The sequence below is a fragment of the Bacillus sp. FJAT-44742 genome (assembly GCF_002797315.1).
Taxonomy (GTDB): domain Bacteria; phylum Bacillota; class Bacilli; order Bacillales; family Marinococcaceae; genus Thalassorhabdus; species Thalassorhabdus alkalitolerans.
This window is the reverse complement of sequence record NZ_KZ454936.1, coordinates 2,380,950-2,496,292: the sequence shown is the minus strand read 5'-3', so window position 1 is coordinate 2,496,292 and position 115,343 is coordinate 2,380,950. Positions and strand designations below refer to the sequence as shown.

114 protein-coding genes, 1 riboswitch and 3 other annotated features (2 of these 118 cut by a window edge) are annotated in these 115,343 nt (G+C 41.4%); of the genes, 94 read left to right on the top strand and 20 right to left on the bottom strand.

Features of this window, described 5'->3' with window-relative positions; all coding sequences use genetic code 11:
• The 15 genes from ilvE to yihA form a co-directional block, all read left to right on the top strand.
• On the top strand, positions 1-366 hold the end of the coding sequence (ilvE, locus tag CEF17_RS12435; RefSeq protein WP_100399808.1) for a branched-chain-amino-acid transaminase. 540 nt of this gene lie to the left of the window's left edge; the window shows 366 of its 906 coding nt (coding positions 541-906); the start codon falls outside the window, past its left edge; it ends in the stop codon at positions 364-366.
• A gap of 29 nt (positions 367-395) precedes the next feature.
• Positions 396-2,063 carry a dihydroxy-acid dehydratase gene (ilvD, locus tag CEF17_RS12430; RefSeq protein ID WP_100399807.1) on the top strand — a complete coding sequence of 556 codons (1,668 nt, stop codon included), beginning with the start codon at positions 396-398 and terminating at the stop codon, positions 2,061-2,063.
• Between the two features lie 7 nt (positions 2,064-2,070).
• Positions 2,071-2,340: a binding site (T-box leader), on the top strand.
• Positions 2,341-2,478: 138 nt separating this feature from the next.
• On the top strand, positions 2,479-4,206 hold the full coding sequence (gene ilvB, locus CEF17_RS12425) for an acetolactate synthase large subunit (RefSeq protein ID WP_100399806.1): 1,728 nt from the start codon (positions 2,479-2,481) through the stop codon (positions 4,204-4,206).
• Entirely contained in the window at positions 4,203-4,724 is a 522-nt protein-coding gene (ilvN, locus tag CEF17_RS12420) for an acetolactate synthase small subunit (RefSeq protein ID WP_054635081.1), read from the top strand. Before ilvB ends, ilvN begins: the two co-directional genes overlap by 4 nt.
• Before the next feature lie 32 nt (positions 4,725-4,756).
• The gene (gene ilvC / locus CEF17_RS12415; protein WP_100399805.1) at positions 4,757-5,779 is read left to right on the top strand and encodes a ketol-acid reductoisomerase; all 1,023 of its coding nucleotides are present in this window, start codon (positions 4,757-4,759) and stop codon (positions 5,777-5,779) included.
• Positions 5,766-7,313: a 2-isopropylmalate synthase gene (locus CEF17_RS12410; RefSeq protein ID WP_100399804.1), complete on the top strand. Its 1,548-nt coding sequence runs from the start codon at positions 5,766-5,768 to the stop codon at positions 7,311-7,313. The genes ilvC and CEF17_RS12410 overlap by 14 nt, the downstream gene beginning before the upstream one ends.
• Positions 7,314-7,343: 30 nt before the next feature.
• Entirely contained in the window at positions 7,344-8,444 is a 1,101-nt protein-coding gene (gene leuB, locus CEF17_RS12405; protein WP_442857438.1) for a 3-isopropylmalate dehydrogenase, read from the top strand.
• A 35-nt stretch (positions 8,445-8,479) separates the two neighbouring features.
• A complete protein-coding gene (gene leuC / locus CEF17_RS12400; protein WP_100399802.1) occupies positions 8,480-9,889 on the top strand; it encodes a 3-isopropylmalate dehydratase large subunit in 1,410 nt (469 codons plus the stop codon).
• Positions 9,890-9,911: 22 nt separating this feature from the next.
• Positions 9,912-10,499, top strand: a complete 588-nt coding sequence (gene leuD / locus CEF17_RS12395) for a 3-isopropylmalate dehydratase small subunit (protein WP_100399801.1) — start codon at positions 9,912-9,914, stop codon at positions 10,497-10,499.
• A gap of 191 nt (positions 10,500-10,690) precedes the next feature.
• The gene (locus CEF17_RS12390) at positions 10,691-11,725 is read left to right on the top strand and encodes a tetratricopeptide repeat protein (RefSeq protein ID WP_100399800.1); all 1,035 of its coding nucleotides are present in this window, start codon (positions 10,691-10,693) and stop codon (positions 11,723-11,725) included.
• 157 nt (positions 11,726-11,882) lie between these two features.
• A complete protein-coding gene (gene tig, locus CEF17_RS12385) occupies positions 11,883-13,208 on the top strand; it encodes a trigger factor (protein ID WP_100399799.1) in 1,326 nt (441 codons plus the stop codon).
• A gap of 607 nt (positions 13,209-13,815) precedes the next feature.
• Positions 13,816-15,087, top strand: a complete 1,272-nt coding sequence (gene clpX, locus CEF17_RS12375) for an ATP-dependent protease ATP-binding subunit ClpX (protein WP_100399797.1) — start codon at positions 13,816-13,818, stop codon at positions 15,085-15,087.
• A gap of 182 nt (positions 15,088-15,269) precedes the next feature.
• The gene (lonB, locus tag CEF17_RS12370) at positions 15,270-16,946 is read left to right on the top strand and encodes an ATP-dependent protease LonB (RefSeq protein WP_100399796.1); all 1,677 of its coding nucleotides are present in this window, start codon (positions 15,270-15,272) and stop codon (positions 16,944-16,946) included.
• Between the two features lie 357 nt (positions 16,947-17,303).
• Complete coding sequence (lon, locus tag CEF17_RS12365) at positions 17,304-19,649, top strand: endopeptidase La (RefSeq protein ID WP_100399795.1); 2,346 nt, start codon at positions 17,304-17,306, stop codon at positions 19,647-19,649.
• On the top strand, positions 19,624-20,217 hold the full coding sequence (gene yihA / locus CEF17_RS12360) for a ribosome biogenesis GTP-binding protein YihA/YsxC (protein WP_054635075.1): 594 nt from the start codon (positions 19,624-19,626) through the stop codon (positions 20,215-20,217). Before lon ends, yihA begins: the two co-directional genes overlap by 26 nt.
• Before the next feature lie 164 nt (positions 20,218-20,381).
• Here yihA and CEF17_RS12355 read toward each other — a convergent pair whose 3' ends face one another.
• Positions 20,382-20,876, bottom strand: a complete 495-nt coding sequence (locus tag CEF17_RS12355) for a LiaI-LiaF-like domain-containing protein (protein ID WP_100399794.1) — start codon at positions 20,874-20,876, stop codon at positions 20,382-20,384.
• 390 nt (positions 20,877-21,266) lie between these two features.
• Between CEF17_RS12355 and hemA the strand changes: the two genes are divergently transcribed.
• The 8 genes from hemA to CEF17_RS12315 all read left to right on the top strand — a co-directional run bounded on the left by hemA (position 21,267) and on the right by CEF17_RS12315 (position 30,384).
• Positions 21,267-22,655: a glutamyl-tRNA reductase gene (gene hemA, locus CEF17_RS12350; protein WP_100399793.1), complete on the top strand. Its 1,389-nt coding sequence runs from the start codon at positions 21,267-21,269 to the stop codon at positions 22,653-22,655.
• A gap of 18 nt (positions 22,656-22,673) precedes the next feature.
• Positions 22,674-23,504 (top strand): cytochrome C assembly family protein, encoded by an 831-nt coding sequence (locus CEF17_RS12345; RefSeq protein WP_100399792.1) that lies wholly within the window; start codon positions 22,674-22,676, stop codon positions 23,502-23,504.
• 200 nt (positions 23,505-23,704) lie between these two features.
• The gene (gene hemC, locus CEF17_RS12340; protein WP_100399791.1) at positions 23,705-24,640 is read left to right on the top strand and encodes a hydroxymethylbilane synthase; all 936 of its coding nucleotides are present in this window, start codon (positions 23,705-23,707) and stop codon (positions 24,638-24,640) included.
• Positions 24,637-25,419, top strand: coding sequence for a uroporphyrinogen-III synthase (locus CEF17_RS12335; protein ID WP_100399790.1), 783 nt, complete (start codon positions 24,637-24,639; stop codon positions 25,417-25,419). Before hemC ends, CEF17_RS12335 begins: the two co-directional genes overlap by 4 nt.
• Positions 25,419-26,399, top strand: coding sequence for a porphobilinogen synthase (gene hemB / locus CEF17_RS12330; protein WP_100399789.1), 981 nt, complete (start codon positions 25,419-25,421; stop codon positions 26,397-26,399). Before CEF17_RS12335 ends, hemB begins: the two co-directional genes overlap by 1 nt.
• A 148-nt stretch (positions 26,400-26,547) precedes the next feature.
• On the top strand, positions 26,548-27,834 hold the full coding sequence (gene hemL / locus CEF17_RS12325; RefSeq protein ID WP_100399788.1) for a glutamate-1-semialdehyde 2,1-aminomutase: 1,287 nt from the start codon (positions 26,548-26,550) through the stop codon (positions 27,832-27,834).
• Positions 27,835-28,115: 281 nt separating this feature from the next.
• Positions 28,116-29,390, top strand: coding sequence for a LysM peptidoglycan-binding domain-containing protein (locus CEF17_RS12320; RefSeq protein ID WP_100399787.1), 1,275 nt, complete (start codon positions 28,116-28,118; stop codon positions 29,388-29,390).
• Complete coding sequence (locus CEF17_RS12315; protein WP_100399786.1) at positions 29,380-30,384, top strand: protein kinase family protein; 1,005 nt, start codon at positions 29,380-29,382, stop codon at positions 30,382-30,384. The genes CEF17_RS12320 and CEF17_RS12315 overlap by 11 nt, the downstream gene beginning before the upstream one ends.
• On the opposite strand, the gene CEF17_RS20405 is transcribed toward CEF17_RS12315, so the two are convergent.
• On the bottom strand, positions 30,363-30,584 hold the full coding sequence (locus CEF17_RS20405) for a hypothetical protein (RefSeq protein WP_198508967.1): 222 nt from the start codon (positions 30,582-30,584) through the stop codon (positions 30,363-30,365). The two genes, CEF17_RS12315 and CEF17_RS20405, sit on opposite strands and share 22 nt — an antisense overlap.
• Positions 30,585-30,838: 254 nt before the next feature.
• Positions 30,839-31,072, top strand: a binding site (T-box leader).
• A 121-nt stretch (positions 31,073-31,193) separates the two neighbouring features.
• On the opposite strand from CEF17_RS20405, the gene CEF17_RS12305 reads away from it, so the two are divergent.
• The 27 genes from CEF17_RS12305 to CEF17_RS12175 all read left to right on the top strand — a co-directional run bounded on the left by CEF17_RS12305 (position 31,194) and on the right by CEF17_RS12175 (position 56,265).
• Complete coding sequence (locus CEF17_RS12305) at positions 31,194-33,842, top strand: valine--tRNA ligase (RefSeq protein WP_100399784.1); 2,649 nt, start codon at positions 31,194-31,196, stop codon at positions 33,840-33,842.
• A gap of 75 nt (positions 33,843-33,917) precedes the next feature.
• Entirely contained in the window at positions 33,918-35,198 is a 1,281-nt protein-coding gene (locus CEF17_RS12300) for a bifunctional folylpolyglutamate synthase/dihydrofolate synthase (protein WP_100399783.1), read from the top strand.
• Positions 35,199-35,393: 195 nt separating this feature from the next.
• Positions 35,394-36,122 (top strand): prepilin peptidase, encoded by a 729-nt coding sequence (locus CEF17_RS12295; protein WP_100399782.1) that lies wholly within the window; start codon positions 35,394-35,396, stop codon positions 36,120-36,122.
• Positions 36,123-36,298: 176 nt separating this feature from the next.
• Positions 36,299-37,309 carry an SPOR domain-containing protein gene (locus tag CEF17_RS12290; RefSeq protein WP_157843030.1) on the top strand — a complete coding sequence of 337 codons (1,011 nt, stop codon included), beginning with the start codon at positions 36,299-36,301 and terminating at the stop codon, positions 37,307-37,309.
• A gap of 121 nt (positions 37,310-37,430) precedes the next feature.
• Complete coding sequence (locus CEF17_RS12285; RefSeq protein ID WP_100399780.1) at positions 37,431-38,009, top strand: Maf family protein; 579 nt, start codon at positions 37,431-37,433, stop codon at positions 38,007-38,009.
• Positions 38,010-38,079: 70 nt separating this feature from the next.
• Positions 38,080-38,769, top strand: a complete 690-nt coding sequence (radC, locus tag CEF17_RS12280) for a RadC family protein (protein ID WP_269799453.1) — start codon at positions 38,080-38,082, stop codon at positions 38,767-38,769.
• A gap of 421 nt (positions 38,770-39,190) precedes the next feature.
• Complete coding sequence (locus tag CEF17_RS12275) at positions 39,191-40,234, top strand: rod shape-determining protein (RefSeq protein WP_100399778.1); 1,044 nt, start codon at positions 39,191-39,193, stop codon at positions 40,232-40,234.
• Positions 40,235-40,249: 15 nt separating this feature from the next.
• Complete coding sequence (gene mreC / locus CEF17_RS12270) at positions 40,250-41,185, top strand: rod shape-determining protein MreC (RefSeq protein ID WP_100399777.1); 936 nt, start codon at positions 40,250-40,252, stop codon at positions 41,183-41,185.
• Positions 41,185-41,709: a rod shape-determining protein MreD gene (gene mreD, locus CEF17_RS12265; RefSeq protein ID WP_054635059.1), complete on the top strand. Its 525-nt coding sequence runs from the start codon at positions 41,185-41,187 to the stop codon at positions 41,707-41,709. The genes mreC and mreD overlap by 1 nt, the downstream gene beginning before the upstream one ends.
• 313 nt (positions 41,710-42,022) lie before the next feature.
• Positions 42,023-42,730, top strand: coding sequence for a septum site-determining protein MinC (minC, locus tag CEF17_RS12260; RefSeq protein ID WP_100399776.1), 708 nt, complete (start codon positions 42,023-42,025; stop codon positions 42,728-42,730).
• 117 nt (positions 42,731-42,847) lie between these two features.
• Positions 42,848-43,648 (top strand): septum site-determining protein MinD, encoded by an 801-nt coding sequence (gene minD, locus CEF17_RS12255; RefSeq protein WP_100399775.1) that lies wholly within the window; start codon positions 42,848-42,850, stop codon positions 43,646-43,648.
• A gap of 151 nt (positions 43,649-43,799) precedes the next feature.
• The gene (locus CEF17_RS12250; protein ID WP_100399774.1) at positions 43,800-44,108 is read left to right on the top strand and encodes an ArsR/SmtB family transcription factor; all 309 of its coding nucleotides are present in this window, start codon (positions 43,800-43,802) and stop codon (positions 44,106-44,108) included.
• 78 nt (positions 44,109-44,186) lie between these two features.
• Positions 44,187-44,597, top strand: coding sequence for an ArsI/CadI family heavy metal resistance metalloenzyme (locus tag CEF17_RS12245; RefSeq protein ID WP_100399773.1), 411 nt, complete (start codon positions 44,187-44,189; stop codon positions 44,595-44,597).
• A 522-nt stretch (positions 44,598-45,119) separates the two neighbouring features.
• Positions 45,120-45,299: a hypothetical protein gene (locus tag CEF17_RS12240; RefSeq protein WP_100399772.1), complete on the top strand. Its 180-nt coding sequence runs from the start codon at positions 45,120-45,122 to the stop codon at positions 45,297-45,299.
• Positions 45,300-45,522: 223 nt separating this feature from the next.
• Positions 45,523-46,338 (top strand): M23 family metallopeptidase, encoded by an 816-nt coding sequence (locus CEF17_RS12235; RefSeq protein ID WP_100399771.1) that lies wholly within the window; start codon positions 45,523-45,525, stop codon positions 46,336-46,338.
• On the top strand, positions 46,331-47,185 hold the full coding sequence (locus CEF17_RS12230) for a M50 family metallopeptidase (protein WP_100399770.1): 855 nt from the start codon (positions 46,331-46,333) through the stop codon (positions 47,183-47,185). Before CEF17_RS12235 ends, CEF17_RS12230 begins: the two co-directional genes overlap by 8 nt.
• A 206-nt stretch (positions 47,186-47,391) precedes the next feature.
• Positions 47,392-48,900 (top strand): Rne/Rng family ribonuclease, encoded by a 1,509-nt coding sequence (locus tag CEF17_RS12225; protein WP_157843029.1) that lies wholly within the window; start codon positions 47,392-47,394, stop codon positions 48,898-48,900.
• 72 nt (positions 48,901-48,972) lie between these two features.
• Positions 48,973-49,045, top strand: a sequence feature (ribosomal protein L21 leader region).
• A 12-nt stretch (positions 49,046-49,057) separates the two neighbouring features.
• A complete protein-coding gene (rplU, locus tag CEF17_RS12220; protein ID WP_054635051.1) occupies positions 49,058-49,366 on the top strand; it encodes a 50S ribosomal protein L21 in 309 nt (102 codons plus the stop codon).
• Between the two features lie 11 nt (positions 49,367-49,377).
• On the top strand, positions 49,378-49,722 hold the full coding sequence (locus CEF17_RS12215; RefSeq protein WP_100399768.1) for a ribosomal-processing cysteine protease Prp: 345 nt from the start codon (positions 49,378-49,380) through the stop codon (positions 49,720-49,722).
• Between the two features lies 1 nt (position 49,723).
• On the top strand, positions 49,724-50,008 hold the full coding sequence (gene rpmA / locus CEF17_RS12210) for a 50S ribosomal protein L27 (protein WP_100399767.1): 285 nt from the start codon (positions 49,724-49,726) through the stop codon (positions 50,006-50,008).
• Positions 50,009-50,183: 175 nt separating this feature from the next.
• The gene (locus tag CEF17_RS12205; protein WP_100399766.1) at positions 50,184-50,924 is read left to right on the top strand and encodes an MBL fold metallo-hydrolase; all 741 of its coding nucleotides are present in this window, start codon (positions 50,184-50,186) and stop codon (positions 50,922-50,924) included.
• Between the two features lie 288 nt (positions 50,925-51,212).
• Entirely contained in the window at positions 51,213-52,238 is a 1,026-nt protein-coding gene (locus tag CEF17_RS12200; protein ID WP_100399765.1) for a phosphate ABC transporter substrate-binding protein PstS family protein, read from the top strand.
• Between the two features lie 99 nt (positions 52,239-52,337).
• Positions 52,338-53,273, top strand: a complete 936-nt coding sequence (gene pstC, locus CEF17_RS12195; RefSeq protein ID WP_100399764.1) for a phosphate ABC transporter permease subunit PstC — start codon at positions 52,338-52,340, stop codon at positions 53,271-53,273.
• Between the two features lie 25 nt (positions 53,274-53,298).
• Complete coding sequence (pstA, locus tag CEF17_RS12190) at positions 53,299-54,192, top strand: phosphate ABC transporter permease PstA (protein ID WP_232725579.1); 894 nt, start codon at positions 53,299-53,301, stop codon at positions 54,190-54,192.
• Positions 54,193-54,213: 21 nt separating this feature from the next.
• Entirely contained in the window at positions 54,214-55,044 is an 831-nt protein-coding gene (gene pstB, locus CEF17_RS12185; RefSeq protein WP_100399763.1) for a phosphate ABC transporter ATP-binding protein PstB, read from the top strand.
• A 25-nt stretch (positions 55,045-55,069) separates the two neighbouring features.
• Entirely contained in the window at positions 55,070-55,717 is a 648-nt protein-coding gene (gene phoU, locus CEF17_RS12180) for a phosphate signaling complex protein PhoU (protein ID WP_232725498.1), read from the top strand.
• Positions 55,718-55,902: 185 nt separating this feature from the next.
• Positions 55,903-56,265, top strand: coding sequence for a DUF1516 family protein (locus CEF17_RS12175; RefSeq protein WP_054635045.1), 363 nt, complete (start codon positions 55,903-55,905; stop codon positions 56,263-56,265).
• 677 nt (positions 56,266-56,942) lie between these two features.
• On the opposite strand, the gene CEF17_RS12170 is transcribed toward CEF17_RS12175, so the two are convergent.
• Positions 56,943-57,176, bottom strand: coding sequence for a KTSC domain-containing protein (locus CEF17_RS12170; protein ID WP_100399761.1), 234 nt, complete (start codon positions 57,174-57,176; stop codon positions 56,943-56,945).
• A gap of 500 nt (positions 57,177-57,676) precedes the next feature.
• Between CEF17_RS12170 and CEF17_RS12165 the strand changes: the two genes are divergently transcribed.
• The 4 genes from CEF17_RS12165 (at position 57,677) to CEF17_RS12145 (ending at position 64,121) form a co-directional block, all read left to right on the top strand.
• Positions 57,677-59,707, top strand: coding sequence for a chemotaxis protein CheA (locus CEF17_RS12165; RefSeq protein WP_100399760.1), 2,031 nt, complete (start codon positions 57,677-57,679; stop codon positions 59,705-59,707).
• A gap of 140 nt (positions 59,708-59,847) precedes the next feature.
• On the top strand, positions 59,848-60,288 hold the full coding sequence (locus CEF17_RS12160; protein WP_100399759.1) for a chemotaxis protein CheW: 441 nt from the start codon (positions 59,848-59,850) through the stop codon (positions 60,286-60,288).
• Positions 60,289-60,422: 134 nt separating this feature from the next.
• Positions 60,423-61,295: a ComEC/Rec2 family competence protein gene (locus CEF17_RS12155; protein WP_100399758.1), complete on the top strand. Its 873-nt coding sequence runs from the start codon at positions 60,423-60,425 to the stop codon at positions 61,293-61,295.
• A gap of 657 nt (positions 61,296-61,952) precedes the next feature.
• Positions 61,953-64,121, top strand: a complete 2,169-nt coding sequence (locus CEF17_RS12145; RefSeq protein WP_100399756.1) for a DNA topoisomerase 3 — start codon at positions 61,953-61,955, stop codon at positions 64,119-64,121.
• 84 nt (positions 64,122-64,205) lie between these two features.
• Here CEF17_RS12145 and CEF17_RS12140 read toward each other — a convergent pair whose 3' ends face one another.
• A complete protein-coding gene (locus tag CEF17_RS12140; RefSeq protein WP_100399755.1) occupies positions 64,206-64,766 on the bottom strand; it encodes a GbsR/MarR family transcriptional regulator in 561 nt (186 codons plus the stop codon).
• 364 nt (positions 64,767-65,130) lie between these two features.
• On the opposite strand from CEF17_RS12140, the gene CEF17_RS12135 reads away from it, so the two are divergent.
• From CEF17_RS12135 to CEF17_RS12125, 3 genes are all read left to right on the top strand, one after another.
• On the top strand, positions 65,131-66,276 hold the full coding sequence (locus CEF17_RS12135; RefSeq protein ID WP_100400898.1) for a quaternary amine ABC transporter ATP-binding protein: 1,146 nt from the start codon (positions 65,131-65,133) through the stop codon (positions 66,274-66,276).
• On the top strand, positions 66,273-67,115 hold the full coding sequence (locus CEF17_RS12130; RefSeq protein WP_100399754.1) for an ABC transporter permease: 843 nt from the start codon (positions 66,273-66,275) through the stop codon (positions 67,113-67,115). Before CEF17_RS12135 ends, CEF17_RS12130 begins: the two co-directional genes overlap by 4 nt.
• Before the next feature lie 70 nt (positions 67,116-67,185).
• Complete coding sequence (locus CEF17_RS12125) at positions 67,186-68,106, top strand: glycine betaine ABC transporter substrate-binding protein (RefSeq protein ID WP_083465212.1); 921 nt, start codon at positions 67,186-67,188, stop codon at positions 68,104-68,106.
• 60 nt (positions 68,107-68,166) lie between these two features.
• Here CEF17_RS12125 and CEF17_RS12120 read toward each other — a convergent pair whose 3' ends face one another.
• On the bottom strand, positions 68,167-68,805 hold the full coding sequence (locus CEF17_RS12120; protein ID WP_100399753.1) for a MerR family transcriptional regulator: 639 nt from the start codon (positions 68,803-68,805) through the stop codon (positions 68,167-68,169).
• Positions 68,806-69,093: 288 nt separating this feature from the next.
• On the opposite strand from CEF17_RS12120, the gene CEF17_RS12115 reads away from it, so the two are divergent.
• The 12 genes from CEF17_RS12115 (at position 69,094) to CEF17_RS12060 (ending at position 75,626) form a co-directional block, all read left to right on the top strand.
• Positions 69,094-69,846, top strand: a complete 753-nt coding sequence (locus tag CEF17_RS12115; protein WP_100399752.1) for a YtxH domain-containing protein — start codon at positions 69,094-69,096, stop codon at positions 69,844-69,846.
• Positions 69,847-69,863: 17 nt separating this feature from the next.
• Positions 69,864-70,643: a hypothetical protein gene (locus tag CEF17_RS12110; protein ID WP_232725497.1), complete on the top strand. Its 780-nt coding sequence runs from the start codon at positions 69,864-69,866 to the stop codon at positions 70,641-70,643.
• Positions 70,644-70,656: 13 nt separating this feature from the next.
• On the top strand, positions 70,657-70,926 hold the full coding sequence (gene gvpA, locus CEF17_RS12105) for a gas vesicle structural protein GvpA (protein WP_054635016.1): 270 nt from the start codon (positions 70,657-70,659) through the stop codon (positions 70,924-70,926).
• A gap of 108 nt (positions 70,927-71,034) precedes the next feature.
• Complete coding sequence (locus CEF17_RS12100; protein WP_100399750.1) at positions 71,035-71,313, top strand: gas vesicle protein GvpR; 279 nt, start codon at positions 71,035-71,037, stop codon at positions 71,311-71,313.
• Between the two features lie 5 nt (positions 71,314-71,318).
• On the top strand, positions 71,319-72,650 hold the full coding sequence (gene gvpN / locus CEF17_RS12095; protein WP_232725496.1) for a gas vesicle protein GvpN: 1,332 nt from the start codon (positions 71,319-71,321) through the stop codon (positions 72,648-72,650).
• An 11-nt stretch (positions 72,651-72,661) separates the two neighbouring features.
• Positions 72,662-73,423, top strand: a complete 762-nt coding sequence (locus CEF17_RS12090) for a GvpL/GvpF family gas vesicle protein (RefSeq protein WP_100399749.1) — start codon at positions 72,662-72,664, stop codon at positions 73,421-73,423.
• The gene (locus CEF17_RS12085; RefSeq protein WP_100399748.1) at positions 73,423-73,674 is read left to right on the top strand and encodes a gas vesicle protein GvpG; all 252 of its coding nucleotides are present in this window, start codon (positions 73,423-73,425) and stop codon (positions 73,672-73,674) included. The genes CEF17_RS12090 and CEF17_RS12085 overlap by 1 nt, the downstream gene beginning before the upstream one ends.
• Before the next feature lie 10 nt (positions 73,675-73,684).
• Positions 73,685-74,524 (top strand): GvpL/GvpF family gas vesicle protein, encoded by an 840-nt coding sequence (locus CEF17_RS12080; RefSeq protein WP_100399747.1) that lies wholly within the window; start codon positions 73,685-73,687, stop codon positions 74,522-74,524.
• Complete coding sequence (locus CEF17_RS12075) at positions 74,514-74,747, top strand: gas vesicle protein (protein ID WP_054635011.1); 234 nt, start codon at positions 74,514-74,516, stop codon at positions 74,745-74,747. The genes CEF17_RS12080 and CEF17_RS12075 overlap by 11 nt, the downstream gene beginning before the upstream one ends.
• 13 nt (positions 74,748-74,760) lie before the next feature.
• The gene (locus tag CEF17_RS12070) at positions 74,761-75,060 is read left to right on the top strand and encodes a gas vesicle protein K (RefSeq protein ID WP_100399746.1); all 300 of its coding nucleotides are present in this window, start codon (positions 74,761-74,763) and stop codon (positions 75,058-75,060) included.
• 41 nt (positions 75,061-75,101) lie between these two features.
• Positions 75,102-75,425, top strand: coding sequence for a gas vesicle protein (locus tag CEF17_RS12065; RefSeq protein WP_054635009.1), 324 nt, complete (start codon positions 75,102-75,104; stop codon positions 75,423-75,425).
• A 3-nt stretch (positions 75,426-75,428) separates the two neighbouring features.
• The gene (locus tag CEF17_RS12060; RefSeq protein WP_054635008.1) at positions 75,429-75,626 is read left to right on the top strand and encodes a hypothetical protein; all 198 of its coding nucleotides are present in this window, start codon (positions 75,429-75,431) and stop codon (positions 75,624-75,626) included.
• Between the two features lie 49 nt (positions 75,627-75,675).
• Here the strand turns inward: CEF17_RS12060 and CEF17_RS12055 are convergent, their stop codons facing one another.
• The gene (locus tag CEF17_RS12055) at positions 75,676-76,887 is read right to left on the bottom strand and encodes a DUF418 domain-containing protein (protein ID WP_198508965.1); all 1,212 of its coding nucleotides are present in this window, start codon (positions 76,885-76,887) and stop codon (positions 75,676-75,678) included.
• A 294-nt stretch (positions 76,888-77,181) separates the two neighbouring features.
• Between CEF17_RS12055 and CEF17_RS12050 the strand changes: the two genes are divergently transcribed.
• The 5 genes from CEF17_RS12050 (at position 77,182) to CEF17_RS12030 (ending at position 82,326) form a co-directional block, all read left to right on the top strand.
• On the top strand, positions 77,182-77,997 hold the full coding sequence (locus CEF17_RS12050; protein WP_100399744.1) for a polysaccharide deacetylase family protein: 816 nt from the start codon (positions 77,182-77,184) through the stop codon (positions 77,995-77,997).
• A gap of 201 nt (positions 77,998-78,198) precedes the next feature.
• Positions 78,199-78,984, top strand: a complete 786-nt coding sequence (locus CEF17_RS12045; RefSeq protein ID WP_100399743.1) for a FixH family protein — start codon at positions 78,199-78,201, stop codon at positions 78,982-78,984.
• Positions 78,985-79,163: 179 nt separating this feature from the next.
• Entirely contained in the window at positions 79,164-80,732 is a 1,569-nt protein-coding gene (locus CEF17_RS12040; protein ID WP_198508964.1) for a cell wall-binding repeat-containing protein, read from the top strand.
• A gap of 109 nt (positions 80,733-80,841) precedes the next feature.
• Positions 80,842-81,000, top strand: a complete 159-nt coding sequence (locus tag CEF17_RS12035; protein ID WP_100399742.1) for a DUF1540 domain-containing protein — start codon at positions 80,842-80,844, stop codon at positions 80,998-81,000.
• 147 nt (positions 81,001-81,147) lie between these two features.
• The gene (locus CEF17_RS12030) at positions 81,148-82,326 is read left to right on the top strand and encodes an FtsW/RodA/SpoVE family cell cycle protein (RefSeq protein WP_100399741.1); all 1,179 of its coding nucleotides are present in this window, start codon (positions 81,148-81,150) and stop codon (positions 82,324-82,326) included.
• Positions 82,327-82,384: 58 nt separating this feature from the next.
• On the opposite strand, the gene CEF17_RS12025 is transcribed toward CEF17_RS12030, so the two are convergent.
• The 3 genes from CEF17_RS12025 to CEF17_RS12015 all read right to left on the bottom strand — a co-directional run bounded on the left by CEF17_RS12025 (position 82,385) and on the right by CEF17_RS12015 (position 83,113).
• The gene (locus tag CEF17_RS12025) at positions 82,385-82,570 is read right to left on the bottom strand and encodes a YvrJ family protein (RefSeq protein ID WP_100399740.1); all 186 of its coding nucleotides are present in this window, start codon (positions 82,568-82,570) and stop codon (positions 82,385-82,387) included.
• Between the two features lie 80 nt (positions 82,571-82,650).
• Positions 82,651-82,869, bottom strand: coding sequence for a DUF2922 domain-containing protein (locus tag CEF17_RS12020; protein WP_100399739.1), 219 nt, complete (start codon positions 82,867-82,869; stop codon positions 82,651-82,653).
• Positions 82,870-82,897: 28 nt separating this feature from the next.
• Positions 82,898-83,113, bottom strand: coding sequence for a DUF1659 domain-containing protein (locus tag CEF17_RS12015; protein WP_100399738.1), 216 nt, complete (start codon positions 83,111-83,113; stop codon positions 82,898-82,900).
• 136 nt (positions 83,114-83,249) lie between these two features.
• On the opposite strand from CEF17_RS12015, the gene CEF17_RS12010 reads away from it, so the two are divergent.
• The 5 genes from CEF17_RS12010 to CEF17_RS11990 all read left to right on the top strand — a co-directional run bounded on the left by CEF17_RS12010 (position 83,250) and on the right by CEF17_RS11990 (position 88,268).
• Entirely contained in the window at positions 83,250-83,894 is a 645-nt protein-coding gene (locus CEF17_RS12010) for an SDR family oxidoreductase (protein WP_100399737.1), read from the top strand.
• A 171-nt stretch (positions 83,895-84,065) separates the two neighbouring features.
• On the top strand, positions 84,066-86,540 hold the full coding sequence (locus CEF17_RS12005; protein ID WP_100399736.1) for a heavy metal translocating P-type ATPase: 2,475 nt from the start codon (positions 84,066-84,068) through the stop codon (positions 86,538-86,540).
• A 172-nt stretch (positions 86,541-86,712) separates the two neighbouring features.
• On the top strand, positions 86,713-87,246 hold the full coding sequence (resA, locus tag CEF17_RS12000) for a thiol-disulfide oxidoreductase ResA (protein WP_100399735.1): 534 nt from the start codon (positions 86,713-86,715) through the stop codon (positions 87,244-87,246).
• A 94-nt stretch (positions 87,247-87,340) separates the two neighbouring features.
• Positions 87,341-87,937, top strand: coding sequence for a CPBP family intramembrane glutamic endopeptidase (locus tag CEF17_RS11995; RefSeq protein ID WP_100399734.1), 597 nt, complete (start codon positions 87,341-87,343; stop codon positions 87,935-87,937).
• Positions 87,938-87,953: 16 nt separating this feature from the next.
• Positions 87,954-88,268, top strand: coding sequence for a thioredoxin family protein (locus CEF17_RS11990; protein ID WP_198508963.1), 315 nt, complete (start codon positions 87,954-87,956; stop codon positions 88,266-88,268).
• Positions 88,269-88,399: 131 nt separating this feature from the next.
• Here CEF17_RS11990 and CEF17_RS11985 read toward each other — a convergent pair whose 3' ends face one another.
• The 3 genes from CEF17_RS11985 to CEF17_RS11975 all read right to left on the bottom strand — a co-directional run bounded on the left by CEF17_RS11985 (position 88,400) and on the right by CEF17_RS11975 (position 91,064).
• On the bottom strand, positions 88,400-89,158 hold the full coding sequence (locus CEF17_RS11985; RefSeq protein WP_157843027.1) for a (S)-benzoin forming benzil reductase: 759 nt from the start codon (positions 89,156-89,158) through the stop codon (positions 88,400-88,402).
• 103 nt (positions 89,159-89,261) lie between these two features.
• A complete protein-coding gene (locus CEF17_RS11980; protein ID WP_100399732.1) occupies positions 89,262-90,227 on the bottom strand; it encodes an LCP family glycopolymer transferase in 966 nt (321 codons plus the stop codon).
• A gap of 162 nt (positions 90,228-90,389) precedes the next feature.
• Positions 90,390-91,064, bottom strand: a complete 675-nt coding sequence (locus tag CEF17_RS11975) for a DUF4328 domain-containing protein (protein ID WP_100399731.1) — start codon at positions 91,062-91,064, stop codon at positions 90,390-90,392.
• A gap of 163 nt (positions 91,065-91,227) precedes the next feature.
• Here CEF17_RS11975 and CEF17_RS11970 point away from each other — a divergent pair, with 163 nt between their 5' ends.
• From CEF17_RS11970 to CEF17_RS11930, 8 genes are all read left to right on the top strand, one after another.
• Positions 91,228-91,920 (top strand): DUF1538 domain-containing protein, encoded by a 693-nt coding sequence (locus CEF17_RS11970; RefSeq protein ID WP_100399730.1) that lies wholly within the window; start codon positions 91,228-91,230, stop codon positions 91,918-91,920.
• Positions 91,917-92,666 (top strand): DUF1538 domain-containing protein, encoded by a 750-nt coding sequence (locus CEF17_RS11965; RefSeq protein WP_100399729.1) that lies wholly within the window; start codon positions 91,917-91,919, stop codon positions 92,664-92,666. The genes CEF17_RS11970 and CEF17_RS11965 overlap by 4 nt, the downstream gene beginning before the upstream one ends.
• Positions 92,644-93,429, top strand: a complete 786-nt coding sequence (locus tag CEF17_RS11960; RefSeq protein ID WP_332835298.1) for a P-II family nitrogen regulator — start codon at positions 92,644-92,646, stop codon at positions 93,427-93,429. The genes CEF17_RS11965 and CEF17_RS11960 overlap by 23 nt, the downstream gene beginning before the upstream one ends.
• Positions 93,430-93,550: 121 nt before the next feature.
• Complete coding sequence (locus tag CEF17_RS11955; protein WP_100399727.1) at positions 93,551-94,282, top strand: hypothetical protein; 732 nt, start codon at positions 93,551-93,553, stop codon at positions 94,280-94,282.
• A 114-nt stretch (positions 94,283-94,396) separates the two neighbouring features.
• Positions 94,397-95,926, top strand: a complete 1,530-nt coding sequence (locus CEF17_RS11950; RefSeq protein WP_332835297.1) for a BCCT family transporter — start codon at positions 94,397-94,399, stop codon at positions 95,924-95,926.
• A 92-nt stretch (positions 95,927-96,018) separates the two neighbouring features.
• Positions 96,019-97,443: an aldehyde dehydrogenase gene (gene aldA / locus CEF17_RS11945; RefSeq protein ID WP_100400894.1), complete on the top strand. Its 1,425-nt coding sequence runs from the start codon at positions 96,019-96,021 to the stop codon at positions 97,441-97,443.
• Between the two features lie 112 nt (positions 97,444-97,555).
• Positions 97,556-97,719: riboswitch (M-box (ykoK) riboswitch) on the top strand.
• 272 nt (positions 97,720-97,991) lie between these two features.
• Positions 97,992-99,356, top strand: a complete 1,365-nt coding sequence (mgtE, locus tag CEF17_RS11935; protein ID WP_100399725.1) for a magnesium transporter — start codon at positions 97,992-97,994, stop codon at positions 99,354-99,356.
• A gap of 206 nt (positions 99,357-99,562) precedes the next feature.
• Entirely contained in the window at positions 99,563-100,081 is a 519-nt protein-coding gene (locus CEF17_RS11930) for a hypothetical protein (RefSeq protein ID WP_100399724.1), read from the top strand.
• Between the two features lie 35 nt (positions 100,082-100,116).
• Here the strand turns inward: CEF17_RS11930 and CEF17_RS11925 are convergent, their stop codons facing one another.
• The 3 genes from CEF17_RS11925 to CEF17_RS11910 all read right to left on the bottom strand — a co-directional run bounded on the left by CEF17_RS11925 (position 100,117) and on the right by CEF17_RS11910 (position 102,440).
• Positions 100,117-100,935 (bottom strand): MBL fold metallo-hydrolase, encoded by an 819-nt coding sequence (locus CEF17_RS11925; RefSeq protein WP_100399723.1) that lies wholly within the window; start codon positions 100,933-100,935, stop codon positions 100,117-100,119.
• Positions 100,936-101,658: 723 nt separating this feature from the next.
• Entirely contained in the window at positions 101,659-101,847 is a 189-nt protein-coding gene (locus tag CEF17_RS11915) for a CrcB family protein (protein WP_100399721.1), read from the bottom strand.
• 152 nt (positions 101,848-101,999) lie between these two features.
• The gene (locus CEF17_RS11910) at positions 102,000-102,440 is read right to left on the bottom strand and encodes an Rrf2 family transcriptional regulator (protein ID WP_100399720.1); all 441 of its coding nucleotides are present in this window, start codon (positions 102,438-102,440) and stop codon (positions 102,000-102,002) included.
• Between the two features lie 271 nt (positions 102,441-102,711).
• Here CEF17_RS11910 and CEF17_RS11905 point away from each other — a divergent pair, with 271 nt between their 5' ends.
• Positions 102,712-104,124: a phospholipase D family protein gene (locus tag CEF17_RS11905; protein WP_100399719.1), complete on the top strand. Its 1,413-nt coding sequence runs from the start codon at positions 102,712-102,714 to the stop codon at positions 104,122-104,124.
• A 419-nt stretch (positions 104,125-104,543) separates the two neighbouring features.
• Here the strand turns inward: CEF17_RS11905 and CEF17_RS11900 are convergent, their stop codons facing one another.
• The 5 genes from CEF17_RS11900 to ggt all read right to left on the bottom strand — a co-directional run bounded on the left by CEF17_RS11900 (position 104,544) and on the right by ggt (position 111,181).
• The gene (locus CEF17_RS11900) at positions 104,544-106,232 is read right to left on the bottom strand and encodes a BCCT family transporter (protein WP_100399718.1); all 1,689 of its coding nucleotides are present in this window, start codon (positions 106,230-106,232) and stop codon (positions 104,544-104,546) included.
• A gap of 205 nt (positions 106,233-106,437) precedes the next feature.
• A complete protein-coding gene (locus tag CEF17_RS11895) occupies positions 106,438-107,094 on the bottom strand; it encodes a potassium channel family protein (protein ID WP_157843026.1) in 657 nt (218 codons plus the stop codon).
• A 186-nt stretch (positions 107,095-107,280) separates the two neighbouring features.
• The gene (locus CEF17_RS11890) at positions 107,281-107,664 is read right to left on the bottom strand and encodes a YhjD family protein (protein ID WP_157843025.1); all 384 of its coding nucleotides are present in this window, start codon (positions 107,662-107,664) and stop codon (positions 107,281-107,283) included.
• Between the two features lie 217 nt (positions 107,665-107,881).
• Positions 107,882-109,495 (bottom strand): L-lactate permease, encoded by a 1,614-nt coding sequence (locus tag CEF17_RS11880; protein ID WP_232725495.1) that lies wholly within the window; start codon positions 109,493-109,495, stop codon positions 107,882-107,884.
• A 30-nt stretch (positions 109,496-109,525) separates the two neighbouring features.
• Positions 109,526-111,181 carry a gamma-glutamyltransferase gene (gene ggt, locus CEF17_RS11875; RefSeq protein WP_100399715.1) on the bottom strand — a complete coding sequence of 552 codons (1,656 nt, stop codon included), beginning with the start codon at positions 111,179-111,181 and terminating at the stop codon, positions 109,526-109,528.
• 146 nt (positions 111,182-111,327) lie between these two features.
• Between ggt and CEF17_RS11870 the strand changes: the two genes are divergently transcribed.
• The 6 genes from CEF17_RS11870 to queE all read left to right on the top strand — a co-directional run.
• Positions 111,328-111,966 (top strand): pyroglutamyl-peptidase I, encoded by a 639-nt coding sequence (locus tag CEF17_RS11870; RefSeq protein ID WP_232725494.1) that lies wholly within the window; start codon positions 111,328-111,330, stop codon positions 111,964-111,966.
• 438 nt (positions 111,967-112,404) lie between these two features.
• Positions 112,405-112,704, top strand: coding sequence for an IDEAL domain-containing protein (locus CEF17_RS11865; protein ID WP_054634981.1), 300 nt, complete (start codon positions 112,405-112,407; stop codon positions 112,702-112,704).
• A gap of 206 nt (positions 112,705-112,910) precedes the next feature.
• Positions 112,911-113,450: a dCTP deaminase gene (dcd, locus tag CEF17_RS11860; RefSeq protein WP_100399714.1), complete on the top strand. Its 540-nt coding sequence runs from the start codon at positions 112,911-112,913 to the stop codon at positions 113,448-113,450.
• Between the two features lie 441 nt (positions 113,451-113,891).
• The gene (queC, locus tag CEF17_RS11855) at positions 113,892-114,557 is read left to right on the top strand and encodes a 7-cyano-7-deazaguanine synthase QueC (RefSeq protein WP_100399713.1); all 666 of its coding nucleotides are present in this window, start codon (positions 113,892-113,894) and stop codon (positions 114,555-114,557) included.
• Between the two features lie 2 nt (positions 114,558-114,559).
• Positions 114,560-115,003 carry a 6-carboxytetrahydropterin synthase QueD gene (gene queD / locus CEF17_RS11850; protein WP_100399712.1) on the top strand — a complete coding sequence of 148 codons (444 nt, stop codon included), beginning with the start codon at positions 114,560-114,562 and terminating at the stop codon, positions 115,001-115,003.
• Positions 115,000-115,343, top strand: partial view of a 7-carboxy-7-deazaguanine synthase QueE gene (gene queE, locus CEF17_RS11845; protein WP_100399711.1) — the beginning only. It continues 376 nt past the right edge of the window; only the first 344 of its 720 coding nucleotides appear in the window; it begins with the start codon at positions 115,000-115,002; its stop codon lies off the right edge, out of view. Before queD ends, queE begins: the two co-directional genes overlap by 4 nt.

The following is a 115,343-nucleotide window of genomic DNA, read 5'->3' as shown; positions in this document are numbered from 1 at the left end:
GGGTATGTAGCAGAAGGTTCCGCAGACAATGTCTTTATTTTGAGAAAAGGCGTATTGTTAACTCCTCCAGGATACATCGGGGCACTAGAAGGAATTACAAGAAACGCAATTGTGGACCTTGCTCTAGATATGGGCTATGAAGTAAAAGAAGAGCCATTTACCAGACACGATGTCTACACAGCAGATGAAGTATTTTTAACAGGGACAGCTGCTGAAGTGATTGCGGTTGTAAAAGTCGACGGCCGTGAAGTTGGAGAGGGGAAACCTGGTCCAGAGACACAGCGTTTACTGAAAGCTTTCCGTCAAAAAGTCGTAGAAGACGGAGTGAAAGTTTACTCTAAAGAATCAGAAGTAGAAGTAGGATAGCAGAGAGAGATGCAGTGGGAGAGATAAAGATGCGAAGCGACATGATAAAAAAAGGGATTGACCGCGCTCCTCACCGGAGCCTGCTTAGAGCTACAGGGGTAACAGAAGAGGATATGGATAAGCCGTTTATCGGCGTTTGTAATTCATATATAGATATCATTCCAGGACATATGCACTTAAATAAATTTGCTGAAGTGGCGAAGGAAGCAATCCGTGAAGCGGGAGCTATCCCATTTGAATTCAATACCATTGGAGTGGATGATGGAATAGCGATGGGACACATAGGGATGAGATATTCTCTACCCAGCAGAGAAATTATCTGTGATGCAGCAGAAACAGTGATTAATGCCCATTGGTTTGACGGAGTGTTCTTTATTCCTAACTGTGACAAAATCACGCCGGGAATGCTTATGGCTTCAGTAAGAACCAATGTCCCTTCCGTTTTTGTCTCTGGTGGGCCAATGGAGGCCGGAAGAACAAAAGAAGGAAAATCCCTTTCTCTTGTTTCTGTCTTTGAAGGAGTTGGAGCTGTAGGATCAGGCAAAATGACAAGGGAAGAGCTTCTCGAAATTGAGCAGTCTGCCTGTCCTACTTGCGGTTCTTGCTCAGGAATGTTCACAGCTAACTCTATGAACTCGTTAATGGAGATGCTAGGCTTGGCACTTCCTGGAAACGGAACACTGGTAGCCACATCTGAAGAAAGGCATCAGTTGATCAAGGATGCAGCTAAGCATTTAGTAGAGTTGATTAAAAAGGATATTCGTCCAAGAGATATCGTTACAAAAGAGACGATTGATGATGCGTTTGCTCTTGATATGGCAATGGGCGGGTCAACAAATACAGTACTCCATACCCTGGCCATCGCAAATGAAGCAGAAATCGACTATGATCTCCGACGAATTAACGAGGTCGCAGAGAGAGTCCCTTATTTAAGTAAAATTAGTCCTGCTTCTGATTATTCCATGGATGATGTCCATAAAGCAGGGGGAGTATCAGCGATTATTAAAGAGCTGGCACAAATTGATGGAGCTATACATCCTGACAGGATCACAATCACAGGAAAAAGCATTTACGAAAACGTAAAAGATGCAGAAATTCTGAATGATGACGTGATAAGGCGCAAAGGCAATGAATACAGCCCTGTGGGCGGTCTTTCCATCTTATACGGAAACCTTGCTCCTGATGGGGCAGTAATCAAGGTTGGAGCTGTTGATCCTTCTATTAAAAGATTCGAAGGTGAAGCCATTGTTTTCGAATCCCAGGACGAAGCAATTGAAGGCATTAACAACGGGACCGTTAAAGAAGGGCACGTAGTGGTCATTCGCTATGAAGGACCTAAAGGCGGGCCGGGAATGCCAGAAATGCTTACACCGACTTCTTCTATAAGCGGACGGGGGCTAGGAACAAAGGTTGCTTTGTTAACCGATGGACGCTTTTCAGGAGCATCGCGGGGCATATCAATTGGCCATATTTCGCCGGAAGCTGCTGAAGGAGGACCCATTGCATTTATCGAAAGTGGGGACAAAATAACAATCGACCTTCCTAATCGAGGATTACATGTAGATCTATCAGACGAAGAACTTGCTGAGAGAATGGAAGGATGGTCGGAGCCGGAACCAAAAGTGAAAAAAGGGTATCTTGCCCGTTATTCTAAATTAGTTACTTCTGCTAACACTGGCGGAGTAATGAAGTACTAATTTCATAAAAAACACGCAGAAGAGGAAAAGTAGCTATTGAAAAAGGAACCAACAGAGAGCCGTGGATGCTGAGATACGGTGCTTCCTTCAATAGTGAACTCACCTCTGAGTGTCGGTATGAAAGGCAACAAGTAATACCGGCCGAGTAAGTGACATAAGTTCTCTTACTCGTTATCAAAAAGAGACGACGATGATTTCGTCGCCGCTGAGGCAGTGCAATATCTGTGTGCTGTGAAGAAGGGTGGTACCGTGGAAAGGAGACCTTTTCACCCCTTTAGTCGATTGTTTCGGCTTTTATAGGGGAGAGAAGGTTTTTTTCATGCCTTGATAAGCGCCGTAGAACTGAAAATCCCAGATAAATAGTCTACTTCCTGGAGTAAAATGTCAGAAAACCACATATAAGGAGGAGGCAATCATGAGTACGAAAGCAGAGGAGAAAAAAGAAATGCGAATGGAAGAAGAAAACCAAGAAATCACAGGGTCAAGTATGCTTATCCGTGCACTGGCTAAGGAAAATGTTGATGTAATTTTTGGGTATCCGGGAGGAGCAATTCTCCCAACATATGATGAGATTTACCGCACAGGCATTCGCCATATTTTGGCACGGCATGAGCAGGGCGCCATTCATGCAGCTGAAGGTTATGCCAGAGTGTCTGGGAAGCCTGGTGTATGTGTTGTTACCTCTGGGCCCGGGGCAACGAACGTAGTAACTGGCATCGCGGATGCAATGATTGATTCACTGCCTCTTGTTGTCATTACAGGACAGGTAGCAACTTCTGTTATCGGTACGGATGCTTTCCAAGAAGCTGATATGATCGGTGTTACCATGCCGATTACAAAGCACAACTACCAAGTGCGCAGTATTAAGGAACTGCCTCGTGTGATTAAGGAAGCCTTTCACATTGCAACTACGGGTAGACCTGGACCGGTCCTCATTGACTTGCCTAAGGATGTATCTATAGATAGTGGTTTGTTTGACTATGATCAAAAGCTTGAGCTTCCAGGCTACCAGCCGACTGTGGTGCCGAATAAGATTCAAATCAAAAAGCTGACAGATGCTGTGACGGAAGCTGAGCGACCGGTTATTTTAACAGGAGCAGGCATCCTTCATGCCCATGCTTCTTCAGAGCTTTTCTCCTATGTTGAACAGCAGAAGATTCCAGTGGTTAGTACTCTGCTGGGATTGGGAGCCTTTCCTGGAGACCATGAACTCTTTCTAGGAATGGCGGGCATGCACGGAATGTATGCCGCAAACATGGCTCTTCATAAATGTGACCTTTTGATTAATGTGGGAGCTCGATTTGACGATCGTCTAACGGGCAGCCTGGCTCATTTTGCTCCAGAAGCGAAAGTGGCGCACATCGATATTGATCCCGCAGAAATCGGAAAAAATATCGACACCCAGATTCCTGTCGTTGGAGATGCGAAAAAGGCACTGGAAATGATGATTCAAGCTAATGGCAAGCCTTCTCAATGCGATGAGTGGAAGAAAGAGGTGAAATCCTGGTGTCAGGAATATCCTCTCTGGTACGAAAAAGAAGAGGGGATTATTAAGCCTCAGGAATTAATGGAATTGGTGTATGAGGTCACTGAGGGAGAAGCCATTGTTACGACTGATGTGGGCCAGCATCAAATGTGGGCTGCGCAGTATTATAAATTCAATAAGCCAAACCGTTGGGTGACTTCCGGAGGTTTAGGCACTATGGGATTTGGCTTCCCATCCGCCATAGGGGCACAATTTGCTGAACCGGAGACTCCAGTGGTATCCGTGCTGGGGGATGCGGGCTTTCAGATGACAGCCCAGGAACTTTCTATCCTTCAGGAGCTTAACCTCCCTGTGAAGATAATCCTGGTTAATAATGCATCTCTTGGGATGGTGAGACAATGGCAGCAGCTCTTCTATGAAGAACGCTACTCAAATTCTCTGTTTCCAATCCAGCCTGACTTTGTAAAACTAGCAGAAGCTTACAGCATTAAAGCTCAGAAGGTTGATGATCCAAGTGAGGTAAAAGAGGTGCTTCGTGAAGCAATGGCATACGATGGTCCGATGCTGTTGGACTTCCGAGTGAAGAAGGATGAAAATGTTTATCCTATGATCGCCCCAGGAAAAGGGCATCACGAAATGGAGGGGATCAAACCATGAAAAGAACAATCATAGCTACTGTTAACAACACATCAGGTGTGTTAAACCGAATTACCGGGCTTTTTGCCAGAAGGCATTTTAACATAGAGAGTATCACTGTAGGAATCACTGAGAATCCATCTATTTCAAGGATGACATTTGTGGTAAATGTTGATGACCACCGGTCTCTTGACCAAGTGATCAAACAGCTTAATAAGCAGGTGGACGTACTAAAAGTCCGTGACATTTCCGACGAAGCAATTGTCGCCAGAGAGCTGGCATTAATTAAGGTGGTTGCTTCTCCCCAGCACCGGGGGGAACTAGCATCCCTTGCTGCTCCATTTAGAGCTTCAATTATTGATGTTGGCAGAGAAAGTGTCACGATTCAGGTGACAGGAGACCACCAAAAGGTGGAAGCTCTTATTGATTTGTTAAAGCCTTATGGAATTAAAGAGCTAGCAAGAACCGGGATTACCGCCTTCAAACGCGGAACTAAGAAAAGTGTTTTTGAGGGTTCAAGGTATTCTATTATCAATTAACTAAATTATATAAAAAAAGGGAGAGATTTATTATGGCAAAGGTATTTTACAATGGAGATATTAACGAGGCAGTATTACAAGACAAAACAGTTGCAGTAGTAGGATATGGTTCTCAGGGCCATGCTCATTCCCAGAACCTTCGCGAAAGTGGAGTAAACGTAGTCATCGGTCTTCGTCCAGGAAAATCATGGGATAAAGCAGAAGAAGATGGGTTTGAAGTACTTACCGTGCGTGAAGCTGCAGCCAAAGCTGATGTAATTATGGTACTTCTTCCAGACGAATATCAGCCAACCACATACAAAAATGAAATCGAGCCAGAATTGACTGAAGGTAAGTCTCTTGTATTTGCACACGGATTCAATATTCACTTTAACCAGGTTGTTCCTCCAGAAAATGTTGACGTATTTATGGTCGCTCCAAAAGGTCCGGGTCACATTGTAAGACGTACATTTGAAGATGGGGCTGGCGTGCCGGCACTTATTGCTGTATACCAGGATGCAACAGGAAATGCAAAAGACTTGGCTCTTGCTTATGCAAAGCAAATCGGCGGCGGAAGAGCTGGAATCCTTGAAACTACTTTCCAAGAGGAAACTGAAACAGATTTGTTTGGTGAGCAGGCAGTACTTTGCGGTGGTACTTCGGCATTAGTGAAAGCTGGTTTTGAAACTTTAGTAGAAGCAGGATATCAGCCTGAGGTTGCTTACTTTGAGTGCTTACACGAATTAAAACTAATTGTTGACCTTATGTACGAAGGCGGCCTTGAAGGAATGCGTTATTCCATTTCTGATACAGCACAATGGGGCGATTTCCAGGCAGGTCCACGTGTTGTTACCGAGGATACAAAAGATGCTATGCGCGGTATTCTTTCAGACATTCAAACTGGAAAATTTGCTAAAGGCTGGATCCTTGAAAACCAGGCTAACCGCCCAGAGTTTAATGCAACAAATGATAGAGAAAACAAGCACCTTATCGAAGAAGTGGGTCGTGAGCTGCGTGAAATGATGCCATTTGTTAAAGGACGATCTAAAGGAGTGGTAGGAAGTGCAAAAAATTAACGTCTTTGATACGACACTTCGCGATGGAGAACAGTCTCCGGGAGTTAATTTAAACTTTGAAGAAAAAATGGAAATTGCCAAGCAATTAGAGCGGCTCGGTGTTGATATTATTGAGGCAGGATTTCCTGCCTCCTCCCAAGGAGATTTCAGGTCAGTAAAAGCGATAGCTGATCAGGTAAAAGGAAGCTCTGTAACGGGTTTATCTCGTTCTTTGAAAAAAGATATCGATGTGTCGTGGGAAGCGTTAAAAGGAGGGGCTGAACCAAGACTGCATGTATTTATAGCCACTTCGCCCATTCATATGACTCATAAACTGCAAATGACTCCTGACCAAGTCATCGAGCAGGCAGTAGAAGCTGTTACGTACGCTAAAAAGAGGTTTCCTCATGTACAGTGGTCAGCGGAAGATGCTTGCCGATCTGATTTAGACTTCCTTGTCAGAATTATAGAAAAAGTCATTGACGCAGGAGCGGAGGTTATTAATCTTCCTGATACTGTAGGATACATCACTCCAGAAGAAATAAAGAACATGTTCAGCTATATTAAGACCAATGTTCCTAATAGTGACAAAGCTAAGCTGTCAGCGCACTGTCATGATGATCTTGGAATGGCTGTTGCGAATTCACTTGCTGCGATTGAAGGCGGGGCAGAGCAAGTAGAGTGCACCATAAATGGTATAGGTGAGCGAGCGGGCAATGCTTCTTTGGAAGAAATTGCAGTAGCATTGAAAATCAGAAATGATTTCTATCAGGCTACCACGGGGCTAACGCTACATGAAATTAAGAAAACCAGCAGCCTGGTAAGTAAATTAACTGGCATGGTAGTCCCTAATAATAAGGCTGTTGTGGGAGACAATGCGTTTGCTCATGAATCTGGCATTCATCAAGACGGCGTGTTGAAAGAGAAGACAACTTATGAAATTATCACTCCTGAGCTTGTCGGTGTAAACGCAAACCGAATGGTTCTTGGAAAGCTTTCCGGACGTCATGCCTTTAAAGAAAAAGTTAGGGACCTAGGCTACACAGCATCTGATGAAGAGATAAACAAAGTCTTTAAATCCTTTAAAGAGCTGGCAGATAAGAAAAAGGAAGTTACTGATGAGGATATTTTCGCGCTTATGACTGATGAAAAGGTGGGAGCGGCTGTTAAGTATTTTGAAGTGGAAACCCTTCAGGTTAATTACGGGACGAACAATATACCAACAGCTACGGTAACCATGAGAAATCCTAACCACGAAGTGATCCAGGAGGCTGCAACAGGTTCTGGTAGTGTAGAAGCTGTTTATAACACTCTAGAGCGGATTATCGGGCAAGAAGTTACCTTAACAGACTACCGGATTCAATCGATCAGCGGGGGCCGAGATGCGTTAGCTGAAGTGTTTGTAAAAGTTGAATTTCAAGGGATTGAGTCTACGGGAAGAGGCACAGCCCATGATGTGTTAGAAGCGTCAGCAAAAGCGTATATCAATGCAGTAAACAGGATTTTAAACCGTAAGAGCGGAGAAGAACAAAAAGCTGAAAAAGTTCAAATTTAACAGAGCCAAACCAATAAGGGGAGAATGTACATGAATAAACGTATTACTGTCCTTCCCGGGGATGGAATAGGCCCGGAAGTAGTAGAGGGAGCTATTAAAGTGCTTGATGAAGTGGCGGATTTATATGGCCACAAATTCGATTATAATTACGAAAAAATTGGGGGAGTTGCTATTGATCAAGAAAATACTCCTCTCCCTGAACAGACAGTCAATGCATGTAAGGAAAGTGACGGAGTACTTTTGGGCGCTGTAGGGGGGCCGAAGTGGGATACTCTTCCAGGTGATATGCGTCCTGAAACAGGACTGTTAGGCTTGAGAAAGGCCTTGAATCTTTTTGCTAACCTTCGTCCTGTTACTGGTCATGAAAGTCTAACTGATTCTTCTACGCTTCGTAAAGAAGTGGTAGATGGAGTAGATCTAATGATCGTGCGTGAACTTACAGGAGGACTTTACTTTGGAGTTCCAAAAGAACGTCGCCAGGAAGACGACGAGGAAGCAGCAGTAGATACTCTTTCTTATAAGCGTTCAGAGGTTGAAAGAATTGTACGTCGTGCTTTTGAATTAGCTAAAGTAAGAAGAAAGAAAGTAACTTCTGTTGACAAAGCAAATGTTCTGGAAACGAGCAGGCTGTGGAGAGAAGTAGCTGAGGAAGTCAGCAAGGATTATCCGGAGATTGAAATTGAGCATATGCTCGTGGATAACGCAGCCATGCAGCTTATCAGAGATCCGAAGCAATTTGATGTTGTAGTAACAGAAAATATGTTCGGTGACATTTTAAGTGATGAAGCATCCATGCTGACCGGTTCTTTAGGAATGCTTCCATCGGCAAGCATTGGAAGCGGAGGCCCAGGTCTCTATGAACCAGTACATGGATCAGCTCCTGATATCGCGGGAGAGAAAAAAGCTAATCCGTTAGCAACCATTGCTTCAACAGCAATGATGTTAAAGTATTCTTTTAATATGGTAGAAGAAGCAGAAGCTCTTGACGCTGCTCTAGCTGAAGTGCTGACTCAAGGACACCGTACCGGAGACATCGCAAAGCCGGAAGATAAAGTATTAAACACAGAAGAAATGACTGAAAAAGTAATTGATCTTCTGCGCAAGCAGGTCAAAGCAGCTCCAAGTTCATAATCAGGGATAATTGGAAGGAAAGAGAGGGGAACATAATGGCACCAAAAACTATTATAGAAAAGATCTGGGATCGTCATACTGTCAAAGCGGAAGAGGGAAAGCCGGATCTTTTGTATATAGACTTGCACTTGGTTCATGAAGTAACATCTCCCCAGGCTTTTGAAGGTCTTCGTCTGGCTGAGAGAAAGGTTCGCCGTCCGGATTTAACATTTGCAACGATGGATCATAACGTTCCTACCACGGACCGTTTAAATATTACAGATGCGATTGCCAAAAAACAAATGGAAACTCTGTCAGCAAACTGTGAAGAATTCGGCATAGAAATTGCTGATTTAAACAGCCCGAATAATGGAATCGTTCACGTAATCGGGCCCGAATTGGGCCTGACGCATCCTGGTAAAACCATTGTTTGTGGAGATAGTCATACATCTACTCATGGAGCGTTTGGCGCATTGGCATTTGGCATCGGCACAAGTGAAGTGGAGCACGTGCTGGCTACTCAAACGTTATGGCAGTCTAAACCAAAAACGATGGAAGTCCGGGTCAACGGCCGACTTGAAGATGGGGTTACTGCTAAGGATATTATTCTTGCCGTCATTGCTAAATTCGGTGTCGATTTCGGCACAGGACATGTCGTAGAGTATACCGGCGAAGCGATCAAAGGATTAACGATGGAAGAACGAATGACCATCTGTAACATGTCAATTGAAGCGGGTGCAAAAGCAGGATTAATCAGTCCCGACCAGGTAACTTTTGATTACTTGGAAGGCAGAGAGAAAGTGCCAAGTGGAGAAGAGTTTGAGAAGAAAGTAGCGGAGTGGAAAGACCTTGCCACTGATGAAGGAGCTGCGTATGACGCAGTATTAGAAATCAACAGTGATGAAATCGAGCCTATGGTTACATGGGGAACTAATCCTTCCCAGGGCATCGGAGTTAACGGACAAGTGCCGGATCCTGAGCAAGCCGAGGGTGTTGAAAAGAAAGCAATTCAGCAGTCTTTGGAATACATGGATTTAAAACCAGGCACTAAGGTTACGGATATCGAAATTCAGCATGTATTCATTGGTTCCTGTACAAACTCTCGTCTCAGTGATTTAAGAGCAGCTGCAAAAGTGGCGAAGGGACGCAAGGTTGCAGATGGAGTCAGAGCTATCGTTGTGCCGGGCTCCCAAAATGTTAAGAAAGCAGCTGAAGCTGAGGGCTTGGATCAAATTTTTACAGAAGCCGGGTTTGAATGGCGCGAGTCAGGATGCAGTATGTGTTTAAGCATGAACCCTGATTTTGTTCCTGAAGGAGAACGTTGCGCATCTACCTCCAACAGAAATTTTGAGGGGCGCCAAGGAAAAGGAGCACGTACCCACTTAGTCAGCCCTGCAATGGCTGCCGGAGCAGCTGTTACTGGAAAGTTTGTTGATGTAAGAACATTGGAAAATACACCAGTTTAATATATACAAAGAAGGTGGAAGCATGGAACCGATTATTGTTCATACTGGAAAACCGGCAGTACTAAACAGAGTAAATGTGGATACAGATCAGATTATCCCCAAGCAATTTTTAAAAAGAGTAGAGCGTACCGGTTTTGGTCAATACCTGTTTTTTGACTGGCGCTTTAATGCTGACGGCACAGACAATGAAGATTTTGAACTGAATAAGCCAGAAGCAAAAGGAGCAAGCATCCTGATTGCTGATCATAATTTTGGCTGCGGCTCCTCAAGAGAGCATGCACCATGGGCACTGCAAGACTATGGATTTAAGGTTATCATTTCACCTAGTTTTGCGGATATTTTTTACAATAATTGCTTTAAAAATGGTATCCTTCCCATTCGTTTGCCTGAAGAGACAGTATATACTCTCATGGAAAACAGTAAGGCTGAGCAAAATGAAATAACTGTAGACCTGGAAAATCAAACGGTTAAAGATCAAAGCGGGTATCAAACTAGTTTTGAAGTGGACTCTTACTGGAAAGAAATGCTGTTAAAGGGCTGGGATGAAATCAGTCTTACTCTCCAATATGGTGATGATATTTCAGCATATGAAGAAAAAGTTCAAGCATAACACTAAGAAAGAGGCATCCATGGCGGCTGCCTCTTTTCTCTGGTAACATACCAGTGCTTTACACATACTTAGCCATAATATAAGGACAAGTTATAGAAAAAAATCTAAATGTACATTATTGGTTTGTTTTTATATACATAAGTTGCTACACTAGCGATACAATGAGGAAATGCTGGCAGGAGGCCTATAGTATGGGACAGGAAAATGAAAAGGGAAAGGTCATTCAATTTCCAGGGGCTGCTAACACGTTAGTTGAACGTGGGCTGGATCATTTAAAAAAGGGCAACCCAAAAGAAGGGGTTGCAATGTTTCAAGAAGCTTTGGCCCATGACCCTGATAATGAGCAAGCTTCGTATGGTCTTCTTTTAGCATACGCAGACGCTGGAGACTTAAAAGAAGGAAAACGTTTAGCAGAGACAATGCTCCAGGAGGCAAAGGGAGAATATTTTGAGGTGCTTCAAGTTTATATATCCATTTTAGCGCAACTGGGAGAATACAAAAAGGTTGTCAGCACTCTTGAAGCCGTCCAAAGTGAAACGAGATTTCCCGCTCATTTAGCTGAGCCGTTTTTTGAAATGATGGCTTTATCGAAGTCTATGATAGAGGCTGATGAACAAAGTCGGACACTTGTAGAAGATGAAGAAGAACTGCAAATGAGCAGGGAGGCTGCAGGTACAGCATTAAATTTATTAACAAGTGGATCGTTTGAGCAGCAGTGGCAAGCACTGTCTCTTTTAAAAGGAGAAAAGTCTTCCATAGAACTGAGAGATTTTGAGCAAGTGATGAAATCTGAGAAGGCATTCCCTGTCATTAAGAGCTTCATATTGCTTCTCTTAAAGGACCGGGGAATATCACAAGAAGTGACGATAGTGAAAAAAGAAATGGGGATAACTGTCGTTCCTGAAGAGCTGCCTTCCTTTGAGGAAATTGAACCCGTTCCTTCTATCTTTTCACTTTTAGATGAACACCTGGGTCAAAGTGATCCTTCATTATTTAATACAGCTCATCACCTTTTAAAACAAATTTCCCTGCATTATTATCCTTTTTCATTAGAACCAAAGGAAGCAGGAGCCTGGGCGGCGGCTATTCACCATGAAGCTGCCACACATTTCGGGCAGGAGCCAGACGTCCAAGAGCTCGCACGTTTATATGAAACGGATGAGACATGCTGTCAAAAGTTAAAAGATGAGCTGCAACAGTTAAATACGGAAGAGTTTCTTACTTAGTAGTATTTCAATGAACCATAAACATATGAATATTTTACCTGTCCTTGCCACAGACCCATTTATCATTGAAATGAAAGGTTATTATGTTATAATGTAGTGGTTGTAAAAGAAGCGTATAGTTGAGAATTAACCTATGAAACTTGGAGGGAAAGTATAAATGAGTTCAAATTGGGAAAAGTTAGAAGGAAACCAGGGGATACTAACCGTTGATGTAGAAGCGGCAAAAGTCGATGAAGCCCTGGACCAAGCGTTTAAAAAAGTACGTAAGCAAGTTAACGTACCTGGATTCCGTAAAGGAAAGGTTCCACGCGGGATCTTCGAACAAAGATTCGGCGTTGAATCTTTGTACCAGGATGCGTTGGATATCCTTCTTCCACAAGCCTATTCAGAGGCTGTCGAAGAAACAGGAATTGAGCCTGTAGATCGTCCTGAAATTGATATCGATGAAATGGAAAAAGGAAAAAACCTTACATTCAAAGCAACGGTTACGGTAAAACCGGAAGTTGAATTGGGAGAATACAAAGGTCTTGAAGTCGAAGAATTTGATATTTCAGTGGCTGACGAAGATCTTGAAAATGAACTGAAACAGCTTCAGGAAAAGCATGCTGAACTTGTTGTTGTGGAAGATGGCGAGATCCAAGAAGGCGACACTGCTGTCTTTGATTTTGAAGGCTTTGTAGAGGGTGAAGCGTTCGAAGGCGGACAAGCTGAAAACTATTCTCTAGAAATTGGTTCTGGTCAATTCATTCCTGGTTTTGAGGAGCAGCTTGTCGGCCTTAAAGCAGGCGAAGAAAAAGATGTGGAGGTAAACTTCCCTGAAGAGTACCATTCCGAAGATCTTGCAGGTAAAGCAGCTACCTTTAAAGTCAAAATTCATGACATCAAGCGTAAAGAGCTGCCAGAGCTCGATGATGAGTTTGCCAAAGATGTAAATGAAGAAGTTGAAAGTCTTGAAGAATTAAAACAAGATATTGAAAAACGTCTGAAGCATGATAAAGAGCATGCGAAAGAGCATCACGAACGCGATGCGGTTGTAGAAAAAGCAGCAGAAAATGCGACGATTGATATTCCGGATGCAATGATTGACACGGAAACAGACCGCATGATGCAGGAGTTCAGCCAGCGTCTGCAGGCACAGGGAATGTCAATGGATATGTACTATCAATTCTCTGGAACAGACGAAGAAGGCATGAAAGAGCAATTTAAGGAAGAAGCAGAAAAGCGTGTGAAAATGAACCTTACTCTCGAAGCAATCGCTGAAGCAGAGAACATTGAAGTATCTGATGAAGATGTGGATAAAGAGCTTGAAAAAATGGCTGAAACGTACCAGCGCTCAAAAGATGAAATTAAAAACCTTCTTGCTATGCAAGGCGGAGATGACGCGTTAAAAGGTGATCTTAAAGTGCAAAAAGCCATTGACCTCCTTGTAGAAAACAGCAAGGTTGTAGAAAAGAAAGAAGAAGCTGAGAGTGAAGAGGCGTAATTTAATAGATAAAAGCATTAACAAGGCACGGACTAACGTGCCTTGTTTCTTCTTCTAAAAAAACAGAGACAAAAAGCATAAATTCATAACATTTATACTTTTTGCACATAATATTTTTTTCCTGTATAAAAAGAGGAAATTGGCAGTTCTTATTGAATGTAAAGAAATATGAAGTTTATCTTACATGATAAAGGTATAATACATAGAAATGAGGCTAACACTTTCAATGGTTGGCTTAAAGCATGCAGGTTTACATATGAGTTCCCTTTTGGTTTAAAAAGGTTGAAAAGCAGGAAAAAGAGGAAAAAAGAACCCTTTAGGTATAATGTTTCTAATCAGCTTGTATGTGTGATACAATTCAGGAACATCATCTTCCGGCGTGCGGTTTTTCAGCCTGAAAGAAGTCTGTGAAGGGAAGATAACGAAATGAAGAATCTTTTTGACTTCGTAGCGTAAGGCTATAAAGAGAATAGATTGTCCCGCTTAGATAGAGAAAGGACTCTTTCTTCTTCTTAAATACTTGCACAGACCAAAGAATTTTCAATGCTTTTTCCTTGTACTAGAGATAGGATTCTCGTGTACAATATATAAGTAAGGGGTGACAAGAATGTTTAAATTTAATGAAGAAAAAGGACAGCTGAAATGTTCTTTTTGCGGAAAAACACAAGATCAGGTTCGGAAGCTAGTAGCAGGTCCTGGTGTATATATATGCGATGAGTGTATCGAGCTTTGCACGGAAATTGTAGAAGAAGAATTAGGCACTGAAGAGGAAGTGGAATTTGAAGAAATTCCAAAACCATACGAAATAAACGAGATCCTTGATGATTATGTAATTGGGCAAGAAAGAGCTAAAAAATCTTTGTCTGTTGCGGTTTATAATCACTATAAGCGGGTAAATTCCGGGGCCAAAACCTCGGAAGACGTCGAGCTTGCTAAGAGTAATATTTGTATGATTGGACCTACCGGAAGCGGGAAAACCTTGCTTGCTCAAACGTTGGCAAGAATCTTAAATGTACCGTTTGCCATCGCTGACGCCACTTCTTTAACTGAAGCCGGTTATGTAGGGGAGGATGTTGAAAACATTCTTCTTAAGCTAATCCAGGCAGCTGACTATGACGTGGAAAAAGCGGAAAAAGGCATTATCTACATTGACGAAATAGACAAAGTAGCCAGAAAATCAGAAAATCCGTCTATTACTAGAGATGTTTCCGGTGAGGGTGTACAGCAGGCACTATTAAAGATTCTTGAAGGTACAACAGCAAGTGTTCCGCCTCAAGGGGGAAGAAAGCACCCTCATCAGGAATTTATTCAAATTGACACGAGTAATGTTCTCTTTATTTGTGGAGGCGCCTTTGACGGAATAGACCAGATCATTAAACAGCGTCTTGGCAAGCAAGTGATTGGATTTGGATCAGAGTCTGAAAAAGCAGACCTTGAAAAAGATGAGTATTTGAGCAGAATACTGCCGGAAGACTTGCTTCGCTACGGTTTAATCCCAGAGTTCATCGGAAGGCTTCCAGTTATTTCAAGTCTTGAACAGCTTGATGAGGAAGCACTCGTTGAAATCCTTACCAAGCCAAAAAATGCGTTAGTTAAACAATATCAAAAGCTCCTTGAGCTTGATGAAGTAGAACTTGAATTCTCAGAGGAAGCTCTTAGAGAAATTGCACGTAAAGCAATTGAAAGGAAAACTGGAGCTCGTGGCCTACGATCTATTATTGAAGGCATCATGCTTGATGTCATGTATGATCTTCCTTCAAAAGAGGAAATTGCTACTTGTACGATCACAGCTGAATGTGTCACGGGCGAAGGAACTCCAATCCTGAAAACAAAAGAAGGCGAAGAAGTAACGTTAAAGTCACCAAAGGAAAGTGCGTAAACACATAGGAATACCCCGGGCTTCCGGGGTGTTTTGTTTTTTTTATTATCAATGTCCTTTTTCTTTAATACATACAGCAGATTCCATTCCTTTTTATCATCTCTGGTATCCCTTTGAATGAATTGCAGGACCTCAAGCAATACTAACAGGGACTGAGAATAGATCATGAAGGAGGATCTGCCATGAATTTTACGGCTGTGGCTTTGTTGATCCAACTCGTTTTTGGAATCATCATCGGCCTGTATTTTTGGAACCTGCTAAAAAATCAAAGAACACAACGAGTCTCTATTGACAGAGAGTCTCGTAAAGAAATGGATCAATTACGTAAGCTAAGATCGGTAAAACTAAGCGAGCCTTTGGCTGAAAAAGTCAGGCCAGGGAACTTTGATGAAATTATCGGACAGGAAGAGGGGGTTAGAGCTTTAAAAGCAGCTCTGTGCGGCCCTAACCCTCAGCATGTTATTGTGTATGGACCGCCAGGCGTGGGGAAAACAGCTGCAGCCAGAGTGGTGCTTGAAGAAGCCAAAAAAAATACGCACTCTCCTTTTTCAAAAGAAGCAGTGTTTGTAGAGGTGGACGGTACTACTGCACGCTTTGATGAAAGAGGTATCGCTGACCCTTTAATTGGTTCAGTACATGATCCTATTTACCAAGGAGCGGGAGCTATGGGACAGGCGGGGATTCCCCAGCCTAAGCAGGGAGCCGTGACGAAAGCACATGGAGGAATGCTTTTTATTGATGAAATTGGCGAATTGCATTCCATCCAATTGAATAAACTGTTAAAAGTACTGGAAGATAGAAAAGTTTTTCTTGAGAGTGCTTATTATAATGAAGAAAATCAACAAATTCCCCGCCACATACATGATATTTTTCAAAATGGCCTTCCGGCTGACTTTCGCCTTGTGGGGGCAACGACGAGAAACCCGGAAGAAATCCCGCCGGCCATTCGCTCACGCTGTTTAGAAATCTTTTTTCGAGCTCTACAGCCAGATGAAATGCAGGTCATTGCCAAAAAGGCTTCAGAGAAAATGGGCATTGACATTGAAGAGAAAGCCCTGGAACTTGTTGCTAAATATGCACAAAACGGCCGGGAAGCTGTGAATACAATCCAAATTGCCTCTGGCCTTGCTTCCGGAGATAACCGAAAGATTATAACGGCAAGTGATATAGAATGGGTTGTCCATTCCAGCAGGCTAACCCCGAGACCTGAACGAAAAATTCATGAGCACCCTGCTGTTGGGTATGTAAATGGACTAGCGGTGTATGGTTCGGGTATGGGAATGCTGTTAGAAATTGAAGCAACGGCCAGAAAAGTAGAAGGCAAAGGAGATATTACTGTTACAGGGATTGCGGAGGAAGAGAATTCTGGGACACAAATCCGTTCCATTCGCAGAAAAAGCATGGCCAAAAGTTCTGTTGAAAATGTATTAACCGTATTGCGCTCGCTCCATGTTCCTGTGCAGGATTACTCCATTCATATTAATTTTCCAGGAGGGACACCTGTTGATGGTCCGTCAGCCGGTGTGGCAATGGCAATTGCCATTTATTCTGCGATAAAAGGATTAAAAGTGAAAAATACGATTGCCATGACTGGTGAAATTGGGATTATGGGATCCGTGAAGCCTGTTGGCGGTATCGTACCTAAGGTAGAAGCTGCCCTTAAAGCTGGTGCTGATACTGTGATTATTCCAAAAGAGAATGATCAAACTGTCTTGCACCGCCATGATAACCTTACTGTGATACCTGTCGCGAGCCTTAACGAAGTCATGAAGCTTGCACTAGTAGAAGAAGTGAGAGAGAAAAATGAAGAGGAAGCCGTAGTGCCGGCAACAGGATCTTTTTCTCCCATCGGAATATAGGACAGCTTTAAGCACAGGGCTCTAGATAGACAAAGGCAGATTCAGTAAGATAAAATTAATAAAGACGTTGTAAGCGGTAAATTAAAAATGCCCGCAATGCTGTTCATTTTCATGGTAAGCGGGCTTTTTATACATAGGTACATGCCTATATTTCAGAAACTTTTAGCTGCCGGTTTTCAATATAATCAGGCAGAAAAACAAGAAAAATAGAGAAATACGAGGCGAAGAAGAAAGCTTTTTTCTCCTGTTGAAGAGCTTTTATCTCTAATAGCAGAACTATTCTTTTATTTAACCCCAGACTAAATAAAGAGGGTATTTTCTGCTTACAAATTGTTAGGATACTTGGGGGTGCAGAAATTGAGTGAACAAAATAAAAGAATCATACCACTGCTTCCGCTTCGCGGCCTGCTTGTTTTTCCGACCATGGTCATGCATTTAGATGTAGGACGAGATAAGTCCGTTCAAGCGTTGGAGCAGGCAATGGTGGACGATAACGAAATTTTATTAACGACACAAACCGATCTTTCCATCGATGAACCGGATATAAAAGATATATACCATGTAGGGACTCTTGCGAAAGTCAAACAAATGCTAAAGCTTCCTAATGGAACAATCAGAGTGCTGGTGGAAGGTTTGCAGAGAGCGCAAATCGAGAGATTCCTTGATAATGAAGAGTACTTTGAAGTTGAAATGAAAGTCCTCAATGTAACAGAAGAGGAGGATACAGAAGAGAAAGCTTTAATGCGGACGGTTCTTCAACAATTTGAGCAATACGTAAAGATGTCAAAGAAAGTCTCCAGTGAAACATTGGCTTCCGTACAGGATATCGGTGAGCCGGGACGGATGGCGGATATAGTGGCCTCCCATCTGCCTTTAAAGGTTTCGGAAAAGCAAGAGCTCCTTGAGACTGTACCTGTATCTGATCGTCTGATGAAAATCATTGATATTTTAAACAGTGAAAAAGAAGTGTTGGGACTTGAAAAGAAAATCGGGCAAAGAGTTAAAAAGTCCATGGAAAAGACTCAAAAGGAATACTATTTAAGAGAACAAATGAAGGCCATCCAAAAAGAATTGGGTGATAAAGAAGGAAAAGGCGGGGAAGTAGAAGAGTTAAGGGAAAAGATCGAGGCTTCCGACATGCCTGAAAATGTAGAGGATAAGGCACTGAGAGAGTTAGACAGGTATGAGAAGATGCCCGGAACATCAGCAGAAAGCTCTGTCATTCGTAACTACATCGACTGGCTACTAAATCTTCCATGGAAAAGTGAAACGACTGACAGACTTGATGTTAATCACGCCCAAAACATTCTTGATACTGACCACTATGGACTTGATAAAGTAAAAGAAAGAGTGCTTGAGTATCTGGCGGTCCAGCAACTGACAAAAGAACTGAAAGGTCCGATTCTTTGTCTTGCAGGTCCTCCAGGGGTTGGTAAGACCTCTCTTGCCAGGTCTATTGCACGTTCTTTAGAAAGAGAATTTGTCCGGATTTCACTTGGCGGGGTAAGAGATGAAGCAGAAATTCGCGGTCATCGTCGCACGTACGTGGGGGCTATGCCTGGGCGTATTATACAAGGGATGAAAAAAGCGGGAACGGTTAACCCTGTTTTTTTACTCGATGAGATTGATAAAATGGCCAATGATTTTCGGGGGGACCCTGCTTCTGCCATGCTTGAAGTGTTAGACCCTGAGCAAAATAATTCTTTTGCTGATCACTTTATTGAAGAGCCTTTTGACTTATCTAAGGTGATGTTTATTACCACCGCAAACAATGTTGGAACAATCCCTGAACCTCTGCTTGACCGAATGGAAATCATAACGATTGCAGGGTATACAGAGGTTGAAAAGCAAATGATTGCAAAAGAATACCTTCTGCCTAAACAAGTAAAGGAACATGGTTTGACCAAGGGCACGATTCAGGTTAAGGATGAAGCATTATTAAAGGTTATTCGTTATTATACTCGTGAGGCTGGTGTCCGAAGCCTGGAAAGACAGCTTGCTACAGTATGCAGGAAAGCAGCTAAGATCATCGTGTCGGGTGAAAAGAAGAAAGTGGTTGTCACTGAGAATACAGTAGAAGAGATGCTTGGCAAACCCCAATACCGATATGGAAAAGCGGAAGAGGAAGACCAGGTGGGTGCTGCCACGGGGCTGGCGTATACCTCTGCAGGAGGAAATACGTTATCGATTGAAGTGTCCCTTGCCAAAGGAAAGGGTGAATTGACGTTAACAGGGAAACTTGGGGATGTGATGAAGGAATCTGCCCAGGCTGCTTTCAGCTATATTCGCTCCAAATCCGATGAGCTTCAGATTGACCCCGGTTTCCATGAAAATCTTGATATTCACATCCATGTTCCGGAAGGAGCAACTCCTAAAGATGGTCCGTCTGCAGGGATTACAATGGCTACAGCTTTAATTTCTGCCTTAACCGGAAAAAAAGTAAGAAAAGAAGTGGGCATGACCGGGGAAATTACATTACGCGGCAGAGTGCTTCCTATCGGGGGTTTAAAAGAAAAGGCGATGAGTGCACATCGGGCAGGCCTGAAAACAATTCTTTTACCAAAGGATAATGAAAAAGATTTGGAAGACATTCCAAAGAGTGTACGAGACGGTTTGGAGTTTATTTCGGTTTCACATCTAGATGAGGTATTAAAGTATGCGTTAGTGGGAGAGGGAAATGAGAGTAAAAGTAACAAAAGCTGAAATTGTAACTAGTGCAGTCAAGCCTGAACAATACCCAAATACAGGGCTGCCGGAAATTGCTTTAGCAGGCCGCTCAAATGTGGGTAAGTCATCTTTTATTAATAAAGTACTAAATAGAAAAAATCTTGCCAGGACATCTTCTACCCCAGGGAAAACAAGAACTCTTAATTTCTTTAATATAAATGACAGATTACTGTTTGTTGACGTTCCTGGTTATGGCTTTGCCAAAGTAGGGAAGGGTGAACGGGCTGCCTGGGGTAAGATGATTGAACTGTATATGCAGACCAGGGAAGAACTTAGAGGAGTAGTACTCCTTGTGGACATTCGTCATAAACCAACAGGTGATGATCAGCAAATGTATGACTATTTAAAGCATTTTGAAATACCGGTGCTTGTTGTGGCTACAAAGGCTGACAAAGTGCCAAAATCAAAAATTCAAAAACATGTGAAGCAAGTAAAAGAAACATTGGAAGTTGAACCAGAGGATAAAGTGATTTTGTTTTCTGCAGAAACTGCACAGGGAAAAGAAGAAGTATGGAAAGAGCTTTACAGGTTAATCGAAAAGTAAAAAGACAAGAAGCCAGATGGCTTCTTGTCTTTTGCATAGAGAAAGGTTTTGGAAGATCTGCTCTGCATTCCTAAACAGGATCCTTCCTCACTCTGTTTCTCGGAAGAAAGAAAAGGCAGCAAAACGCTATATCCTTAACAGTAACTCCGCTTTTAACGGAAATTTTATCTACTTTTTGCTTTTTTATTATGGAAAAATATAAAGTACATGCCAAGTATCAGAAGGAGAAACGGCCAAAATGTTTGAAAGGTTCCTGCAAGTTCAGTACCTGCCAAACGAAAAAGCTCGTCAGCAAAAAAAGCGCCAGCACCAAGTAGAATAAAGACTGTACCAGCTGCCAGCCCTTCCTTTCTTGTTTTCATGTATGTAAAAACAAAGGCCACACCAATTAAAAGAGGGTACATTCCCCAATAGTCCGGCCACGCATCAATAAATGATAAAGCATGAAAATGAAGAGCAAGAAGAATAAGAACACTTCCTGGAAATATATTGTTGTCATTTGAAACCAGGCCTTGGCATAAAAAAGCCAGCCCAATAATCAATAAAACGGTCGGCCATTGCATAAGCTGTTCTGAAAAAGGTAATTGAAACTCATCCATAATAAACAATAGTGCAGTTCCTATTAAAAGGACTCCAGGAAAGGTTCCTTTTTTGCTCATAAATGTCTCCTCCTGTCGTATTGTAATATTGAAGAGAGTAAGAAGAGTTTAGTAGTTGTAGATGGCTACTATAGCTCTTTGTATGTATGAATGAATAAAAACGTGCCTGCAGTACCTATTAAAATAAGGATGAAAAAGCAGAGCCGCACAGTTCATCTCCCTGTTTCTCATAGTAACATAAGCATTCAGCTGCTGTTCACAATTTATTTTTTGTGTTCTGACTAGGACATGTTATAATTGTCGAAGAGTAAAAGAGCTGCTTAATTTGTTGGTAAATTGAATGTGTAGTTCTGTTCAGGCAGAACCTATATAAAGGGTAAGTTATAATGATGTGAGAGTAGATCAAAGGTATTTCACATCGTGCTATATTTTGTGGGGGTGGAACAACCAATGCATATCCTCGTTGCTGGATTAGATTACAAAACAACCCCTGTAGAGATACGTGAACAATTTTCTTTTCAGGAAAATGAGCTGCCGGAGGCTCTTCAAGCATTACGAGACATGAAGAGTGTGCTGGAGTGTACGATTGTTTCTACATGTAACCGAACTGAAATTTATACAGTAGTAGATCAGCTGCATACTGGACGTCATTTTACTAAAAAATTTATGTCTCAGTGGTTTGATCTTCCTGTGGAAGAGTTCGGTCCTTATGTGAACATTCGGGAAAACGATGCGGCTATTCAACATTTGTTCCGTGTAGTTACAGGCTTGGACTCAATGATTCTTGGAGAAACCCAGATTCTCGGACAAGTAAAAGACAGCTTTTCAATGGCTCAGGAACAGCAGGCGACAGGCACTGTCTTTAATGAACTGTTTAAACAAGCAGTTACGTTTGCAAAAAGGGCGCACCGCGAAACAGAGATTAACGACAATCCTGTTTCTGTTAGTTATGCGGCTGTTGAGCTTGGAAAGAAAATTTTTGGTGATTTTCAAGGAAAGCAGGTTTTGATATTAGGTGCAGGGAAAATGAGTGAGCTGACAGCAAAGCATTTGCATGCAAATGGTGCTGAACAGGTTACTGTGGTGAACCGCACGTATGCAAAGGCTGCAGAATTAGCTGAAAAGTTTTTAGGACAAGCTGAAAGCATGGATAATCTAAAATCCTGTCTGGCGACAGCAGACATCTTAATTTCCTCTACCGGTGCAGAAGAATATGTAATTACTAAGCCCTTTCTTCAAAGCATCCAGAAGCAGAGAAAAGGGCGTCCGCTGTTTATGGTAGACATAGCTGTCCCCCGTGACCTTGATCCGGCCTTATCTCAGATTGACAGTGTCTTTCTTTATGATATTGATGACTTGCAGGACATTGTTCAAGCCAATCTTGCTGAACGAAAGAAGGAAGCCGCTAAGATTGAAGAAATGATTGAGGATGAAATAGGAATATTCAAAGAATGGGTTCAAACTCTTGGAGTTGTGCCTATCATTTCAGCACTTCGTACAAAAGCTTTAAGCATTCAGGCTGAAACAATGGAAAGCATTGAACGAAAACTGCCTGAATTGTCTGAGCGGGATAAGAAGGTCCTTCGCAAACATACAAAGAGTATTATCAATCAAATGCTTCGTGATCCTATTACCAGAGTAAAAGAGCTGGCTGGCGAACCGGACGCTGAAGAATCTTTGGCCCTTTTTACAGAAATCTTTGCTCTTGAAGATGAAGTGGAAACGGCACGAGAAGCCGAGAAGGGTCAAGCCAAAGTTGAAGAGGCAGAAAAGAAATGGACAAAGAAAAAGAAACTGCTTCCATATACTTACGCGAAAGATGTAATCGTCCGCTCTTAGGAGAGGGGTTTTCTGCTAGTGGTTGCTACAGCAAATGTGATTTATGTTGTAACCATCGTTTTATATAGTTTAAGTGTTCTCGGGTATTTTCTTGATTTTCTACAGAGCAACCGGAGGGTGAATCAAATCGCCTTCTGGTTGCTTTCTATCGTATGGATATTGCAAACACTGTTTTTTATTATTAGAGCTGTCCAATATGATCGTCTGCCTGTTATTACCCCTTTTGAGGGGCTGTTTTTTTATGCGTGGCTTCTTGTCACCCTATCACTCATTATTAACTGGTCTTTTCGGGTAGATTTTTTAGTGTTTTTTACAAATGTAGTTGGTTTTATTATTATGTCGTTTAGTTTGTTTGCCCCAAGCGGGGATGTGCCAGACCAGTTAACAGACTTGTTGATATCTGAGCTTTTGGTTATTCATGTGTCCTTTATCCTTCTTTCCTATGCCGCTTTTACGCTGGCTTTTGTATTCTCGGTTTTGTATATGTTTCAGCACCAGCTTCTTAAGCAAAAACAGTGGGGAAAAAGGTTATTGAGAATGGAAAACCTGCCGAAAATGGAAAGACTCACATTTGTGATGACGACTTTTGGTTTTCCCTTTCTCCTTATTGGGTTAATTCTTGGCTTCGTTTGGGCATCCACGCAACTAAACGCATTGCCTATTCTAGATGTCAAGGTATTAGGTTCTATCGCTATCTTAATCCTGTATGGGATCTATTTATACTTCTGGGTGGTAAAGAACCAGAGAGGCTATTCAATGGCTTATCTTAATGTGGCAGGTTTTCTGGTGGTGTTAATCAATTATTTCTTGTTTGGGCAGTTAACGGAGTTTCACCTATGGGATGAATAGTACAGCACTCATTATTTTTCCAGTTATAAAAGCACCTTTCTATGTCCATCCTCTAGAAAAAGGAAGCAGGCCAGGTAATACTGCAGGCATAAAAGGTGTTTTTCTGTATGCCTGTTAAAAAAATATTCTTATACTTTTTGATTGTATCTTGTCTATTCGTGTAGAATAGAAATCGAAACTTAGGAAAGTGGAGGCGTAGTATGCGAAAAATCGTTATTGGTTCTAGAAAAAGTAATCTTGCCTTGAAACAAACTGAATGGGTTATTAATGAATTAAAAAAATATAATCTTCCTTATGAATTTGAGATAAAAAAGATTGTTACCAAAGGAGATAAGATTTTAGATGTAACCTTATCTAAAGTTGGAGGGAAGGGTCTGTTTGTAAAAGAAATTGAACAGGCCATGAGAGACAAGGAAATAGATCTGGCCGTTCACAGTCTAAAAGATATGCCTGGGGAATTACAAGAAGAATTTACTATAGGAGCAATTACAAACCGCGTAGACCCTCGTGATGTACTTATATCAAACGACCATATTCGTTTTGATGACTTAGAGCCTGGATCTATTGTCGGAACAAGCAGCCTGCGGAGATCCGCTCAAATCTTGGCAAGGCGCCCTGATTTAAAGGTGCAGTGGATCCGTGGAAACATTGAAACACGTCTTCGAAAGCTGAGAGAAGAGAACTTCGATGCTATTATTCTAGCTGCTGCCGGTCTTGAGAGAATGGGCTGGGAAAATGAAATGATTACAGAATTTTTAGAGCCTGACGTTTGTCTTCCGGCTGTCGGTCAAGGTGCCTTAGGCATTGAATGCCGCAAAGATGATCAGGAGGTCATTGACCTTCTTCAACATATTCATGAGGAAGGTGTGGCTAAGCGAGTACTTGCTGAACGAGCCTTCCTTCAAAGCGTTGAAGGCGGCTGTCAAGTACCGATTGCGGGGTATGCTACCTTAAATGAAAACGGGGAGATTTTGTTATCAGCCCTCGTTGGCGAGCCTGATGGTTCTGTTATTTTACAAGAAACAGAGACTGGAACCGATCCTGAAAAGCTAGGAAAAGCAGTAGCAGAAAAATTAAAGAAAAGAGGGGCAATTGAAATTCTGGACCGTGTTAAAGCGGAGCTGGATCAGTCATGAAGCCAGGCTTCCTGGCCGGTAAAAAAGTACTGGTTACCAGGCAGCAGACCCAAGCGTCAGTGATTGTCAGAAGAATTGAGGAGCAAGGTGGAAAAGCCGAAGTCCTTCCTTTGATTCGGCTGGAAAAAGCAGAACGGTGGCAGGATTTGATTCAAATGTTTCATGATCTGACCAAGTACAGCTGGATAATTCTTACTAGTGCAAACGCTGTTCATTACTTTTTTGAAGCAATTTCAGAAGCAGAAGCCGTACTTCCGGCACAGTGCCGTTTTGCAGTCGTCGGGGAAAAAACAAAACAGGCACTTCTCAAATATGGACGTGAAGCCTCTTTTGTACCCTCAAAATTTATAGGAGAGGTATTGGCGGAAGAGTTGTCATCTCTTCTGGACGACGAGGACCGGGTAGTGATTCCAAAAAGCAATAAAGCTAGAACAGTGGTTGCTGATACACTTAGGAAACAGGGAATCTTTGTTCAAGAAGTTCCTCTTTATAGAAATGTTGCAGAAAGAGCTTCAGCTCCAGCTTTAAAGGAACTGATACAGGGTGGAGAGATTGACATTTTGACGTTTGCCAGTCCAAGCGCGGTGCAGGCGTTCACAAATCTTTTAGAGGATGATGACTGGAAGCGGTGGGTGAAAGAGGTTCCAGTTATTTGTATTGGCCCGGTGACAAAAGCTGAAGCAGAAAGAAAGGGTTTTTCATCCATCTATTCAGCTCAGCATTATACGGTTGATGGCATGATGGAGGCAATGAGAGAAATCAAGGGGGTAAGAGGATAATGGAAACAAATTTTCATAGACACAGAAGATTAAGAAAAACACCTGGACTACGGGCCATGGTTCGAGAAACTTTTTTACGAAAGGAAGATTTAATTTATCCAATCTTCGTTGTAGAAGGGGAAAAGGTAAAGAATGAGGTTCCTTCCATGCCTGGAGTGTACCAGCTTTCTCTTGATCTGTTAAATGTGGAAATGAATCAAGTGGAGGACCTTGATATTCCAGCTGTTATCGTTTTTGGCGTTCCAGGAGAAAAGGATGACTGCGGTTCCGAGGCTTATGCAGAAAACGGCATCGTACAGCGGGCAGTGCGTCAAATTAAGGAAAACAATCCCTCACTTACAGTGATTGCTGATACATGCTTATGTCAATTTACCGATCATGGGCACTGTGGTGTCATTGAAAATGGAGAGGTATTGAATGATCCTTCACTTGCCCTTCTGACGAAGACGGCAGTCTCACAGGCAAAAGCCGGCGCGGATATTATTGCCCCTTCAAATATGATGGATGGCTTTGTTGCTGCTATTAGAAAAGGTCTGGATGAAGCCGGATACATTGATATTCCAATCATGTCCTACGCTGTTAAGTTTTCCTCAGCATTTTACGGTCCTTTCAGGGATGCGGCTCATAGTTCTCCTCAGTTTGGCGATCGTAATTCCTACCAGATGGACCCTCCTAACAGGCTTGAGGCTCTGAGAGAAGCGAATTCTGATGTAGAAGAGGGAGCAGATTTTTTAATCGTGAAACCGGCCCTCTCTTATTTGGATATTATGCGTGAAGTAAAGGATTCTACCGGATACCCTGTAGTGGCTTATAATGTATCTGGGGAATATTCTATGATTAAAGGAGCAGCAATGAATGGCTGGATTAATGAAAGGGAAATTGTCCTTGAAAAGTTGACCAGTATGAAAAGAGCTGGTGCGGATTTAATCATAACTTATTTTGCAAAAGACGCTGCCAGATGGATAGACGAAGAAAAATAAAAAGAGAAGGTGGAAATAATCCGCCTTCTCTCTTTCTCTATTACGTAATTAAATAGGTGCAATAAGACAAGGTAAGGAAATTTTGATACCCTATAAGGGAATGCTTAACGAAAACGAGAGAATGGAAATTATGAAATGAGGTGCTTGCATGAAATCTTTTGAAAAATCCAAGGCAGCATTTAACAAAGCCGAGCCACTGATGCCAGGTGGAGTGAACAGCCCTGTTAGAGCATATAAAGGGGTAAAACATGACCCTGTATACATGGAAAGAGGAGAAGGAGCCCGAATTTTTGATTTGGATGGAAATGAATACATTGACTACGTGTTATCATGGGGACCTCTCATTCTTGGACATGCTGACTCACATGTAGTAGAACAGCTGAAGACGGTTACAGAAAAAGGAACGAGCTTCGGAGCAAGTCATGAAATGGAAATTAAACTTGCAGAGCTTGTAATTGAGCGAGTTCCTTCTATTGAAGTGGTTAGAATGGTAAACTCAGGCACAGAAGCAACAATGAGTGCATTACGTTTGGCCAGAGGGTACACAGGGAGAAATAAAATTGTAAAAATGGAAGGCTGTTACCACGGTCACGGGGATTCTCTATTGATCAAAGCAGGATCAGGTGTTGCCACTCTAGGGCTGCCGGACAGTCCAGGTGTCCCTAAAGGGGTAGCAGAAAATACACTGACCGTTCCATACAATGATATTGAAAGCCTAAAGCTGGCCTTTGAGAAGTTTGGTGACGACATTGCTGGAGTCATTCTAGAGCCGGTAGCAGGGAATATGGGAGTCGTTCCTCCTAAGGCGGGATTTTTGGAAGAGGTCAGGCAGCTGACAGAAGAAAAGGGAAGCCTTCTTATCTTTGATGAAGTGATGACAGGATTTAGAACCGGCTACCACTGTGCTCAAGGAGAGTTTGGAGTCACACCTGACCTTACCTGCTTAGGAAAAGTTATTGGAGGAGGTCTTCCGGTAGGTGCCTTTGGAGGCAAAAGAGAAATCATGGAACAAATTGCCCCAAGCGGTCCCATATATCAGGCAGGGACCTTGTCAGGTAATCCCCTTGCTATGACTGCAGGATTTGAAACGCTGAACCAGCTTACTGAGGAGAATTATGAAACATTTAATAAACTGGGCAAGCGTTTGGCAGAAGGGTTATCTGAAGCCGCAGAACGCCATGGAATCCCACATACTACAAATCATGCAGGTTCTATGGTAGGCTTCTTCTTCACAAACGAAGAAGTTGTGGACTTTGAGAGTGCCCGCACTTCAGATTTAGACTTGTTTGCAAAATATTTCAAAGAAATGATGCAGCAAGGTATCTCTCTTCCTCCATCTCAGTTTGAAGGGATGTTTTTATCAACGAAGCACACAGAAGAAGATATTGAAGCGACAATTAACGCAGCAGAAAAAGCTTTTGAGAAAATCAAATAAGAATAAAACCCTCTGGCCGAGCCAGGGGGTTTTTTTGGAAGCTGAGTACTTGTCCCAGGGTAACCACTTTACTTTCTTCTTGAAAAGGAGTGTTCACCTGGTAGATAGAATGACTACCGACCTGACAAAACAAAAGAGAGGGAATAGGGAAGAAACAATGAGATTATTCATAAAAACTTCTTTGAGGTCATAGAGTGTAATTGTACACCCAGCCCTGAAACGGACAGCTAGAACTTAATAGAAGACTGTGTTGATTATGTGAAATAAAGGAGGACGTTATTGTGACTCATGAGCATGCCTCAACCCTTTCCTTTAATATTGAGGAGTCTGTTTGGCTGAATAAAGGCCAAAAAATCCAGGAAATTATCTCTCTGGGACTAGAACCAGACATTAGAATTGAGGAACATGAAGAACAGGTAGTGATTAAGGGTGGTCTCCATTTAAAGGGAGAATACTATATTCAAGACAAAGAGGAAGATTCTTTACAAGATGACCATCGGGCTAACTTACAAGTAGTAGAAGAAGCTACAGTAAATAAAAATGGAGAAGCAGAGATTGAACATTTCTTTCCCATTGACGTCACCATTCCTTTACATCGTATACAGAACTTAGATGATATTTTCGTACAGGTTGAAGGATTTGATTATGACCTTCCTGACCCTGGGTGTATTCAGCTAACAGCCGATATAACTATATCTGGCATGAAAGAAGAGCATAAAAGTGGAAAACAGAAATCAAGCCGTCCCTACACTGAAAATTGGCCTGAGTCATTTCCTTCCTTTTTCACCGAAGCAAAAAAGGAAGCCGATCAGCCGAGGTATGAACAAGAGGAAGATGTAGAAGTAAAAGAAAGGGATAATATCTTCCCGTCAATGAAGCAAGGTAATGAAGAAATCCAAGAGAGGAATACGGAGCTTCCCGAAGCTGAAGAAAGTGAAAGTCAGGTAAGTGTCTATTATAAAAAGGATCCAGAAGAGTTGGCAGCCTATAAAGAGGTTAGTGAACGGACTAGCAGCCTAGAAGAGAATCAAAGACTGAAAGCAGTAGAGCCAGAAGAAAAAGCTGAGCAAACAGAAGAAACAGAGGAAATAGAGGAAACAGAAGAAACAGAAGAAACAATAGAAACAGAGGAATATCCTGAAGATCAGGTGCGGCATCAAGAGATAACAGAGGAGGAGCTGATTGAGCCTGAAGAGGAAAAAACCGTTCCTTTGAACAGGGAAGAAGAACAAACCGTGGTTTCTTTTGAGCCGAGATCAGAAGAACAGGAAAAAAGTGAGGAAGCTGAAGAACAAGAGACTGAGCCGGCTGTATCCTCTTCCACTAAGGATGAGAACTCTTTATATTTAACAAAGGTACTCACGAAGGGCGAAGAGGAATTTTCCCGATTGAAAATGTGCATCATTCAAGAAAATGAATCGCTAGATACCATTGCGAAAAGATATGATCTTACAACTTCTCATCTCCTTAGAGTAAACAGGCTGGATAGTGAACATATTGAAGAAGGAGAAATTCTGTATATTCCTGTAACAGCCTCTCGAAAAAATGAATCTTGAAATTAAGCAGACCCTGCAGAGTTACGGGTTAAAGCCAAACAAGTGGGAAAGGATTGGAAACGTCTATAAGGTTGAATGCTATCAGGGAACCTTTGCTTTGAAACAATCACAGTTTCCAGCTGATTCCCTGGATCGTTTTTTACAAACCATGCGTTACTTTGAGAGAGAGCAAATATACTCTGTTGTTCCTTTATATCCAAACCGCTACGGAGACTTTGCAGTACAAGGAAGTAACGCCACGTATTACCTTATGCCCTGGGTGCTTGAAGACACGAGACACGCTGCCGGGAAAGAAGAACGTATACTTGAGACGCTGGGACTTATGCATCGATTTAGCGAAAGAATGGAAGAAAGTGCAGATGAGTACGTAACTTCTTTTGGGGAACAAGTGCAGCGAAAAAAGGAAAGGGAATTGTTAGAACTGGAACGATATGCTGATGAAATAGAACGCAAACATTACTTCTCTCCTTTTGAGCTTGCGGTCCTGACTCATTTTCCTTTTATCCATCAGCTTTACCAGGAATCACAAAAGCACTTTAACACCTGGCTTGAGATCAGCAGAGAAAAACAGCAAGTTCGGACTGTGAGGTGCCATGGATGTCCATCAGTAGAACATGCAGTCATAGACAGCCAGCGAAACACGTATTTAATTAACTTTGAAAAAACAAGAGACGACAGTCCGGCATGGGACCTCGCATATTTTTTTAGGGACAGCTTTGAAAAGGGGTTATGGGACAACATAGATGCTTATCGTTGGATAACGGTATATGAAAAACAGTTTCCATTAGCGGAAGCGGATCGTTCCTTATTTTTGAGCCACCTGCTTTCTCCCTATTCGTTGATTTCTCCTATAAAAGAATATCAAGCAAAGAGGTCAAGGGCCTTAGAAAAAGAGTATGTCAGGTTGGTGGAGCTTCACGTCCGGCTGTATAAACGCTTATATGGCTTTTCCTCTCATTTATACGAGCAGCATTATAAACAATCCCCTTCCTGAGCGGAAGGGGATTGTTTTCTAATAGGAAGTGACCAACCGTGTATGATTAAGATGTAAAAAGGAAATACAAGTAAAGAATAAGGAGAAATATCAAAAGGAAAACGTCTACTGTAGTGGGGAGAAATAACGTTCTGAGTAACTGAAAGCAGACCAAAGGCAAAAGGAGCTGTGCAAAAGCCTGCCGCAGCCGCTTCATCCATAAAGGCCAGCGAAACCGGCGCTTTTTTTTCTTGTGCGGGGGCTTATATGGAGGGGGACCGTAATAACCTGGATAATGTCCCATAAAATCAAGACTCCTTCAAAGTATTATTGTATAGTTTATGCACGTACGTTTGAATTGTTGCGGAGAAGTGAGCTGATAGAAACAAGTAACAAAAACACACGAATCATTGACGAAAAAAACAGTTTAAGAGTAAAATATAATATAATACTGTAGTGTTATACATACATTTATAATCATGCTATGAGAGGAAGAAGTACATTCCTATCCACCTTCAGAGAGAGGAACTCCAGGCTGTAAAGTTCCTTAGGCAGGAAGAATGGAAAGTCATCCTTGAGCAGCTTCTTTGAACAGAACAGTAGGAGAAGCCGGGAACATCCGTTATCTGTCCAGAGTGTACAGCATTGCTTTATACATATGTTGCTGTGAACAAAGGTGGCACCGCGAATGGCTCTCTTCGTCCTTTGATGAGGAGAGTCTTTTTTTATGATATTTTTTAGTGATGGTACTCAAATTGATGTCATAACAGCAATCAGGAAGATGGATGACAAACGTCTCAACTGATGCTAATTAAGGAGTGAGAATGAATATGTCGAATAAAGAAGTTTCAATGCCTACAAAATATAATCCTCAGGAAACTGAAGCAAAATGGTATCCGTACTGGCTTGAAGGGAAGTTCTTTGAAGCAGAAAGAGATGAAAAGAAAGAACCTTACACGATAGTTATCCCTCCCCCAAACGTTACGGGCCGTTTACATTTAGGACACGCCTGGGATGCAACGCTGCAGGATATTATTGCCCGGTCAAAAAGGATGCAGGGCTACGATATGCTTTGGCTTCCAGGCATGGATCACGCCGGGATTGCAACACAGGCAAAGGTGGAAGGCAAGCTCAAAGAAGAAGGTAAAAGCCGTTATGATCTTGGAAGAGAAAAGTTCCTTGAAACTTCTTGGGAATGGAAAAAAGAATATGCAGACTTTATCCGTCAACAGTGGTCTAAAGTTGGTTTGTCGCTGGACTACTCACGTGAACGTTTTACCTTGGACGAAGGACTTTCCCAGGCAGTAAAAGAAGTATTTGTCCGACTCTATAACAAAGGATTAATTTACCGGGGAGAATATATTATTAACTGGGACCCATCGACCCAGACGGCTTTATCAGATATTGAAGTGGAGTATAAGGACCTGCAGGGTCACTTTTATCATATGAAATATCCTTTGGCTGATGGTTCCGGCCGCCACATTGAAGTCGCGACAACTCGACCTGAAACGATGCTTGGAGATACTGCGGTGGCTGTTCATCCAGAGGATGAACGATATAAAGACCTGATCGGAAAGAAAGTGACTCTCCCTATTGTAGGGAGAGAAATAGAAATTGTGGCTGATGATTATGTAGATATGGAATTTGGATCCGGAGCTGTGAAGATCACTCCTGCCCATGATCCTAATGATTTTGAAATTGGAAACCGCCATAACCTTGAGCGAGTTCTTGTGATGGATGAAGGCGGAAAAATGAATGAAAATGCAGGGAAATACCAGGGATTGGATCGGTTTGAATGTCGAAAGCAAATTGTAAAAGATCTTCAGGATGAAGGGATTCTGTTTGAAATTGAAGATCATGTACACTCTGTCGGACATTCAGAAAGAAGCGGGGCGGTAGTCGAGCCATATTTATCTACCCAGTGGTTTGTAAAAATGGAGCCTTTGGCAGACGCAGCACTTGACCTGCAGAAGAAAGAGGAAGAAAAAGTTCACTTTGTACCTGACCGTTTTGAAAAAACCTATCTAAGATGGATGGAAAATATCCGTGACTGGTGTATTTCCCGTCAGCTGTGGTGGGGACACAGAATTCCTGCCTGGTATCACAAGGAAACAGGTGAGTTACATGTAAGTACAGAGCCACCTGCTGACAGTGAGAACTGGGAGCAGGATGAAGACGTGCTTGATACATGGTTCAGTTCTGCACTATGGCCTTTTTCCACTATGGGATGGCCGGATGAAGAAGCAGAAGATTACAAACGCTACTATCCTACAGACGTCCTTGTTACTGGTTATGATATTATCTTCTTCTGGGTTTCACGGATGATCTTTCAAGGCCTTGAGTTTACTGGCAAGCGTCCGTTTAAGGACGTACTGATCCATGGCCTGGTGCGTGATGCGGAAGGCAGGAAAATGAGCAAATCTCTTGGTAACGGGGTAGACCCGATGGATGTCATTGATAAATACGGAGCAGATGCCCTGCGCTTCTTCCTTGCGACAAGCACCAGTCCAGGAAATGACCTTCGTTTTCACTGGGAGAAGGTAGAGTCTACTTGGAACTTTGGGAACAAGATATGGAATGCCTCTCGATTTGCTCTCATGAACATGGAAGGGTTAAGCTATGAAAACATCGATATAAGCGGAGAAAAAACAATCGCTGACCGCTGGATTCTCACTCGGCTGCAGGAAACCATCGATGATGTAACGCGCTTGATGGATACCTATGAATTTGGCGAAGTAGGACGTCTTCTTTACAACTTTATTTGGGATGATCTGTGTGACTGGTACATTGAAATGGCGAAGCTCCCGCTTTATGGGGAAGATGAAGAAGCGAAGAAAACCACACGATCTGTGCTGGCTTACGTTCTTGATCAGACCATGCGTCTTCTCCATCCGTTTATGCCGTTTATTACAGAGGAAATTTGGCAGCATCTTCCCCACAAAGGAAAGTCGATTACTGTGGCTTCCTGGCCGACATCTGAGCAAAATCTAAAGGATACAAGCGCAGTAAAGGATATGGAGCTGTTAAAAGAGATCATCCGTTCCGTACGTAACACAAGAGCAGAAATGAACGTTCCCCCTAGCAAAGAAATTGAAATTCAAATACAGGCAGCAAATGAAGAGAGACTAAATCAGCTGGAAAGAGGCAAGGCCTATCTTGAAAAATTCTGTAACCCTGAAACGATGACGATAGGAACAAACCTTACTCCACCTGACAAATCTCTTTCTCAGGTGTTGACAGGAGCAGAATTATTTCTTCCGCTGGCAGGGCTTATCGATTTGGAAGAGGAAATTGCCCGTTTGGAAAAAGAAAAAGAAAAACTTAATAAAGAAGTAGAGCGGGTGCAAAAGAAGCTTTCAAATGAAGGATTTGTCAAAAAAGCTCCTCAGAAAGTCGTTGATGAAGAAAAAGCAAAAGAACAGGATTATTTGGAAAAACGAGATAAGGTGATTGCAAGAATTGAGGAGCTGAAAGCGTAGGAGTTAGTATGACAGGGATGCCACCGCATATATTCCGCGGTGGCTCTTTGTTCATTTAAGAAGGGAGAAACAACAATGAATACATATGAGGAAGCGAAAGAATGGTTACATAGCCTTGTGCCTTTAGGAATCAAGCCAGGATTAGAAAGAGTAAACTATATGCTGGATGCCCTTGGAAATCCTGAGCGGAGTATTAAGTCTATTCAAGTGGGCGGGACAAATGGAAAAGGATCGACGGTTACTTTTTTAAGGTACATGATGAACGAAGCCGGCCTTGAAGTCGGGACTTTTACCTCTCCTTATATCACCCATTTCCGCGAAAGAATTTCAGTTAACGGACATTCAATATCCAAAGAAGATTTCCTTGAATATGCAGCGGCTGTGAAACCTTTGACAGAGCAGCTTGCTACTACACCTCTTGGAGCACCAACAGAGTTTGAAGTCCTGACAGTGATTGCTGCTCTTTACTTTGCAAAAAAGGCTTACCCAGATGTTGTGATTTGGGAAGTAGGCTTAGGAGGGAGATTCGACTCTACCACTGCTATGCACCCAATGGTTAGTGTGATCACAAATGTAGGTCACGATCACCAGCATATTTTAGGAGAGACCATTCCGGAGATTGCAAAAGAAAAAGCAGGGATTGTAAAATCCGGCGTGCCTCTGATTACGTGCGAAGATAAGCCAGAAGCTCTTGCCATATTTAAAGAGACCGTGGAGCAAAATCGCACGAAAATGTATACATTAGGAAAAGAATTTTTTATAAACAATAATAATGAGGCTGAAACTGGCTCGAGCTTTTCTTTTTCTTCTATGTTCAAACATTACCCTGAGCTCCGTATTGAGATGGAAGGTGAGCATCAAGTGAAAAACGCTGCTGCTGCTCTGATGGCGATTGGGTATTTAAAAATGTTTTATGCTCTTCCCGTGGATGACGATCACATCAGTAACGGGCTGAAAAAGGCGAACTGGCCGGGAAGGTTTGAAATTATTAAGGAAAAGCCAACAATCATCCTTGATGGAGCTCATAACAAAGAGGGAATGGAAAGTTTGGCCAAAGCGCTGAATAGACGTTACCCTGATAAAGCTGTGCATATTATCTTTGCTATGACAAAAGAAAAGAACGCCTATGAACTCCTTTTGCCCTTGTCATCTCTTCGCATAGGGTCTGCTTTTGCAGCACCGTTTGATTTTCCAAGGGCTGCTTCTCCAGCTGAAATAAAAGAGAAGTCTCCTTTTGAGATGCAGGAAGTGCCAAATTGGCAGACGGCTATGGAGGAAGCAAAGAAATCTGCATCCATGAATGATGTCATTGTCATTTGTGGGTCCTTATACTTCATTTCTGAAATAAAACAGTAAATAAGAAGCCGGATGTTCATTTATAAAGAACATCTGGCTTTTTTAATAAAAGCTCCTTAAGAAGAAGTTATACACGTTTAAAAAAAGTTTTTATGGTACAATAAATTGAACAACTTGGAAAAAACTTGATAAAATAATTCACTATAATGAAAGGCAGGTGTTGTGGTGGCCTGGATCTTAGGAGTCTATTTTTTTATGGCAGGTCTTACAATGGGTTCATTTTTCAATGTGGCTGGTTTGCGAGTTCCCATTGGTACTTCGGTAGTTTCTCCTCGTTCTCATTGCCCTTCTTGTCATACCCCATTAACGTTCATTGACTTAATTCCTTTCTTTTCCTACTTCTTTCTAAAAGGCAAGTGTCGCACATGCCGTATTTCCATATCCCTCTTTTACCCGCTTATAGAGCTTTCCACCGGGCTCTTGTTTTTATCTGCCTGGCTTGTATTTGGCTTTACATGGGAGCTTGCACTATCGCTTGTTTTTCTTTCCATGTGCATGATTATTACTGTAAGTGACCTGGCATACATGATTATTCCTGATAAGGTACTCCTTACTGCTGGGGGCGTTCTTCTATTTTTAAGAATGAGCGTCGCTCCATTAGATCCATGGTGGGGTCCGTTTGCAGGAGCTTTCACAGGCTTTGTTCTCCTTTATGTTATCGCCCTGGTAAGCAATGGGGGAATCGGAGGTGGAGATATTAAGCTGTTTGCTGTCCTTGGCCTTATGTTTGGCTGGAAAGAAGTACTTCTCGTCTTTTTCTTATCCATATGTATAGGCAGTATGATAGGTGGAATAGGAATGATAACAGGCCGGGTAGCAAAGGGGAAGCCTCTCCCTTTTGGCCCCTTTATCGTCTTAGGAGCTTTGATTTGCCTTTTCAGTGGTGAAAAAGTCATAAAGTGGTATACAGGCTTATACTTATAAATAAGTGGTTAAGGTTAGGTAAATAAATTGTTGAAGATGTCAGAACGAACAGACTAAAAAGTCCTGAACAAGGCGACAAATGTCTTGTTCTTTTTTACAAGGCGTATGATAAGGTGAAATCAGTACAGAGGACAGGCTAATGAACAGAAAGGCTACGTGGGAAGGGGTTTATGTTCATGAGTAAAGATAATAATAACCGTCTCTCCTTTAAGTTGTATGGTAAGGATGAAGAGAAAGAAAGGGAGTCCAAGCCTCTTTCTTTTACGGAAAAAGAGGATGGAAAGGAGAAGGAAGATGACGATTCGTCCCCGCAGCTGAAAGTCATTGACTTTGGAAAAAAGAAAAAACAATGGAAAGAAAAGACAGCCCCCTTTTGGGATGATGGTAAGAGAGATTTGAGTCCCGGCCTCCCCTTTAATCGTAAAAAAAAGAAAAATGAACGACGCTTTCAGGATACTTTCAAAGGTTTGCCGTTAAAGATATCTATGATTATTGGCGGAGCAATGGTTATGGGATTATTGTTTGGCTTTATTGTTCTTCATTTATTAACTGGCAGCCCAGGAGGCGAAGCGAGCACATCTTCCTCTGCACTTCCTGCCTCAGCTGAACAGTCTTCTGCAGTTGCTGCTTCCTATAACAATGAGTTGAATCTTAATATAGTGCAGGCTGGAGCTTTTTCGACTCTTGAAAAAGGAGAAGAGATGAAAGCAGGGTTAGAACAGAAAGGGTTCCCAACATTATTAACCGACGACGGTGATTTATATTATTTGCTGGTAGGGATGATGCCCTCCCGGGAAAATGCTTCTGTAATGCAGTCTTATTATAATGAGCAGGGAAGTGAAGTATTCCTGAAAACCAGAAACATACCTGCTCCTGTTCTGGATTCATGGAGTGATGACGGTAAGCTTTGGTTTGAAAAGAGCCGCTCTTCACTGGAGAGCTTACTTGACCAATCAGGAAGCGCTATAAGCAGTTCCGCAAGTGTGGAGCTGTCGCAAGATGCAGCCGAAGCAGAGCAGTTATACGAGAAAGTGAAAGGAGAAATTCCCGAAGAAGGACAGGCTTTCTTTGAAAACTTAAAAATAGCTTTTGAAAAAGCTGAAAATGGCTCCTCTGCACAAGAGAGTCATCAGGAAGCAATGAAAACAGTACTTTCTTATGAGAAATTTATTGAAGGTGTAGAATAGAACAAACGTTTCTCGAAGGTTTCAGAATATTATTGAAAATATATGGGGCATTTGGTAAACTAGACCTGCACCTTGTACAATAGATACATTACGTATCTTATTGAAAAGGTGGTTGCCCCTTATGAATTCTCTTATTTTAGCCTCAGGATCCCCCCGGCGCAAAGAACTTCTTTCCACACTAGGTTTTTCCTTCACAGTCGTAAAAAGCAACATCCCCGAGGAAATAATTCCTGGTAATTCTCCTGCAAGTACGGTAGAACGCTTAGCTGTTCATAAAGCAAAGCATGTAGCAAAAGACTTCCCAGAGAGTGTAGTTATTGGTGCAGATACAGTTGTAGTATTCAATAATACGATTCTGGGCAAGCCAAAGAGTGAAAAAGAGGCCAGAACAATGTTAGCGGATTTATCTGATGCTACGCACCACGTTTATACCGGCGTATCGATAATTTCTCCTGAACAAACATTTTCCTTTCACCAGAAGACAGATGTGACTTTTTATCCTTTACGTTCTGAAGAAATAGAAAGTTACGTGAAGACAAAAGATCCTTTTGATAAAGCAGGAAGTTACGGAATTCAAGGCATAGGCTCCTTTTTAGTGAAAGAAATACATGGTGATTACTTTAATGTTGTCGGGCTTCCTGTTGCTCGTTTAGTGAGAGAACTAAGAAAATATGACGTTTATCCCTATTTTAATAACTGAGGAATCGGTCTCTTCTCCCTGCAGAAGAGGGGAAGGGATCGGCCCTTACCATATTAAAGGAGGAAACAATTTGACAGATTCTTCATTTCTTATTAAGGATGTGCCATTACGTGAAAGACCAAGGGAAAAGATGGTAAAAGAAGGTCCAGACCGGCTCTCTACAAATGAATTGTTAGCGATCCTGCTCCGTACCGGTACCAAAAACGCATCGGTGATGCACGTTGCTCAGGAACTGCTTTATCAATTCGACAGTCTTCACCTTTTAAAGGAAGCCACCATAGAAGAGCTCACTAAAGTAAAAGGGATAGGTATTTCAAAGGCGGTGGAAATCAGAGCTGCTCTTGAGCTTGGCAAAAGAATCTATACATATCAGGCAGATGAACGCTACGTCATTCGGAGTCCAGAAGATGTGTCCAGATATGTAATGGAAGAAATGCGGTTTTTAACACAGGAACATTTCGTCGTTCTTTGTCTGAATACAAAAAATCAAGTTCTTCATCGACAAACTCTTTTTATAGGAAGTTTAAATTCAAGCATTGTCCATCCAAGAGAATTGTTTAAAGAAGCGTTAAAACGTTCAGCCGCTTCGGTAATATGCCTTCATAATCACCCCTCAGGAGACCCCACACCAAGTAAAGAGGATATTGAAGTGACCAAACGCTTAATTGAATGTGGACGAATCATAGGAATAGAAGTCCTTGATCATGTCATTATTGGGGACAGGCAATTTATCAGCTTGAAGGAAAAAGGCTGTATATAGTAAAGTACTCTACCCCTATCAGGAATAACCTCTCTAATTCCCACTTTTCTAGGTCTCAGTCCCTCCATTGATTTTCTATTACTCATACAAAATAATTAAATTTTCAAAACCAAACGTTTAGGCTATTTTTTTTTAATAAGATTAAGTATAATAAAGACTAGTTGTGAAATTCGGCTTATGTGAAGAGCATTTTCCCTTATATTTCACATCTTTTACTGAAGGCAGAGGCATTCAGAGGAGGATGGACCAAGGCAGCAGGGTCTTCGCTTACCAAAGCGAATGATAAGGAGATGCTCTCATTTTTGTGCCAAAAGATGGAAAGTTCCTGTATAAGATGAACACATGTTTTCTAAAAAGGGACAAACAAAAACTGTAATTAAAATGAATAAATAGAAAGTGAACAATGAAGGGAGATACATAGATGTTGGGTGGTTTTTCAAGAGATCTTGGTATCGATTTAGGTACCGCAAATACACTTGTGTACGTTAAGGGTAAAGGAGTCGTTGTCAGAGAGCCTTCAGTGGTTGCCATGCGTACCGATACTGGTACGATTGAAGCGGTGGGTAATGATGCTAAAAACATGATTGGCCGTACACCTGGGAATATAGTAGCGGTCCGGCCAATGAAAGACGGTGTGATTGCTGATTTTGACACAACTGCTACAATGATGAATTATTTTATTAATCAAGCTCAAAAAAACCGTTCCATGTTTACCCGTAAGCCCAATGTAATGGTCTGTGTGCCTTCAGGAATCACCGCCGTGGAAAAGAGAGCGGTTGAGGATGCGACGAAACAAGCCGGTGCCCGTGAGGCATTTACGATAGAAGAACCGTTTGCCGCTGCGATTGGTGCCGATTTACCTGTGTGGGAGCCAACCGGAAGCATGGTTGTCGACATTGGCGGCGGAACAACAGAAGTAGCTATTATCTCTTTAGGCGGCATCGTTACGAGCCAATCAATCAGAGTAGCTGGTGATGAGATGGATGATTCAATTATCAATCATGTGAAAAAAACGTACAACCTGATGATTGGAGAAAGAACGTCTGAAGCTCTTAAAATGGAAGTTGGGTCAGCAGGCTCACCTGAGGGAGTAGAGGATATGGAAATCAGGGGAAGAGATTTAGTGTCCGGTCTCCCTAAAACGATTTCCATTACAGCTGAAGAAATTTCAGGGGCACTCCAGGATACCGTGAGCACAATTGTGGAAAATGTAAAAAGTACGCTGGAACAGACTCCGCCGGAACTAGCGGCAGACATTATGGACCGGGGGATCGTTTTGACTGGCGGTGGGGCGCTGCTTCGGAATATGGATAAGGTGTTGAGTGAAGAAACAAACATGCCTGTCCATGTAGCAGAAAATCCTTTGGATTGTGTGGCAATTGGTACAGGAAAAGCACTTGAAAACTTGCATCTGTTTCATTCAAAAGCAGGCATTACTTCGCGATCTAACCGTAAGTTACAATAAAGTAGGTGTCCGTTTATGCCTCATTTCTTTTCAAATAAGCGCCTGATTATATTAATGGTTTCCATTATCATCCTGGTGGCATTGATCGGTTTTTCCCTCAGAGAAAGGGAAACAGTAACATGGCCTGAGCAGTTTGCCCGAGATTCCGTAGGCGTTGTACAATCAGTATTCAGCAGGCCCGCTCATTATGTAGCAGGCGTCTTTGAAAACGTGCAAGACTTACGTAATGTGTATGAAGAAAATCAATTGCTGAAATCCCGTCTTGATGAGTATGCAGCCACCTCAGCCGAGCTTCAAACTTTGAAGCAGGAAAATGAAACTTTAAAAAGCATGATAGATGCCGAAGAAAGTCTCTCTGATTACGTCATGCGTTCTGCCATGGTGATACATCGCTCACCTGACCAATGGACAGAGGTTATTGGAATTAACCGGGGTTCCCAGCATGGAATAGAAAGGAATATGGCTGTCATCACGCCTGAGGGGCTTGTTGGTAAGGTACAGAATGTCTCACAATTTACTTCAACAGTTCAACTATTATCTGATGATAGCCGAACAAACCGAGTTTCTGCTATGATTCACACAGATGAAGACCCGGTCTTTGCTTTTGTGGAAGGCTGGGATGAAGACAGGGAAGGTCTTCTACTCAGAAAGATTGAATCGGAAGCTGAAATAGAGCCGGGACAACTAGTCAGTACGTCGGGACTGGGAGGTATTTTTCCTCGCGGACTTGTTATTGGTGAGATTGTTGAAGTGGAACCGGATGAATATGGTCTTACTATGAACGCGGTTGTAGAGCCTGCAGCTAATTATCATAATATTGATTACGTAAGTGTCATAGAGCGAACAACCGATAATTTGGAAGATTCCATGCTGCAAGAATATTTAGAGGATGAAGCAGATGAATCGGAAGAAGCGATCGAAGAGCAAATGACAGAGGAGGGGGGAGAGTAATGAATCGGTATATTCTTCCTGCTCTCCTGGTTTTTTTATTTTTAATTGAAAGTACCTGGTTCCAAATTTTTTTTCCTCCTTCTTTAACTGAGGAGGCCATATTTGTTCCCAGGTTTGTATTAATAGTCATTGTGTTAATCTCGATTTTTCGCGGTCCTTTGATAGGTGTTTTATATGGCGTGGGAGCTGGAGTTTTTTATGATTTTGTATTTACAGATTTAATTGGAATATATATGTTTGGTTTGGGGCTTGTAGCCTATATATGTGCGTTTTCTTATACGTCGGTCAAGAGGAGCCTGCCTTTGCTTACTGGCGTTTTGTTGTTAGCAGTTATTATTTTTGAGATACTTACGTATGGACTGCATTCTGTAATTGGCCTGACAGCGATGGAGTGGGCTGTTTTTCTAAATACAAGACTGCTTCCATCTCTTTTATTAAATGGTGTGATCGGCATTCTTATGCTGTTTCCACTGCAGGCTTTCTTTGAAAAAATGGAAAAACAAGAGGAACTCAGGCAAAGATAGAAAAAAGTCGAAACATACGAGAAACACAGACTGCTATGCAGGAATATCACTTTTCTATGTGGAATGTATTACTGTTAACTGAAAAAACAACACAATGTATAGGTTTTGCCGCAACAAATTTTTTTTGGGGGGTCCCATTATGAAAAGAAACTTTTGGGGACCGTCCTTGGCTATACTAATGTGGAACATTGTAACTTAGGTATAAATTAGAAATGGGCCTCTAAATAGGATAACAACTGTTCAAAAGATAAAGAGCAGCATTGTAAATGAAAACTCTCAAAGCAACTTGGATGTGCCCGTAGAGGTGAGGCAGATGAAAACAGGTTCAAAACGAAATTTAGTGACGATTAAAGGTACCAAGGATGGGCTGACAATCCTTTTAGATGACCAGTGCTCTTTTGAAGCACTCATGGAAGAACTTACAGAAAAAGTAGCAGATAAGCAGGCGTTTGGCAATGGACCTGAAGTTGAAGTAAAAGTAGACACAGGGTATCGCTATTTGCAGGAGGATCATCGAAACAAAATCCAGCAGATCATTGAAGGTACAGGAGTCATAAAGATCCAGGACATCATTTCCCAGGTGATTTCCACTGAAGAAGCTGAAAAAATGAAAGAAGAATCCTCCATAACATCCATTGCTCGGATCATTAGATCAGGACAGGTTCTTCGCATTCAAGGTGATGCTCTTTTGTTAGGTGATATTAACCCTGGTGGTACAGTCGAGGCTACAGGGAATGTGTTTGTTATGGGAACCTTAAAAGGAACAGTCCGTGCCGGAGTAGATGGAAATGAGGATACTGTTATATGTGCTTCAGTGATGGAACCTAATCAGTTATCAATAGGTAACACCATTTATTATGCTCCTGATCGGTATGAGGATGAAAAAGATAATGAATATACAAATGAAGAACCGGTCTATGCATACATACATCGGGAAACAAAAGAAGTAGCTTTTGAAAAAACTCGACAGCTGGGTCAACTTTACCCGCATGTGGCAAACGGAACATTCGAAGGATTATAAAACGTGAGATCATATGAAGGTATAAATGTAAATTGTCATCTTACTTATCGAGGCAAAGACAGAAGAAACATTGATGAGAGAAGACAGCTGCTGTTACGTCAGTAAGGAGGAATTGCTGTGGGAGAGGCTATTGTTATTACATCGGGAAAAGGCGGAGTCGGTAAAACGACCACATCAGCGAACATTGGAACAGCCTTAGCATTGCAGGGGAAACATGTTTGTTTAGTAGATACAGATATCGGCCTTAGAAATTTGGATGTCATTATGGGGTTGGAGAATCGAATTATATATGATTTGGTAGATGTGGCAGAAGGCCGTTGTAAAGTCCCGCAAGCTCTTATTAAAGATAAGAGGTTTGACTGCCTGCATTTACTGCCGGCTGCTCAGACAAGTGACAAATCAGCAGTGGATGCTGATCAAATGAAAAAAATAGTTGAAGAACTTAAGCCGGATTATGATTATGTATTAATTGACTGTCCTGCTGGTATTGAACAAGGATACAAAAATGCAGTTGCCGGAGCAGATCGAGCGATTGTGGTGACAACGCCGGATGTAGCTGCAGTAAGAGATGCAGACCGGATTATTGGTCTTTTAGAACAGGAAAAATCAATTGAGCCTCCTAAATTAGTTGTAAATCGTGTGAAGACTCACATGATGAAAGAGGAAGATCTTCTTGATGTCGATGATGTGGTTTCTATTCTTGCAATTGATCTATTAGGAATGGTAGTTGATGATGAAGAGGTGTTAAGAGCTGCTCAAAAAGGTGAGCCTATTGCTACCAATCCCAATACAAAAGCAGCTATGTGTTATAGAAATATAGCACGGCGTATTTTAGGTGAATCTGTTCCTTTAATATCTATTGATGAGAAAAAGGGCTTCATGGCAAAAGTGAAAAGTTTTTTCGGAATGAGAGCCTAGTGAACTTCCCGTCTGGAACTCTGTGAGGATACAGTTTGTTCAGGCGGGTTTATTGACAACAATTAATCAAAAACATTTGATTAATTGTTGTCAATGGGTTCAGGTTGTTGTATAGTATATATAGATCAATAATATTTGATGAGGTGGAAAAATGGAAAAAGCGGCCGCTATTAAGACGTCGGAAGAAGCGTTTTCCCTTTATGAAAAAAAATTCAAAGCCCTTGCTGATCAAAAGCGTCTAATGATCATGTATGAATTAACCAGCCGTGGAGAAACGTGTGTGTGTGACTTGATGGACATTTTTGATATGTCTCAATCGAAGCTTTCATATCACTTGAAAGTATTAAAAGAAGCAGGGCTTATTCTTCAAGAAACAAAAGGAACGTGGAGCTATTACCGGCTCAACCAGCAGGAAGTAAATAAGCTATTATCTGAAGAGTTGTGCTGTCTGTTTCGTTGATATTGAAAGTAAAAAGTGACGTAAGTCATTTTTTTACTTTGTAAATCAAAAAAAATTGATTTAATAGGAGGGCAAAAAATGAACGCTCACATCGGTTTACATGTTACTAACCTGAAGAAATCCATTGATTTTTACACAGATCTTTTTGGAGAAAATCCTGTTAAGGTAAAAGAAAATTACGCTAAGTTTATGCCTGAAAATTTAGCTCTTATCTTCACTTTGAATCTTGTTAATGAAGTACATGGAAACCAAGTCGGTCACTTTGGAATTCAAGTGAAAAGTGGAGAAGTGCTCCTAAAACATAAAGAGCGTCTAGTTAAAGCAGGATCTCAGATTACAGAAGAAATGAACACAAACTGTTGTTATGCACTGCAGGATAAATTTTGGATAAATGACCCGGACGGTAATGAATGGGAGTTTTTTTATACAAAGAACAAGGATAGTCAAGAAGACCTGGATGATGTTGGTGGCTGCTATGTATCTCAATAGAAAATTGGTGCAGGAATGGACTGTCACATTAGCTTTTCAACTGAAATAATTTATGAACCTGGCATATAGGGTTCCCTTCTGGCAGAAACAAAGGTTATTTAAATTTCTGAGAGTCCCTATATTTTACCTGGCTTATCTGAATGTGGTATATTTTTAGTAAGAACCTCATTCTCCCTCCATTACCTTACCTAAACATCTTTGATTTCCTTATTTTAAAGGCTCTGTTAATGGCTAATGTTAATTTTTTGTAAGTCATTTTGTTGATATAAAAGCGTGAAGACCTTCGGGGATAGCAGGTGCAGAAGAAGCCAGCGAACGTTATCTAAAAGAAGCTGAAGGGGTCGCACTTGTACCTTAGGTGCAAGTAAGCGTCTTTTTTCAACAATCAACAACAAATTGTAACAAAGCCATTAAAAAAAGAGTATTGATTATGTTTTTTTCGGGAAAAGTATGAAATGGCGATAACTGGTCATACTGGATAAGAGATTTGTTAGGAAGTGCACTCTGAAGGGAGGGCCTGATATGATTAGCAAACATGAGTATTTAACACCTGAAGATATAGAAAAGCTTGAAAATCTCCAGGCTAAAGTCAAAGATGTTAATGAAGTTGAAGATCTTAAACGCTATACGACGCAAATGACAATCATCTACGAAAAAGCACGTTTGCGAAACAGTCTGCCAAAAGACGCGCAAGAGAATTAAGTTATCACTCTGATTTCAGGGGTGATTTTTTTTATGCAAATTACTATTAAACTATTGTTCAAATGATATGTTCTTTGACAGTATTTATACATAATTGACCTTCCTAAAATTAAATGGAAAAGACTTCTGCTTGCCGTTTCTATCTCTCCTCACTTCTGGAATAAAACAAAAGGACAAGTCATAAACATGAAGCAAGAGAATCCCGCCAGGGGAGGGGCCGATAATGTCTAAGAAGCTTTCCAAGGTTAAAAGAGAAGCAGATGCAAAGCGAAGAGGGATAGAAGGAAGGATGAGAGACAGGGAAAGAGAAAAAGAAAAAGACGTAACTCCCACCAATTTTGGCTATTACCCCAGTCATGATGAAATGCCTCAGCATGAGCCGGAATTTTACTCATGGAGAGAGACTGAACAAAAGACAGAAGCACAGCCCAAAAGCAGATATCTATTTGTGATGCAGGGCCTTGCTGCATTATGCTTATTCTTGCTTATCGGTATATTATTCAAAACAAGTCATCCAGCATTTGAAGGTGCCAGAGAATATATAGAAGCTTCCTATCAAAATGAATTTCAATTTGCTGCTGTTTCAAGTTGGTATGAAGAAAGATTTGGGGAACCTTTGGCACTTATGCCTAAGCCAGAGGACGAGCAACCAGCAGCAGAACCAGCAGATGCCTACCAGGCAGAATATGCTGTGCCTGCATCAGGAAAAGTAACAGAATCATTTACTGAAAATGGTAAAGGGATCATGCTTGAAACCATTGGTGCTGCTGATGTGGAAGCTGTGCGGGGAGGAATTGTCATTCATGCAGGCCCTCATGAAGAATGGGAATTAGCGGTAGCTGTGCAGCACTATGATGGTGGGGAATCATGGTATGGAATGCTGGAAGAAGTTGAAGTTAAGCTTTATGATCACATTCAAGCTGGTGAAAACATCGGGCAAGTGAATACTCAAGAAGGAAGTGAATCGGGAATATTTTACTTCGCGTTAAAAGAAGAGGATCAATACATTGATCCGAGCGAAGTGATTTCTTTTGATTAGCGTTTTGCAAAAAATACGAATCCATCCTCTATTTTGGGTAGTAATAGCAACTGGAATTGTGACAGGATACTTTTATGAAATTCTTATGTTATTTTTTATCGTTTTCGTTCATGAGCTGGGACACGCGTTTATGGCCCATAAGTATAAGTGGCGTATTAAAAAAATAGAGCTTCTTCCCTTCGGGGGAGTTGCCGAAATAAATGAATATGGAAACAGGCCGCTGAAAGAGGAAGTAGCTGTGACCATCGCCGGGCCAATTCAGCATGTGCTGCTGGCTGGCCTTTCCTTTATTATGCTGCTTACTCCATACTGGGATGCGGCAGACCATCAAACCTTTTTGTTTCATAATGGAGTTATTTTCTTCTTTAACCTTCTTCCTGTCTGGCCCCTTGATGGGGGTAAGCTCCTTTTTTTTGCCAGTACTGCTTTTATGCCTTATCGTAAAGCTCAAAAATATTTTCTTGTACTCTCCTTTTGCATTTTGGTATTTTTAACAATAGGTACAATTCTTTCATTCCCCTATCATTTACAATCATGGGTCATTTTGTTATTTCTATATATTTCTCATTATTTAGAACGGAAGCAGCAGCCGTATGGGTTTTTCAGGTTTTTATTAGAAAGAAACAGAATGTTTGTAAAGGGTGTTCTTCCATCAAGAACAGAAAAAGTCTCTCAACACACAAGACTGATTGATGCTGCTAAGATGATTCGAAAAAATGCACATACGATGTTCCTGATCGTAGAAAACGGGGAAAAGGTATCGGAAGAAGAGCTTCTTTATGGTATTACCAGAGAAAATGTTGGCATGAAGTCTTTCAGCACCTTCCTTACCTCAGACAAAAGGTAATGGAAGGTTTTTGTTATGGGAAGGATATGTTGAGGAGCAGATCGTTTATAATAGAGAGGAAAGCCAGGGAATAAGCCGGCAGAAGATCGGCTGTTTATGCATTTTATCATGTTTATCCGGGAAAAAGGAAAGGCAATGAAACAAACAGAGGTCTTATAATAAAGAAAAATCGGGATAGAGAGTCTCTTCGACAGGGGGCGCATACATTGAGAGAGGTTATTTTAAATACCGCAACTCTAGAAAAAAGAGCTGCAATTAAAGAAAATGGACAAGTAGCAGAAATTTTAATTGAAAGACAACAAGAAGAGCGTTTAGTAGGAAATGTCTACAAAGGCAGGGTAGTGAATGTACTCCCTGGCATGCAGGCGGCCTTTGTGGATATAGGCCGCAGTAAAAACGGATTTCTATATCGCGATGAGGTCCTTGCATATCAGCGGCTTAATGAAGAAGAGGATACAAAGAGAAAGAGAAACATCTCCGAATTTGTCCATGAGGGACAAGAAATCATTGTCCAGGTAACGAAAGAGGAGTTTGGCACCAAAGGAGCCCGTTTGACAGGAGTGGTCTCACTTCCGGGGAAATACATTGTATATATGCCCTCCGGCAACTATGTAGGGGTTTCTAAGAAGATGTCTGCTGAAGAAATAAGGGAAGAGTGGAGAAGACATGGGCACGATATGAAAAAAGCAGAGGAAGGAATGATTATTCGTACAATCTGTGAAGGGTTAGCTATTGATGACGTGAAAGAAGACCTGGCGTATTTACGAAAAGACTGGGAAGAAATATGTAACAGTGGCAGAGATGTTAAGCCTCCGGCTGTGCTTCATCAAGAAGGAGGCATAGTAGAAAGGATCATCAGGGACTTTCCCATTACTACTATCAGCCGTATTCTGGTCGACAATCCGGTGGACAGCCAGCACATCAAGCATCTTCTTCGGCACGACCCAAAAGATACACACAAGGTAGAATTGTATAAAGGAACAGAGAATATATTTTCTGTGCACGGAGTAGAAAAGGAACTTGAAAGAGCTCTCCGGAGGCAGGTATGGTTAAAAAACGGCTCCTATCTTATGATTGACCAGACAGAGGCCTTGACCGTTATTGATGTCAATACAGGAAGGTTTACTGGAAGTGACAATCTGCAGGAAACCATTAAGAAAACAAACATTGAAGCGATTAAGGAAATAACAAAGCAGCTCCGTCTAAGAGATATATCCGGGATTGTCATTATAGATTTTATTGATATGAAAAATGAGACAGACCAAGAGGAAGTTCTTCAGGCCTTTAAACATGCATTAAGAAAAGACCGAACGAAAACAAACGTAGCCGGGATGACCAAGCTTGGTCTCGTGGAGATGACGAGGAAAAAAGTTAGACAGAATTTAAATGATACTCTTTCAGATCGCTGTAGTGTGTGTGTTGGGAAAGGCACAGAACCATCTGCTGAAGCACTGGCTGCAAGAACTGATCGTCTTATTCATGAATATCGTTTCATGGAAGAGGAAGCTATGCTGTTAGAAGTGCCGGCTAAGGTTCTTTCTTTTTTAAATGATAAAAACAGCCACTACTATGTTCATGAACTGGAGAAACGGTATGGTTTTAAAATTTACCTGTCAGAAGCTCTCCCTCATATTCATGAGGAAATTCATGTGAGGCTGCTGGCAAGCGAGGAGACGGTGAAGGAGCGGGCAAAAAAATTAAAACGCAGTAAGTAAGGCGTATGATGTGATATTGACATTGGAATCTTATTTGTGATATGATCTTTTTTGTTAGTCGTTTGGTAAGCACCCAAACTACAACCGCACAAATGAAGGTTTTTAAGCCCGTCAGGCACCTGCATTGGCGAGTCTGAGTATAATAGGAGGTGCAGAAATGTACGCAATCATTGAAACTGGTGGTAAACAGATCAAAGTCGAAGAAGGCCAGGAAGTTTACATCGAAAAACTGGATGCTTCTGCAGGCGAAGAAGTAACTTTTGACAAAGTATTGGTTGTTGGCGGAGATGACATGAAAGTCGGCGCTCCATTTGTAGATGGTGCCAGTGTAACTGGAAAAGTTGACAAGCATGGCCGTCAAAAGAAAGTGATCGTATGGAAGTTCAAGAAAAGAAAGAACTACCGTCGTAAGATCGGTCACCGTCAGCCATATACTAAAGTTGTAATCAACAAAATTAATGCGTAAGGGACAATCACATGATTGAAATAGTGATTGAGCGGAATAGCAATCGTGCAATTCATTCGTTTTCCATGTCGGGGCACGCGGAATCCGGTCCTTATGGACAAGATATTGTCTGTGCAGGCGCTTCTGCAGTCTCCCTTGGAGCGGTGAATGGAATTTCCGCCTTATGCAATATTGAATTAGATGTAGATATGAGTGACAATGGGGGATATCTCCGCTGCACGGTTCCGTCTCATGTAAGCGGTCGTGTATTTGAGGATGTCCAGCTTCTATTAGAAGGAATGCTGGTGTCTCTTCACTCCATTGCCGAAGAATACGGCGATTACATGACTATTGCTGAAAATCAAGGAGGTGAATGACATGTTGAAAATGAATCTTCAGTTCTTCGCTCAGAAAAAAGGGGTAGGTAGTACAAAGAACGGTCGTGACTCTATCTCTAAGCGTCTTGGAACCAAGCGTGGAGACGGCCAATTTGTAACTGGCGGCTCTATCCTAGTTCGCCAAAGAGGAACGCGTATCTACCCAGGTACAAACGTTGGCATCGGCGGTGACGACACGTTGTTCTCAAAAGTAGACGGCGTTGTGAAGTTTGAGCGTCTTGGTAAAAAGCGCAAACAAGTAAGCGTATATCCAAAAGAAGCATAAGCAGAAAGAAACTCTCGGTCTAGTAATAGACCGGGAGTTTTTTTTAGAACTCTTTTGTTAAAGCGAGCGGAGGGAACAGCAGCAAAGCAGAAGGCAGCATGTTGAGACAAAAAGCAGCTGAAAAAGGTACAATGGAATCAGGGAGATTTTGAAAAGAATAACTAGGAGGTAAGCAATGAAAATTACGGTTATTGGATACTGGCACGGCTATCCGGGGGCCGGAGAAGCAACCTCTGGATATTTATTTGAAGAAGAAGGATACAAAATGCTGGTAGACTGTGGAAGTGGTGTTGTTTCATCTTTGCAGCAGTATATTGACTTAAAAGACCTGGATAGTGTAGTTCTTTCTCATTACCACAATGACCATATCGCAGACATTGGAGTCCTGCATTATCACAGAGTACTATCTTTTTACGGAGAAGGGGTTGAGAAACCATTAACCATATATGGACACCAGGAAGATTCACAAGGTTTTTCTGCTCTCTCCTATAAAAATCTGGCTGCCGCTTTTCCATACACAGATCAGGCAACTCTAATGGCAGGCCCTTTTACAATTACATTTGTGAAAACTTCTCATCCCGCTGCTTGTTACGGCATGCGAATTTCCACAGAAAAGGGTTCTGTATTTTATACAGCGGATACTGGATATATGCCCGCTCTTGCTTCCCATGCACAGGACTGTGACCTAATGATAGCTGAATGCAGTCTGTTTGCCGGACAAGACGGAACAGCAGCTGGCCACATGAACAGCCATGAAGCAGGAAAACTGGCAGATGCAGCGAAAGTAAAAGAACTTTTACTTACTCACCTTCCCCACTTTGGAAACCATAAGCAGCTGGTAAGTGAAGCGAAGGAATATTTTCAAGGCAATGTTGAAACTGCGCATGCCGGCTGGAAAAAAACAATTGAACAATAAACAAGGCAAGAAGCTTCCTGAATATACAGGGAGCTTTTTTAGTGCACTGCTGAAGAGGAGGACTACTAAGAGGATAAATTCTAACTATAAAACTGACAATGAGATAAATATAAAAAGTTTGAATTGTAAATTTACTTTTAATAAATTAATAGATTTCTTTGCGCAATCTTTACAATTTCACAATATCTCCTTTACGAAGCTTCCCTATAATTGCAATTGTGAGCGATAGATACATACATCGTGAGACAAAGAACATACCTATTGGGAGAAAAGGGAGGAAATTGACAGATGAACACAAAGAGTTGGCTCTTAGTTCTTTTGATGGCAGCGGCTGTGCCGGCTGTAGCGGCTTGTGGAGAAGGAGAAGAAGGGGGAGCTTCTGAGGAGGCTGCCACGAGCGGGGCGGAAGAAACAGAAGACAATGGCAGCGGGGAAGACAATGAGGCTGGTGAAGAACTTAGCGGAACCGTTGCAATTGACGGATCTGGCACCGTATACCCTTTAATGGCTCGGATTGCTGAAGAGTTTATGATAAATGAACAGGAAGGTGTAAGTGTGGAAGTCAGCCGCGCAGGAACAAGCGCGGGCATGCAAAGGTTTGTGAACGGTGAAACCGACTTATCAAATGCTTCCCGGGAAATTAGAGAGGAAGAAATTGAGGAACTAGAAGCAAACGGTATTGAATCGAGAGAATACAAAGTAGCGTTAGATGGATTAACGATTGTTATCCATCCAGGTAATGACTGGGCAAATGAAATGACAGAAGAAGAAATAAAAGAAATCTTTGTTACCGGAAATATCAATGAAAGTGATGAGATCATGTGGTCTGACATTCGCTCTGACTGGCCTGATGAACAGGTGAATTTCTACGGCCCTAATGAGAACCATGGAACCAACGAATTTTTTGTAGAGGAGATTATTGATGAACAGGATCTTGTCCAGACAATCAACCTTCAACAAGAGTATTCTACCCTTGTCACTTTAATTTCAGAGGATGAGAATGCCATTGGTTTCTTTGGCTATGGGTATTATGCGAATAATACAGATGAGCTTGAAGCAGTTGCGATTGACTTTGGAGACGGACCGGTAGAACCCTCTTTGGATACAATCGAAGAAGATGGGGAGTACGGGCCATTTACCCGGCCTGTTTTTACAAATGTGAGTATTAACTCTGCACAAGAAAAGCCAGAAGTAAAAGCATTCGCTGAATATGTATTTGAAGTAGCCGATGATTTGGCTGGTGACACTGGATTTGCTCCTCTTCCAGAGGAAGAGCTCAATGAACAGCTTGAAGATGTACAATCTATTCAATAGGTTTCATAAGGAAAAGCAGATGAGAAGCAGCTTTGCTTTTCATCTGTTTATAAATATTCACAAAATGTGACGGTTCGTTGTGAAAGGAGGCAGCTGCTTGTGCCAAAGACATCAAGCGTGCAAGATATCATTAAAAACAAAAAACAGTCCAAAAATGCGTTACGAATTGTTGAAAAAACGATTCCGGTATTATTATTTGCAGCTGCATTTGTATCGGTAATCACTACTGTAGGAATTGTTTTTACTCTTATAGGCGAAACAATCATGTTTTTTAGAGAGGTATCATTTTTTGAATTTTTTTCAGGAACGGTTTTGAGGCCCCTTAGCCCGGTTGATCCTCAATTTAGTATACTCCCTTTAATCATGGGGACGTTGATGACTACTCTAATAGCTGTCCTGGTGGCTGTGCCGATTGGCCTGACCACAGCTATTTATTTAAGCGAATATGCTTCGAAGAGAGCAAGAAAAGTGTTGAAGCCAATGATTGAAGTTTTAGCAGGAATACCAACAATTGTTTATGGTTTCTTTGCCTTTACATTCGTGACTCCAGTCTTAAGAGATGTCATTCCAGGACTATCAGCTACCAATGCGTTAAGCCCGGGCATCGTCATGGGAATAATGATCATCCCACTTGTGGCTTCTCTTTCTGAAGATGCTATGAATTCTGTGCCGAATTCCATGAGAGAAGGGGCAATGGCATTAGGTGCCACCCAATTAGAAGTGACGTTTCGTGTTGTTATTCCTGCTGCAATTTCAGGCATTATTGCCTCCTTTGTCTTGGGCATTTCCAGAGCGATTGGCGAGACAATGATTGTTACGATTGCAAGCGGGAGTTCTAAAAATTTAACCTTTGATATCACCCAATCCATGCAGACAATGACTGCTTACATTGTAGAAGTTACCAGTGGAGATGCCGCAGCGGGTACTCCTATATACTACAGTATTTATGCAGTGGCCATGACGTTATTCGTTTTTACTTTGACCATGAATATGCTTGCAAGATACATCAGCAAGAGATTCAGGGAGGTGTATTAAGCAATTGAGCATAAAGCAGCCAGAAATGAAACAAGAGGAATATATTGATCTTGACCTTGTAAACCGAAAAATGAACAAGCGTCTCATGTTGAATAAAGTAGTAAAGTACTTGTTCCTGGTTTCTACATTTATAGGGCTGGTCGTCCTGGCTATTCTGTTATATCGCGTAACTATGGACAGCGCAGGCTGGATTGATTGGCAGTTTTTAACTGACAGATTTTCAACAAATCCGGAGATTGCCGGGATCAGAGGGGCTATTACAGGGACTTTATGGCTGATGCTTATAGTGGGGCCTGTAACTATGATACTTGGCATAAGTACTGCCATTTATTTAGAAGAGTATGCCAAAAGGGGGCGTCTCCATTCTTTTATCCAAACCAACATTGCTAATTTAGCAGGTGTCCCCTCTATTGTTTTTGGTATTTTAGGACTTACTGTATTTGTAAGAATGTTTGGCTTTGGGGCGAGCGTCCTTGCTGGTGCTTTAACGATGTCGCTCCTTGTTCTGCCAATTGTCGTAGTTTCCGCTCAGGAAGCCATTCGATCTGTGCCAGGATTTCTGCGTGAAGCGTCTTACGGGATGGGGGCAACAAAGTGGCAGACGATAAAGAATGTAGTACTTCCTGCTTCCATACCTGGGATTGCTACAGGAGTAATCCTTGCACTTTCCCGAGCTATAGGGGAGACAGCACCACTTGTAGTCCTGGGTATTCCTGCATTGTTAATTCCTGTACCCTCGGGGCCAATGGACAACTTTACAGCTCTGCCAATGCAAATATATTACTGGACCATTGATGCTGTGCTCGTTCATGAATACGCGAACTTAGCTGCAGCTACTATCGTTGTCCTGCTTCTCGTTTTGTTTTTATTAAATTCTTTGGCAATCCTCATTCGGGCAAAGTTTCAAAAGCGATATTAATTTTAAGGAGACTGATTGATCATGGAGACAACCTTACGGAAATACCGTGAAATTAAAATTGAGAAAAAGCAAAATGAATCGCCGGTGTCGAAGGATAACAAAGTGATATATGATACAAGAGGCCTAAATTTATGGTACGGGGAGACTCAGGCATTAAAAAACATTGACCTGCCTATTCAGGAAAATCATGTAACAGCGATTATCGGTCCATCAGGATGCGGGAAATCTACGTATATTAAAACATTAAATAGAATGGTTGAACTTGTTCCTAGTGTGAGAACCGCCGGTGAAATCCTTTACAGAGGCAAGAATATTTTTGAGCGCTCTTACCGTGTAGAAGAGCTTCGCACCCGTGTAGGAATGGTATTTCAAAAGCCAAACCCATTCCCAAAATCTATTTTTGAAAACGTGGCTTATGGGCCAAAGGTGCATGGAATTAGAGATAAGAAGATTCTTAAGGATATAGTGGAGAAAAGCTTAAAGGGAGCGGCAATTTGGGATGAAGTGAAGGATCGATTAAATGAAAATGCTTACGGGTTATCCGGAGGCCAGCAACAGAGACTATGTATTGCAAGGTGCCTGGCTATTGAACCGGATGTTATTTTAATGGACGAACCAACGTCAGCGTTGGATCCAAAATCTACTCTTAAAGTAGAAGAGCTCGTACAGGAGCTGAAGAAAAATTACTCCATTGTTATTGTCACCCATAATATGCAGCAGGCAGCTCGTATTTCTGATAAAACAGCCTTTTTCCTAAATGGAGAGGTGGTAGAGTTTGACCAGACAGACAGAGTGTTTTCCACTCCTCAAGATTTACGGACTGAAGATTATATTACAGGCCGTTTTGGATAAAAGAAAGTGAGGGGTAGCATTGGGTATGAGAGAGCATTATATGAAAGAGCTGGAGAATTTACGGTCTACCCTTTTAGAAATGGGTGAACTCGCAACTGACGCTTTTGAGCAAGTTATTTACGCCTTGCGTAATAATGACCAGATTATGACTGAATATGTTATATCCAGTGATTATGTGATTAATCAAAAGGAAACCTCTATCAATGAAACAGTTACTCTTATAATTGCAAAACAGCAGCCTGTAGCAAGCGACTTGCGATCGGTGATTGTTGCACTGAAAATTTCCAGTGACCTTGAACGAGTAGGGGACTTGGCAGTAGATATGGCCAAAGGAGGAAAGCGCCTAAAAAAAGGAGCTTTAACAGACGAAAGAATAGAGTTATGTGTCCTTGCAGAACAAGCGTGCGACATGCTTAAGAAAGCCTTGCGTGCATACAATGAAGGAAATGTTCTTGCAGCCCAAAGAATAGCACAGGAAGATGACTTAATTGATACGAAGTATGCTTTATTTATTCGAAATCTCTTTCAGCTTGTCCCTAACACAGGAATAGTTGAGGAAGTCACACAGTTAGCATTTATTGGGCGGTACATTGAGAGAATTGCTGACTATGCAACAAATATTGCTGAATGGATTGTTTATGAGGCAAACGGAAAGTATTTCGATCTTAATTAAAAAGAGACAGAAAAAAGAGGAAATCTTATATTGTCTTTTGTGTCTCCTCTTTTATCTCTCTATTGTATGACGGTTTTGCAAACAAATGATAAATTTCGTCGTTAATAGTTTGTCTTCCTTCTAACTTGTATTATAATGAAGCAGGGTAATTACTTACACTTACATACATTACAGGAGGAAGAAACATGCTGGACATAATGCTCAATATCCACCGCTCAGTTTGGCTTTTACTTGTTATCGTTTTTGTGATTGCGTACATAAACCTAACAAAAGGCAAAGAAAAAGGGTATAAGATTCCTCATCATATCGCTCGTTTGTTTTATGTACTTATGATCGTTTCAGGTGTTTATTTATTAATTTCTTATGGCTTTCCGATTAACTATACTGTTAAATCGATCTTGGCTCTTTGGCTTATCTATTTAATGGAAGTAATCCTTGGCCGTACAAAAAGAGGAGAGCTTACCGGGAGTCAGCGTACGTACTACTGGGTGCAGTTTGCGATTGCTCTTATTCTCATAATCATGATAGGCTACAATGTTATACTATAAAAACACAGCGGGTTGCCCGCTGTGTTTTTTGTATGCTTATGAAATTTTCTGTGCTACCTGAAGTTTCCTATTAGTATAAATAAGAAGGTAAGTCAGCTAAATTTTAGAGGCGGGGAGAGCAGGAACGTGCAATTTCATTTCCTTGGTTTTACGGTAAGTTTCCAGAATAGAGTGTACACAGTGAAAGAACAAGAAAAAGCGTTTCGCGTGTCTGCTTTAGATAAGCGATTCTATGAAGGGAGGGAGTTGGCTTTTTTAAAGTATCTTAGAAACAAGGGAAGTGCAATTTAACTAAGCTGAAGCTGATATTCAAGAGGCTGTGACAAGGCCCAGATAATGACTCATCATCGGTGAGAGCTCTTTTTTTGTTTTCAGTATTCTATTGGCTGTTTGTTCAAAGATACACTTGCATGCACCTAAAGGTACAAGTGCGCCCTCCGTTCAAGCTTCATTTCACTCTCATTCACGGTGTCTTCTATGCTGGAGACAAGGTTTCAGCTAACCGGGGAAGATTACCCCGCTGGATCTCCGGGGAGTGATCTCGGGATTTTGGAACAATCAACGACAGCCCTACAGCAATTTTATATCCAAAAATAAGGCTCCAATTATCAAAAACGATAATTGGAGCCTTATTTATTTTGGTGAGACAGTTTTGTCCCAGACTCTTATTATTAGCTCTAGGAATTAGGGTCAATAATTTGTGAACGGAATTGACCTTTAAGCTTTTCTTCGTAATATTGCTCTCTATCATCAACGGTCTGTGAGGAAAGAGCAACATAAATGTGACTGGGAATATCGTGAAAGATATGGGTGACGTTGTTGTCAAACTTAACATACAAGGTATACGTTTTTTCATCATAGCTGACTGAGTTGATAGTGGCTCCTGCTACATGATCACTTCTATTTGTCATCTGTCAGCCTCCTCTTTAGTAGAATTTATCTTACCCTTTCCCTTTAGTCTCCGGGAGAAAACTTTATATTCAGGGCTATGAAAATATCGTATGCAAAAGGAAAGAGTGAAAAGAATTGTAATTTAGTCGATATGAAGAATAAGGAAAAATGATGAGCAGGTAAGTCTTCCTTTAATAATGGTTCTGTTCTATGCAAGGGAAATGTTGATTTTTTATAAGTGATTGATTGTAGATAAAAGCGCGAGACACCTTATCCCACGAGCCGAAGATCCCGCATGATGTTTTTTCTAAGGAAGACGAAACCATGCCCGAGGCGTAAAAGACACCGGGAATGCAAGTGAAGAGATCTCACACTTGTAACTTTGGGTGCAAGGAAGCATCTTTTACCGAAAAATCAACAACAAAATGTAACACTATGGTTTGGCAACAGATTCTTCATAGCGAGCTTTCCCTCTTTTCTTTGAGGAAAAGACGTATTTTAGCTAATTGAGGTGGATCCTATGAATAACAATGAATACTTAGATGTGTTTATAGAAGAAAGTCAGGAACATATTCAAGCGATCAATGATAACGTGCTTCGTTTGGAAAGTGATCCTGCTGATTTGTCAGTAGTTGGAGAAGTGTTCCGTTCAGCTCATACGTTAAAAGGTATGTCTGCCACGATGGGATATCAGGATTTAGCTCTGCTTACCCATTCAATGGAAAATGTTCTCGATCTTGTAAGAAACAATGAAATGGGCGTTACCTCTCAAGTTATTGATATCATCTTTGAGGCTGTAGATGCCTTAGAGGAAATGGTCATTGATATCTCCCAGGGAGGAGAGGGAAAGAAAGATATTCAGGATATTGCAGCGAATCTTGAGTGCATTCAGCAGGGGAATCAAGGTGAAGACAGCAGTCCCTTACAGGAAATAGCAGCAGTCAAAGATCAGGACATCCTTAAACAAACTGAACACTCCTATGATCAATTTGAAAGCACAGTACTAGTACAGTCATTAGAACAAAATTATAATGTCTTTGAAATCAAAGTAATGCTTGATAATCAAACCATGCTGAAGGCGGCCCGCGTTTTTATGGTATTTGAGGTGTTTGAAGGTGTTGGAGAAGTAGTGAAATCCAGCCCACCCGTTGAAATTTTAGAGAATGAAGACTTTGAAAACGAGTTTATTGTCACACTTCTTTCTCAGGAAGAGGGCGAAACGATAAAAGCCCAAATAGAAAGTATCTCAGAAGTAGAGGAAGTACATATTCACTCAGTAACAAAAGAAGAGATAACTAGGCAAGAGGACACAGTAAAAAGTAATGAAGAAAACAACAAGGAAAAAACCCCTCCATTTACGAATGAGGGGGAGAATAAAAAAATAGAGAAATCTGGCGGTGAGGTAAACAAAACAATCAGAGTGAACATTGAACGTTTGGATGTTCTCATGAATTTATTTGAGGAGCTGGTGATTGATCGTGGACGTTTGGAGCAGATTTCTTCTGAACTAAACAATCATGAGCTCAATGAGACGGTAGAACATATGTCAAGGATTTCAGGGGATTTGCAAGAAATCATTCTGACGATGAGAATGATGCCGGTTGAACAGGTATTTAACCGTTTCCCTCGAATGGTTCGCAGCTTGTCTAAAGAACTAGGGAAACAATTAAAGCTTGAAGTCATCGGCGCGGAAACAGAGCTTGATCGGACGATTATTGATGAAATCGGTGATCCGCTGGTTCATTTAATTCGAAATTCCATTGATCATGGCATTGAAAGCCCGGAAGTAAGAAGAGAAGCCGGAAAGCCGGAAGAAGGGAAAATCATCTTAAAGGCTTACCATAGTGGAAATAATGTCTTTATTGAAATAGAGGACGATGGAGCAGGAATAAATAAGCAAAAAGTGCTTCAAAAAGCGTTGGAAAATGAAGTGGTGACGGAAGAAGAAGCAGGAAAGATGAGTGACCAGCAAGTCTACAATCTTTTGTTTGCTTCAGGTTTTAGTACAGCGGATGAAGTAACGGATGTATCTGGGCGTGGAGTTGGGTTAGATGTAGTGAGGAATACGTTTGAAACGTTAGGAGGATCTGTAACTGTTGATTCTATAGAAGGAAAAGGATCAATTTTTTCCATTCAACTGCCATTAACTCTTTCTATAATTGATGTCTTATTAGTAGAGGTCGGAGAGGAGAAATATGGTTTGCCCTTATCCTCTATAGTAGAAACGGCGATTATAAATAAAGAAGACATTTACAATTATCATGGCCAGAAAGTAATTGATTTTAGAGGGAAGATAGTTCCTTTGGTTTTTCTCTCGAGTATTTTTGATATATCAAAAGAGAAGCTGGAGAACCAGATTCATTCCCTGGTAATTGTGAAAAAAGGTGAAAAACTGGCTGGCCTCATTGTTGACTCCCTGATCGGACAGCATGATGTCGTGCTAAAATCATTAGGAAATTACCTTTCAAATGTTTTTGCTATTTCTGGTGCGACAATTTTGGGAGACGGCCAAGTAGCACTGATTGTAGATACGAACGCACTGGTTAAATAAATTCCGTAAAGGCAAGGATGAATGTTAGTGTTTTCATTATGATGAATATCAATATGGAATTCCCTTCCAGTCAGGGGGAGTCTATATTATAAACAATAACAGCCTGTAAGAGACCTAATTTAGGAAAGGGGGTACCATGTATGACTACGGAAACTCTTAATGACCAATTAAAGATGATTATTTTTCAATTGGGTCAAGAAGAATACGCCATAAACGTTACCTACGTACAGTCCATAGAACGAATGCAAAATGTAACAAGAATTCCTGGGGTCCAGCCTTTTATTATAGGAGTCATGAATTTAAGAGGGGTGATTACACCTGTGATTGACCTTAGAAAACGATTTGGGCTTGAAGAGAAACATGCTGATGAATCTACCAGGATTTTGATGATTACCCTTGAGGAAATAGAAGCAGGATTAGTTGTAGACGGAGCGAATGATGTACTGGATATACTAGTCGATAAAGTTGAGTCTCCGCCAGAAATTATAGGAGGAGTGAAAGAAGACTATCTAGAGGGTATTGTTAACTTGGATGGAAGGTTCTTAACTCTCTTAAATCTTGAAAAAGTATTAAGTGAATAATAGAATCAGCAATAGGAAGCAAGCTTTCATTTATGATTGCTTGCTTTTTTAGAGCTAATATAAGGATGAAATGCTCTGTTTGCTGTATTATCTAACAACCTAATAATTATGAAACAACGTAAAGGAAGGGTAGTATGAAATATTATTTTATGGTTGCTGCTTTGCTTCTGATCTCTGGTTGTCAAACGACAGAACCGCCAGCAGAAATAACTCAGGACAACCTTTTATCTGTACACTATATTGATGTTGGCCAAGGGGATGCTACTTTATTTGACGCACCTGATGGTACAATATTAATTGATACTGGACGCCATGACAGAGAAGAAGTAGTACCATACTTACAGAAAGCAGGAATTGAAGAAATCGATCTTGTCATTGGTACACATCCCCACGCTGATCATATCGGACAAATGGAAGAGGTGCTGGCGTCCTTTCCTGTGGATGAGGTCTGGATGTCAGGAGGGGAACATACAACAGCAACCTTTGAACGAACTTTGGATGCTATCATAGAGTCAGAGGCTAATTACCATGAACCAAGGAGAGGAGAAGAATATGTCATTGGAGATTTATCAGTGGATGTCCTTCACCCAGATGAACTGACAGGAGATTTAAACGAGGATTCAGTAAGCGTTCGTATTTCCTATGACAGCATTTCATTTATTGTAACAGGTGATGCTGAGGAGGAAGGAGAAGCAGCAATGGTTAGAGAAAGCAGGGAACAGCTGCATGCGGATATATTAAAGCTTGGCCACCATGGTTCGAGTACCTCTACGAATCCAGACTTTCTCTCGGCTGTTGCTCCTGAAGTAGCTCTGTATTCCGCTGGAAGAGCAAACGAATACGGTCATCCTCATAATGAAGTTATTGAGAGAGTAGAGGGAGCAGGCATTCCTGTATTAGGAACACCAGAACATGGGACAATCTTAGTTATTACTGATGGTGAGGAATACTGGCTGGAAGCAGAACATGAAAATGAAGAGCTTCAAGAAGCACTGGAAGCGTCCTGAAAAATTCGCTATGAGTGTCATCGGTTCTGCTAGTATAGATGAAGACGATAGGCAGGTTTAGGGTACACCACTGCCTTCCAGCAGTTTCAGTACTTGAAAGAAATGAGTCTCAGGATAAATCTAATAACCTTAGAGACCCATCGTTTAGATAGTTCTTACCTATCACTATGATTCTATTCATGTATAATATCATTTCAGAAACATCTGTCACCGTTATCCTTGCAGAAAAAGAAAAATCCTTTGCAACCAGTGCAAGGATAAAAGGGGGGACACCTTGAAAGAGAGTTGCTTTCATGGACGCCACTTCATGGTACCAAAGGAATGGTTAAGCAATTATGAATCGATGGCGGTGAAGGTGTAAATGCTATATCTAATACAGCAAGAAACTTATTCCGTTTTATAAAATCAAAGTATCAAGCATAGGGAATCCGTTACAAAAAGTTCCAAAATGGTTGCTTTGTTATTGCTTACGTGCAGGCATTTTTTTTTCACCATTGCATAGGTATTAATAAGGCCACCGAGAAAACTTACTATTCAGCAAATGATTGTTATTGGAGCATTTTTATTCCCTTATTGAGAAAGGTAGTGTATGATTTTTCTAAGCTGATAATCAATGAAACTATTCAATTGATTGAAGAACGATAAGGAGAGAAATAGATGCAAGCCATTGTTGCTGAAAAGGGGAACCAGGCTCAAAAGCTTGCAGCCCCGTTTAAACATAAAAAAAGAGGTAATCATATAGAAATTTCTCCTTGTGATACGTTTCCGCAAGGAGCCTTTTTGACTTGGTGTTCTGGTCATTTATTTGAAATGGTGGGTCCTGACGAATTAAATCCCCAGTACAAAAAATGGAAGCTTGATACACTGCCCATTATTCCTGAAACATTTAAATACAAGGTGATAAAGGAAAAAGCAAAAAGGTACCAGGCTGTCAAAGAAGTTCTTCTCAACCCTAAGGTAAAAGAAATCATTGCTGCAGGCGACCCTGGGAGAGAAGGGGAACTTATCGTCGAGCTTGTGATCCAGCAAAGCGGAGTGAAAAAGCCGGTAAAGAGAGTATGGGCTCAGTCGCTGGAAAAAAAGGCAGTAAAAAGAGCGTTTGAGAACTTAATTGATATTGAAGAAACACGTCCACTTTATTTTGAAGCCCTGGCAAGAAGCCATGCAGACTGGCTTGTCGGGATGAATATGAGCAGAGCCTATACATTATTAATTCAACAAAATGGCGGAAGTCGTTCTGTCTATTCAGCCGGAAGGGTGCAGACACCGACGCTGGCCATGATTGTCAACCGAGAAAAAGAAATCCTGTCTTTTGAATCGAAGCCCTTTTATGAAGTGATTGGACAATTTCGTTTTGAAAATAAAGTTTTTGAAGGGAAATATCAGACAGAAGACAATGAGAGCAGACTGTTTCAAAAGGAGCTCGCGGAAAAGATAAAAGAGGAGACGAGCGGGAAAGAAGCACGAATTGAAAAGGTAAAAAAGGAAACGAAAAAAGAGCCGCCTCCCCAGTTTTTTAAACTTTCTACTCTTCAAGAAACAGCAAACAAGATATTTAAGTTTTCTGCGAAAAGAACTCTTGATCTGGCTCAATCATTATATGAAAAGTCCTTAATCTCTTATCCGAGGACGAACAGTGAATTTATTTCAGAAGAGGAGGCACGGTCCTTTCCTCAATTTCTTCAGCAAGTGAAACAGCTGGAACCATACAGAGACATAGCTTCAAACATCCAAAGGGATGTAATGAAGGACAGAAGATATGTAAACGCCAAAAAAGTCACCGATCATTATGCGATCATCCCTACTGAAAATGTTCCTTCTTTACATGAGCTGTCCGCAGACGAACGAAAGATATATGATTTAATCGTTAAGCGGGTAATTGCAGCTCATTATTATCCTGCAGAATTTTATCATACGCTTATTGTGACCCGAGTAGAAACTCACCTCTTTTACACAAAGGGCAAGCAGATGATAAAGGAAGGATGGAGAAGTACCCTTCAAAAAAGCCAGAAGAAGGATGAAAGAGATGTCTATCTGCCCGTTTTGCAGGAGAACGAAACCGGTCTTTGTGCAAGATCAGAAGTGAAAGAGGGCAAAACCACGCCTCCTAAACGGTACACGGAGGGAGAACTCATTTCATCCATGGCTAATGCCGGACGTAAAATTGAAGATCAGCAATTAAAGGCTGTATTAAAAGAAACAAGAGGGCTTGGAGAGGAAGCAACGAGAGCTGGTATTATTGAACGACTGAAGGCTCTTTCCTATATCAGACAAGAAAAACATAGAATTATCCCTACAGAAAAAGCTTTCATTCTTGTGGAGGCAGTGAATGGTACTGTGCTTGCTTCGGCAGAGCTCACAGCAAGGTGGGAACAGCGTTTGAGTGAAATAGGGCAGGGAAAGGCTGATGCGAAGGCTTTTATCGATAATGCCAAAAAACTATCTGATAAATTAGTGAAGGATGCAATCAATCACTCTTCTTCCTGGGATATTTCTGAATCCATAGAAGCCTTGGACAACAGGGAAAACAGTGTATCTCTTGGGCAGTGTCCTAAGTGCGGAGCTGGGGTCGTGGATAAAACAAAACTGTATGGCTGCAGTGCTTATAACAAAAATGGCTGTGACTTTATTGTAAGTAAAAGGCTCCTTGGAAAGAAAATCAGTGAAACAAATATAAAAAAATTATTAAGCAGCGGAAAAACAAATCTAATTAAAGGGTTTAAAGGGAAAAGCGAGTTTAACGCTTATCTCACTTGGAAGGAAAAATCTCAGGGGACGATCACTTTTCAGTTTGAGAAACAAAAAAGAAAACAGCATGTCAATTAAACATGGGATATAAAGCAGTTGTTAAAAAGCCCTTTACCTCAGGTAAAGGGCTTTTTTTATCGACTATTTCATTAACTATATTTATCACGGTGCTTTTTTTAAAGAGGGCTTAGGAATCATCTCAAAAATTTGACCGGACTCAAAAACCTCTGCTATTTCTGCAAGCCAATCATAGTATTCAATTGCATACTCCACTTTTTTCAGGAGATGATCAGCTTCTTTTCTTATTTCCTCTTCCGGGCTTTCTTCCCGCAATGTAAGAAGTTCCTCTTTTGATTCATTTAATTCTTCAATGTTCATGTCGGATACATGCTTCCAGCGTTCTGCAAACATATCAGCAAAGCTTTGATACCAGTCATCCTTAAACTGGTACAAATCTTTGCGTTCGCCTTTTTTCAAAACCTTTTTCACTGCTCTCATATCAAGCAGGTATCTTACTCCCGTAGACATGCTCGTTTTGCTCATTTGCAGATCTTCTTTTAATTCATCTAAAGTTAAGGGCCTATTTGAAAAGTACAGCGAGCCGTAGATCCGACCTGTTGACAAAGGAATACCGTTATAATTCATGCTTCTTGCTAGCGATTCCACTGACCGTTCCTTGGACTGTAAAAGAAACTCTTCATTTAATTCTTTTGATTCCGGCATGTAGGACAACCCTTTCATTAATGGTAAGGCTTTAATCTAAATACGTTTTATGACTTTCTTTTATAGTAAGTACATTAACACTAAAAGTAAATTAAAGCTATTTCCAGCAATACTTAGGTATTTACATGTAAATGATAGAAAATATATGGGTGTATTGCGTACAGTATATACTGTACAAAATTTACGCAAAAAAACTCACTATATGGAATTTGTTTCGTAATTTTGCAAAGAGTATAATTAGCTAGGTGTTCTATATTAGGAAAAAAGAACTAGACGATGTTGAAACGAGGTGTCAAGTTTGTCTAAGCCCAAAATCAAGGTAAATCAGTTGACAAAGATTTTTGGGAAGTCCCCTAAACAAGCAATGGAGCTGCTGAAACAGGGAAAAACCAAAGAGGAGATATTAAAGGAAACTGGAATGGGAGTAGGGGTTAACCAGGCTACATTTGAAGTCAAGAATGGTGAAATATTTGTCATCATGGGCTTGTCTGGAAGCGGAAAATCAACTTTGGTCAGAATGTTAAATCGATTAATAGATCCATCTTTTGGAGAAATCTACATTGACGATGATGAAATCGTGAAACTGAAGCCAGATAAGCTTAGAGAAGTACGACGGAAAAAAATGAGTATGGTGTTTCAAAACTTTGCATTATTTCCTCATAGAACTGTGCTCGATAACACAGAGTATGGGCTTGAGGTTCAAGGCGTCCCTAAAAGTGAACGAGAGAAAAAGGCTACAACATCACTGGAGCTAGTCGGGTTAAAAGGGTACGAACAAAGCTATCCATCTGAATTAAGTGGTGGAATGCAGCAAAGAGTGGGACTTGCCAGGGCCTTGGCTAATGATCCGGATATTTTGTTAATGGATGAAGCTTTTAGTGCTCTCGATCCCTTGATCCGAAAGGACATGCAAGATGAGCTTCTTGAATTACAGGAGTCAATGGAGAAAACCATCGTCTTTATTACTCATGATCTTGATGAAGCGTTAAGAATTGGAGATCGTATTGCGCTCATGAAAGATGGAGCAATTGTACAGATAGGGACTCCAGAAGAAATCATGATGAATCCGGCAAATGACTATGTTGAAAGATTTGTTGAAGACGTAGACCTTTCAAAGGTGCTGACGGCTTCACATGTCATGAAACGGCCCGAAACTATTCCAAAAGACCGTGGAGTCCGTGTTGCTTTGCAGATGATGAAGGACGCTGGCGTCTCAAGCTTGTATGTTACTGATAAAAAGAAACGATACGCCGGGGCCGTAACAGTGGATGATGCTGCAAATGCAGTGAAAAATAATCAATCTCTTGAAGACATTTTACTTACGGATCTTCCGGAAGTGGCGCCTGATACATTACTAAATGACATGTTTGACAAAATGGCCTCGTCTCCCCTGCCGGTTCCGGTAATTAATGAAGAAGGCAAGATTCTCGGAATTATTGTCAGGTCTAAAGTAATAGGAGCACTATCAGGGAGCGATGAACATTTAAACGAAGTGAGGGGAGTTAAATGACCATACTAATGTACCAAATTCCCCTGGGAGCTTGGGTAGATCGATTCGTTGATTTTTTAACAGATAACTTTGCTTTTATTTTTGAGGGAGCGGCTATCCTTATAAACTGGATTGTAAGCGGCATTGCTTCCATACTTGCATTTGCTCCGGCTTTACTTCTGATTGCAATATTCACTGCGCTGGCGTGGTGGACAAGCAGGTGGCCGATAGGAATATTTACCGGACTTGGTCTTCTCTTGATTTACAACCTTGGATACTGGGACGGCACGATTTTAACGCTCTCCCTTGTATTAACAGCAGTATTTATTTCAATTGTCATAGGTGTTCCTATCGGGATATGGAGTTCTCAAAATAATACTGTAAAAAACGTTTTAACTCCTATCCTGGATTTCATGCAGACGATGCCTGCTTTTGTATATTTAATTCCAGCTATCCTTTTCTTTGGTATTGGAATGGTTCCTGGAATTATAGCTTCTGTCGTTTTTGCGATGCCGCCAACAATCCGGCTCACAAACTTAGGAATCCGCCAGGTTCCTGATGAACTGGTGGAAGCTTCAAACGCCTTTGGCTCAACCAGGTGGCAAAAGCTGAAAAAAGTCCAGCTGCCTCTTGCTACTCCGACGATAATGGCTGGTATTAATCAAAGTATTATGCTTGCTTTGTCCATGGTTGTCATCGCTTCATTGGTAGGTGCTCCTGGACTTGGGACTGATGTATACAGAGCGGTAACGCAAATTCAGGTGGGTACCGGGTTTGAGGCAGGATTGTCGATTGTCATTCTTGCAATCATGCTGGACAGAATATCTCAAAATCTTGGCCGAAGAAATAGTAAAGAATAAACTCTTACCTGTATTTTATGTAACAGGTAATTGTAAATAAATCATTGACTAAGAAGAGGGGTTTTTACTTATGAAGAACAAACGCTTTTTAGCACTTGGAGGAGCTGTTAGTTTTGCTTTGGTTCTTGGTGCATGCGGAGATGGAGATGTCGTTGATGAGCTTGAAGAGGGTGCTCCAGAGGAAGAGACAGACGAAGCTGCTGAAGGTGACGAAGAGAGAGGAACTCTTAATATTGGTTTAAATAACTGGGCAGAAAACGTGGCAGTATCTAATATGTGGAAAGTCATCCTTGAAGAACAAGGATATGATGTAGAGCTGACAATGCTTGAAAAAGCACCGGTATGGCAGGGGGTTGCTCAGGGGGACCTTGATATTGCTCCTGAAGTATGGCTTCCTATTACCGATGAGCCTCTTTATGAAGAATATGAGGATCAAATTGAACTTCGAGAAATATGGTATGAAGGAACAGGCCTTGGGCTAGTAGTACCTGAATATGTAGACATAGACAGCATTGAAGAACTAAATGACCACGCAGATGAAATGGATGGACGCATCATCGGTATTGACCCGGGAGCCAGTCTTATGCGTTTGTCCAATGAAGCTGTGGAAGAATATGATCTTGATTACGATCTGGTTGACAGTTCAGAACCAGCAATGATGACTGAATTAGACAGTGCCTACCAAAACGAAGAACCCATTGTGGTCACTCTTTGGAATCCTCATTGGGCCTTTGCGGATTATGATTTAAAGTATCTGGATGATCCAGAGAATGTTTATGGTGATCCAGATGATATCTATTATATGACAAGAACCGGGTTTGAGGATGACCATGCAGAGGTTGTAGAATGGTTTGATGCCTGGCATATGGATGACGACTCTTTAGGCGAACTTATGTCGGTAATTAACGATGCTGACGATGAGGAAGAAGGGGCAAGAGAGTGGATTGAAGACAATCGTGAACTGGTTGATGAATGGTTAGGAGAAGAATAGACAAAAATTGATGTAAAAAATCCTGCAGAGCTTATATCTGCAGGATTTTTTAAATTTTCATCATATTAAGCTTTTTCTCAACTTTTCTTCAAACTTAATATTTACATAAGCTTTCACAAAACGCTCTCTTTTCATTGTGTCTTCCACACGAAGAAAAAGGGCTCTTTTTTGTCTTTCGCTTAGAGGAAGCGTATTCCAGCGTGTTAACGCTTCCGTTTCAAGATCCTCCTCAATTTGCCGTCGCAGAAGGAGGTCATGAATTCTCTCTTCTCTTTCTTCCTCTTTTGATTTAGCTTCTGGAAGTGCTTTTAACAATTCATCATAAGCTGATTGCAGTCTCTCCATTCTAGCTCTGGAAATCTGGTCTGCCGTATTATGTATTTCCCGTAGCAGTTCTTGTTTAAGTGAGTGCAAGTCAATAGTTTGAGGGGAAGCAGGCTCGGCATCCGGTGGGAAAGGCCGGAGTTCAAAATGGTTGGGAAGTTCGTTAAAGATGCCTTCGAGAGACCATTTTTTGTCGCGTTGTTTTTTTATGAACAACCCTATTTTGACATCTAATTCCTCATAAATTTTTTCATTATCAGTTCTGTTAATGTAATGGATATTTCTTTCTTCGAGTTTTTTAAACCAGCCATCTACAGTGTTAACATGCTTGCCGATTTCCTTGGCAAAATCACTGATTTTCCAGTACTGATTCATCTCTTAATCACCTCTTTGTGGACAATATGTGGTACTAAAATCATACCCCGATAATGAGGATAAGGCAAAGCTAATTTCAGGGAAGGAAATCTTAAATTCTTATGACCAATATATGGAACACTCAGTGGGTCGAAATATTAACCTGCCCTTTTAGAACAAGGGTTTCGTGTTTTCTGCCAAGATCATAATAGCTTTTTCTGGACTGATCGGTCACCATTTTTAGTTTGAAAGATGAAGTGAGGGGTATAGCCAAAGTAAGAATCGAAAAGCAGTAAGGAGGAAGATGAAATGCCAACTCAACCTGTAGGAGAAAAAAGAGACGACAATCAAACAACTGAATATGGCAGAAGAGATCCTAATCCAAAACCAAAATCAAAATCACAAGAAACCCAAAGCAAATCTGAGAACACCATGGGAAAAAAGGTAGCGAATAAATTAAAAAGTAAGGAATTTATCCAAGGTGCAGTTGTAGGAGGAATTGTTGGTACGGCTACTACCATGCTGACCTCTCCTAAGAGCGGTAAAGAAGTACGCCAAGGCATCACTGATAATTATGAAAAGACAGCACAAAAAGGAAAAGAGGCCTACGAGCGTACTGCTCAAAAAGGAAAAGATAAAGTACAGGGATTGAAAGATCAATCCACCCAGGGAGTGGAAAAGCTTAAAGGGAAAGTAGGTCAGGTACAGGAGGATGTACAAAACTGGACTTCTCAAAAACAGGAAGCAATTGCTGATAATCTAAAAGACAAAGCATCCAGATTCTCTAAAAATGGTGCTTCTCAAGAAGAGGAGGAGCCAAACAACGAAGCTAGTGAAGAAGATACTTCCTATATGGATGAAGATTCAGAAAATGAGAATCAAGAAGTTTACCATGAAGAAGGCGAAGAGATGGAAGAAGAATCTGGTGAAGAAGAAGAGGAATCAGAAGAAGAGGAATCAGAAGAAGAATATGAGGAAGATGAGTACGAGGATGAAGATGAATACGATGAAGATGAGCTTGAAGACGACGACGATGACGATGAGGAAGATGAACAGCGATAAAGAGTTGTATATTCCCAGTGGAGAAAGACATCAGTGAACTTACTTACGTGGGAATAACCATCCTTTATTATCGATTCATCTCTCTAATATCGGCACTGATAAGAAGGATGCTCCATCTGACTTCTATACATGTACCGATAGGGAGCAAGAAAGGTGGTGTTGACTCTTTTATGGCTGAAAATTCCGATCAAAATAAAAATAACAGTAATGGAAAACGTGCTGCCCTTGTAGCTGGAGGAATAGGCCTTGCTGGCGCCTCCTTATCACTTGTTAATAAAAAAGTGCGTAAAAAAGCGAAAAAAGCAAAAGAACACACCAAAGAAGAAATAAAAGATCAGGCCAAAGATACGGTTGACGACATGCCTCAGACGAAGAATGCGGCTGCAGCGACAGCTGTCGGCAAAAAGTTCTACAACCTTTTTGAAAAAGTAAGAAAGACCAAAGAGGAAGTCAAGGATGAGCTTCAGGATAAAGGCGAAGAAGCCAAAGAAAACCTTGAAGACGCGAAGGGGCAGCTGAAAGAAAAAGGTGAAGAGGCCAAAGAAAATCTCCAAGGAGCTAAAGATGAGATGCAAGGCAAAGGAAATGACTCACAAAACAAAGCAGGAGGCATCAAGGGTAAGGTAAAGGAACAAGGCGAAAACATGAAAGAAGAGCTGAAGGATAATGCCTTGACCAATCCTGATGACTCCAATGATGATGAGGGAATAAAAAAGCCCAGTGATATTAAAGGCCCGATGGATGTAAAAGGAGCCAACGATATTAAAGGGGCAACTGATATTAAAAAAGTAGATTAAGGAGTGAAGAATAATGGCTATTCAGAAAAGCACAGATACTTCAAGTCTAGCAGAAGTCATTGACCGAATTCTTGATAAGGGCGTTGTCATTGATCTTTATGCTCGTATTTCTCTAGTAGGTATTGAACTTATTACGATTGAAGCTCGCGTAGTTATTGCAAGTGTGGATACTTGGCTGCGCTATGCAGAAGCAGTTGGGCTATTAAGAGATGAGGTACAGGGAGAAATTGATGAAGAAGTCGGAGACGATGGGCGAGGAGCCAACCAGCTTAACTTTGCGTAGGAATAAATAACAATTCTGGCATATACGAAATTCGTATATGCCGGTTCTCTTTATAATTTAACAAGCTTTTCATAAGAAGCTTAGTCTCCAAAACAGAGGTGTAGATGAATGGCTAGTAAACTTGAAGAAGTAATTAATACTGTTAAAAGTTTTTTTCGTGAGAATGTTTACCCGGTTTATCGTATAACATCCATAGTCACTGAAGAGAAACATTGGGAAGTAGAACTGGAAGTCATAGAAGAAAAAGAATATATGAAAAAATACGGCAGGGATCAATTGATTGGAGTATATCAGGCGCGTGTTAACGAGGAGATGGAAATCGTAGCTTTTGAAAGGAAAAGCTTAAGACAAAGAACGGCAACACTAGAAGCGGAAGAGAGGGGGTAACAGGGATGGCAGCAGAAAATATAGACACCAAGGAAGAAAAAGACGAACAAGCTGAAGACAAAAGAAGTGCACAGCCGCAAAAGAAGAAAAAAGGGCAAGAAGAATCAACCTCCTCTTCAAAAGAGAAAGCATCTAGTAGTACCAAGAAAGAGAAAGCGGACTCCAGCAAAAAAAATACAAGCAGCCGGAAAAAACCTACAGTGAGTGAAAGAAGAAAGATTGGTTCTCCTAAAGTAAACAAGCCGAACACAGGAGAACGTAAAACCTATCCATCTGCAGAGGAACAAAAGAGAAAGCAAACAAAAAGCAAGAAGAAGAATGAGCAGAAAGACCAGCAGCAAGAGAAAGCAAAGGAAAATATTCAGAATAAGAAAGAAGATAGCGAGGACATCAAACAAAACAATCAATCACAGGATAGTAATAATTCCAAACAAAGAGAGCATCATCGTAACGTAGATATGGCGAACTTTGTAGAAACCTCTAAAATAAAGGAAATTTCTAATCGGTCAAAGATGTATCTGGAAGCAGGATATCCAGTCCATTTTATTGGTCCAGCCGGTGTAGGGAAAACATCTCTGGCACTTCATATTGCTCGTCAATACGACCAGCCTATCATGCTCTTGCAGGGAAATCATGAAATGTCCAACTCTGATCTCTTAGGAGGTATGACAGGATATACGAGCAGCAAAGTTATTGATAACTATGTAAGGGCTGTGTATAAAAAGCAGGAAGAAGTTAATGAAAAGTGGAGCAAAGGGCGCTTGGTGGAAGCTGTCAAAAATGGTTACACATTAGTTTATGATGAATTTACTCGTTCTCGTCCAGAAACGAATAATTTATTTTTATCTGTTTTGGAAGAAGGAATATTGCCGTTATATGGAACAAAACAAAATGAAAGCTTCGTTCGTGTCCATCCGAATTTCAAAGTTATATTTACGAGCAATCCAGAAGAGTATGCTGGAGTATATGAATCTCAGGATGCATTATTAGACCGTTTGATAACAATGGAGTTGGATGCTGGTCATAACAGCAATACAGAGCTTGACATTGTTAAAGAAAGAACAGATATATCGGATGATGAAGCAGAGCTGATTGTCAATCTAGTGAAGAAGATAAGGCAGCGTTGTGATGAGGAAGATGAACAAGGACCGAGCTATAGAGCTTCAATTATGATCAGTGAAATAGCAGCGAAAAATGATATTTCTATTCGTTCATCGGATGAGGATTTCATACGGCTGTGTAAAGATGTACTGGGGGCTGTCGTATCCAAATGTTTCGAAGGCGACAGCATTGAAGAAGCTGAAGATATGGTAGAAGAGGAATTGAGAAAGGGCTAGGGGGAAGCAAAATGAGTACAGAGTCAGGAAAATATCTGTTTTGTATAATTCAGACAAACGAAGAGAAAACATTCGGAAAAGCAAAATTAGCTGGCGAACATCGAAAAGTCTATACCATTTCTCATAAGGGTGTATCCATGGTAGTTGCCGATGCCCCCGTAGAAATCTATGAACCATCACGTCAGAATGTGAAGGCACATCAGGAAATGGTAGCTTCTGTGATGGAGCAATTTACCGTGATCCCTATGAGCTTTGGAAATGTGTTAAAAGGTGAAGAAGATGTAAAGATTCTTTTAGAAAAACTTCTTCCTCAATGTGATGAGATTTTTCCACGTATAGACAATAAAATTGAAGTCGGACTTAAGTTAATCGGAAAGAAAGAGTGGATAGAAAAACAGGCTAAAGAACAGCCGGCTTTGAAGCATCTGGAGTCCAATGTGGCTCAGCGCAATAAGGATGCAGGCTATTACGAAAAAATTCGTCTAGGAGAAGCAGCACGCAATTTCATGGTAGCTTTGCAGGTGGAATTTGAAGAAGAGGTATTTAATCCTCTTGCTAAAATTGCTGATGCTGCAAAGAGTAATGAAGCGATTAGTGAGCGAATGCTATTGAACGGAGCATTTCTTGTGGATAAAGAAAAAGAGGAAGAATTTGATAAAAAGGTAAATGAATTGTACGAGAAATGGAAAGAACAAATCGACTTTAAATATACTGGTCCTTGGCCTGCTTATAATTTTATTGATATTAAATTAAAAGCAGCGGAGGGTGTGTAATGATTCGTAAATTGTTCACTTGGCCTCTAGACACAGTTGTATGGGTTGGTGAAAAGGTGAAAGAAGAAGTGGACAAAGAATTATACGATGTGGAACACATCCAAAAAAAACTCGCTCACCTTCAAATGATGCTTGAGATGGAAGAAATTTCAGAAGAAGCCTATCAGGAGCAGGAAGAGGTTTTGCTGGCACGATACCGTATTGCCAAGAAAGCTGAACAGGAGAGACTAAGAGAAAGCCTGGAAGAATAGGGGGAGCATCATGCAAGTTGAAGCGGGCACTAGTAAGCTTATCTATTTATATGCATTTATTCCAACGGAGGAATATGAAGAAAATCCTTTACCCCATTTGAAAGGAATTGACCCACAGCATTCAATGGAGTGCATCGTGTTTGACCAGATTACTGCCATTACATGCCTGGTCAAACATGAAGATTTTTCTGAAGAAGTGTTGCAGAAAAAAGTAGAAAACATGGGGTGGCTGCAGGATAAAGCATTTCATCACCATGAAAAGATGAATGCTTTACATAACAGATATACGGTCATTCCTTTGAAGTTCGGGACGCTTTATGAAAATGAAGATCGAGTAAAAGAGGTCATGGACACTAACAAAGAAGGCATTATGGCTCAGTTTATTAAACTGAAAAATCAACAGGAATGGAACGTTAAAATCTACACAGCCAAAAAGAAATTTATTGAGGAGGTTGAGGTTAGCAGTCCAGAAATAGAAAAAAAGAAACAAGAAATCAAAGATCTTCCCAGAGGAAAACAGTATTTTGAAAAAAAGAAAATGAGTCAATTTGTTGAAAATGAAGCTGACAAGGAGATTGACAGGTTTTGTGAGTGTTTTCATGAACAAATGACTTCATATAGCAAAGAAGAAGAGGTGAAAAAAAACTGGGAAAGAAACCTCACTGGACGAAAAGATGATATGTGCTGGAATGGAGCTTATTTAATACCCAAAGAAAAAGTAGAACAGACGCTTGCATTCATTAAAAAAATAAAAGATGAGCATGAGAATTTCACTTTTGAAATCACCGGCCCTTGGCCCGCGTATCATTTTTCTAACTTTACGGAACGAGGTGAAACAAATGGCGGGTGAATCCTTACAGACAAAAGACGTTTCTCTTCTAGATGTATTAGATGCAGTTCTTGAAAAAGGAGTGGTTTTACGAGGTGATATAACGATCTCAATAGCAGGGGTAGACCTGGTCTATTTGGATTTAAGGATATTGCTTTCTTCAGTAGAAACTTTGATTCAGGCACGTGAGGAAGAGCTGAAAAAGACAATCAATGAAGAAAGAATAAATTTTACAGGTGAGTAAGGAGTGATTTATCATGGCAGACCAAGAGCTAGTTGAAAAACATAATCCATCTGGACGAATTTCTCTGGATCCGGAAAAGGCAGAAGAAGGGTTGTCCCAGCTTGTTATGACCGTCATTGAACTCCTGCGCCAATTAGTCGAACGTCAGGCAATGAGGCGCGTCGAAAATGGCAGCTTAACGGATGAAGAAATAGAAAAAGTAGGGGAAGCTCTAATGAATTTAGAGGAGAAGATGGAAGAACTAAAGGAAATCTTCAACTTAGATGATGATGATTTGAATATTGATCTTGGACCACTAGGCAATTTGATGTAATAAGCAAAATCTAATCATATGATGAAAAGGAGAGTGATCACATGGATGAGATCAAACATCCAGCTCACCAATCAAGCAACCTCGTAGATGTGTTGGAAACGGTCCTGGACAAAGGGGTAGTCATTGCAGGTGACATTAAATTGAACTTAGCGGAGGTAGAGCTGATTACGATTAAAATTCGTCTTCTTGTAGCCTCTGTAGATAAAGCGAAAGAAATGGGTATTGACTGGTGGGAAAGTGATCCGCATTATTCCTCGAAAGCAATACGGATAGAGGAGGAGAATCAGCAGCTTCAAGAAAGAATTAAACAGCTGGAAGAACGTGTCGAAGGACAGCTGGAAGAACAGGAAAACAAAGGAGGCTGATTGATGAAAAAGAAGGATTTTTTTAAAGACCTGAAGCAGATAATCAGGGATTTAGAAAATCAGGATCAATCTATCGTGGGGAGGACAGAGGAAAAAAAGCTTGGACGGGGAAAGCGAGGCCCCACTTTGAGGTCAGAGTACGTGCTGAGAGCCAAAGTGGGGATCCAGGATGAGCAAAATAAAAGACAAGAAAGAGAGTGAGTTTGATTGACATCCTGCCCAGTTTTCCTTTTGTCATTCTTTTATCGTGCTATTGTTCCTTTTGATGATAGGTCCATTTCCTCCATAATGCTTCCATTGGTCCCTGGCTTCTTTTTGAAAGCCATAGAGTGCTGAACACGACTTGTAAAAGATAAATTCCTATGGCTATTAAGATGCTTTCCACGATGTTCACAGAACCAAACAGACCAAAACCAAAGCCGTAAAAGATAAAAACAAGAATAACAGACTGCATAAGATAGTTTGTCAATGCCATACGCCCAACAGCAGCCAAGGGCACGAGCGCTTTGAGGCTCTTTATTCGTTGAATAAGAAGAACAAAGAAAGAGACGTAACAGAGCATAAGCAAAGGTCCGGCGATAATGTTCAGGCCGTCAGCCAAGCTTACGGCTAAGGAATATGGGATAGGAAAGAGATCAAACAATAAGAAGGTATAAATAGATGTAAGCAATATCCCGCTCCAGAAAGAATGAATGAAAAGGTTTCTCCATTTCTTTTGATACTCCTCTGCTTTAGTAAACCACTCTTGTTTTCCGAAATATAAACCGATAAGAAAAATACCTAACACATTCGGAACGGTTAAGAATAGGTTAAGGAGAACGTAAAATACTTCTTCCTGAATACGAAAAGCGAGAATCTCCCCGTACGTGCCTTCAGAAAACACTTGGTAAGCAGCTGCAATGTTATTTTGTATGTCAGCCCCCATGGCGTTTCCTTTCATTGTCAGAGCAATGGACGACAGGAAAAAAAGCAGACTTAATACTATCCACGAAACCCCTAATAGTGCTATGCCCCATGTAAGAATTACCTTTGGATTTTTATCAATAAACAGAAGGAGAAAAAAACCTGCTACAGCATAAGTATGTAAGATATCGCCAGACCATATGAAGATCAGGTGAATGAGTCCAAGAATCAGTAAAAAAGTCATTCTTCGCTTAAAAAAGGAATTTCCGTCTAAACCCCTTTGAACAATTCTGGAATAAAAGAAATAAAAGCCTAAGCCAAATAAAAGAGAAAACATAGGATAAAATTTTCCATTTACAAAAAATTCAATAACAAAATGGCCTGTCTGCTCAAGAAAAGGTGCTTCCCCTAAGGGTTCAGGTACAGTAGCACCCTGCTTTTGAAATAGAGGTGACTTGAAAAACAAAATATTTGCAAGCAATATCCCAAGAAGGGCAAAACCTCTGATGACGTCAATGGACACTACTCTTTCTTTGCTTCTGGAAGCCTCCAGGTTCATCATTTCCACTCCCTTGTTTAGAAATTCTTACCTTGTCATCGTACATGATTCTACTCAGTAAAAAAACTAAAAAGAAGACTCTCTTGATCATTCCATCTGAAAAAGGATTTGTTAAAGGAGGTTAGCGCTATAAATAGAAGTTGTTTGATTTGATCCGGGGAAGTGTTCCAACTCTCTTCATATCAGCAGAGAGGTCTTTTGTTATGGAGAAAAATGACTGTCCAGTATAGACAACGAAGAAAGAAGTATAAAAGAATGCGTCTACCTCAAACTAAGTAAAATGGAGGTGGTGCAATGATTAGGAAGATATGTCGATTAGCTGTTTTCCTTGTGTGTTTATTGTTTTCTTTAGGATTCGTCTCCTCATTGGCAGCGGCCCCACAGCCTGATGATCCGGAGGATATTCCACAATTAGAGGGGGGCCCTGAATATGCAGAAAGAGATCCTTCACCGGTGGAGATTGGTATTTTACACCAGCAGTACCCTGAAACGGTGATCTACAGAGGGTCTCCCGATGTGAGCCAGGTTGCTTTGACTTTTGATGACGGTCCGGACCCAAGATTCACACCAGAAATACTTGATATCTTGCAAAAGTTTGACGTCCCAGCTACTTTTTTTGTCCTGGGTGCTAGAGCCGAACGTTACCCGGAAACGATTTTACGAATGGAAAATGAAGGCCATGTTATTGGGAACCATACCTTCTGGCATCCTAACCTTGTAATAGAAGGAGTAGGACGATTAGATTGGGAACTTCCCCAGGCAGAACAAGTCATAGAGGAAACAGTCGGTTATCGCCCTCTGTTATTTCGTGCTCCTTATGGAAATCTTAACGAGGACATTGTGGAAAGACTTGCCGACTTTGGAAACGTTGCAGTCGGATGGACAGTCGATTCCCAAGATTGGCGTCAACTTTCCGGAGATGAAATAGCAGCAAACGTTTTGACCAATACACAGCCCGGGGACGTCATTTTAATGCATGACGGCGGGAATTGGGATCAGGATCTTACAGGAACAGTTGAATCCTTACGGACGATTATTCCAGAGCTTCAAGCACAAGGAATTGAATTTGTTACGATCCCTGAGATGTTTAATATACCAAGGGCCAAATAAATTTTTTCACCTTGTCTGTCTGATTAAGGACCGTTCTCAGACAGACATTTTTGTGAATGAAGACAGCTGTTATGGCCGATGGTAATCCTCTTCTGATCAATAAATGAATAAAAATTGTGAACGACACTCGAGGAAGGTTGTATGTCCATGTTCGTTTGGATATGATAGGCTATGACAACCTAGTCATAGGAGGGAAACAAAATGAAAGCTTTACATACAGCACTGCCAGCCTTGATAGCGTTTGGAGTATTGTCAGCATGTGGTCAAGATCAAGAAGAGGCACAGGAGCAATCAGAACAGCCTGCAAGCGGCGAGGAACAAGTGGAAGCAATTGAAGTTGAAATTTTAACCGAGAAATCTCAAGAGCCAGGAGAAGAATTTGAGCTTAAAGCGCTTGTTACCCAGGGGGACGAAAAAGTAAACGACGCAAATGAGGTTGTGTTTGAAGTTTGGAAAGAAGGCGAAAAAGAAGAAAGTGATATGGTGGAAGCTACTGACGTAAATGATGGTATATATACTGCTCCTTATACCATTGAAGAAGTTGGTGAGTTTGTTATACAGCCGCACGTGACAGCCAGAGGTATGCATAGGATGCCGACTCAAACCATTTCGACAGGAGACGCTGAAGAGGAGCACTCCGCCCATGGGGATCACGAAGATGGAGATGACCATGACCACCATCATGAGCACGATTCTGATATCCTATCCGTTGATTTTGCTGCAAAAGAAGGGGAAGAAGACGGGGAATCATTATCTTTAATCGCAGACATTGAAAAAGAAAATGAAACATTAACAGAAGCTGAAGTACAGTTTGAAATTTGGCAGCATGGAGACGAGGCTCATAGCTGGGTGAAAGCAGATGAAATAGATCCGGGCAGCTATCATGCAGATCATTTATTTGAAGAAGAAGGAGAGTATCATATCGTCATTCATATTGAAAATGAGGAGCTTCATGAGCACATATCAGAAAGTGTTGAAGTTAAATAATTTTTCACGGTGAAAAAGTCTGCCCTTTCGGCAGGCTTTTTTTTGGTCGAACCCCCCCAAACTTAAGGACAGACAAAATGAATTTAGGTAGTTATATAAAAAATCGATTAATTTTTATTTTAAAAGTTAATCTGAGCGGGAAGGGAGAGAATAAGCAACTTAGAAAGGGGAACATATTTATGAAAAAAACAGCTTTGCGTATGTTTGGAACCTTAAGCATGGGGTCTGTGTTAATCTTTGCGACGGCATGTAATGAGGGAGCAGGTTCGGATTTGGAAAACGAAGCAGAAGGAGAAGAAACCAGCGGAGAAGATGTTGAGGAAATAAACGGAGAAGATGAAAGTGAAGATATTAATAATGATCAGGACATTGATAATGAAGAAGGTGATGACAGCCAGGAAGAGGAAAACGGAGATATTGAATCGGATGATAATAATGAAGAGGGAGACCGTTCAGAATTCGCTGAAGAGCCAGAGGAAATGAATGAGCAAGCTTCCGAGAATGTAATGACGGACAATACAAAAAATGTAACCCGCCTTAATGAAGAAGACCCTGTTTCTTTTTCAATCATGGCATCTCAAACACTTTGGCCTGCTACACATTCTGAAAACCAGCCCGGAACTGTCATTCTTGCTCCAGAGGATGAGTGGCAGGCAGCTTTAGCAAGCTTACACCTGGTGCATCACCCAAATAACGGGCCGGTCTTACTTACAGAAAATGGTGAGCTGTCAGATGATGTTCTTGACGAAATAGAACGCCTTAATCCTCAGGGGAATGAAAATGGAACAGAAGTCCTTATTGTTGGTCAAGAAAGTGAAAACATTGAGGAGGAGTTAAACGATTATGAAGTAGAGTCAATTAATGAAGAAAACCATGCAGCCTTGGCCAAGCAGGTTGATGATCATTTTTCCGAAATCACTGGTGAATACAGTGAGACTGTTTTGATCGGTTCTATGGAGGAAGACCATAAAGAACTAACCATTACAGCCGGAAATTGGATTTCCCATATGGATGGGCCGCTCCTCTATGTAGAGGAAGGAGAAATTCCTTCAGAAACCGCTGAAGCGATAGAAGGAAGAGAAGATGTGAAAATGTACGTCCTTGGCTCGGAAGATGTGATTTCAGATGAGATTGTGGAGGATTTAGAGGCAGCCGGTGAAGTAGAACGCATTGAGGGACAAGATCCGACAGAGCTTTCCATTGCTTTTGCTCAATTCAGGGATGATGATAATGACTTTGGATGGGGAGCTGATGAGCCAGGTAAAAGTGTTTCTTTTGTATCAACGGAAACACCAAGCATAGCGATTGCAGCCGCTCCTTTTGGCCATCTAGGTAAACATGCTCCAATGGTTTGGCTTGAAGAGGGTGAACTGAACGAAGAGGTATATGAATATTTAGCTGAATTGAAACCATTGTATGAAGAAAATCCAATGGAAGGTCCTTATAGTCATGCGTACGTAATGGGAGACACTGAGACAATTTCTTTCGAACAGCAAGGTATCATTGATGAAAAGCTGGAGATAGCCCCAGAGAATGAAGAAGATGCTCATGGAGCTCACGGAACAGAGGCTGAAGAACATGAGAATGGAGATGAAAATGGTACTGTAGAAGAGGATGCAGAAAGCGAACAAGGAGAAACCACAGAAAATGAAGGCTCTGAAATAGATGAAAGTGAAAACGAGAATGAAAATGATGAGGAAGAGGACAACAATGAAGACGAAATAGACAACGAAGAGAATGATGAGTAAGGACACCCCCTTTATCATGAATGACAAGTAAAATCCTTCTTTCCTTTGTTTTACTAGCATTGATTAACTTGGTGTAAGACATGTTAAGTAACGAAAGGGGGATTTCATCATGGCAGTGGATGTGCTTTGTGAAGTAAGCAACTGTACGTATTGGGACGAAGGTAATAAGTGTGCAGCAGACCGAATTTATGTAGTAAGCCACACGGGAAAGATAGCTGAAGACCAACACGAAACAGATTGTAAAACCTTTCAACCGGAACAACATTAACCACTTAAAAGGGATGCTTTTTCAGCATCCCTTTTTTGCTTATATAGCCATAATTGATGGAGGATACAGACTTCTTACCTCTATACGTAAAGGGGAAAATGGTGTATTATTTTTATCAGACTTTAGAAGAATTAAGGTGATGGCCTGGTGGCTGGATTAAATACAGAAACAAATGAAAAACAGTACGATATCAATATGCTCTTTGTTCTTTTCTTATTTGCAGTGGTCAGCTGCTTATATATTTTTTATGCTCAGCAAATGCCACAGTATAGTGAAAATTTTGCTGTTCGCCAGCTGATTTTTTATTTTGTAGCTTTTGGTTTGGCAATTGCTGTGCTGCATTTTGACTTTGAATACTATGCCAACATCTCCTGGGTGCTTTACGGGATTGGGTTACTAATGCTGCTTGTATTAGAACTTGCTCCTCAGTCGATTGCACCAACGATTGCGGGGGCTGTAAGGTGGTTCAGGGTTCCTGTTATAGGATCTTTCCAACCCTCAGAACTAGTGAAAATTTTTCTCATCATTACATTGAGCACTGTGATTTACAAACATAACCTCAATAAAACGGAAAATAGCCTGAAAGCTGATTTTTGGCTGTTGGCCAAAATGATACTCATTATTATTCCTCCGGTGTTTTTACTCCAGCGCCAGCCTGATATGGGGATGGTAATGATGACGGCTGCTATCTTTGTTTCCTTGATTCTTGTTTCAGGAATTTCATATAAATTGGTGTCAGTCATCATTGGCGGGCCGATATTAATGATCATCGGCTTTATCGCTGCATTTTTTCGTTTTCCTCACTTAGTTGAACAGTACTTTTTTAGTAATATCTCTGATTATCAGGTAAGAAGGTTTTATGGATGGTTAAACCCTGCCGAGTTTTCAGATGAAGGGTATCATACGATGCAGGCTATGACAGCCATAGGATCAGGAAGGCTTTACGGCAATCCCGAAGCAGATGTTTACATTCCTGAAGCTCACACGGATTTTATATTTGCAGTTATCGGAGGAGAACATGGCTTTCTTGGGGCAGCATTTGTTATTACGTTGTATTTTGTCCTTTTGTATCAGATTATGATGACGGCTCTTCGCTGCCATAATAGCTTTGGGACCTATCTATGTGCTGGAATTATAGGGATGCTCGCTTTTCAAGTGTTCCAAAATGTAGGCATGAATCTCGGCCTTCTTCCTGTTACAGGCTTCACCCTGCCTTTACTAAGTTACGGAGGAAGCTCACTTATGGCTACCATGTTCGCCATAGGAATTGTTTTAAGTGTAAGATATCATTCAAAGACATATTTCTTTGATAGTAATAAGCAATAGAAAAGCCCTGATTGGCGCTGGTGATTTTAAATTAACCGGCTGCCAAAAAGGGCTTTTTTTAACCTAGTTTTTTTGAACTCTCCTGTGGTTCAATTGCTGGATGAGAATGTAAGGACAGCTTACTGGTCATATTTTCAACAGTTTTGATTAAGGTGTCAAGTTTCTTTTCCATCCGGTACAGCAGATAAAAAGAAATGACCACGGCAAAGCTGTAATCGCCTATTGCTGTAAACCAAGTCTCCATATTCTGTGCCTTCCTCTCCCTGCAGAGTAAAAATCAACCCCAAAACAATATTGTTTTGGGGCATAGAGAAAACCATAATATTAGCTTGCTAAAATTGTGTCTACCGAACGACTCACAATGCGAGCGTCTCGTTTTGCCACGAGATTACCTCCATTTGATATGAATCCATTCCCTGCAATGACGGCATCCATGGCAGCACTGACTGTTTCTTCAGTCAAATTATCTAGAGGGTTATCGAGAGCGATCGTTACGATGTTTCCCAGCTCGTTTTCGAAACGTAATTCCAAGCGTTTTGTCATCTTGTTATCCTCCTTCTGGTGTTAAAGATTATTGGGCCAGATCATACTGATTTACACGGTAAGAACTGATAACCGTATATCCCTGCAGTGGTGCGAGGGTCTCTACAATACTGATAAGAACTTCGTTGGAGACGTCTGTTTTGATGTTGTTAAAATGTTTGCTCATATACGTGGGCTTTCCTTCAAGGTCAGTACCCGTTTCAAAAACGATGGTTAGACGTGAGTCAAGAGTCAGTTCGTTCATTTTCTCACCCCCTTTCACTATCTACATAGCAACCATGACTGGAGAAGGAGGAAAAGAAATGTAAAAGATAACTGTGTGGTTTGGCAAAGTGAAAAGGAGGGAAAGTATCACTTGATATAAAAAGGAGTGTGAAGTAATGAATGTTCTTATTGTAGGAGCAAATGGAAAAGTGGCCAGACACAGTCTCCGTCACTTTAAGGATTCTGATAAACACGAAGCTGTCGCGATGATCCGGAAAGAAGAACAGGCTTCAGAGCTCAAAGAGCTTGGTGCAGCAGAAACAGTGATAGCAGATTTGGAAGGAGATATTTCGCATGCATTTAAAGGGATAGATGCAGTGATTTTTGCAGCCGGTTCTGGTCCCCACACAGGAGCTGATAAAACGGTGCTCATTGATTTATGGGGGGCGATTAAAACAATTGATGAAGCGAAGAAGCAAGGAGTCAATCGTTTTGTAATGATAAGTGCAATTAATGTAGACGATCCGGAGGAAGCCCCGGAAAAAATGCGTCACTACGTGGTAGCAAAAAAATTAGCAGATGATCATTTAAAAGCTAGCGGTTTAGACTATACGATTGTAAGACCTGGGCCTCTTACCAATAATGAACCGACCGGGCAGCTTTTATTAGAGGAGAAAATCGGACATCGAAACGGGGAAATCACTCGTGGGGACGTAGGCCATGTCGTTTTTGAAACGGTAGATAAGAAAAACACCCACAACAAAGTGTTTGAAATTCTTAATGGAGAAACGCTGTTAGAAGAAGCTATCCAGCATGTATAAGGTTCAATGAGATGGAGTCCCGATTGTAATGATCGGGACTTTTTTCGTGCATTAGAAAATGGTATTCTCCATGTATTCTTCATATTTAAAAAATACAATAGTGATGGTAAGCAAAAAATAACCCAATTCCATGTTTTTTCTTTAAAATAGAGAAGAAAGGGGGAGAGGTAGTTGCAAAAACAAGAATTCAACATTAAGGGGATGACTTGTGCCTCCTGTGTAAATAGAGTAGAGAAAGTTGTTTCGAGAGTAGAAGGGGTTTCATCAGTACATGTTAATTTGGCGACCTCTAAAGCTATGATAACAGCAGAGGAAGAAATAAATCAGGAAGCAGTACAAAAAGCAGTGGAGAAAGCAGGCTTTGAAGCGGAACCAGCAGATAACATAGACAAACAGACAGAAAATCTTCACTTTAAGATAGAAGGAATGAGCTGTGCTTCCTGTGTGAACCGAATAGAGAAAATGATATCAAAAAAAGACGGAGTTCAGTCTGTAAGTGTAAACCTGGCTGCAGGGCAGGCACAAGTGGAAACATACAAAGGAGCAGTCCCGGCCGGTGAGATAGAAAAAAGCATAGAAAAAGCCGGGTTTTCCGCATCACTATTAAATACAAAAGTCCAAGAGAAAGAAGCGAAAGGTGATTCTCAAGAAGAAGAGGCGTCTCACCTTAAAAAAAGCTTTTTGTGGAGTGCGGTTGTGACCACTATTGTATTAATTGGAAGTATTCCCCATATGATGCATGAGTGGGGAAACTGGGTCCCGGTCTGGCTCTCTTCCCCATTTTTATTGCTGATCTTAACAACATATGTGCAGCTTGGCCCCGGGTGGCGTTTTTATCACAACAGCTATAAAGTGTTAAAGCATGGGTCAGCGGATATGAATGTATTAGTAGCGATGGGAACCACTTCTGCCTGGCTGTACAGCGGGGCAATGACCCTATTCCCAGGTACACTGACCGCTGCAGGATTTCCGTATCAACTTTATTACGATGTAACAACAGTTATCACCACGTTAATTCTTTTAGGGCGTTATTTTGAGGCGAAAGCCAAGGGTAAAACATCTACAGCCATCAGGAAGCTTATGAATATGCAAGCTAAGACTGCCAGAATTGTTAGAGGAAATGAAGAAATGGAGGTGCCGGTGGAGCAGGTTCAGGTTGGTGATCTGATAAGTGTTCAGCCAGGTGAAAGAGTTCCTGTTGACGGAAGTGTGACTCGGGGTGCTTCTTCAATAGATGAATCCATGTTAACTGGTGAATCCCTTCCTGTAGAGAAAAGAGAAGGGGATGAAGTTATTGGTGCTACAATTAATCAAACGGGCCACTTTACTTTTAAAGCGACGAAAATAGGCAAGGAAACAGCCCTTTCACAAATCATTAGGTTGGTAAATGAGGCACAGGGCTCAAAGGCTCCGATACAGAGAGTTGTTGACGTAGTATCTGCCTATTTTGTTCCTGCGGTTGTACTCATTGCTTTTATCACATTTGTCATATGGTTTTTTGCCGGGCCAGAGCCGACATTTATTTTTGCCTTGACAACCTTTATTGCTGTCTTGATTATTGCTTGTCCTTGTGCCTTGGGGCTTGCAACTCCTACAGCCATTATGGTGGGCACTGAAAAAGGGGCTGACAATGGCATTTTGATTAAAGATGCGGAAAGCCTTGAACGTGTCCATAAGGTAGATGTTGTGGTGCTGGATAAGACAGGGACCATTACAGAAGGAAAGCCTAAGCTGACAGATGTTCTCCCGGCCAAAGGATTTGATGAAGATACATTATTAATACAGGCTGCCTCTGTTGAGAAAGGGTCAGAGCATCCGCTGGGAAAAGCGATTGTAGAAGGAGCAAAGGAAAAAAATCTTTCCCTGCAAGACCCTGATCATTTTCAGGCACTGGTTGGCCGCGGACTTGAAGCAAATTTAAATTCAAACAAGGTATTAATTGGAAATGAGAAGCTGATGAAGGAACGAACCATAGATATTTCAGACTATAGTGAACAAGCTACTGAGTTAGCTGAACAAGGGAAAACCCCTATGTACATTGCAGTTAACGGGACGTTTGCAGGTCTGGTGGCTGTTGCTGATACGTTGAAAGAAAATGCAGTACACGCCGTCCGCTCTCTTCACCAAATGAATTTAGAAGTGGTCATGCTTACTGGCGATAATGAAAAAACGGCTAAAGCCATTGCCAAAGAGGCAGGGATTACACGTTTTATTGGGGAGGTTCTTCCAGAAGATAAAGCAGCTGAGATAAAGAACCTTCAAGGGGAAGGAAAAAAAGTGGCAATGGTTGGAGACGGCATTAATGATGCTCCAGCTTTGGCACAAGCCGATGTCGGTATAGCTATTGGAACAGGTACAGACGTGGCAATGGAAACTGCAAGTATCACGTTGATGCAGGGAAATATTGAAAAAGTGGCTACTTCTATTAAGCTGTCAAAAGCTACGATGAGAATGATCTGGCAAAACCTTGGGTGGGCTTTTGGGTATAATATTCTTTTGATTCCGGTAGCTGCGGGTTTATTGTACCCTACTGCAGGAATCCTGTTAAATCCGATGCTCGCTGGTGCAGCCATGGCTTTCAGCTCTGTATCTGTGCTGTTAAACACTTTGAGGCTTCGAAGATTCAAAGCAGTGCCTTCCAGGTAAGACGAAAAAGGGCTTTAAGGTGTGCCTCGCTTTCTGGTGAGGCATGTTTGTAGGACCCATTATTTCAGAAACGTGACATTTATCTGAAGACAGTGTGTATGTATTGAAGTGCCTGTCCTATTCATGAGAAAATAGGAACCATCAACTTGGATAGAAAAATTGGGGGATGAGTATGTCAAAGAAGCGTAGATTTATTATGCGCTCTTCTGTGCTTGGGGTATTGGCCGTAACACTTGCCTACGTATTTTATACAAACTTTATACAAGAAGAACAAACTCTTGTTCAAGAAGGAGATGCTGCCCCGAATTTCTCCCTTTACAATATGGAAGGGGAACAGGTAGAGCTTGCAGATTATGAAGGGCAGGGTGTGTTCTTAAACTTTTGGGGAACATTTTGTCCGCCTTGTGAAGACGAAATGCCTTATATGGAAAATCAATATGAGGTATATGAAGATCAAGGAGTTGAAATTTTAGCAGTGAATGTTGGGGAGTCTGACTTGGTGATTGATCGTTTTGTCAGCCGGCATGCCTTAACATTTCCTATTCTACTGGATGAAGAGCAAGCTGTTCTTGATCATTATGGTGTAGGCCCCTTGCCTTCTACTTTTTTAATTGATGCAGAAGGGGAAGTAGTGGATGTTATCACTGGCGGAATGACAGAAGAGCATGTAGCCGAATATATGGAAAGAATAGCTCCTTCCACATAAAACATAACAACAAGCTGTGCCACCCGGTTTTTAATGAAGCCGGGTGGCATTTTCAAAAGGGAGCGGATCTTAGCAGATAGGCAGGGACGCAAATATGGAAAGAGATATTACGTTTAAAGCAGTATGGGCAGGCTTTTTTATCTTTATTTTTATTGGCTTTATGATCCTTATTTTTGGTATGGGAGAAGAAAGATGGTTTTATCTCCTGTCCCTTTTTGGTGTGGAGAATATATTCTTTGAGCTTATCGCAGGGATAGTCGGCGGAGGGATTTTTGCGGGTCTTACCTGGCTTTTCTATAAATTCAGCCGGGCTTCCTTTCCAAAAAATGAACAAACAACCTTGATTCTGCAATTAATGAATAAAAGGTTCGGCATAGCTACCATCGCCTGGGGGGCAGGGGTTTCTGAGGAGTTTTTATTTCGAGGAGTTCTTCTTGGCTTACTTTGGATTCACTTTAATGAAATATGGGCTCTTTTGATATCTTCTCTTATTTTTATGGCTTTGCATATTCCCCAATACAAAGGTAGTTTGGTTATGCATACCATTGTTCTGATGATGGGATTATTTCTTGGATGGCTTTTTATTCAGACAGGAACGTTATGGGCTCCAATTATGGCTCATGCTGTGTACAACGGAGTGATCTCTTATTTAATTAAATATAGAATGCTACCTATAGAAAATGGCAGATAGGGAAGGGGGAAGAGGTTTGGAAGAGATTACATCAGCAGAAGAACTTGAGAAGGTCCTTGATGGTAACATGCAAGAAGCCCTTTTACTTTTAATTAAGGCGCCACGTTGTACGGTCTGTGAAGCAGTAGAGCAGCAGCTAACCAGTTTCATGAAGGCGTATTCCTCAGTAAAAGGAAACAAAATTTCCTTGGAAAAAATGCCTTCTGTATCTGGGGAATTTCTGGTTTTTACAGCTCCTACTATTCTGATCTTTAAAGGAGGGAAAGAAGTTTGGCGTGGGTCTCGGTTCATTTCTTATGAAGAGATAAAAAGGGTTCTTCGCAACATGTAAAGAGGCTGGATAGTAAAAAAATATTTATAAATTCAGAAAAGAAGCTGTTATTTCCAAGGAAATAACAGCTTCTTTTCATAGCAAACAGATAGGTACAGTTTGTTTTGAGATCGGCGGGTAGACTGTTTGTTTTAAAGAAATTGAGTAATATCAAGAAGACTTCCGTTTTTTAGAGAAGGATCGTTTAAGAGATTTTCCAGCGCTTCAGCTGCTTTCTCCGGAGGAAGCAGCTGGCCTTTTTCCTTGTAGGCGCGAAACTGTTCTACTTCCTTAAATTCTTCTTTTGTTGTCGCCCGAATCGCTTCCTGCATGGAAGTGTCCACGATCCCTGGAGCGAAGGAATAGATTAGCACAGGGTTATTTCCTTGCTCTTCCTGTTCGAGGGCGGCTGTCTGCGTGTAAAGGTCTAAACCAGCCTTAGCGCTGCAATACGCTGTCCATCCATATATAGGCTGCTTTCCAGCGCCGGATGAGATATTTACAACTTTCTTGTTGGCTTCAAACTCCTTACTATGCTTAATAAATTGTGAGGTGAGTATCATTGGTGCTGTAAGGTTTACTTGAATGTTTTTTGCTATGTCTGCTGGTTTTGTATCTTCAGCCGGAGAGACGGGATCAATCATGCCGGCGTTATTTATTAAAATAATTTCATTTGACTCTTCGTGGGAAATAACTTGAAAGACAGCTTCCATTACTTGCTCAGCCTGGTTAGTATCAGAAAGGTCAGCAGAAAAGAAGTCAACCGCTGCTCCTTTTCCTTTGGCTTCTTCTATAATAGCCGTACTCTTTGTTCTAGATATCAAAAATAAGTGATGGCCAGGCTTTAAAAAACGGGAAGCGACAGCTTGTCCAATCCCTTTTGAAGCTCCTGTAATAATAATATGCTTCATTTTCGATTCCTCCTTTGAGATAGTAGAGTGGTTTGTTGCCATGGTAGCAGATTTTGGCATCCTTTTTCCAAAAAAAGAAAGCTGTTCGTTTGACAGCTTTCTTTTATTCCTGCTCCTGGTGTTCTTTAAATGCTTCAATAGCCCTTCTTCTTTCTTCCTCTGGAATGTCATAGTAATAGATTCCATTTTCTGTTGTGCTTTCACCATTTAGCTCAAATGTTTCCATATTACTTTCTGCCCCTTGGTATTGCTGGTAAATACTTTGTATCTCATCAAAGGTCATATTTGTTTCGACATTGTTTCCGAGGATATCCAACAGCTGATTCGCCTGGACAATAGATTGAAAAGAAGAAGCCCGTTCAGCTAATGCTTCGATAACCTGACGCTGTCTTTCGTTTCTCCCCAGGTCTCCTCTCGGATCTTCTCTCCTCATGCGCACATAGTGGAGTGCTCGTTCCCCATCTAGTTCAATAGTTCCTTCAGGATAATGGTAAGTATTCTCTCCTATTTCATCACCTTGATCGAATTCAAAGGGATTATCTACTTCAATCCCTCCCAAGGCGTCTACAAGTTCTCGAAATCCATTCATATTCGATTGGATCACGTAATCAAACTCATGTTCTAGAAACTCTTCGGTTGTTTCAACGACTAGAGGAGTTCCTTCGTAGGCATACGTGTGGTTAATTTTATCCGGCTGATTCCTCCCAGGAATGTCCACTCGTGTGTCTCTTGGAATATTCAACATAACAACTGATTCATCAGCCTGATTCACAGAAACAGGCATAATCACATCAGCTCTTCCTGGATCATCCGGTCTGTCTCCAATACCAATTAAAAGGAAGCTTACACTGTCAGCTTGCGTAAGGTCATTTTCCACGTCTTCCTGTTCAACGGAAAAAGATTCACTTTCTTCGGGAGTACTCTGTTGTTCTGATTCTGCGCTAAAGTTCTCATTCATCTGTTCCATGCTTTGTTCTGCTTGCTGATAAAGGTAGAAAGCATAGCCTGCGGCTGCACCAAATATCAGTGTGATTGATAAAAGAAATATAAGAGTGATTTTTTTCCACATGTAATCTACCTTTCAAGAAAACCGTATGTTAAGTATTTGTGTGATAACTGTCACATGCCAAGAGTCCTTTTCTAAGTATGATAGAAGCAGGATCAATGGTACTCTTATCCCCTTTTTTACTTTTGATAAATCCTTAATTAGAGGGATAGAAGAAAACAAGACTTATCTTTTCGCAAGAAGCTCCTTTTGCAGGGCGGTTAATCTGCGGATCACTATAAGTAAACAAATACCTGATAGAACGAAAAGAACCTCTGAAACAATAAAGTTTTGGGTGTCGTTCAGAAGGAATTCAATCGTTTCTCCTTCTGTCCAGAAATTTACCGGATTTGATGCTAAGTAAGAAGATATGAACGTGATCCACCAGACAAAAATAATCAAAGTGTGTCCTTTATTTGGGTAATTGTTGTTTTTTTGCTTCAGGTGGCTGGTATAAAGGTGGAACATAGATATGAGGGGGAGAACCAGGTTTACGAGTGGAATGAAATAAAAAGCAACTCCCCACCCAGGTGTATAAACTACTCCCTCAAGATCCATGATGCGGGCATTTTCATGCATCCGGTAAAGCCAGAATAAGTAAAAGACGATTGAAACCATAAATATGAGGGTGTTAGGCAGATGAATAAATAAACTGATCATCCCGAGTGTTTCCATGTCGCTGCTGCTAATCTGATCAAACGTTGTGCCAGGATCGTACGCATTAAAAATACCAGCTTCAATAAGACTTGCTGCAATAGATATGATTGAAAATAAAATTGTCAAAACAATAAAAATAACAGAAACCTTTGCTCTTCGGCCAGGATCTTTTGAATGTTTGTTATGTAGGGCTTCTTGTTCCATATTGTCCTCCTTGCATTTTTTTCATAGCAGGAAAAATTCCTGCCATAGACCATACTACAATATTTTTGGCCGTTAGGTTAGAGAAAAAATAGAATAGGCAGGGAGTGGAGGGGAGTGCGGGGAAGTAAGAAGAGTATAATACTAGAAAGTTGAGGAGGTACACGTGCAAAATATTAAAAACACAGTAATGGAAGTAGTGTTAGCTGTTCTTCCTATTACTTTTGTTGTCATTATCCTTCAGTTCTCCCTTTTATGGATGCCTGCTGAAATATTTTTTCAATTTTTGGCAGGGGTGGTGATGGTAAGTGTTGGTCTTATCTTATTTCTTCTGGGAGTTCATGTAGGACTGCTTCCTGTAGGAGAGATGATCGGGGCCGCACTGCCTAAGACAAAAAAGATCAGTTTAATTATCTTTTTCGGTTTTTTATTAGGCTTTGTGGTTACCTTGGCAGAGCCTGATGTTAGGGTGCTGGCCTTACAAGTGGATTTGGTATCCGGAGGAGAGGTCTCTCGAAGCCTTCTTATTTATTCTGTTGCAGCCGGAGTAGGGGTTTTTGTCGCTTTGGCAATGGCCAGAATTATATTAAATATAAAAATTACTTATCTCCTTGCAGCAGGATATGGCCTTGTCTTTTTACTAGCTGCTTTCACGCCAGCTCATTTTGTTCCGATTTCTTTTGACGCTGGCGGAGTTACCACCGGCCCAATGACTGTGCCATTTATTTTAGCTTTAGGGATAGGGGTTGCTTCGGTTCTCCGGGGAAAATCGGCTTCCAGCGATGGTTTTGGACTTGTTGCCCTTGCATCTATCGGGCCGATTATTGCTGTTTTGCTATTAGGGGTGTTTGGTGGATGATTGAGAATTTATTTTATGGATTTTCCCATGTGTTAGTTGAAGTCTTTTTTGCATTAATCCCCCTTGTCGTATTTTTTGCTTTATTTCAGCTTATTTATCTGAAACTTCCTTTGAAGAGGCTTCTTAATATCGGTGTGGGTATAATTTTAACGTTTTTTGGGCTTGCTTTTTTCCTTCAGGGTGTTCATATAGGTTTTTTGCCGGCTGGGGAAGCCATGGGGGCAATTCTCGGCGAGCTGCCAAACAGGTGGATATTGATTCCAGTCGGGTTTGTACTGGGTTTTGTGGCTACCTTTGCTGAGCCTGCCGTACGAATTCTAAACCACGAAGTAGAAAAGGTGTCAGGCGGGTACATTTCCCAAAGAGTGTTATTGTTTACTTTGTCAATTGGAGTAGGTATATCAATTGCCCTGTCAATGGTTAGAATTCTGGTTGGAATACCCTTGTGGTATTTTATTATTCCTGGATACCTGGCTGCTCTGGTTATGATGAGGTTTTCCTCAAGGACCTTTACATCTGTCGCTTTTGATTCTGGCGGGGTGGCCACTGGTCCAATGACGGTAACCTTTATTCTCGCGATGGCCGTAGGAATCGCTGGGACAGTGGAAGGGAGAGATCCTTTGCTGGATGGATTTGGTATGATTGCGATGGTAGCCCTTGCTCCAATTTTAGCTGTTTTAACATTAGGCCTACTTTATGGACGTGAGGAGAAGAAAAATGAAGATGACATTAAATCTGAGGCATAAATTAGTCGTTTCGATTCTGAAAAAAGGTTATGCAAGAAAAGTGGTAAAGGCTGCCAAGGAAGCGGGAGCTGAGGGTGCGACCATATTATTTGCAAGAGGAACCGGTATCCATGAAAAGAATAATATTCTGGGCATTACTAATGAACCTGAGAAAGAGGTCGTCCTTATCCTAATAGAAGACAAAAAGGAAGAAGAAACATTAAACAGGATTGTGCCTGCAGGAAAGCTGGATCGTCCAGGATATGGAATTAGCTTTGTTCTTCCAACAAAGGGCATAGGAGGTATTGTACATCTGATGGACAAGCTTCAGGATGTACAAATGAATCAGGAAAGTGAGGGAGAGAGGATAGTGAATGAAAGTACTGGAACAGAGTATTTAGAAAGCTCTATTCATTACGATCTGATTGTCAGTATTGTTAATAAGGGGCAATCAGAAAAAGTCGTAGATGCTTCCTGGGAGGCAGGTGCAGAAGGCGGGACCATCTTAAACGGCAGGGGAACAGGTATTCATGAAAAAGCAAAGCTCTTTTCGATCCCAATTGAACCAGAAAAAGAAGTCATCTTGACACTGATCGACCGGAGCAAGACTGAGCAGGTTCTTGCAGCAATTACAGAAAAAGCAGAACTTGACAAGCCGGGAAAGGGAATTGCCTTTGTCTTGGGAGTGGACAAGACCGTAGGTATTAATCATATTCTGAATAAGATGGTTAATGAAAAATTTAAATCAGATAAGAAGATTAAAACAAAGAAAAACCCCAAATAATATTCCATCCTAAATAATTCCATCCTCTGGCTGAGATAGAAATAAGGTTTAAGGTTTTCTCTTCACAGGAAGAAGAAAAGAGCAAGCCTTTTGGCAGACATGTTTTCAGGGGGAAGCAGCCATGGCTATTGATGCGATTATAACAGGACTGGTGTTTATCACGATTCACCTTTTAGCAAATAATATATTACCAGTTGCCAGGGTCAGGCAGTTAAAGTGGCTTTCGTTTTCCGGCGGAGTTGCTTGCGCCTATGTATTTGTTTATATTCTGCCTGCTTTGCACGAGGAACAGCAGGATTTTGGCGCCCAGACCACTGAAGAATTTGTCATGGAGTCGGAGCTCTATTTCTTTGGTTTATTGGGCCTTTTAATGTTTTACGGCATGCAAAAAGCTGTGGATGCCCGTAATGAGAAGCAGGGTGAAAAAGGGAAATCAGGCTCCTTTTTCTGGGTGCAGATCATATTCTTTTCTATCTATAATTTTATGATCGCCTACATCGTTATTGCCACTGAGGTGGAAGGCATTCAAGCTGTCTTCTATTCTACAGCGATTGGGCTTCATTTTATGGCCATCGCACATGATTTATGGCGAGAAGATAAGGAGCGTTATAATCGGACAGGGCGTTTTGTTCTGGCTGGAGGCATTATAGCAGGATGGATCATGGGTATGATGGTAACTCTTTCTTCTTTTGTTCTTTCTATCATCTTTGCTTTTGTATCTGGGGCAATTATATTAAACGTCCTCAAGAATGAGCTTCCATCGGAAAGAAACGCTCATTTTCCAACGTTTGCACTTGGGGCCATGTCGTACACATTGTTTGTTATGGGGATTAAATTTTTCTTTGAATGGTAGATGACTGTTTTATTGGAGGAAGCTTCTCGTAACGAGAAGCTTTTTTATAATGTTTGTCTGGACGGATTGAAGGTTAGATAAAAAAGAGAACACTTGAAAAGGAGGAAGCGTAAGGTGGGCAAAAAGTCAGATGGAAATTTAACAGGCATGGTTTTCATTGTTTCAGCTGCAGTTGTGACTCTTATCACCTTGTGGGGATTTATTTGGCCTGAGCATATGGAGATGAATATGGCTTCCGCTTTGGAAGTAGTGATAGATACATTCGGTTGGTTTTACGTAATGGCAACCGCTCTACTCGTTTTTTTCTGTTTTTATCTAGGGCTTGGCCCCTACCGTTACGTTAAGCTTGGGAAAAAAGACGATGAGCCTGAGTATTCTTACTATACATGGATCGGAATGTTATTTGCAGCTGGTATGGGTGTGGGTCTTGTGTTTTGGGGTGTGGCTGAACCAATGTCTCATTTTGTAAATCCTCCTGAAGGAGTTGAACCGGGGACACAGCATGCTGCCGAGACGGGCCTTCTTTATGGTGTGTTTCATTGGGGGATTCACCCATGGTCTATTTACGCAACAGTGGCACTGGCACTGGCTATTGCAAAGTTTAGAAAGAACCTCCCTGGCTTAATAAGTTCAGCCTTCTATCCTATTCTTGGGGAGAAAGTAAAAGGACCTATTGGAAAATGGATAGACATTATTGCTGTAGTAAGTACAGTGATAGGGATTGCTACCTCTCTTGGACTGAGTACAATGCAGGTGGGAGGAGGTCTGTCCCAGGTTATAGGGCTGGATAATGACAACTTTCTGCAAATGAGTATTATTGCCATCATTACCGTTGTGTTTTTAACATCTGTACTTACCGGCATCAATAAAGGAATGAAATACCTGAGTATAGGAAACCTCACCCTTGCCGGCATTTTAATGGTGACCGTAATTATTGTTGGTCCCACTCTATTTATTATGGAACATTTTACAATGACGGTCGGTTCGTATATAAGTAATTTTGTTTCTTTGTCCTTTTTTACCACTCCTTACACAGACAATGAGTGGGTAGGCGAATGGACTTTTTTCTATTGGGCTTGGCTTATTTCCTGGAGTCCTTTTGTTGGTACGTTTATAGCAAGAGTGTCAAAAGGAAGGACAGTACAGGAATTCATATTCGGGGTATTATTTGTACCTACAGCTGTCTCTGCTCTGTGGTTTGTAGCTTTTGGAGGCTCAGGACTTCACCTTGACGTAACTACGGGTGCTGGTTTATCTCAGCTGATCAGTGAGGAGCCGGAAGCAGGATTGTTTATTGTCCTGGAAACATTGCCTCTAGGTTTTATATTAAGTGTAGCTGCATTGATTTTAATTACAATCTTTTTTATTACATCTGCAAATTCAGCAACCTATGTACTTGGTGTATTTTCTTCACGCGGAAATCTGGAGCCGGCAAACACAATTCTTGTCGTGTGGGGATTATTGATTTCAGCGATCGCTGCAGCCTTACTGCTAAGCGGAGGCATTGAAGGATTACAAGCAATTGCCATTACCATCGCTCTGCCCTTTACTGTGATTTTGTTAGGAATGGTTTTCGCTATCCATCGATCTTTGAAAGAGGGCTATCAACAAGAGCCTATTGGTGTGAAAAAGGAAGAAGAATAAGAACTTCTCTGTTTGTTCCCCGTTTTCTTTTCCTAGTCCTGGGGAAATAACACTACAGATTGCTTTCCTTGGAGGGACGAGAAGTGGAAAAAATGTACATTAATGGTAACTTTGTAGAAAGTGAAACCCATGAATATATTGATGTAGAAAATCCGGCCACTGAAGAAATTTTGGGAAGGGTTCCTAACGGAAACGAAGATGACGTGGAAGAAGCTGTAAAGGCGGCATCTCGGGCACAAAGAGAGTGGGGAAAACGCCCGGCAATAGAAAGGGGGAAGTACTTACTTTTTATTGCTGACAGGCTTGAAGAAAGAAAAGAGGAGTTTGCTCAGCTCCTCACTAAGGAACAAGGAAAAACACTGCCACTTGCCCGCGATGAAATGGATATTACAATTGAATATTTCCGGTATATGGCCGGATGGGCTAGACGATACGAAGGTGATGTCATTAACAGTGACCGCCAAAATGAAAATATTATTTTGTTAAAGAAACCAATTGGTGTGGTTGCAGGAGTTGTACCGTGGAATTTTCCGATGTTTGTATTGGCAAGAAAGGTTGCTCCTGCCTTGATAACCGGGTGTTCCATTATCATTAAGCCGAGTCAGCAAACCCCGTTAACCGCTGTTACATTTTCAGAGATTATTCATGAATCAGAGCTGCCTCCAGGGATCTTTCAATTAGTTACTGGAACCGGTTCCTCTGTTGGCACTCCTCTGGCTTCACACAAGAAAGTAAGCATGATTTCTTTAACAGGCAGTACTCCAGCTGGTTCAAAAGTAATGGAGGCTGCCGCGCGAAACGTAACAAAAGTAAATCTCGAGCTTGGGGGAAAAGCTCCAGCTATCGTCAGTAAGCATGCTGACCTGGATCTTGCTGCAGAAAAAATAATTGAATCACGCATTATTAACTCTGGACAAGTGTGCACGAATGCTGAGCGGGTTTATGTGCAGGAAGAAGTAGCAGATGAATTTATAGATAAAATTGTAACAAAAGCAAAGGAAATACGTTACGGGAATCCCCTGGTTAAGGAAGACATAGAAATGGGGCCGCTTGTAAGTAAGAATCAGCTGGATTCTGTTTCGGAAGCGGTGGAAAAAGCAAAAGCAGCTGGTGCAAAAGTACTGGCAGGCGGACAGAGAGCAGATACAGAAAAGGGTTATTTCTTTGAACCAACGATATTAACCAATGTAGGTCAAGAGATGGATATCATGCAGGAAGAAATTTTTGGTCCGGTTCTCCCTATTACGACGTATCACTCTTTTTCAGAAGCCATCGTCATGGCAAATGATTCAGAATACGGCCTTTCATCTTCTATCTTTACAGAAAATTATCATGAAGTTATGCAGGGTGTTAATGAATTGGAATTTGGTGAAGTTTTTGTAAATCGTGAGAATTTTGAAGCGTTGCAAGGATTTCATGCTGGCTGGAGAAAATCAGGAATAGGCGGTGCTGATGGAAAGCGTGGATTAGAAGAATTTCTTATTACTACTGTAGCGTATATGGAATACGAACGTTAAGAAAATGATCAAGAAAAAGACATCTAGCGAAAGAGAATCTTTGCAAATTACAGAAAATGCATTGACAGGTTTCTGAAATCAGCGTATATTCATGTTTGTGTTGGAAAAACGTAATATTTCTCGTTAGGTGAGGCTCCTGTACGGAGAGACGCTGCTGCCCAAAAATGTCCAAAGACGCCAATGGGTCAACAGGAACCATCGATATAAGGTGGTTTTTAATGCAGCTGGCATAGCCCTATGCCGTACAGTGCTAAAGCTCTACGAATGGGTAGCATGTTCTGTTTTGAGCATTTTTGTGCTGATTTAATAAGCGCTCTCCATTTGTGGAGGGCGCTTTTTCTTTTTCAGCAAAGAAGTCGTTTTAGAAAAAATTTTAGGAGGTGAGGGAATTTTATGGACAGCAGTCCGGATTCCAGTTTTAGGTGCAGTGCAGTATATAAAGCTTTTAAGTCAGTGCGAGGATCGATTCCCTCATTTTGTATACTTTCAAAAACAAAGTAAATTAATGAATCAGGGACTCTATCCTCTTTTAAGAAGGAGGGAGAGCAATGGTTAAGTTAAATGATCATACTAGAGAAGAGTATATGAATAATATACTCGATATTTTGGAAAACAAAGCAATTGAGCAATTTAGAAATGCTTTTTTAGAGCTCCATCCAGCTGACCAGGTGGATCTTTTCAGCCGCCTGGATGAAGAAAAAAGAGCTCGTGTCTATGAATATCTAAGCCCGGAAGAATTTGCAGCTATCTTTGAAGGACTGGAAGTAGAGGATCAAAAAGAGATCGCTCTGGAGCTGGATAAAGAGTACGCTGCAGAGATGTTTAACAACATGTACGCAGATGATGTAGCAGATTTCCTCGGTGAACTGCAGGAGGAGAAAGTATCTGCTATTTTAAAAGCAATGGATAAAGAGGATGCCCAGGATGTTAAAGAGCTTATGGCTTATGAGGAAGGTACAGCCGGGGCAATAATGACCAAAGAGTTTATCTCTATTAAGGCTGCTGATACGGTGGCAGATGTGATCGAACTATTACGTAGAGAAGGCCCAGAGGCAGAAACGGTTTACTACTTGTATGTAACTGACGAGTACAATAAACTGGCTGGTGTTGTGTCTCTTCGTGATCTGATTATTGCAGCAACGGATGAACCGATTATAAATATCATCAGTACGCGAGTGGTCTCGGTGCATGAGAACACTGACCAGGAAGAAGTGGCCAACCTCATCCAGAAATATGATTTCCTGGCGGCACCAGTGGTAACAAGTACAAATGAACTTGTAGGAATTGTAACTGTTGATGATGTTATTGATGTTATTGAAGAAGAAGCTACCGAAGATCTTGGGGAATTCTCTGCTTCAAGAGGGGCAACAGACGTAAATGTTACAGCTTTCGAAGCAGCTAAAAAGAGGTCACCCTGGATTATTCTGCTGATGTTTTTTGGTATGATAACTGCTGGAGTGATTGGCCAGTTTGAGGAAACATTGGAGGCAATTGTTATTCTATCGGCTTTTATCCCGTTAATTATGGATTCAGCTGGTAATACGGGAACTCAATCACTAGCCGTTGTGGTCCGTGGTCTTGCAACAGGTTCTTTAGAGAAGAAGGGTCTTTTTAAAATCCTTCGAAGAGAGCTTGGCACTGGGATGATGATTGGTTTAGCATGTGCGATAGTACTCATGGGCTTGATCCCTATTTTATATGATGGCAACATCTTATTAGCCTTTATAGTTGGAACTTCTATTTTCCTTTCTTTAACCATATCTACAGTTATAGGTGCAACGGTTCCACTGATTATTAATAAATTAAAGCTTGATCCTGCTATCGCTTCTGGCCCGTTCATTACCACAGTAAATGATATTCTTGGACTGCTGATTTACTTTAGCATAGCAACTTCTCTTCTTCAGTATTTATAAAAACATGGGCGTGAATCGGAAAATGCGGAAGCCGGAGATTCGTACAATGAATCTCCGGCTTTCTTCATTCAAAACATGCAAAAAAACTTAAATGCTGGATAGATTTATTGGTTTTTGTGTAAAAATGGCTAATAGTTCAAAATCTTTATTTACAAAGGGTTTTTTTGTCAAGTAGAATGAGAGTAAGAGTAAAGGGGGCGATTCTTTTGTTCAAAAGGAATCAATTTTCAAACGAAGGCATGGAAAGTTGGAAAATTGCTGTTCAGGAAGCTGTCAATAACGTTGTGGCTGAGTCATTGCTTCTTCCTCCTGACCAACGAACGGAGCTCCAGCTTTTAGACATCATGAAAAAGCATTGGAGAGATGAGGTTTCTCCTCTATGGTTTACCAGTGATACCCTTTACTATTTGTGGCTCATCCATGCTGCGAACCACCTCCTTCCTCGCATTGAAAATGAAGATGGTTACCTGGCCGGATATGTACAATATAAAGAGTTTCCGAGAGCCCTTTCTACGAAACATTTGACAGTGCCTCTTGTGCGAGAGCAGCGGCTGCTGAAAGGGTATGTGTTTGAAAAAGAGGCCACGGTTAATATTCAGATTGCAGAAGCCGTTTCTGAAATGATAATACACAGTGAGTCCTCTTCTCCTAGTCATATTGCTATTTTTAATATAGAAGCGGGAAAGTGGTCAATTTATAGAATGAATAAAAGAAAAGTATATTAATAGCCTGCTCATTCGTATAAGGATGAGCAGGCTTTTTATAGCTGCTTAGCAGACAGTATAGAGTTAACCAGGTGACGAGGAGAAAAATCTCCTGTCGTAAGAACGGATTTTGTCTTGCCTTTATGAAAAAGCAGACGGGTGATTTCCTTGGAGGATAAACCTAGATAGTGGTAATAAAGTGTTTCTTCCTGCAGCCACTCCAAGAACTCTTTTTTCTTTTCCAATGCTTCTCTTCCTTTAGGGACAATGCCAGCGTGCCCGCAGAATACGGTGCCAACCTTTAACGTGAGGACTTTCTCAAGGGACGCAATCATATCAGGAACTGATTCTTCCTTCATTCCATATTTTAAATGAGTGCCCAGAAATAAATCACCGGTATAGAGATTAGTAGTGTCTGAATCATATAAAACATAATGGTCAAACGAATGTCCTGGTGTATAAATGACTTCAAATGTTTTGGAATCAATTTGCAAGCGTTTATCAGCTGTTTTTCCATCGAAGAAACTGTGAGGATTTCCCCACATTGCTTTACGGTAAAAGGGAAGGTCAAAGCCCTTTTTTAACTCAGCTTTTGTCTGCTCACCCATGTAAACAGAAGCTCCAGTTGCTTCTGCCAGACTCTTTATATTGCCAGAATGGTCTTCATGATGATGGGTTAAGAAGATGCCGGAGGGCCTGACAGCATGAGCAAGCTGAAAGGCTGCCTCAGAGGCGCAGGGAGGCCCTGAATCCACCATTAAGCCGGGGGGAGCGTACAGATAAAAGTGAAAAACTTGCCCGAACAACTCCACGCTGCCTTGTATATAGTAAATGTCTTTATGTTTCTTTAAAGAGGTGGATACTTTTCTAAACATTCTAAAAGACCTTCTTCCAATAATAACTTTTCTTTTAGCTCTATAAATACAAGCGGTGGCAGAAACATGACGCTCTCCAAAAGATATGGGTCAACACACTAAGCAGTCAATGCAGATTGTTGGAAAGGAAACAAAGCAAAATTAAAGAAGCATCAAAAGGCAGTTATATAAATAAAGAAGATAAATAACCGGCTAAAAATAAAATAATGCCCGGGCTTTTCTAGTATAGATACTGTTTCGGTGCTAAAGGTGGAAAAAGTGATGAAAGCACCAAAAAAGCCCAACCCCAGGAAACGTACAATGCATCATCATAAGCTTTAAGGGCAATCGCCTGAAAATAAAACCAAAGACAAAGCCGAGTCTCAGAGAACCCACAAGGTTTACGATGACCATAGCTACAGGGATTGGAGGCTCAGGAAAAACGACTTCTAAGCCATACGCCCGCCAGATACCTTGCAACGGCTCCTGACCCACCGCCTGTTATCACCCAGAAAATATTCATCGTGTGGTCACCTCGTGGCTTTTTGGTTCCTGTCCTATTTTCAGACCAAGAAAGCATCCTGTAAATCCAAATGTCAAACCGCCAATAAGAGAAACAGATAGATAGACCATCGGCTGGGCCATAGGGTGAATACCCGCTAGAAAAAGGTATCAGCAGCCAGAGTTGACATTGTAGTAAATCCCCCGCAAAAGTCTGCGCCAAACCCTGTCTTTACCCATTCTTTAGAGGGAGATATATGTAATAAGGCCGGCAAACCAACCAAGAAGAAAGCTTCCTAAAATATTTTCTATAATGGTTCCAATTGGGTATCCTAAGAAAAGTGTTTGAAAGTTAATGATATAACGAAAATACCTCCGTGCTGCCCCGCCAATAAATACAGCAGCAATGGTTATCCATTCATGGTTTTCCACCTGCAGACACAAAAGGCGGGTGACAATACCCTCATAAGAATATATATTACCATGGAAGCAGGCAGCATACAAAAGTGAGCGGTAATGTGTGATGGGCTCATACCAGGTACAGCACAAAAGCAATAAAAAAATAGTCTAATCTCAACAATAGACTATTTCAGCGTTTTCAAGAGAAGGCTCAGCTCCTCAGGATTTGTAAGCATATCCGCCAGGGTATATTTATCAAGAACGCTTAAATAGGCGTGAAGGGCTTCCTTAAGTACGCCTTTAAGGCGGCATCTACCTGATAAAATGCAAGTATTCTTTTCAGCGTTAAAGCATTCAACTAAGTCCAGGTTATCTTCTGTTTGCCTGACAACCCATCCTAAGTGAATGTCCTCAGGATCTTTGGCAAGACGTATACCGCCATTTCTTCCTTTTATGGTAGTAATAAGACCAGTTTTAGCTAGTTCGTGGGCCACCTTTGTTAAATGGTGGTAGGAAATATTATAGCTATCAGAAATTTCCCGAATACTTGTTAATGAGGGACGGGGAACAGTAGCTAAATAAATAAGAACTCTTAGCGAATAATCTGTATAGATTGTAAGTTGCATAACATCCCTTCCTTTGCGAAGAAAGCGGGATAAGGAAAGTGTATAATAACTTCCTATATCCTATAAAATCAGTGTAATACAGTGAAAATTTATTTACCAATACTAAGTGCAATTATCTTACATAGTTTTTACTGGAAAAACGTTCTTTTTCAGCTCTCTTTGCTCGGGTTTAGGGAAAGATAGAGAAGGGGAAAAGAAGTTTTAGTGAAAAATAAATTACAGCCAGGTGTTGTAAAGGAGGGAACAGGACCGCCAGGGCGGCCTTACATGTATGAAGAAATTATTGAAGAAGCTTTTTTGGCTCATTCCTTTAGCAGTCATGGTGTACGGTATTTATAAGCCGCTGCCCAAAGGTCTTTCTTACCGGGGAAAGATTCATAAGGACAGTGGTATCCGTTTCCATTATAATCTGCGTTATGATACTGAACAGCAAAGCCATTGGGAAACACCATTATATGACAAAGTATGTTCAATGATAGAAGAGGCTGAGGAATTTATCGTTTGTGATTTGTTTTTATTTAATGATTACTACAAAGAAAAAGTAAAGTTCCCTCCTCTGGCTGATCAATTAACAGAGGAACTCATCCGAAAGAAACAAGATAAACCTCAGATGAGAATCTTATTTATCACTGATCCCGTAAACACTGTGTACGGATCCCATGAGTCTCCTCATATAGAAAGGTTAAAAGAGCATGGGGTAGAGGTAGTGATAACAAAGCTTGAGCTTCTCCGGGATTCCAATCCGTTGTTTTCAGGATTTTGGAGGAGTTATATACGATGGCTTGGAGTGAGAGGTCAGGGATGGCTCCCGCATCCAGTGAGCTCAGTGCACCCTCAGCTGACCCTTCGAGCTTATTTGTATATGTTTAATATAAAAGCGAACCATCGAAAAGTAATTCTTACTGAAAAAGAGGGACTGATAACCTCTGCTAATCCTCATGATGCAAGTGCCTACCATGCAAATATTGGCTATTCTTTCAGAGGGAGAATGATTCAAGACATATTGGAAACTGAAAAATCAGTCGTTGATTATTGCGGAGTTCATGAGCTTCCGGTATGGAAGCCAGGATCTTCCTCACCTGTAGAAGAAAGTGAAGCCTCCGTTCAAGTCTTAACCGAGGGGCAAATATGGAAGGATACATTGAAGGTAGTAGAGGATGCTCAGCCTGGTGATGAGCTTTTAATAGCGACTCTCTATTTATCAGAGAGAAAAATGATTAGTCAGCTGGTTAATGCAGCAAGGCGCGGGGTGAAAGTAAAGATAATCTTTGATCAGAACATGGAAGCTTTCGGTCAGTCTAAAATAGGGCTCCCTAATGTGCCAGTAGCTGAAGAGCTTAAGAACAGAACTGCTGACAAAATCAAGATACGATGGTATGAAACAAAGGGAGAGCAGTTTCATCCTAAGATGCTTATTTTAAAACGGGGTGAACAAGCGAGCATTATTGCAGGATCAGCAAACTTCACTCGAAGGAACCTGAAAAATTTAAATCTGGAGTCAAATGTTAAGATCCAAGGCAATGTCAGCAATGAGGCAATCAAGGACTCCATAGCGTTTTTTAATCGTCTCTGGAACAACAAAGATGGCTTGCATACCGCTGCTTATGAAACATACAAAAGCTCTTCCCGATTTTTAAAATTCATTTACCGTATCCAAAAGTTCCTGAAATTATCTACCTACTAATAAAAAGGCTGCCACAAAACCCAACTAGTAAGAAGGGGCCTCACCATCGGTGGGAGCCTTTTCTTTTATCCAGTATTCTAGTAGTTGCATGTTCAAAAATACACTCGCCTGCACCTAAAAGGCCCAAGTGCGACATCCGTGAAAGCTTCCTGTCATTCGCTTTCACGGTGTCTTCTATGGCCCGGGCAAGGTGTCAGTCAACCGGGGAAGGTCACTCACCTCTGTTTCTCCTGGTCGCTGGTATTTCTTTTGTAAGTCCTGGTACACTTTGTGGGTGGCTTTCGTTGAAGACGAGCCTATTTACGTAGAGGTTCAAGCGAGCGTCTGTGGCAGTTAAGGATTGTCTTATATATAACTAAAAAACTGATGTTGAGAAGATAAAAAAAGGGTGGGCCCCTTATGGCCTCACCCTTTTCTTATTACTTTTCTTTATCTTCTGGTTTGTTCTTTCTGTTTATTAATTTTTTTCTAGGTTCTTTCTTTTGTTCTGCTGGGGAAGACGATGTATCACGGTTGAAGTCCTCTATTTCTTCCTCAAGCTCCATAAGAATTTCTTCTTTCAATCGTCTTCGTTCACGTTCTCGAGCCTGGTTCTTTTCTTTCTTTAGGTCCTGGATAAACATTTTCATCATAGAGACAACCATAACAAGCATGATTAATGAAAATGGCAGGGCAGCCACAATAGATGCGGTTTGGAGTCCCTCAAGGCCGCCAGAAAGAAGCAGGACCGCTGCTGTGCCGGCAATTAAGAAGCCCCATGCCAGCTTTACATACAAGGTAGGATTCAAGCTTCCCTGCGACGTCATGGCTCCCAGCGTATAGGAGGCTGAATCGGCAGATGTGATAAAGAAAATAACAATGAGAATAACCGCCAGCGCACTCATAATGCCGCCAAGGGGAAATTCAGCCAGAGTGGCAAAGAGAGCAAGCTCTACAGTATCCATGACAATCGCGGCAATGCCTGCATCATGAAAGATTTCCTGATATAGAGCAGAGCCGCCAAAGGCTGTAAACCAAACGACAGCCAGGAGAGAGGGAACAATTAAGACGCCAGCTACGAATTCCCTGATTGTTCGTCCTCTTGAAATACGGGCAATGAACAGTCCCATGAATGGTGCCCAGGCAATATGCCAGGCCCAATAGAAAATTGTAAAGGAACCGAGCCACACACTGTCAGAAAAAGGTGTCAGCGTTAAACTCATAGGGACAAGATTGGCAATATAGCCGCCAAGAGTGGTGGTAATATTTTCAAAAATATAAACGGTTGGCCCGACGGCAATCATAAACAGCAGCAGGATCGCTCCGACTGTCAGGTTGATAACGCTTAAGTAACGAATGCCCTTGTTTACGCCGGTTGCAGCTGAGAACATAAACAAAAAAGCTACGATCCCAATAATAATCATTTGGGTGACAACGTTGTTTGGGATGTTTGTTAAATAGGAGAGCCCTCCGCTGATTTGCATGGCACTAAGACCGAACGTGGTAGCAACTCCTGTGGAGGTTGCAAGAACAGCAAAGATATCGATGCCTTTTCCAAAGGCTCCGTAAGCTCTGTTTCCTACTAGTGGGTAAAAGGCAGAACTGATAAGAGCCGGCTGGTCTTTTCGAAACTGCACATAGCCTAAAGCTAGAGCAACCAGGGAGAAAATGGCCCATGGATGAAAAGCCCAGTGATAAACTCCGTATCGAAGCCCCAGTTGGGCTGCCTGTGCTTCGGTTTCTACGTCCTGACCAAGAGGAGTATCTACATAATAAAGTACTGGTTCAGCAACCCCCCAAAAGATAAATCCCACGCCAATACCTGCTGAAAACAGCATTCCAAGCCACGTATAGAATTTATACTCGGGCCGGTCTTCTGGTTTACCGAGCCGCAGCTTTCCAAAAGGACTGACGGCTAAGAAAATAACAAAGGCCACAAAAAAAGCAGCAACAATCATATAAAACCAGCCAAAGGTTTCGATTGTAAAGTTAAGGGCTGCCGTGGCTGTAGCTTCTAAATGGGAAGGTCGAATAAAACCCCAGGCAACAAATGCCGCAACTAAAATAGCCGACACTGTAAAGACGATGTCCGGCTTTTTTGTTTCATAAGTATACTTTTCTTCACTCATAATCTCCCTCCAATGAATTAAGATGTAGGTAACAGGGCATTATTATTCAATGTACCCAGAGAGCTGAATGGGAAAAGGACAGATTGTTTGAAAAAGGGAAAGAAAAGGGGAATAGTACAGCCTCGTTTGATAAGTGTCAGCACCGTTCACTTACTCTTTTGTTATGGCTGTATTATTCCCTATCTTAATTAAGTACAAACGGAACTTACGTAACTGCTTCAAAACGTTTTAAATCATTTTTGTGCCCAATTACAATTAAAATATCATCTTTATAGATTTTGTCATGAGCAAGCGGGGAAATATTAATATCTCTTCCTCTTCTAATTGCTAAAACAGTCACGCCGTATTTGGCACGGATATCTAAATCAATAAGCGAGCGATTGTGTATAGAATTAGAAACGCCTATCTCTACAATGGCATATTCTTCAGAAAGTTCGATGGAATCAATAACCTTATCAGAAATAAGGTGCTGGGCTATGCGGTTTCCCATGTCATGTTCAGGATGGATGATCTTATCAGCGCCTATTTTTTCTAATACTTTGTGATGATTGTAGTTCTGGGCTTTGACCCACACTTGCTTAATATCCATATCTTTTAAGAGCAGGGTGCATAAAATACTGGCTTGAAGGTTATCGCCGATGGCTACGATCACGTGGTCAAAGTTTCCCACACCTAAACTGCGAAGTGATTTCTCATCAGTTCCATCTGCTACTGCGCTGTGGGTAGAATAATTAACCATCTCACTGACTTTATCTTCAACAACATCGATTGCCAGTACCTCATGCCCGAGCCTATATAATTCTCTGCAGACACTTACGCCAAAACGTCCTAATCCTATGACGGCAAATTGCTTTTTCACCATGTTCCCCTCTTTCTTAAAACATCCTCGCAGCACAGATCCGGGACGGCGTGGCCCAGTCATATGCTTCTAGCTCTTACAGTCAAATAAATACTGCCACTAGATACGATAAGTGGAAAACAATGGTTTGTCAATTTTAGACTTGAGGGGCTCTGTTTTCAGTTTAATGCTGTCATTCCTCAGGAAAGCTCAGCTATGAAGGACAGACTCTTGCTCTAAAGGGGATTTTCCTTTGAAATAAGCATCCATCGAATGGCGTGCCTGCCTTTTTAAATTGGCGTTTAAGTAGCTGATTGATCCTTCATAGCCACGGCAAGTGTACGTATAACGGGAAAACATTCCATCATTCTCTACAAAAAAAGCTTTCATTTTCCGCTGGTGCATAAATGATTTCACTTTTCGTGCATCCTCATGAAGGGAGCGAAGAGATTCATTAATCAAGAGATAATAAGGATCCTTCAGCTTAAAGGGACCTTTTTCAATTAATTGCAAATCCCTCTCAAGCACTTTTTTTACAAGAGGCAGGAGAATGCTATAGTGAAGCATAATATGTTCTTCCTCTTTCACGTGCATGACTCTCACTCCTTTTCCCTTTGTGCGAACGTATGTTTGTTTATTTATTATTATAGCTATGGGGGGATTTTTATACAAGAAAAAAGTAAAGAGGGGAAAATATTGGAGGAAGAAAGGATAAGCATGCAGGACAAAAAACAGGAAAAAAGAATGGCTCTCACTCTGTTTTGGTGAGAGCCATGTCTTATAGGAGACCATTTTGGTTCCAGCGCCCCGTTTATCCAGGAAAGACAAAGTGAAATACAACAGAAAGTAAGGCTACAAAGAAGACGGAGATAAGAGAAAAGAGAAGGGTAGGCTTAAATACTTCCGCGTCTTTTCCTTTCAGTCCTGCTGTGCTCGTTCCCAGGATAACATTTGCCGGTGAAATAGAATTCCCGATAGCCCCGCCGGCAGACTGAGCTGCAATGAGATGAGAAAGCCTGAGCTCATCCATTGTTTGGGAAACCGACCCGTGAAGCGGTGAAAACAAGATATTGGACGAAGTGTTAGAGGATGTCATAAACGACCCTATGACCCCAATTAAACTTGCTAAAGCGACATAAACAGCAGGAGGGGAGACTTCAGCAATACCTAAGGCGAGAACTGTTGTCTGTCCGGAGTTTTCAAGAACCTGAGTCATCGTTAAAAAGGCAGAAATGGCAAGTGATGCGCCGACAGCATTGTCCTTAAACCCGGTGAGAATATCCTTGCCTGCATTGTTGTCGTATTTTCCTAACTTTTTATACCAGAAGTAACCAAAAATGACGGAGATGAACAAGTACATTCCTGGATGAGTAAGAGGAGCGATCGGCGAATAGGCTTCTTCAGCTTCCTGTTCAAATCCATACCCTGTTTCAACAGCTGGGAAAGGAGGGCCGAATTCAAACTGATCAAGAAAATCATGGATAAACGGAATGCCAAGCATAAGAATTGAAAGCCCTGTTAATACGTAGTAGGGCATAAAGGCTTTGTGCAGTCCCATGTCTGCTTTTGGCTCGTCGTCATCGGAATCACTTTCTTCGAGAATGTCTGATTCATCTTCGAGATCTGTTTTTTCCTTGTACTTGTCTCTTCTAGCCATTAGAAATAACACACCCAGGGCTACGGAAGCTGGAACAAAGTTACTTAAAGTCGGGTTAATCTGAGTCAAGGCAACCTGGCCGCCGCCATGGATGGCGGAAATGATAATGACGACCCAGAAGCCTTCTTTTACACCTTTCCATTTCGCAAACAGCCAGCAGATCATAAAGCCGGCAATAATATTTGGAATCCATAATAGTATTCCTGTGTATAAGAGTGTAAGACTTTGTTCCTGAAGCTCAATAACGTTAATGGTTGCAATCCACCCTACGGCTAACGTGCCAAACATATTAGCCCAGGCATGACCGATAAGTGGAATAACAACGGCTGTTACAGGTTTCACGCCTAAACCGATCAGAAGAGGCGCAACAACAGCAATCGGAGCTCCAAAGCCTGCGATTCCTTGAAGAAAAGAGGCAAACACCCAGCCAAAAGCGAGGATGAGAAACAAATAATTACGGCTATGTTCCTGGATTCCTTCCCGTATGGCAGTAAAGGCTCCTGCTTCTTTTGTCGTTTGATAAAGAAGAAGGGCAGGCCAGACGACAAGAAGAATAAAGAAAGCATCCCACAGTCCCTGACCCACACCTACAGCCACGTTATCGAGCGGGGCCTCGTATAATAGAAAGGCTGAAGCGGCAGCAACAGCCAGAGCAACCCCACCGGCTAACTGTCCGGACCACTTCAACACAACAAGCATGATTAAGAGAAGCACCAGGGGCAGCACAGCTACACCCCAGTGCAGAAGATCTACCGGTAGTTCTTCCATGATGCAAACCTCCAATGTAAGATTAGAATATTACCAGGATAAAGCAATCCCGTCTCCTCTGGGATCAGCACCGGCACTATAGACTCCGGTTTTCTCATCGATCACAATGCCTTGAGCATGTCCCATTTGCTGAGAAAAGCTCTCAGCTTTTTCAATTTCGTGGCCGCGGTTTGCAAGTTCCCCCGCTATTGAATCTGGTATTCTGCTTTCTAGCTTTAAAGAGGAGCTGTCTTCACCCCACGTGCGGCCGTAAAGCCACCGAGGTGCTTCGATAGCCTGCTGGATGTCATAACCAAACTCCACTACACGGGTGAACAAAGCGGCCTGGGTCTGTGGCTGTCCTTCTCCTCCCATTGTTCCAAACAGCATAAAGGGCTTGCCTTCTTTAGTAGCCATCGCTGGTATAATAGTATGAAAGGTTCTTTTTTCAGGCTCTAATGCATTTGGATGCTCAGCATCAAGCTCAAAGAAGGAACCGCGGTTTTGTAAAAGAATCCCTGTATCTTCAGGAACAAATCCTGAACCAAACTCATGGTAAATACTTTGAATCAACGAGCAGGCATTTCCTTCACTGTCAACAGCTGCCATGAATGTTGTATCCTTGCTTGTACTTACCTTTGGCATTTCCGGAAGCTTGTCTAATGGGTAAGCTTTTCTCCACTCAAGTTTTTCAATGATTTTATCGGTATGCTCTTCAGACAGCAGCTTTTCAACAGGAATTGACAAGAACTCGGGATCTGTTACCCATTCGTCTCGATAATGAAAAGACAGCTTGGCGGCTTCTGCCATGAGGTGATAATAGTCCGAAGTGTGATCCCCAATGGAGGGAAGGTCAAATTTCTTTAACACGTTTAACATCATTAATGTAGCCAGACCTTGAGTATTAGGGTGAAGCTCATGGATTTCATAAGAACCATACGACGTCGAGGCTGGTTTTTCCCAGGTAGACTCGTGATTGGAGAAATCCTCAAGCGTAAGGACTCCGCCTTCTTTTTGAAGACTTTGAACAATCTTTTCCGCGAGATCTCCCTGGTAGAAAACTTCTGCTCCTTTTTCCGCAATCAAAGCAAGCGATTGGGCAAGATCAGGCTGTTTGAAAACCGCTCCTTCAGCGACAGGCTTCCCGTCAGGAAGAAAGATGTCAGCTGTTTTGGGATGCTGACTCAGCACCTCCTGTTTATCAAAGATAAACTGAGCTACCTTAGAAGAGATAGGAAACCCATTTTGGGCATAATGGATGGCATCAGTAAACAAATCCTTCCATTTCATTTGTCCATATTGCTGATGGAGGTCTTCCCACGCCTTTACAGTACCAGGGACCGTATTAGAGGACAGAGGGCCTCGGTCGGGGATTTCGTCATAACCTTTTTCTTTGTAAAAATCAATAGCAGCATTCCGGCCTGATCTGCCGCTGCCATTGATAGCTTGAATATTTGATTCTTTCCTGTCTGAAATGATAGAAAATAAATCTCCGCCTAGACCTGCCATATGAGGGAGGACTACACATAAGACTGCATTCATGCTGATCGCAGCATCTACCGCGTGTCCTCCCTGCTGAAGAATTGATTTTCCTGCCTGAGTGGCAAGATAATGGGGAGACGTCACAGCCCCCTGTGTTCCTCGAACAGCAGGGCGTCCCGTCTGGGTAAATTCGTGACGCCCTCCTTTTTTTACGTGGCTTTCCATATTAAAAACCTCCTTAGGGTATAAATAATTGCTAAATATAGGAAAATGCTCCTATAGTGCTTTCTTCAGAGTGTATTTCCTTCCTATAAGAATTAAAAACATTGAAACTAAAAAAACTAGAAATTAAGAAAGAAAGGGAGAATAAAATGAAAATAAAAGTTTTATGTTCAGGGTTTGAGCCTTTTGGAGGCTTGGAAGTCAATCCAACAGTGCAGCTGGTTAAAGAGCTGGAAGAAGAGCAGCCATGGGCTCATATAGAGCTTAAAAGCATAGAGCTGCCTGTCGTATATGAAACGTGTGCCCAATCACTGCTTGAGGCAATAGAGAAAGAAAAACCGGATATTATCATTTCCTGCGGTCTCGCTTATGGGAGAAGTGCTATCAGTCTTGAGAGGATAGGGATCAATATTCAAGACACAAAGGGAGAAGGTGAAAAAGGGGATAACACGGGGGAAAAGCCAGTGGACAAACCTATTCACATGAACGGTCCGGACGGTTTATTTTCAACTCTCCCCCTTCGGAAGATGTTGGAGGCTCTTCAGCAAAACGGAATACCGGCTGAGATCTCAAATACAGCAGGTACATATATTTGTAATACCACTTTATACCAGGTTCTTTATTTTCTTAGAGAAAAAGAAATAACGGCCAAAGCAGGGTTTATCCACTTTCCGGCCATCCCAGAGATGACCTTGGACCGCCCTCATCTTCCTTCCATGACATTTACTTATCAAAAAAAAGCATTAATGGTAGCCGTGCAAGCAGCCGCAGAAGGCTATTACAGGTAAACAAGCATTGGGTATATAGATACAAGTCGTTTTGAAACGAAAGGAGAAGGGTAGACACAAAACAAGTTCATAATTCCAGAATATATTCAGGGTAAGGAGAGGAAAAATCCAGCTGAAAAGAGAAGTTATTACGTACTTCAGGAATGGCAGCACCCGTTATGCATGTAATTTTTTAGAAAAAAGTAAAGAGAACAGGTATAAGTAAGGTCCATTGGAAATAATTTTATAAACAACAACAATTTTACATCTATGAAAAAACAGCCCAGAGGCTTAAGTAATTATTCCTGAAGACCAAATGAAAGAGTTTAAGGCAAGCGTCAGGCGGGTATCTTTTAATTAACAATTAAAAAAACATCCGAGCCTCTACATCCGCGCGTCACCCGCCAATTCATAGGGAAACGAAACTATATTTCGGTTCAGATAGGGGGTTCGACGAACATGCTACATCCAACACATGAACAGCACTTTATGAAAAAAGTAAAGTCCATGAAGCATGGCAGACGTCCGACTAGACAGGTCCTTCAATCACTGTACGCAAAAATGATGATGGAATACGCCGTCTTTAACTTTAATAAAGAGCGGTTGCAGCGCATGATTGATGAGGCATTGGATGAAAGAGATGAATCTAGATTTTTAGTACTGACTGAAAGCTATTACGACCTCATGGAAAATTACAAACACGGAAAAGTAATATCTGAGCAGGGCTATGAATTAGAGCTAGATTTTGATACTAATTAGAAGCGCCGCCCCCTAACACGGGGCAGCGTTTTTTTTGAGCTGAGGCTTTGTTCTTCTTCTTGGAAATGATAGCAATAAAATATATACTTGTAACAAAGACTATGATTATTGGGTTGTGGTTCAGTGGCACAGTTTGTTTGGATAACCAAAATATACATCGTAATAAAGCAAATCGGTAAGAGAGAACATGGTGAGGTGACACAAAGATGATCTTATCAGATCAAACGATTCGAGAAATGATGGAGGAAGGCAGCTTAGCCATTACTCCAATGACAGAGCATCAAATCCAGCCCGCTTCTGTAGATATCCGCTTGGGAACACATTTCTTAAAAATAGATGAAAATTCTATTGAATCCATTGCCCTAGACAAACCAGCAAAGTATGTAGAATTTGAAAGTGAAGAAGTAGTCATCCCTCCAAATTCTTTTTTACTGGCAACTACTACGGAGTACATAAAGCTCCCTGATCACTTAACGGCATTTGTTGAGGGGAGAAGTTCTATAGGAAGGATGGGGCTGTTTATTCAAAATGCAGGCTGGGTTGATCCTGGATTTGAAGGAGAAATTACATTAGAGCTCTACAATGCAAATCGCCTTCCTATCCGTTTGACCTCAGGCCGAAGAATAGCCCAGCTAGTGTTTGCGTTAATGGATAAAAAAGCAGGGCAACCATACAGTGGAAAGTACCAGGGCCAGCGAAACGCAGTTGGAAGCCAGGTATATTTAGATAAAGAAGCAAATGAATAGGGAAACTTGAAAAAGAGGCGGAAAGCCTCTTTTTTCGTTAGAAAAGCGATACATATGGGGAGAAATTGATAGGAACACTAGGCGTGAGAATGCTATAATGGACGATGGTGTTTTTTTACGTTATGATGTAAAAATATTTAAGAATGCTGACTAAGAGAGAAATGTGATCTCTTCTTTGTAAGGCTCTGCTTAAAACCATTGTGGTTTTGCTGTAAGCTTCACCTGGCTGCTTTTCCATCTTGCCGGATATTGAGGCTGCCTGTTTTCAGGAGACCTCTTACGGATGCAGAAATTCTCCACAAAGAGGGAGGGCTGAAAGCTTAAGACTGCACGACCATTAATTTTCTAACGGGGCCCATTATAAATTTCAGGCAGCTTGTTTTGAATAAGACTGCGTTTAGTATAAGTGCATGACTTGTAGAGAGAAAGGAAGGAAGCGCGATGAGTTTCCAGGAGGATAAAGCTGTAGTAGTCTTTAGCGGCGGCCAAGACAGCACTACATGCCTTTTTTGGGCTTTAGAGCGGTTTAAAGAGGTAAGTGCTGTTACGTTTCAATATGGACAGCGTCACAGCAATGAAATTGATGTAGCAAAGGATATTGCCAAAGAGCTTGGAGTTGAACACCATGTGCTGGATATGGAATTACTGAACCAGCTGTCACCAAGCGCTCTTACCCGGGCGGATATCGAGATGGAAGAAGGAAAAGACGGCCAGCCGCCCAATACATTTGTAGAGGGAAGAAATCTGCTATTCTTGTCCTTTGCCGCCATTTTTGCAAAGCAGCAGGGCGCAAAACATGTAATTACAGGAGTATGTGAAACAGATTATAGCGGATACCCGGACTGCCGGGATATATTTATCAAGTCTTTAAACGTTTCATTAAACTTATCAATGGACAATGAATTTGTTCTTCATACGCCTCTCATGTGGCTCGATAAAGCAGAAACATGGGAACTTGCTGATAAAATGGGAAGACTGGATTATGTAAAGAATAAGACACTAACATGCTACGAGGGAATTCGTGGTGATGGCTGCGGCGAGTGCCCCGCATGTGTGCTTCGTCAAAGAGGCTATCAACAATATATAGAGGAAAAGGGGAGTGAGTAATTATGCTTCACCAATCCTATCCCCAAGTAAACCATCAATTTCGATATGAACTTAATAAGGACATGCATATGGCTGCCGCTCACTTTATTCCTAATGAGCAGGCAGGCAAGTGTCAGGATATTCACGGTCACACGTATGTCATCAATGTTACGATAGCTGGAGACAGCCTTGATGAATCAGGATTTTTAGTTAATTTTCAATTATTGAAAGAAATTGTTCATAAACGGTATGATCATACTTTATTGAATGATCATGATGAATATGCTTCTCAAGAAGATTCTAATCAATTTCCTACGACTGAAGTAGTGGCTCGTGTGATCTGGGAAAGAATTCAAAAGGAACTTGACCAGCATTTGAATCATCCGCGCTGCCTCCAGGTCTTTGTTCGGGAAACGCCGACAAGTTACGTGGTATACAGGCCGAAGGAGGAGGACTTCTCTGAATGAAGAAAGTTCCTGTATTAGAAATATTCGGGCCAACCATTCAAGGGGAAGGAATGGTCATTGGCCAAAAAACAATGTTTGTGAGAACGTCCGGCTGTGATTACCGGTGCAGCTGGTGTGATTCAGCTTTCACCTGGGATGGAAGCCAAAAACCTGACATGATGAAAACAGACGAAATTGTGGACCGGTTAAACGACCTGGCACCTGGACGTTTCAGTCATGTAACGATTTCGGGAGGCAATCCGGCTCTGCATGAAGGGATCGGCCACCTTGTGCAGACTCTTAAAAAACAGGGAATCAAGACGGCTGTGGAAACACAGGGAAGCATGTGGCAGGAATGGAT

Bases quoted from the DNA above. Each gene is read 5' to 3' on its own strand.
- ggt (WP_100399715.1), bottom strand. From the start codon at position 111,181: ATGGAAAGCCACGTAAAAAAAGGAGGGCGTCACGAATTTACCCAGACG.
- CEF17_RS12155 (WP_100399758.1), top strand. From the start codon at position 60,423: ATGAAATATTATTTTATGGTTGCTGCTTTGCTTCTGATCTCTGGTTGT.
- CEF17_RS11880 (WP_232725495.1), bottom strand. From the start codon at position 109,495: ATGGAAGAACTACCGGTAGATCTTCTGCACTGGGGTGTAGCTGTGCTG.
- leuD (WP_100399801.1), top strand. From the start codon at position 9,912: ATGGAACCGATTATTGTTCATACTGGAAAACCGGCAGTACTAAACAGA.
- CEF17_RS12045 (WP_100399743.1), top strand. From the start codon at position 78,199: ATGAAAGCTTTACATACAGCACTGCCAGCCTTGATAGCGTTTGGAGTA.
- CEF17_RS12355 (WP_100399794.1), bottom strand. From the start codon at position 20,876: ATGAGCAAAAAAGGAACCTTTCCTGGAGTCCTTTTAATAGGAACTGCA.
- CEF17_RS12315 (WP_100399786.1), top strand. From the start codon at position 29,380: ATGAATCTTGAAATTAAGCAGACCCTGCAGAGTTACGGGTTAAAGCCA.
- CEF17_RS12075 (WP_054635011.1), top strand. From the start codon at position 74,514: ATGGCGGGTGAATCCTTACAGACAAAAGACGTTTCTCTTCTAGATGTA.
- hemA (WP_100399793.1), top strand. From the start codon at position 21,267: ATGCATATCCTCGTTGCTGGATTAGATTACAAAACAACCCCTGTAGAG.
- CEF17_RS12050 (WP_100399744.1), top strand. From the start codon at position 77,182: ATGATTAGGAAGATATGTCGATTAGCTGTTTTCCTTGTGTGTTTATTG.
- CEF17_RS12065 (WP_054635009.1), top strand. From the start codon at position 75,102: ATGGATGAGATCAAACATCCAGCTCACCAATCAAGCAACCTCGTAGAT.
- CEF17_RS12140 (WP_100399755.1), bottom strand. From the start codon at position 64,766: ATGCCGGAATCAAAAGAATTAAATGAAGAGTTTCTTTTACAGTCCAAG.
- CEF17_RS11980 (WP_100399732.1), bottom strand. From the start codon at position 90,227: ATGTGGAAAAAAATCACTCTTATATTTCTTTTATCAATCACACTGATA.
- CEF17_RS12010 (WP_100399737.1), top strand. From the start codon at position 83,250: ATGAATGTTCTTATTGTAGGAGCAAATGGAAAAGTGGCCAGACACAGT.
- tig (WP_100399799.1), top strand. From the start codon at position 11,883: ATGAGTTCAAATTGGGAAAAGTTAGAAGGAAACCAGGGGATACTAACC.
- aldA (WP_100400894.1), top strand. From the start codon at position 96,019: ATGTACATTAATGGTAACTTTGTAGAAAGTGAAACCCATGAATATATT.
- CEF17_RS11965 (WP_100399729.1), top strand. From the start codon at position 91,917: ATGATTGAGAATTTATTTTATGGATTTTCCCATGTGTTAGTTGAAGTC.
- CEF17_RS20405 (WP_198508967.1), bottom strand. From the start codon at position 30,584: ATGGATGAAGCGGCTGCGGCAGGCTTTTGCACAGCTCCTTTTGCCTTT.
- CEF17_RS12290 (WP_157843030.1), top strand. From the start codon at position 36,299: ATGAGTAAAGATAATAATAACCGTCTCTCCTTTAAGTTGTATGGTAAG.
- mgtE (WP_100399725.1), top strand. From the start codon at position 97,992: ATGGTTAAGTTAAATGATCATACTAGAGAAGAGTATATGAATAATATA.
- clpX (WP_100399797.1), top strand. From the start codon at position 13,816: ATGTTTAAATTTAATGAAGAAAAAGGACAGCTGAAATGTTCTTTTTGC.
- CEF17_RS11910 (WP_100399720.1), bottom strand. From the start codon at position 102,440: ATGCAACTTACAATCTATACAGATTATTCGCTAAGAGTTCTTATTTAT.
- CEF17_RS12335 (WP_100399790.1), top strand. From the start codon at position 24,637: ATGAAGCCAGGCTTCCTGGCCGGTAAAAAAGTACTGGTTACCAGGCAG.
- CEF17_RS12125 (WP_083465212.1), top strand. From the start codon at position 67,186: ATGAAGAACAAACGCTTTTTAGCACTTGGAGGAGCTGTTAGTTTTGCT.
- CEF17_RS11905 (WP_100399719.1), top strand. From the start codon at position 102,712: ATGAAGAAATTATTGAAGAAGCTTTTTTGGCTCATTCCTTTAGCAGTC.
- CEF17_RS12200 (WP_100399765.1), top strand. From the start codon at position 51,213: ATGAACACAAAGAGTTGGCTCTTAGTTCTTTTGATGGCAGCGGCTGTG.
- CEF17_RS12035 (WP_100399742.1), top strand. From the start codon at position 80,842: ATGGCAGTGGATGTGCTTTGTGAAGTAAGCAACTGTACGTATTGGGAC.
- hemB (WP_100399789.1), top strand. From the start codon at position 25,419: ATGGAAACAAATTTTCATAGACACAGAAGATTAAGAAAAACACCTGGA.
- lonB (WP_100399796.1), top strand. From the start codon at position 15,270: ATGAATTTTACGGCTGTGGCTTTGTTGATCCAACTCGTTTTTGGAATC.
- CEF17_RS12170 (WP_100399761.1), bottom strand. From the start codon at position 57,176: ATGACAAATAGAAGTGATCATGTAGCAGGAGCCACTATCAACTCAGTC.
- CEF17_RS11975 (WP_100399731.1), bottom strand. From the start codon at position 91,064: ATGGAACAAGAAGCCCTACATAACAAACATTCAAAAGATCCTGGCCGA.
- CEF17_RS12145 (WP_100399756.1), top strand. From the start codon at position 61,953: ATGCAAGCCATTGTTGCTGAAAAGGGGAACCAGGCTCAAAAGCTTGCA.
- CEF17_RS11865 (WP_054634981.1), top strand. From the start codon at position 112,405: ATGCTACATCCAACACATGAACAGCACTTTATGAAAAAAGTAAAGTCC.
- CEF17_RS12090 (WP_100399749.1), top strand. From the start codon at position 72,662: ATGAGTACAGAGTCAGGAAAATATCTGTTTTGTATAATTCAGACAAAC.
- CEF17_RS12175 (WP_054635045.1), top strand. From the start codon at position 55,903: ATGCTGGACATAATGCTCAATATCCACCGCTCAGTTTGGCTTTTACTT.
- CEF17_RS11960 (WP_332835298.1), top strand. From the start codon at position 92,644: ATGACATTAAATCTGAGGCATAAATTAGTCGTTTCGATTCTGAAAAAA.
- gvpA (WP_054635016.1), top strand. From the start codon at position 70,657: ATGGCTATTCAGAAAAGCACAGATACTTCAAGTCTAGCAGAAGTCATT.
- CEF17_RS12120 (WP_100399753.1), bottom strand. From the start codon at position 68,805: ATGAATCAGTACTGGAAAATCAGTGATTTTGCCAAGGAAATCGGCAAG.
- CEF17_RS12390 (WP_100399800.1), top strand. From the start codon at position 10,691: ATGGGACAGGAAAATGAAAAGGGAAAGGTCATTCAATTTCCAGGGGCT.
- hemC (WP_100399791.1), top strand. From the start codon at position 23,705: ATGCGAAAAATCGTTATTGGTTCTAGAAAAAGTAATCTTGCCTTGAAA.
- CEF17_RS12100 (WP_100399750.1), top strand. From the start codon at position 71,035: ATGGCTAGTAAACTTGAAGAAGTAATTAATACTGTTAAAAGTTTTTTT.
- phoU (WP_232725498.1), top strand. From the start codon at position 55,070: ATGAGAGAGCATTATATGAAAGAGCTGGAGAATTTACGGTCTACCCTT.
- CEF17_RS12040 (WP_198508964.1), top strand. From the start codon at position 79,164: ATGAAAAAAACAGCTTTGCGTATGTTTGGAACCTTAAGCATGGGGTCT.
- rplU (WP_054635051.1), top strand. From the start codon at position 49,058: ATGTACGCAATCATTGAAACTGGTGGTAAACAGATCAAAGTCGAAGAA.
- CEF17_RS12070 (WP_100399746.1), top strand. From the start codon at position 74,761: ATGGCAGACCAAGAGCTAGTTGAAAAACATAATCCATCTGGACGAATT.
- CEF17_RS12085 (WP_100399748.1), top strand. From the start codon at position 73,423: ATGATTCGTAAATTGTTCACTTGGCCTCTAGACACAGTTGTATGGGTT.
- hemL (WP_100399788.1), top strand. From the start codon at position 26,548: ATGAAATCTTTTGAAAAATCCAAGGCAGCATTTAACAAAGCCGAGCCA.
- CEF17_RS12215 (WP_100399768.1), top strand. From the start codon at position 49,378: ATGATTGAAATAGTGATTGAGCGGAATAGCAATCGTGCAATTCATTCG.
- CEF17_RS12115 (WP_100399752.1), top strand. From the start codon at position 69,094: ATGCCAACTCAACCTGTAGGAGAAAAAAGAGACGACAATCAAACAACT.
- minC (WP_100399776.1), top strand. From the start codon at position 42,023: ATGAAAACAGGTTCAAAACGAAATTTAGTGACGATTAAAGGTACCAAG.
- CEF17_RS11925 (WP_100399723.1), bottom strand. From the start codon at position 100,935: ATGTTTAGAAAAGTATCCACCTCTTTAAAGAAACATAAAGACATTTAC.
- queD (WP_100399712.1), top strand. From the start codon at position 114,560: ATGCTTCACCAATCCTATCCCCAAGTAAACCATCAATTTCGATATGAA.
- CEF17_RS12055 (WP_198508965.1), bottom strand. From the start codon at position 76,887: ATGAACCTGGAGGCTTCCAGAAGCAAAGAAAGAGTAGTGTCCATTGAC.
- queC (WP_100399713.1), top strand. From the start codon at position 113,892: ATGAGTTTCCAGGAGGATAAAGCTGTAGTAGTCTTTAGCGGCGGCCAA.
- CEF17_RS12025 (WP_100399740.1), bottom strand. From the start codon at position 82,570: ATGGAGACTTGGTTTACAGCAATAGGCGATTACAGCTTTGCCGTGGTC.
- CEF17_RS12245 (WP_100399773.1), top strand. From the start codon at position 44,187: ATGAACGCTCACATCGGTTTACATGTTACTAACCTGAAGAAATCCATT.
- leuB (WP_442857438.1), top strand. From the start codon at position 7,344: ATGAATAAACGTATTACTGTCCTTCCCGGGGATGGAATAGGCCCGGAA.
- CEF17_RS12295 (WP_100399782.1), top strand. From the start codon at position 35,394: ATGGCAGGTCTTACAATGGGTTCATTTTTCAATGTGGCTGGTTTGCGA.
- CEF17_RS12060 (WP_054635008.1), top strand. From the start codon at position 75,429: ATGAAAAAGAAGGATTTTTTTAAAGACCTGAAGCAGATAATCAGGGAT.
- CEF17_RS12015 (WP_100399738.1), bottom strand. From the start codon at position 83,113: ATGAACGAACTGACTCTTGACTCACGTCTAACCATCGTTTTTGAAACG.
- pstA (WP_232725579.1), top strand. From the start codon at position 53,299: ATGAAACAAGAGGAATATATTGATCTTGACCTTGTAAACCGAAAAATG.
- ilvD (WP_100399807.1), top strand. From the start codon at position 396: ATGCGAAGCGACATGATAAAAAAAGGGATTGACCGCGCTCCTCACCGG.
- ilvN (WP_054635081.1), top strand. From the start codon at position 4,203: ATGAAAAGAACAATCATAGCTACTGTTAACAACACATCAGGTGTGTTA.
- CEF17_RS12020 (WP_100399739.1), bottom strand. From the start codon at position 82,869: ATGACAAAACGCTTGGAATTACGTTTCGAAAACGAGCTGGGAAACATC.
- CEF17_RS12165 (WP_100399760.1), top strand. From the start codon at position 57,677: ATGAATAACAATGAATACTTAGATGTGTTTATAGAAGAAAGTCAGGAA.
- leuC (WP_100399802.1), top strand. From the start codon at position 8,480: ATGGCACCAAAAACTATTATAGAAAAGATCTGGGATCGTCATACTGTC.
- yihA (WP_054635075.1), top strand. From the start codon at position 19,624: ATGAGAGTAAAAGTAACAAAAGCTGAAATTGTAACTAGTGCAGTCAAG.
- CEF17_RS12275 (WP_100399778.1), top strand. From the start codon at position 39,191: ATGTTGGGTGGTTTTTCAAGAGATCTTGGTATCGATTTAGGTACCGCA.
- CEF17_RS12130 (WP_100399754.1), top strand. From the start codon at position 66,273: ATGACCATACTAATGTACCAAATTCCCCTGGGAGCTTGGGTAGATCGA.
- CEF17_RS12205 (WP_100399766.1), top strand. From the start codon at position 50,184: ATGAAAATTACGGTTATTGGATACTGGCACGGCTATCCGGGGGCCGGA.
- CEF17_RS12235 (WP_100399771.1), top strand. From the start codon at position 45,523: ATGTCTAAGAAGCTTTCCAAGGTTAAAAGAGAAGCAGATGCAAAGCGA.
- CEF17_RS11900 (WP_100399718.1), bottom strand. From the start codon at position 106,232: ATGAGTGAAGAAAAGTATACTTATGAAACAAAAAAGCCGGACATCGTC.
- gvpN (WP_232725496.1), top strand. From the start codon at position 71,319: ATGGCAGCAGAAAATATAGACACCAAGGAAGAAAAAGACGAACAAGCT.
- CEF17_RS11985 (WP_157843027.1), bottom strand. From the start codon at position 89,158: ATGAAGCATATTATTATTACAGGAGCTTCAAAAGGGATTGGACAAGCT.
- ilvC (WP_100399805.1), top strand. From the start codon at position 4,757: ATGGCAAAGGTATTTTACAATGGAGATATTAACGAGGCAGTATTACAA.
- CEF17_RS11995 (WP_100399734.1), top strand. From the start codon at position 87,341: ATGGAAAGAGATATTACGTTTAAAGCAGTATGGGCAGGCTTTTTTATC.
- CEF17_RS12300 (WP_100399783.1), top strand. From the start codon at position 33,918: ATGAATACATATGAGGAAGCGAAAGAATGGTTACATAGCCTTGTGCCT.
- mreD (WP_054635059.1), top strand. From the start codon at position 41,185: ATGAATCGGTATATTCTTCCTGCTCTCCTGGTTTTTTTATTTTTAATT.
- ilvB (WP_100399806.1), top strand. From the start codon at position 2,479: ATGAGTACGAAAGCAGAGGAGAAAAAAGAAATGCGAATGGAAGAAGAA.
- CEF17_RS12080 (WP_100399747.1), top strand. From the start codon at position 73,685: ATGCAAGTTGAAGCGGGCACTAGTAAGCTTATCTATTTATATGCATTT.
- CEF17_RS12240 (WP_100399772.1), top strand. From the start codon at position 45,120: ATGATTAGCAAACATGAGTATTTAACACCTGAAGATATAGAAAAGCTT.
- CEF17_RS12250 (WP_100399774.1), top strand. From the start codon at position 43,800: ATGGAAAAAGCGGCCGCTATTAAGACGTCGGAAGAAGCGTTTTCCCTT.
- CEF17_RS11895 (WP_157843026.1), bottom strand. From the start codon at position 107,094: ATGGTGAAAAAGCAATTTGCCGTCATAGGATTAGGACGTTTTGGCGTA.
- CEF17_RS12285 (WP_100399780.1), top strand. From the start codon at position 37,431: ATGAATTCTCTTATTTTAGCCTCAGGATCCCCCCGGCGCAAAGAACTT.
- CEF17_RS11890 (WP_157843025.1), bottom strand. From the start codon at position 107,664: ATGCACGTGAAAGAGGAAGAACATATTATGCTTCACTATAGCATTCTC.
- rpmA (WP_100399767.1), top strand. From the start codon at position 49,724: ATGTTGAAAATGAATCTTCAGTTCTTCGCTCAGAAAAAAGGGGTAGGT.
- resA (WP_100399735.1), top strand. From the start codon at position 86,713: ATGTCAAAGAAGCGTAGATTTATTATGCGCTCTTCTGTGCTTGGGGTA.
- pstB (WP_100399763.1), top strand. From the start codon at position 54,214: ATGGAGACAACCTTACGGAAATACCGTGAAATTAAAATTGAGAAAAAG.
- dcd (WP_100399714.1), top strand. From the start codon at position 112,911: ATGATCTTATCAGATCAAACGATTCGAGAAATGATGGAGGAAGGCAGC.
- CEF17_RS11955 (WP_100399727.1), top strand. From the start codon at position 93,551: ATGGCTATTGATGCGATTATAACAGGACTGGTGTTTATCACGATTCAC.
- CEF17_RS12160 (WP_100399759.1), top strand. From the start codon at position 59,848: ATGACTACGGAAACTCTTAATGACCAATTAAAGATGATTATTTTTCAA.
- CEF17_RS12305 (WP_100399784.1), top strand. From the start codon at position 31,194: ATGTCGAATAAAGAAGTTTCAATGCCTACAAAATATAATCCTCAGGAA.
- CEF17_RS11870 (WP_232725494.1), top strand. From the start codon at position 111,328: ATGAAAATAAAAGTTTTATGTTCAGGGTTTGAGCCTTTTGGAGGCTTG.
- CEF17_RS12135 (WP_100400898.1), top strand. From the start codon at position 65,131: ATGGAGCTGCTGAAACAGGGAAAAACCAAAGAGGAGATATTAAAGGAA.
- mreC (WP_100399777.1), top strand. From the start codon at position 40,250: ATGCCTCATTTCTTTTCAAATAAGCGCCTGATTATATTAATGGTTTCC.